This is a genomic window from Actinomadura luzonensis (assembly GCF_022664455.2).
GTDB classification, from domain to species: domain Bacteria; phylum Actinomycetota; class Actinomycetes; order Streptosporangiales; family Streptosporangiaceae; genus Nonomuraea; species Nonomuraea luzonensis.
On record NZ_JAKRKC020000001.1, the window covers coordinates 4516081 to 4627218 of the forward strand.

Genomic DNA, 111138 nt, shown 5'->3' on the forward strand with positions numbered 1-111138 from the left:
TCGACCAGCCGCACCTGGTCCAGATAGAGCACGGTCGCGGTGGACGGCGTCCCGGCGATGACGAAGCGGATCTGGGCGATCACCGCGTTCGGCGGGGCGGTCGCGGTGACCTTGACCGGCGTCCATTCGCCCTGGTTCAAGTCAGTGGAAACCGCGTCGGTGCGCAGCACCGTGCCCTTGGCGTCGATCCAGTTAGCCTGCCGGGACGGAGGGACATGCGCCACGCCGATCACACTTGCAGAACGGAACCCTTCGTTCCTTATACTCTGAGGTATGACCAGCGCACCCATGAGCGGCCGCAAGGCGCAGGCCGCCCGCAACGACGAGCTCATCCTCCAGGCGGCGCGGGCGGTCTTCACCGCCGATCCCGGCGCCCCCATCGCGGCCGTGGCCGAGAAGGCGGGGGTCGGGATCAGCGCACTCTACCGCCGTTACCCCAGTAAGGAGGCCCTGCTGCAGAAGCTGTGCGGCGACGGGCTGAAGCTGTACATCGAGGTGACCGAGCGGGCGCTGGCCGAGGAGGGCGACCCGTGGGAGGCGTTCGCCGGCTACCTGCGCGGCATCGTGGACGCCGACACCAACTCGCTGACGATCCGGCTGGCGGGCACGTTCCAGCCGACCGAGGAGCTGGGCCGCGACGCGCGGCGGGCCGGGGCGCTGGCCACCGAGATCCACCGCCGCACGGTCGAGGCGGGCGTGCTGCGCCCGGACGTGACCACTGCCGACATCGCGCTGCTGCTGGAGCAGGTCGCCTCCATCAGGCTGGGCGACGAGCGGCGCGTCGCCGAGCTGCGCCACCGCTACCTGACGCTGCTGATGGACGCGCTGCGGATGCCCCCGGCCCGCCGCGACCTGCCCGGCGCGCCGCCCACGGAGGAGGAGCTGTCGGCCCGCTGGTGGTCCGGCCCCCGCCCCGCCTGAGCCGGGGCGCCGGCCGGATCAGGGGGCGAGGTGGCGGGCCAGGGCGAGCGTGCGGCGGGCCCGGGCCACGACGGGTGCGTCCACGAAGCGGCCGTCGGGCAGCGCGACCGCGCCGATTCCCTCCCGCTCGGCCCGCTCCGCCGCCGCGACGACCTCAAGAGCCCTCGCCGTCTCCTGCTCCCCGGGCCGGAACGCCCGCCTGATCACCGGGATCTGGCGGGGGTGGATGGCGGTCCGCCCGAACAGGCCGAGCGCGCGCCCGGCGCGGCAGGAGGCGTCGAGCCCGGCCTCGTCCCTGACGTCGGGGTACACGGACATGGGCACCGGCGGCAGGCCGGCCGCCGCGGCGGCCAGCACGGCCCGCAGCCGCAGGTGGTCGAGCGCGGCCTCGGCGGTGATCGACAGCTCGGCGGCGAGGTCCTGCTCGCCCAGCGCGATCCCGGCCACGGCGGGGTGCGCGGCGATCGCCTCGGCGCGGACGAGGCCGGCCGCCGACTCCAGCAGCGCGTACGCCCGCCCGTCCGGCAGGCCGTCGAGCACGGCGGGGTCCTCGACCTTGGGCAGCCGCACCGCGTCCGCGAGGTCGCCGACCGCCTCCAGGTCGGCCCGGCCGCGGTCGCCGGCGAGATCGTTGACCCGGACGTGCACGGCGGGGCCGCCCGCGGGACGCTCGCGCAGGTAGGCGACGGCGTTGGCGCGGGCCTCGTCCTTGCGGGCCGACGCGACCGCGTCCTCCAGGTCGACGATGACGACGTCGGCCCCGGACGCGGCCGCCTTGGCGAACCGCTCGGGCCGGTCGCCGGGGACGTACAGCCAGGTCACCGGCGGCAGGCCGGCGTTCACGCGATCACCCCCGCCGCGCGCAGGTCCGCGACCCGCTCGCCCGGGTAGCCCAGCTCGTCCAGCACCTCGTCGGTGTCGTGGCCGAGCGGGCGCCCGGCCCAGTGGATGCCGCCGGGGGTGTCGGACAGGCGGAACAGCACGTTCTGCATGGTGACCGAGCCGAGCTCCTCGTCGGGCAGTTCGACGAACGAGCCGAGCGCGGCGTACTGGGGGTCCGCGGCGATGTCGGTGACGTCGTAGATGGGCGCGACGGCGGCCTGGGCCTCCTCGAAGCGGGCGATGACCTCGGCGGCGTCGCGCTCGGCGATCCAGGAGGCGACGGCCTCGTCGAGCTCGTCCACGTGCTGGACGCGGCCGTGCCCGGTGCCGAACCACGGCTGCTCGACCAGGTCGGCCCGGCCGACGAGGGTGAGCACGCGCTCGGCGATGGGCTGGGCGCTGGTGGAGATGGCGAGCCAGCGGCCGTCGCGGGTGCGGTAGGTGTTGCGGGGGGCGTTGCTGCTGGAGCGGTTGCCGGTGCGCTCGGCCACGACGCCGAGGGCCTTGTAGGCGGTCATCTGCGGGCCGAGCAGGTGCATGATCGGCTCGATGATGGCCAGGTCGATCACCTGGCCGCGGCCGGTGCTCTCGCGGGCGTGCAGGGCCACCATGACGGCGTACGCCATGGCGAGGCCGGCGATGCCGTCGGCGAGCGCCAGCGGCGGCAGGGTGGGCGGGCCGTCGGGCTGGCCGGTCATGGCCGCGAAGCCGCTCATGGCCTCGGCCAGCGTCCCGAACCCCGGCCGGTGGGCCAGGGGGCCGCTCTGCCCGAAGCCGGTCATCCTGGCCACGACGAGCCTCGGGTTGAGCTTCAGCAGGTCCTCGGGGGCGAGGTTCCAGCGTTCGAGGGTGCCGGGGCGGAAGTTCTCGATCAGCACGTCGGACCGCTCGCACAGGCGGCGCAGGATCTCCTGGCCGTCGGCGTGGGACAGATCGACGGCGGCGGTGCGCTTGTTGCGCGAGAGCGTCTTCCACCACAGGCCGACGCCGCCGACGGAGGCGCCGTGGCCCCGGGAGGGGTCGCCGCGCCGAGGGTGCTCGATCTTGATCACGTCGGCGCCGAAGTCGCCCAGCATCATCGCGGCGGAGGGGCCGGCGAACAGGGTCGCCGCGTCGATGACCCGCAGGTCGGCGAGGCTCGTCATGGTTATGTAACTTATAAGAAATAAGTCATAGGTCAACCCGGAAGCGGATATGAGGGACACTTAGCGACATGTCAGCCACCGAGCCGCGGCCCCCCATGAGCAAGGCCGACTACGTCTACAGCGTGCTGCTGGACGACATCCGCCACGCGCGCATCCCCGGCGGCACCGCGCTGCGGGCCGGCGAGGTGGCCAAGCGGCTCGGCGTGTCCGTCACTCCGGTGCGCGAGGCGCTGCGCAGGCTGGAGAAGGACCGGCTGATCAGCTACGAGGCGCACCACGGGGCGACGGTCGTGGACCTCGGCGAGGAGGCGCTCGCCGAGTACTACGGGCTGCGGGCGGTCGTCGAGGGCCTGGGCGCGCGGCTGGCCGCGGCCCGGATCACCCCGGCGGAGCTGGCCGAGCTGCGCGAGCTGCACGCCGCCATGGCCGCCGACGCCACCGCGGGCCGCCACGACCGGCTCGGCGACCAGAGCGCCCGTTTCCACCTGCGCATCGTCGACATCGGCGGGCCCGCGTTCCTCGGCGCGCACGCGCGGGCCGTGCGCACCAGCATCCCCGTGCCGGCCGAGGCGTCGCTGTGGCTGGACGCCTCGCGGGTGCGGGAACAGCTCGACGCGCACGAGGCCGTCCTGGCGGCCCTGGAGTCCGGCGACGCCGACGCCGCGGAACGCGTCATGATCGACCACATCCGCCGGGCGGGCGCCTCCCGCGCCCACGGCTGACGGCGGGGTCCGCCCACCGGCGCCGATGACGAACGTCAGCGTTTGCGGCCGCGCTGTTGCCACGCGATGACCGGTGTTGCACGATGGCCACTCCGGTGCTCCCGCATCGCCCGCATACGCCGACTCGCGAAGGGCCCGACCGTGGCGGACACGTGGATCCTGCATCCCGACTACCGGACTCCCCCGGTCCCCACAGGCGCGGGCATCCCCCCGGGCCCCTGGCGTCACCCCGAGGGCGGCCACATCATGAACGGCACCTACCAGCGTCCCCTGCCCGAGCGGCGGGTGGAGGTCGTCACCGTCTGGTACGGCTACGTGCTCAGCCACTGGCGCGGCCCGCGCATGCCGCGCTTCAGCAGCCCCATGGTGTCGGCCTGGAACCCGGTCCTGGCGCAGGGCCTGACGGCCGACCCGGCCGCGCCGGTGCCCTACCGCGACGAGCTGTGGTGCGACCGGTGGATCGCCGAGGCCCTGCTGTACGGGCGCAAGCCGTACGGGGCGTTCACGCTGCCGGTGGAGGAGGCGCTGCGCTGGTTCGCGATGAGCGGCGGCACCGGCCTGGTCTACCGCGCGGAGCTGGCGGGCGAGCTGGTGCGGGTGGTGGCGGGCACCGCCGAGCGCTACGCCCACCTGTTCGACCTGGACTCGCTGATCGCCGACTACCTGGAGGCGCTGCCGCCCGGGCTGGCCGAGCCGGAGGCGGCGGCGCTCGACGCGCACCGCCGCCACTCCCCCGCCGTGCGCTACGTGCTCGCCGACGACGCCGAGGCCCGCTTCGCCGAGGCCCCGCTGTCGGTGCGCGGCCTCACACTGGGCTACCCGCCGCACGAGACCGCCGAGCGGATCGCGGCCGCGCGGGCCGTGTCGTCGGGGTCATGATCAAGGGCGTCGCGTTCGCGGGCCCCGGCTGAGCCGCCGGGCCTCAGGAGGGGTCGCGGCGGAGGTGCCCCGCCACCTCGGCGAGGGCCGACCCGGCCAGGTCGAAGCCGCCGACGTGCGCGAGGTAGTCGCCCTTCGCGAGCGGGTCGCCCAGGTAGACGCCGCCCGCCCGGCGCACCAGCAGCGCCCCGGCGGCCACGTCCCAGGGGTGCGACCAGGTGCCGTAGGTGGCGTCCGACCAGCCGGCCGCGACGTGCGCGAGCTGGAGCGCCGCGCTGCCCGGCCGCCGGATGGTGGAGAAGGAGCTCAGCAAGCGGCCGTAGCGCAGCAGCGCCGGCTCGCCCTCGGTGTCGAGGTCGATGGGCTGCGGGTAGGAGCACAGCAGCACGGCCTCGCGGTCGCGGGCGGCGCCCCGGGCGCGGATCGGGGAGCCGTTGCACCAGGCGCCTTCGGTGCTCGCGGTGAACTCGTCCTCGCGCACCGGGTCGTAGACCACGCCCGCCACCAGCTCGCCGCCGACGGCGGCGGCGATGGAGACGCAGAAGAACGGCAGGCCGGCGGCGAAGTTGGCGGTGCCGTCGATCGGGTCGACGTACCAGACGAGGTCGCCGGAGCCGGTGGGGCCGCCCTCCTCGCCGACGACGGCGCTGCCGGGGGCGCGCGCCTCGAGGACGGCGCGGATCGTCTCCTCGGCGGCGCGGTCGTGCTCGGTGACGGGGTCGTGGAAGTCGCGCTTGGTGTCGATCTCGGGCCGGGACCGGAACGCCTTGCGCAGCCGGGGCCCGACGGCCCTGGCCGCCTCGGCGGCGGTGTCGAGGAGCTGGGTCGCGTCCATCTGTGTGGCATCCATCGCGCTCCAGCCTAGCGGGCCGGGTGGCGGCGGACGCGGCAGGGCCGCGCCGTTTGTCAGGACATTCTGACCTCGGTTAAGCTGATCAGCATGACCTCCAACCTGGCGATCGACCTGGATCGATCCAGCCCCGTGCCGCTCTACTTCCAGGTGGCCGAGCAGATCGCCGAGGCCATCCGCCGGGGCGACCTGGCCCCCGGCTCGCGGCTGGACAACGAGATCCTGCTGGCCGACCGGCTCGGCCTGTCCAGGCCGACGATCCGCCAGGCCATCCAGTATCTCGTGGACAAGGGCCTGCTGGTGCGCAAGCGCGGCGTCGGCACGCAGGTGGTGCACGGCCAGGTCAAACGCTCGGTCGAGCTGACGAGCCTGTACGACGACCTGCGCCGCGCCGGCCAGGAGCCGGCCACCCAGGTGCTGGCGCTGGAGCCGCGCCCGGCCGAGGAGGACGTCGCGGCCGTCCTCGGCGTCGAGCCCGGCGCGCAGATCCTCTACCTGGAGCGGCTGCGCTTCGCGGCGGGCGAGCCGCTGGCCCTGCTGCACAACTGGCTGCCGCTCGGCCTGGCCCAGCTCGACGCCGGCGACCTGCGCCGGCGCGGCCTGTACGAGCTGCTGCGCGGCGCGGGCGTGCGCATGCGGGTGGCCAACCAGCGCATCGGGGCGCGGGCGGCCACCCAGGTGGAGGCGAAGCTGCTGGCCGAGCGCCGCGGCGCGCCGCTGCTCACCATGGTCCGCACCACCTACGACGACCAGGGCCGCGCCGTCGAGCACGGCTCCCACGTCTACCGCGCCTCGCTCTACTCGCTGGAGGTCACGCTCATCGAGCGCTGAGAGCCGCCGGGCGCGCGGTGGCGGCGGACGATCACCAGGGCGACGTCGTCCTCGCGCGCCCCGAAGGTGTCGATGAGCCGGCCGGCCGCCTCGTCCATGTCGTCGCCGATGCCCTCGGCGGTGCGGCGGGCGATCTCCAGGCTGTCGTCCAGGTACTTGTCGCGGTCCTCGACGAGCCCGTCGGTGAACATCAGCACCGACCCGCCCGGCGGCACCACCACCCGGTCGATCCGGTAGACCTCCTCGGCGACGCCCAGCAGCAGGTTGCCGAAGTGCTCGTGGTAGCGGGCCGTGCCGTCGCCGCCGAGCAGCAGCGGCGGGATGTGGCCGGCGTTGGCGATCTGCGCCTCGCCGGTCGCCGGGTCGAGCAGCGTCAGGCACACGGTCGCCGTCATCCGCGGATGGTAGCGCCGCAGCACGTCGTTGAGCAGCGACAACGACTGGTCCAGCTCCACCTTGCCGATGAGCGAGGCGCGCAGCGCGTGCCGCAGCTCGGCCATCACGGTCGCGGCCAGCAGCGAGTGCCCCTGGACGTCGCCGACCGCCACCAGCACCTGGTCGCCGAGCTCCAGCACCTCGTAGAAGTCGCCGCCCACCTCGACGTTGTCCACGGCCGGCTGGTAGCGCCAGACGATGTCGAGCCCGGGCACCTGCGGCACGCGGGAGGGCAGCAGGCTGCGCTGCAGGGTGAGCGCGATCGCGTGCTCCTCGGCGTAGGCGCGCAGCGCCTCCACCGCCAGCGCCACGGCCTGGCCGATCTGCCGCATGATGCTCAGCTCGTCCTGGTCGAGCTCGGGTTCGGGCTCCAGGCCGAGCAGGATGGGCGGCCGGTCGCGCTTGGTGCGCGCCACGACGGCCACGATGTCGCGGCGCGAGGGCGTGTCCGGCGCCACCGACGTCCAGTAGTCGTACGGGACGTCGAGGAACTCGATGCCGGCCTTCTGCCCGAGGGCGCGCCCGCCCAGCGTCTCCAGGGCGCCGGGCGGCGAGCTGCGGACGGTGACGGTGCCGTCCGGCGGCACGGCGGTCAGCCGGCGGGTCCGGCCGTCGGGCGCGAGGGCCACCACGCCGGCCGTGCGGCCCAGGATGCGGCTGGTGCCCGAGACGGCGGTGGACAGCAGCTCGTCGAAGGTCTGGGCGGCGTTCATCGCCAGCGTGAGGTCGGTGAGCGCGCCGAGCCGGCCCGCGAGGCGCTCGGCCCGCTGCCGGGCGCGGTGGTAGCGCAGGGCCGCCTCGACGGTGGCGACGAACTCGTCCGGCTCGATGGGCTCGGCCAGGTAGCCGTCGGCGCCGCGGTGCAGGCCGAGCGCCCGGTCGGCGGCGGTGATGGCCGCGCCGGAGATCTGGATGACCGGGATCGAGGAGGTGGCCGGGTCGTTCTTGATCCGCTCGCACACCTCGTAGCCGGAGATGTCCGGCAGCCGCACGTCGAGCACCACCAGGTCGGGGTGCAGCTCCGCGATGCGCCGCAGCGCCTCCAGACCGGCGGTGGCCTCCACCACCGCGTACCCGGCGCGGCGCAGCCAGCTCGACAGGATGTACAGCTTCGTCGGGGTGTCGTCCACGACGAGGATCGTGGCCGCCGACGGGGTGGTGTCACTCATGGCGGGCCCCCAGCGCCTGCCGGATCGTGTTGAGCAGCACGTCCCTGCGCAGCCCCTGCTTGCCGAGCACGGCCGCGGCCCGCTCGATCTGGCGGTGCGCCTCGGCCAGCGTGACGACGATCACCGGCACGTCGCGCAGCCGCTCGTCGCCGGCCATGCGCTGCAGCACCGCGGTGCCGTCCAGGCCGGGCATCATCAGGTCCAGCAGGGCGAGGTCGGGCCGCGCCGCCGCCATCGCGGCCAGCGCGGCGGCCCCGTCGGGGGCCTCGTCGATGTGCGCGGCGAACCCGGTGAGCATGCGGCGCACGCCGGCGCGGAAGTTCTCGTCGTCGTCGGCGACGAGGATGCGCTGCACCACGGGGACGTCGTACGGCTCGTGCGGCAGCCGCAGCACCGCCGTGGTGCCCTCGCCGACCGTGCTGGCCAGCGTCAGCGTGCCGCCCATGGCCTGGGCCAGCCGCCGCGCGTACGGCAGGCCGAGCCCGGTGCCCTTGGCCCGGGTCTGCGCCGGCCCCGGCACCTGGTAGAACTCCTCGAAGACGCGCTCCAGGTGCTCGGCCGGGATGCCGATCCCGGTGTCGGTCACGGTGAAGACCGTCTCGCTGGCCGCGGCGTCGTGGGCCGCCTCCAGCACCACCTCGCCCTCCTGGGTGAACTTCAGGCTGTTGGCCAGCAGGTTGCGCAGGATCCTGGTGAGCATCGCCTCGTCGGCGAGCATGGTGAACGGCGGCGGCGGCACGCGCACGCTCAGCGTGACCCGGTCGGTGCTCTGGGCCGGGCTCATCGTCATGCGCAGCCGCTCGGTCAGGGTGACCAGGTCGACGGAGGTGAGCTGCGGGTCGAGCCGGCCCGACTCGGCCTTGCCGATGTCGAGCAGCTCGCTGACCAGCGCGAGGAGCGTCTCGGCCGAGGAGCCGATCAGCTCGATCTGGCGCGCCTGCTCCTCGGCCAGCGGCTCGCCGCCGGGCCCGGTCAGCAGCCGGACCAGGCCGATGATGGAGTTCAGCGGCGTGCGCAGCTCGTGGCTGACGGTGGCCCAGAAGCGGTTCTTGGCGTCGCTGGCCTCGCGCAGCTGCATCGACTTCTCGTCCAGCTCGGCGTAGAGGGCGACGACGCCGCGGTTGGTCTCCTCCAGCTCCGCCGAGAGCTGGTTGTACAGCGCCATGACGCCCTGGTTGGTCTCCTCCAGCTCGGCGTTGAGCTGGCGGACCGCCTCCAGGGTGGAGGCCAGCTCGTGGTTCTGCTGGCGCAGCTCGTCCAGGGCGCCGGCCGGCGACAGGGCGTTGACCTTGGCGCGGACCTGCGCGATCGACAGCGCGGACGCGCCGGGGGGCAGCCGCTTGCGCATGACCACCAGGCCGGGGCGGGCGCTGTCGACGACGTCCATGAGCCGCCTGGCCATGCTCACGCCGGCGGAGTCGTGGCCGCCGGCCTCGCCGGGGAAGCTCACCTCCACCACCAGGTCGGTGAGGTCGAGGACGAAGGCGACCAGCATGCCGGCCTCGCGCTCGATGACGAACTCGCGGCCCAGCTCGCTGAGCGCGGTGGCGACCCGGATCTGGTCCTGCTCGGACATGCCGAGCGCGGCCGCGACCTCGCGGCCGACCTGGCGCATGGTGAAGACGTCCTGGTCGCCGCTCACCGTGACCGTGGTGAGCTGCGCCGCCCTCACGCCGCCGCCCTCACGTCGCGGCCTTCATGGCGAGCACGGTGGCGTCGTCCCTGCGGGTGCCGGCGTCGCGCAGCAGGGTCGCGGCCACGACGGCCGGGGAGCGCGCGGCCAGGCCGGGGAACGCGGCGACGTCCCAGCGCTCGGTGAGCCCGTCGGAGTGCAGGACGAGCATGCTGTGCGGCGGCACGGCGTACTCGTACTCGCGCAGCCGGCTGCGCTGGTGCCCGGCGATGCCGGGGACGGAGATCATGCCCTGCCGGCCCTCGGCGTGCACGATCCAGCCGGAGACGTTGCCGAGCCCGGCGTAGCGGACCACGCCGCCGGCGCGGTCGAGCCGGGCCACGGCCACCGCGCCGCCCCTGGTGCCGGCCAGCGCGCGGTGCAGGCGCTCCAGGAGCTGCAGCACGGGCAGGTCGGACAGGTCCTGGAAGACCTCCACCGCGCGCCGGGAGGCGGTGGCCGCGGCCGGGCCGTGGCCGAGGCCGTCGCACAGCAGGCCGGTGGCCGTGTCGCCGTCCTCGACGTAGGCGTAGGCGTCGCCGGAGACGATCTCCTCCCCGATGGGACGGGTCACCCCGCTCATGCGCGAGGCGGGCGGCGCCGTGCCGGCCGCCGTGAAGGACATGCTCACCACGGTGCCGCGGCCGGGCAGCGAGTAGACCTCGTGGGCCGAGGCCATCCTGGTGATGCCGCCGAGACCGATGCCGAGCGTGCCCGCCGTGGAGTACCCGTCGCGCACGGCGCGGGTCAGGTCGCGGATGCCCGGCCCCTTGTCCAGGGCGATCACCTCGACGGCGTCGTCCGCCTCGGGATGGGTGCGGATCAGCATCGAGCCCTCGACGGCGTGCTTGACCAGGTTGGAGGCCGCCTCGCTGACGGCGACGGCCACCCTGCCGCGGTCGTGCTCGTCGAAGCCGCACGCCTCGGCCAGCGACGTGGCGGCCCGGCGGGCCGCCCCGATCGCGCTGGCGTCCTCGATGCGGACCCATGACTCGTCCCGCGAGCGGATCATCGGGCCCACTTGGTCACCGTCACCCGGGTGCCCTCGCCCGGCTTGGACTCCAGGTCGAACTCGTCCACCAGGCGGCGGGAGCCGCTCAGCCCGAGGCCGAGGCCGCCGCCGGTGCTCCAGCCGTCGGTGAGGGCCAGGTCCAGGTCGGGGATCCCGGGCCCCTCGTCGGTGAAGTCCAGGCGCAGGCCGTCGCGGACGCCGTTGCTGACGACCTCGATCCGCACCTTGCCGCCGCCCGCGTACATGAGGGCGTTGCGGGCGAGCTCGCTCGCCGCGGTCACCAGCTTGGTCTGGTCCACCAGCGACAGGCCGACCTGCTGGGCGCTGTTGCGCACCTGCTGCCGCACGATGACCACGTCGCTGTTGCCCGCGATGGCGAGCTCGATGAGGGAGCTCACTCCGGCACCGCTGCCGCGCCGATCCCGCTGCGATCCTTGAGCATCGCAACACCCTTCTCAAGGTTGAGCGCGGTCCGCACGCCGCCGAGCGAGAGGCCGAGCTCGACGAGTGTGATCGCGACCGCGGGACGCATGCCCACGACGATGGTCTCGGCGTCCAGCATGCGCGAGATCGACGCGATGGTCGAGAGCATCCGGCCGATGAAGGAGTCGACGATCTCCACGGCGGTGATGTCGATGATCACGCCGCGGGCGGCGCTCTCCACGATCGCGTCCGCCAGGTCCTCCTGCAGCATCAGCACGCTCTGGTCCTGCAGGTCGATCTGGATGGAGACGATGAGCAGATCGCCGAGCTTGAGTACGGGGACACGTTCCATCAGGACCGCTCCAGCCCCACGACGACGTGCCGGTCGGGCCCCTGCGAGATCTGCACGCCGCTCTGCCGCAGCGCGTAGGCCAGGGCGTCGGCGAGGGAGGCCTTGGTGACGATGTCGCCGAACTCGATGCCGAGGGTGACGATGGTGTGCGCGATCTGCGGGCGGATGCCGGAGATCACGCACTCGGCGCCCATGAGCCGCGCGGCCACCACCGCCTTGAGCAGGTGCTGGGCCACCTGGGTGTCGACGGCCGGCACGCCGGTGATGTCGATCACCGCGTGCTCGGAGCCCGTCTCCACCAGGCCCTGGAGCAGCTTCTCCATCACCACCTGCGTACGGGCGGAGTCGAGGGTGCCCACCAGCGGCACCGCGAGGATGCCGTCCCACAGCTTGACGACCGGCGTGGACAGCTCCAGCAGCTGCTCGGCCTGGTCGTTGATGATCCTCTCGCGGGCGCTGACGAAGGTCTCGAACGTGAACAGGCCGAGGTCGTCGATGTACCGCGACAGCCAGATGTAGCCGCGCAGGGCCTCGAAGTCCTCCTCGGACTCGATCAGCCCGTACACCGCCTCCTTGAGGCTGAAGACCACGACGGCGGTCTCCGACGGGGTGAAGCCCTCCCTGGCCTGGTGCCGGGACAGGTCGGCGAGCTGGCCGCGGAGGTCACTGGCGTCCCCACCCTCGCTGATGGACTGCAGAAGGGCCTGGTATATCTCGCGCAGCCGCCCGGCCAGGACGGCGCGGTCGGCCCGGCCGCCGACGGTGGCTCCCGCGGTATCGATCCAGCGCTTGAGGACGGTCTCCTCCTGCGCCCGCAGGAGTTCCTCCATGCGGAGCCGGCCGGCGTCGCCGTGAGCGGTCAAGGTGTGCTCCCGAGGGTGGGTGGTTTGTCGTGAATCGACAGGAAGGCTACCGGGCTTTTGGCCGTGTCTGCATTCGTTCCTGCCGACACCCTCTCACCTGGGGGCCGGTGGCTCGCAAGCGATGATCAAGTGGCGTGCAAACGCGTATGCCTAGAAATGCCAAGGAAGGTCTGGAAAGCACGAGAAACGGGGTAGGACAGTGAGCACGGGAATCTGGATGGCGGCGGCGATCGCGGGCGGCACGCTGCTCGTCACGGCCGGCGTCTGGGCGCCGTTCCTCGTCGCCGCGCGCAACGGGCGGAGGCTGCTGGCCACCGGCATTCCCACGCGGGCGGTCGTGGAGGCGGTGGCCGACACCGGCATGTCGGTCAACGAGCGGCCTGTGGCCAGTTTCACCCTCGCCGTACGGGGCCAGGACGGCGAGGTGTACCGCGTCCGGCACCGGCAGACGCTGCCGCGCATCCCGTTCGGCGTCCTCGCGCCGGGCGCCGTGCTGCCGGTCCGGGTGGACCGGGAGCGGCCCGAGCGCGTCCGCATCGACTGGGCCTCCTGGCGGCCCGCCCCCGCCCCCTCCCCCGGCGGCTTCCCCGCGCCCTACCCGTACAGCCCGGCCCACGGCGAGCCGCTGTAACGGGCTCGAAGCGCGCCGCCGGACCAGGCTCAGGGCGTGTCGCTGTAGCGGGCCTGGCGGGCGGCGGAGGTCAGCGCGGCCGCCCGGGCCGCCTCGGTCGGGGTGAACGGCAGCCCCGGCCGCCTGATCAGCAGCGCCCGGTCCGGGTTGACCGAGACGACCATGGTGGTGTTCAGCTCGGCGCCCTCGTCCACGGTGTCGCCGGGCCGGCGCCACTCGACCTCCGTGACGCGCAGCAGCTCGCCCAGGGCCTCCGGCAGCCGGTCGGGATCGGCGGCGACCCGCTGCGCCAGCACCAGAGCCTGCACGCCCGGGTCGGTGAGGTCCTTGACCTGCGCGGGCACGATCACCACGTCGTGCCCGCCCGCCCCGGCCAGCGCGGCGGCGAGCACGCCGAGCGGCAGGCCCCTCGGCGCCTCGATGACGAACTCGTCCAGCGCGTCACAGCCGGCGGGCGTGATCGCGCTGCTGCCGGTGGGCGCGATGTGCAGCGCCAGGATGTTGCAGCCGAGCCGCCCGAACGCGGCCGCGACGGCCGCCAGGCGGCCGGGCCGCTCCACGACCCGCATGCGGATGCGCCACAACGCCATCGGCCCGCCCGCTCCCCCGCCGTCCGGCGCCGCGGCCTGCCGCCCGCTCCGCCCGCTCCGCCCGTTCCGCCCGTTCCGCCCGGTGGCCCGCCGGTGCCCGAGCCGCCGGTGCGCGGCCGTCCCGAGGATCAGGGCCAGGCCGAGGCCGACGAGCACGATCGGGCCCGGCTCCTCGTGACCCAGCAGCGTCGCGATCAGGTGCGCCAGCCCGACGGCCACGAACAGGACGGCCAGCTCGGCGAGCTCCCACCGCCACGAGCGCAGGTGTCCGGTGCGTACGGTGATGACCTTGCGTGCGTCACTCATGGCTCCAGTCTGCGGACGCCGTGTTACCTGACCACGGCCGCCGGGGTTGCGGCGGCATTAAGGCGCGATCACCGCGTGACGGGGAGATGGCCCACACCCCACAATCCGGAATGGGCTCGTGCCGGACGGCGAGCTGTCCAGGTTCAGGCCCGGGCCACCTCGATGACCAGCACCGACGCGGGCCGCAGCGCCGGGGCGGGCAGTCCCAGCTCCGCCAGGACCGCGCCCGGCAGCCGTACCGGCCCGGCCGTCCAGCCCGGCATCGCCGCCGCGGCGGGCGCGGGCCCGGCCACCCGCACCTCGTAGCGCGCGGCGGGGTCCAGGCCGGGCAGCCGCAGCGGCGCGGGCGCGGACTCCGTCCGGGAGGCGAGCTGCACGTACCCGTACACCGCCCGCTCGGGCGTCACCACGCCGTGCAGCAGCGCCGACGGGTCCGGGTGGTCGGCGTGGACCACCCGGCCGGCGTGCAGCACCGGCCGCAGCCGCTTGTGCAGCGCGATCCACTCGGCCAGTTCCTCAAGCTCCGCCTCGCTCGCCGAGGTCAGGTCCCACTCCACGCCCATGTGGCCGAACAGGGCGGTGCCGGCGCGGAAGGCCAGCGGCAGCGACCGGCCGGTGACGTGGTCGCGCGGCGCGCCGACGTGCGCGCCCATCCGCTCCGGCGGCACCAGCAGCCCGGTCCAGCGCTGGATGGACTGCCGGTCGAGCGCGTCGTTGCTGTCGGAGGTCCACACGCGGTCGGTGCGGGCCAGGATGCCGTGGTCGACGCGGGCGCCGCCGGACGAGCACGACTCGATCTCCAGCGCGGGGTGGCGGGCGCGCAGCTCGTCCAGCAGCCGGTAGGTGGCGAGGGTCTGCGCGTGCACGCCGGGCACCCCGTCGTGGACGGGCTCGGCGATGTCGCGGTTGTGGTCCCACTTGATGTAGTCGAGCTCGTACTCGGTGACCAGGGCGTCGATGCGCTCCAGCAGGTACGCGTACACCTCGGGGCGGGCCAGGTCGAGCGTCTGCTGGTTGCGCTGCGGCGGCGGCAGCCGCCCGGCGTGGCCGAGCACCCAGTCGGGGTGGGCGCGGGCCAGGTCGGAGTCCGGGTTGACCATCTCCGGCTCGAACCACAGGCCGAACTGCATGCCGTGCTTGCGGACGTGCTCGGCCAGCGGGTGCAGGCCGCCGGGCCAGACGCCCTCGTCGACGTACCAGTCGCCGAGGCCGGCCCGGTCGTGGCGGCGGTGGCGGAACCAGCCGTCGTCCAGCACGAACCGCTCGATCCCGGCGGCCGCGGCCCGGTCGGCCAGCTCCAGCAGCCGGTCGAGGCCGTGGTCGAAGTAGGTGGCCTCCCAGTTGTTGAGCGTGACGGGCCGGACCGGCAGCGGCCGGGCGGCCCGCAGGTGCTCGTGCAGGCGGGCGCTGGCGGTGTCCAGCCCGTCGCCGGACCAGGTGAAGTACACCACCGGCGTGCGGTAGCTCTCCCCCTGCCGCAGGACGATCTCGCCGGGCTCGGGCAGCTCGCCCGCGGCCAGCAGCGCCACGCCCTCGGGGACGCGCTCGGCGTGGTGGACGTGGTCGCCGCTCCACCCGGCGTGCACCGCCCACACCTCGCCGGCCCGGAACCCGAACCCCGGGGTGCCGGCCACCAGCAGGCCGGTGGCGTCGTGCCCGGTCCGGCCGCGCCGGCTCTCCCTGGACCACACGCCGTGGCCGAACGCGCGGCGCTGCGGCACCTTCTCCAGCGCCCAGCGGCCGGTGAAGTCCAGCAGCTCGGCGGCCCGGGCCGGGACCGGCAGCGCGCACTCCAGGCTCGCCAACCGGTACGGGGACGCGGCGGTGTTCGTGATCGTGTGCCGCAGCGTCACCAGGCCGCCCGCGTCCATGCCCAGCTCGCTCACCAGCGCCAGGCCGGCCCGGGCGTCGGAGGCGGCGATCGTCGCCGTGCCGCCCGCGCCGGGGCGCGCGTCGGCGTCCACGCGGTCCAGGCTCCAGCGCACCGGCCAGTGCTCGCCGTCCCTGGACCCGGCCAGGCCCGGCCGGCCGTACCAGCCGTCGCCCTGAGCGGGCAGCAGCGGCGGCGCGGCCGCCAGGGAGGCCAGCACGGGAGCCAGGTCGGCGTCCTCCGCGCCCGCGGCGCCGAGGGCGGCGCCGAAGTGGCGGACGCGGGGCAGGCCGGGACCGCCGGTGTCGAGCAGGAGACAGACGCCCGCGGCGGACAACATCAAGGACGACAAGCCGGGCTCCTCACGCGAAAGGCTCAGGAGGTGCGACCTCACTGAAAACGCTATCGAACCCGGCCAGGCGGACGCGAGGCCCGGCGGGCGGCCGCCGCTGCCGGGCGCGTTGGCCGTTCGCCCCTCGATCGTTTAGGTTAGGCTCACCTAATATCGTTGGAGAGGTCGGGATGAACCAGCCGTTTCACATGTTCCACGTCCAGGTAGACCGGCTGCAGCGGCTGAGCCCGTCGTTCCTGCGGGTGACGTTCACCGGGGACGATCTCTGCCATTTCGCCGACAACGGCTACGACCAGCGCATCAAGCTGATCCTGCCGCTGCCCGGCTGCGGGCTGGCGCACCTGCCGTCCGGGCCGGACTGGTACACCCAGTGGCGGGCGCTCGGCGACGACAAGCGCAACCCGATGCGCACCTACACCGTGCGCCAGGCCCGCGCCCACGCCTGCGAGGTGGACGTGGACATCGTCATGCACCCCGACGGCGGCCCGGCCGCCCAGTGGGCCGAGCGCGTGCGGCCCGGCGACGAGGCCGTGCTCTTCGGCCCCGACGCCCGGCACGACGGGGTGCACGGCGGGCTGGAGTTCCGGCTGCCGTCCGGCAGCACCACCGTGCTGCTCGCCGGGGACGAGACGGCCGTGCCCGCCATCTGCTCCGTCCTGGAGCGCCTGCCCGCCGGGGTCGCCGGGGAGGCGCTGATGGAGGTGCCCTGCGACGACGACGTCCTGCCCGTCGAGACCTCGTGCTCGGTGCGCGTCGGATGGCTGGCCAGGAACGGCCGCGAGCGCGGCGGACAGCTCGTCCCCGCCGTGCGGGCCGCCGCCGGGCGGCTGTTCAACGCCCCCGGCGCGGGCGCGGCCACCTTGCGGGAGGTGGACGTGGACGCCGAGGAGCTGTGGGAGGTGCCCCAGGAGGAGGCCGCCGACCCGCTGTACGCGTGGCTGGCGGGCGAGGCCGGCGTGATCAAGACGCTGCGCCGGCACCTCGTGGGCGAGCGGGGGATGGACCGGCGGGCGGTGGCGTTCATGGGGTACTGGCGCGAGGGCCGCGCCGAGGGCGGCGGCTGACCCGGGCCCCGCCGCTCACTTCCTGCGCAGCGTGGTGTGGATGGCCTGGTCGTAGCTCGTCCGGTACGCCAGGCCGCCGTCGGGCTGCGGCCGGAACAGCTCGCCCGCGCCCGGCCGGCACACCTTGCGGTCGCTCGTGGCGTCGAAGTCGGCGACGCGGAACTCGTACTGGTCGCCGACGACCTTCTGCAGGTAGATGCGGCCGTGGCAGGGGACGTGCGAGACGGCGATGTAGCCGCACCACCGGCCGAGGTCGCAGCCGGGCCGGACGTCGAGGTCGACCAGGAAGCGGGCCCCTTCGCCGTCGCGCGCCGAGCCCTGCCAGGAGCCGACCAGCCGGTCCACGCCGTTCGCGCCCCCCGCTCCACCTGCCGCTGACGGCGTCGTGGGGGCCGGATTCGGGCCGGGGCGTCCCGTCTGGGTCAGGAGGGTCACCACCCCGGTGATCAGGGCGGCGACGATCGTGCCGAACGCGATCCACGCCTCCCTGCTCCAGCCCCTCCCCCGGGGCCCGCCTGACGCGGTCGCTCGGTCCTCGTGCACGTCGGGCTCCCCTCGCGGCGGCCGGATGCGGATGGACCCATCATCCGGCGTGGGGGTGGCAGGCGCATGAGTAACCGCACTTCCGGCCGCGCGAAGTCAACGACCGGCGACGCCCACGCCAGGCTCAGCCGCCACCGGCCGCGCCCGCCCCCTCCCGCGCCACCCCAACCCCGACCGCCTCCCCACCCGAAACCAACTCCCCGTCCGTGACCGACTCCCCGTCCGCGACCGGCTCTTCGCCGGAGGGCGGCCCGCCTGCCCCAACCGGCCCCTCCTCCGACGACGTCTCCCCGTCCGAGGACGACTCGATCGCCGGGGCCGGGTCCGCACCCGGGGGCGGCTCTTCCGCCTGGGCCGCACGCGGCTCCTCGGCCGGATCGCCGGCCTGGGGCGGCTGGTGCGGCGACTCCGGTCGCTCGGCGGTGATCGCGCCCAGCAGGCCGGCGACCGCGCTCTGCGGGTCGTGCAGCGCGGCGTCCCCCAGGGCCGCGAACTCGCCGGCGAGCAGCGGCAGCGGGATCGGCCGCGACGGCTCGGCGGCCGTCAGCACGCCGCGTTCCCAGTCCGCCCGCAGCGCCCCGCCCGCGTCGTGGTAGGCGCTCAGCCCCTCCAGGAACGCGGCCTCGGCCTCGGGCGCCAGCCCGAGCCCCAGGTCCCGCCCCTCCGGCGGGCCGGCCGCGAACCCGTCGCCGGCGTCCGCGCCGGTCCGGTCGCGCCGGAGCCACCAGACCACCGTCGCCACCACCACGGCGGCCGGCACTGTGACTGCGATGGCCATCCACACGGTCGTGCCACTCCCCCTCGTCATTGCAGGGCAGCAGCGTAGTGGGATCGTTCCCGCAGATCTCCGGAATTTCGTGAAATAGCTCCATCCGTCCCCCCGGCGCCCACCGCCGGAGGGACGGTTCCCCCGAGAGCCCCCTCCCGGACGGCGGCGGCCCACGGCGCGCCGCATGCCCGGCCTCCCCCGGACCGGCTGCCGCACCTCGTCGTGCCGCCGCCGTCCGGCCCAGTAGACCCCGCCCCGCCCACGCCGAAAAGGTAAAAAGCCACACAACCGGCAGCGGGTGCCCGCACCCCGCCCCGCTGGCTCCCCCGGGTGATGATTCTCCACCCTGGGAACGCCGTTTTGTTTTCCTGAGGATTTCTCTTGTCCACCAGGACGGCTCGCGTCCCGTGGACCGCTCCGGCCCCGTGGTTAGACTCCCTTCCGGAAACGCGCGGTGGCGGCCGGTGACCGCCACGGCGTCTGGTGCACAACGGCAAGGGCGGGTCCGCGCAACACCAGGAGTCCCCGGCCCTCGACACAGCGCGGAGCCAGAGATGGACCCACTACACCTGAGCACCAGCCGCGACGACGAGACCGTGACGGTCACCGTCGCGGGCGAGCTGGACATCGCCACCACCGAGCTGCTCCGCGGCCACCTGCTGGAGCTGCTGCGGGAGGCCGGCCGCGGGCGGCGCGACGTCTCGCTGGTCATCGAGGTCGGCCGCCTGTCCTTCATCGACGCGGCCGGGCTCGGCATCCTCGTCTCCGTGCGCAACCAGGCCGTCCGGCAACGCACCCCGGTGCGGCTGGCGAACGTCCCGCCCGCCATGGAGCGGCTGCTGCGGATCACCGGCCTGGACGATCACCTGACCGCCGACGGGGACGGCGGGCCGTCCCGGTAGGTTGTGCCCGTGTCGATGATTCAGGTTCCCGAAGAGATACCCCTCAGGCTCGAAGACGGGTTCGACCGGATCAGGCGCGAGATGACGCTGCCTGACGGCTTCCCCGGCGCCGTGCTCGACGAGGCGGCGTGGGTGGCGCAGGTGCCGCGGCTCGACGGCAAGGACCTCACGGACGTGCCGTTCGTGACGATCGACCCGCCCGGCTCCATGGACCTCGACCAGGCCGTGCACCTGGAGCGGACGCGCGCCGGCTACCGGGTCTGGTACGCCATCGCCGACGTCGGCGCGTTCGTGCGCCCCGGCGGCGTCATCGACACCGAGGCCCGGGCCAGGGGCGAGACGGTCTACCTGCCGAAGGACAAGGTGCCGCTGCATCCGAAGGTGCTGTCGGAGGACGCGGCCAGCCTGCTGCCCGGCGCCCCGCGCCCGGCCGCCGTGTGGCGGATCGACCTCGACGCCGACGGTGAGATGGTGGGCGCCGACGTGCAGCGCGCCCTGGTCCGCAGCCGCGAGCGCCTCGACTACGCCTACGTGCAGGCCGCCGTCGACACCGGCACCGCCGACGGCGTGCTCGGGCTGCTGGCCGAGATCGGGCGGCTGCGGCTGGCGCTGGAGCGCGAGCGCGGCGGCGTCACCCTGCCCACGCCCGAGCAGGAGGTGGTGCCCGCCGACGGCGGCTACCGGCTGGAGTTCCGGCTCCCGCTGCCGGCCGAGGCGTGGAACGCGCAGATCTCGCTGCTGACCGGCATGGCCGCGGCGTCGATGATGCTGGACGCCGAGATCGGCGTCCTGCGGGTGCTGCCCGAGCCGCGGCCGGACGACCTCGCCAAGGTCCGGCGGGTGGCCGAGGCGCTGGGCGTGCCGTGGCCGGACGGGGCGGGCTACGGCGAGGTGGTGCACGACCTCGATCCGCGGAGCCCGCAGCAGGCGGCGTTCCTGCACGAGTCGCGGGTGCTGCTGCGCGGCTCGGGCTACGAGGCGTTCGACGGCGCGCCGCCGAAGGAGGCGGGGCACGCGGCGGTCGCGGCGCCGTACGCGCACGTCACCGCCCCGCTGCGGCGGCTGGTCGACCGGTACGCGACCGAGGTGTGCCTCGCGGTCGCGGCGGGCGAGCCGGTGCCCGCGGACGTGCGGGCGGGGCTCGCCGCGCTGCCGGAGGCGATGGCCTCCTCCGGACGGCGGGCCTCGGCGGCGGAGCGGGCGTGCGTGGACCTGGTGGAGGCGTTCCTGCTGCGGGAGCGCGTCGGGGAGGCGTTCGAGGCGGTGGTGATCGACGTGGACGAGCGGCGCGGCGGCGGGCAGGTGCAGCTCGTCGAGCCCGCGGTGATCGCCCGCTGCGAGGGGACGCTCCCCCTCGGCGAACGGGTCACGGTCCGCCTCACGCAGGCCGACCCGGCCACCCGCGAGGTCCGCTTCACCCACTGATCCCCCGCGCCGGGCCCGCCGCACCACAAGCGCCGGGCCCGCCGCACCACAAGCGCCGGGCCCGCCGCACCACAAGCGCCCGTCGGCCGCGTCCTGCGGCGTTGCGGGCGCTCAGCGCGGCTGGGAGCGCATGCCGTCGCAGACCACCTCGGCCATCGGCACCTTCCCGCCCCTGGCCCGCGCCCGGCGCTCGGCCGCCAGGCAGCCGCGCAGCAGGTCCTGCACGTCGGCCGGCACCAGGTCGGCGCGCACCGCGCCGGCCCGCTGGGCGCGTTGCAGCAGCCGGGCCAGCGCGGTGGCGAAGGCCGCCTCCAGCGCCGTGCCCCGGCTGAACGCCGGCCCGGTGCCGCCGTCCAGCATGTCGCACAGCGCCTGGTTGGCCGACGCCTGCTCGACCACGGCCCGGAACCAGCCGAAGAACGCCTTTCCCGGGTCCTCGGCCGTGGCCAGCGCCCGCGCGTCGGCCACGAAGCGTTCCATCCGGCCGAGCAGCACCGCCTCGAACAGCGCCTCCTTGGTGGGGAAGTGCCGGTAGACGGTGCCGACCCCGAAGCCGGCGCGGCGGGCGATCTCGTCGAAGGAGATGGTCAGGCCGTCGCTGGCCAGGGCGTCCTGGGCGATCTGCAGCACCCGTTCGCGGTTGCGGCGGGCGTCCGCGCGCAACGGCCTGGCCGTGCTGTCGTCGTCACCCATGCGCTCCACCCGCCCTCGATCGGCAACCGGAGAGGTTTCTCCGATTCTATCGGCGAAGATCCCGGACAAACAGTCCTTGACCACCAGGAACAGGGAGACACCCGCCCCCGAAGGGACGGGTGCCTCACGGGCGGACGCGAGCGGCCTACGGGCCCGGGTCGGTGACCCCGGGCTCGGGTTCGAGCGGGCGGCGCGGCCGCGGCACCGGCCGGAAGGTGTGCGACGCCGGCTCGGCCCGCACGGCGTGCGCCCCGGCATCCGGCCGCACGGCGTGCGTTCCCGCGTCCGGCCGCGCGGCGTGCGAAGCGGTGTCGGGCCCCGGCCCCTGGGCGGGCCGGACGTCCGGGGCGGGTGGCGCGTCCGTGCCCGCCCGGCCGCGCGCCAGGCGCGGCACGCCGGCCCGCTTGAGCCGGATGCGCTCCTCCCGTGGCACCGGCCGCAGCCCGATCACGCGCGCCCCCGACGGCACCTGCCGCAGGTCGTGCGTGATGAGGATGGTGGTCCGCCCGGCCATGAGCCGCCCGAGCGGCCCCATGACCTGCGCGGCCGTCTCCTCGTCCAGCCCGGTCATGGGCTCGTCGAGCACCAGCACCGGGGCGTCGCGCAGCACGGCCCGCGCGATCGCGATCCGCTGCCGCTGCCCGCCGGACAGCAGCCGCCCCCGCTGGCCCACCGGCGTGTCGTACCCGTGGGGCAGCAGCTTGACGAAGTCGTGCACGCCGGCCGTCTCGGCGGCCCTGATGACCTCCTCCAGGGAAGCGCCGGGCCGCCCGTAGGCGATGTTGTCCCGCACCGACCCGGAGAACAGCAGCGTCTCCTGGTGCAGTACGGTGACGTTGTCGCGCAGCGACTCGCGCGTCAGGTCCCGGAGGTCGGCGCCGTCCAGCAGGATGCGGCCCTCGTCCGGGTCGTAGAAGCGCACGAGCAGCTTGGCCAGCGTGGACTTGCCCGCCCCGCTGGGGCCGGTGATCACGAGCACCTCGCCGGGCTCGGCGGCGAAGGACACCTCGCGCAGCGCGGGCCGCGCGGCCCGGCCCGGGTAGGCGAAGCTGACCCGGTCGAACTCCACCCGGCCCCGCCCGGGAGCGGCGGCGACCGCTCCGGGCGCGTCGGTGACGGCGGGCCTGGCCCGCAGCACCTCGATGATGCGGTCGGAGCCGGCGGCGGCCTCCGACACGGTCAGGGCCAGCTCGCCGAGCCCCTGGACCGCCGGGTAGAGCAGGGCCAGGTACGCGGCGAAGGCCAGCAGGCCGCCGATGGTCAGCCGGCCGGCGGCGATCTCCCACGCGCCGACGCCGAGGACGACGATCAGGCACGCGGTCTCGATGACCTGCACGACGGGGCCGTACAGGCCGGACAGCCACGCCTGCGTCAGGTTGGCGCGCAGCCACGTCCGTCCCTCGCGGTGCAGCCGGCGCGCCTCGTCGCGCTGCCGGTTGTAGGCCTGCACCAGCGGCTGGTTGGCCAGCCCCTCCTCCAGGACGCTGTTCATGGCGCCGTTGCTGTGCCGCTCGCGCGCCGCCGCGGTCCTGAACCTGGCCGCGAACACCTTCGAGACCAGCAGGAACGCCGGGATCAGGGCGAGCGTGACGAGCGCCAGGTCCCAGCGGACGAGGAAGGCGGCCCCGGCGAAGAACACGACGCTCGCCGCCGTGGTGATCGCCTTGACCAGCCCCGAGCCGACGAGCTCCTCGATGGCCTCGACGTCGTCGGTGAGCCGGGCGATGAGGTCGCCGAGCCGCCGGTTCTCGGCGTAGTCGGGCGCGAGCGTCTGCAGGTGGTCGAACACCCGGTCGCGCAGTCTCAGCAGGAATCGTTCGGCGCCGAGCGCGGTGGCGTACGTCCCGGCGAAGGACGCCAGCCCGGCGACCGCGGCGAGCCCGAGCCAGCTGAACGCGGGGGCCCAGAAGGCCTCCAGCCGCCGGGTGGTGAGCACCTCGTCGGTGATGTGACCGAACAGGCGGATCGCGGCGACCTCGCACAGCGCGGCGAGGACGGCGAACACCACTCCGGCCGCGAACAACCGCCGCAGCCCGCGGGTGTCCGGCCAGAACTCGCGGAACGTCCGGCGAAGGGTGATCGCCGGCGCGAGTTCACGGCCGGAGGCGGCAAAGGAGAGCCGGCGGCTGAGCCGCCGGCTCTCATTGGGCGCTCTTAGCACCCCCAACCCCACCACCTACGCCGACCGCAGTGCCAGCGGCGACGCCAGCGACGTCGTCGACAGCCCCATCCCTGCTCGTACCCGACGTGAGTGAGCTGCGTGTTCGCCATGGTTCCTCCCCCGTTGAACGGCTGAACACTTGACAATTCGGACGCTACCCGCTCAATTCGCATAAATCACGACATTTCATACGAAAGGCGAGAAGCTTGACCAGTAAAACGCGGCGGAGAAGGCAATCCGCGTCCATTGTTCAAAGCGCCGTAAACAGGTAAAAGCGCAAAAGGCGCACAAAGCGGCGACCATCGGCGCTTCTCCCGGGGCCTCAGGCCGACCCGGCCCGATACTTTCGTCCGATGGCACGCCCGCATCTCTTCGGCCACCACTTCGGCCTGCTCCACCTGGTCTTCGACGGCACCGCCCACACGGCCGCCGCCCCTGTCACCGGCCTGCTCGGCCTGGCCCTCACCGTCGCGGGCGTCCGCCGGGGAGGCCGCCGGGACGAGGGGTGAGGGGGGCCGCGGGGGCGGCCGGGGGCATCAGCCCGGCTCCAGGTGCCGGGCGATGCGCTCGATGGCGGCGAGGTCGTCCGGGGTGAGCCGGTCGATGAAGTGACGGCGCACCGAGGCGAGGTGGGCCGGCGCCGCCTCCCGCAGCGCGGCCATGCCGTCGTCGGTGAGCACGAGCAGGCAGCCCCGGCCGTCGCTCGCGTCGGGCGCGCGGCGCAGCAGGCCACGGGCCTCCATCCGGGTGGCGTGCCGCGACAGCCGGCTGCGTGACCAGCCCATCTTCGCCGCCTGCTCGCCCAGGCCGCTGGTGTGCCCCGGACGCTCCGACAGCGTGCTGAGCACCTCGTAGTCGGCCTCGGAGAGCCCTGCCTCGGCCAGGTCGTGCGCCGTGCCGGTCTGCACGGCGATCATGATCCGCCGGAACGCCCGCCAGGCCCGTTCCTCGTCGGCGTCCAGCCAGCGCACCGTCCCGGCCGGCGTCTCCCGGCGTTTCGTTGACATGTCATCAATCTACCGGATACGTTCGTTTCCATGTCAACGAACTTGCCGCGAATCGTCGTGCTCGGCTGCAGCACCCGTCCCGGCGCCCTGGGGCCGCACGTCCTGCGATGGCTGATGGAGGCCACCGGGCCGCGAGCCGCCGCGCTCGGCGTCGAGCTGCAGCCGGTCGAGCTGGCCCAGCTCGGCCTACCGCTCCTGGACGAGGAGGAGCATCCGTCCTCAGGCGTCTACCGCAACGAGCACACCAGGCGGTGGAGCACCGTCGTCGACGGGGCGGACGGCTTCGTCGTCGTCACGCCCGAGTACAACTACGGCATGCCCGCGAGCCTGAAGAACGCCCTCGACTACCTCGGCCGCGAATGGGCGTGGAAGCCCGTCGGGTTCGTCAGTTACGGCAACACCTCGGCGGGCACCCGGTCCGTCCAGCACGCCAAGCAGGTCGTGACGACGCTGCGGCTGGTGCCGGTGGGCGCCACGGTCGCCATCCGCATCGCCGAGGCCGTGCACGAGGGGCGCCTGCGGCCCGACCCGGCCCGCGACAGGGCGGCCGAAGAGCTGCTGGAGGAGGTCGTCCAGGTGGCCGCCGCCCTCCGGCCCCTGCGCGAGCGGCACCGCTCCGGCTCCCGCCCGGGGCCGCTGCCGGGCTCTTATCTGCGCCCGCTGTCCCCCGCCGACGCGCCCGAGGTGACCGTCCTGCAACGCTGCTGCTGGGTGGAGGAGGCCCTCGCCAACGACACGACGTCCCTGGCGCCGCTGCACGAGGACGTGGACGACGTGCGCGGCTGGCTGACCGATTGGCAGGCCACCGGCCTGTGGCTGAACGGCCGGTTGCTCGGCATGGTCAGGGCCCGCGCCGACGGGGACGACTGGCACGTGGGCCGGCTCGCCGTCGTCCCCGACCTGCGGGGCCGCGGGCTGGGCCGCGAGCTTCTCCGCGACGCCGAGGCCGCCGCTCCCGCGGGCGCCCGCGTCGTGCTGCACACCGGCGCCAACAGCCTGCGCAACCTCGCCCTCTACCGCAGCGAGGGTTTCCGGGCGCTGGAGTCCGACGGCGAGACGGTCATGCTGGTCAAGGCCGCCGCGCCGGCCGTCGCCGCAGGGTGAGGGCCGGCGCGGCACAGATCACGTCAGCGACGAGTACGCCACCACGCCGCGCCGCATCGCGTCCACGGCCTTGCCGGCCGTCTGCCTGATCCTGCTGCCCGGCGCGGAGGCGTTCTGGAGCTGCCCCAGCAGGTCCATGAGCTGCTTGATCCACCGGACGAAGTCACCGGCCGCCAGCTCGTTGCCGTTGACGCCGTCCATGAGCACCGCGTCCAGCGTGTGCCCCTTCGTCCACCGGAACGCCGCCCACGCGAACCCGAGGTCCGGCTCGCGCAGCGTGGACAGCCCGTGGTCGGACTCGATGCCCTCCAGCTCGCCCCAGAGCCGCAGCATGGCCGTCAGCGCGTCCTGCGCCCGGCCGGCCGGGATCTTCGGCCGCCGCGCGTCGTCGGCCGCCCGCGACTCGAACACCAGCGCCGACACGCACGCCGCCAGCTCGGCCGGGTCCAGCTCCTCCCACAGGCCCTGCCGCAGGCTCTCGGCGGTCAGCAGGTCGAGCTCGGTGTAGAGGCGGCCCAGCCGGCGGCCCTCGTCGGTGACCGCCTCGCCGTCGAGGTAGCCGAGCTGCTCCAGCACCGAGCAGATCCGGTCGAAGGTGCGGGAGATGACGTGCGAGCGGCCCTCGACCCGGCGGCGCAGCCCCTCGGTCTCGCGCAGCAGCTTGTAGTAGCGCTCGGCCCAGCGGGCGTGGTCCTCGCGCTGGTCGCAGCCGTGGCACGGGTGCTGGCGGATGCGCCGGCGCAGCTCGTTGACCTCGTCGTCCTCCACCGTGTGGTCACGCACCCGCGGCGGCTTGCCGAGGTCGCGGTCGCCGATCTTGGCCAGCAGCGTGGAGACCAGGTTGGCGCGTTCCTTCGGCGAGCGGCCGTTGAAGTTCTTCGGGATGCGCAGCTTCTCCAGCGGCTCCACCGGCACCGGGAAGTCCGCCGGGTCGAGCTTCTTGACCTGCTTGCCGATCGTCAGCACCAGCGGGCTCGGGCCGTGCCCGCGCGGGTTGCGGCCCGGGTCGAGCACGATCGCCAGGCCCGCCCGGCGCCCGCCCGGCACCCGGATGACGTCGCCCGGCTGCAACGCCTCCAGCGACCGCACCGCCGCGGCCCGCCGGGCGGCGCCGCGCTGCTTGGACAGCTCGGCCTCCCGGTCCGTCAGCCGCCGCCGCAGCGCCGCGTACTCGGGGAAGTCGCCCAGGTGGCACGTCATGGCCTCCTGGTAGCCCTCCAGGGCCTCCTCGTGCTTGCGGAGCTGCTTGGCCAGCCCCACCACCGCCCGGTCGGCCTGGAACTGCGCGAAGGACTCCTCCAGCAGCGTGCGGGCCCGCTCGCGGCCGAACTGCCCCACCAGGTTGACCGCCATGTTGTACGACGGCTGGAAGCTGGAGCGCAGCGGGTAGGTACGGGTGCCGGCCAGCCCCGCCACCGACAGCGGGTCCATGCCCGGCTGCCACAGCACCACGGCGTGACCCTCGACGTCGATGCCCCGCCGCCCCGCCCGCCCCGTGAGCTGGGTGTACTCGCCGGGCGTCAGGTCGGCGTGGGTCTCGCCGTTCCACTTGTCGAGCTTCTCGATCACGACGCTGCGGGCCGGCATGTTGATGCCCAGCGCCAGCGTCTCGGTCGCGAAGACCGCCTTGACCAGCCCCCGCGTGAACAGCTCCTCCACGACCTCCTTGAAGGCCGGCAACATGCCCGCGTGGTGGGCGGCCAGGCCCCGCTCCAGGCAGTCGCGCCATTCGAGGTAGCCGAGCACGGCCAGGTCCTCGTCCGGCAGGTGGGCGGTGCGCTCGTCGACGAGCTGGCGGATCTCGTGCCGCTCGCGGTCGGTGGTGAGCCGGATGCCGGCGTACAGGCACTGCTGCACCGCCGCGTCGCAGCCGGCCCGGGAGAAGATGAACGTGATCGCCGGCAGCAGCCCCTCGGAGTCGAGCTTCTCGATCACCTGCACCCGGTCCGGCGGCCGGGCCCGCTGCGGCCGGCCGTAGCCGCGGCCCCGCCCCCGCCCGGCGGTCAGCCGCTCGGCGTCCCTGGTGACCCGCATCAGCGTGGGGTTGATGCGCGGCGTCAGGTCGTCGTTGACGAACAGGTCGTAGATGCGGTTGCCGACCATCATGTGCTGCCACAGCGGCACCGGGCGGTGCTCGTCGACGATCACCGTGGTGTCGCCGCGCACGTCGCCCATCCACTCGCCGAACTCCTCGGCGTTGCTCACCGTGGCCGACAGCGCCACCAGCCGGACCGACTCCGGCAGGTGGATGATGACCTCCTCCCACACCGCGCCGCGGAAGCGGTCGGCGAGATAGTGGACCTCGTCCATCACCGCGAAGCCGAGCCCGGCGAGCGTGGCCGAGCCGGCGTACAGCATGTTGCGCAGCACCTCGGTGGTCATGACCACGATCGGGGCCTCGCCGTTGACGCTGTTGTCGCCGGTCAGCAGGCCCACCTTGGCGGTGCCGTAGCGCTTGACCAGGTCGTTGTACTTCTGGTTGGACAGCGCCTTGATGGGGGTGGTGTAGAAGCACTTCTGCCCCTGCTGCAGGGCCAGGTGGACGGCGAACTCGCCGACCACCGTCTTGCCCGACCCCGTCGGCGCCGCCACCAGGACGCCGTCGCCCGCCTCGAGGGCGCGGCAGGCGTCGAGCTGGAAGTCGTCCAGCGCGAAGTCGTAGAGACCTCGGAACGATGTGAGCGCGGCCCCGTCACCGGCGTGCTTCTGACGGAAGGCCGCGTAGCGTTCCGCTGGCGTTGTCATACCCGCCAGCCTACCGAAACCGCCATTCCGGTCCGTCCCGCCGCGTGCCGGGGGCTCCCGGCCCCGGCGCCTTTACAAAGTAGATCTCATACGAGGACGCGCAGCGCGCCCGGCTGGACCTCGCACTCCACCGGCACCGGCCCGACGCGCTCCCCGTCGGCGTAGGCCACCATGCCGTCGAGGAGATCGCGCACCGGGTCGCCGCCCAGGGTCTCCAGCCGGACCGTGCGCGCCCGGCGCATCGTCACCGCGCGGTGCCCGACGTGGGTCCCCCGGTAGACGCTGGGGAAGACGCGCAGGAACTCGCCCTTGGAGATCGCCTCCACCATCAGCACGTCGAGCAGCCCGTCGTCGGGCCGCGCGTCGGGGCAGACCCGCATGCCGGCGCCGTAGGAGCGGGTGTTGGCCACCGCCACCAGCATGGCCTCGCGCTCGATGACCTCCTCCCCGTCCAGGACGAGCCGGAACGGGACGGGCCGGAACGTGCGCAGCTCCCCCACCACGGCCCGTACGTACCGGCCGGAGCCGGCGGGCCAGGTGAGCCGGTTGGCCCGCTCGTTGACGCGGGAGTCGAACCCGCAGGCCACCACGCCGGCGAACAGCTCCTCGGCCCGCCCGGCGCGCACGCGGGCGGCGTCGACCAGCCGCGACTTCATGCGCAGCACCACGCGGGCGGCGGCCAGCGGGTCCTTGCACGGCACACCGAGCGCGGCCGCGATGTCGTTGCCGGTGCCCGCCGGGATGATGCCGAGCGGCACGTCGGTGCCGGCCACGGCCTGCACGGCCAGGTGGACCAGGCCGTCTCCGCCGAAGGCCACGAGCGCGTCGGGCCGCTCTGCGACGGCGGTGCAGGCGCGTTCGAGCGCGTCTGCGGCGTCGTCGCCGACGATCACCGACAGCTCGGCGCCGCCGGCGCGCAGGCGGCGCGCCACGGGTTCGAGCTGGCGCAGCGTCCGGCCGCCCCGGGCGGCCGGGTTGACGAGCAGGGCGAGTTGGGGGGACACGCCCGGAACCTATCGCCTTCCGGGCGGAACGGGAATGCCCGTCAGGGCCTCTTGTCGCCCAGGTCCCCGTCCGCCGACGCGTCGACCGGCGTGTCGAGCGGCGTGTGGTCGTCGATCGGCGTGTCGTCGTCGCTCAGCGGCGAGGCCTCGTCGTCGGACAGCCCGGCGAACTCGCTCGCCGGCTGCCGGCGCTCGCGCAGGTACATGAACAGCTCGGCCGCCAGGAACAGCACGATCATCGGCGCGGCCAGCGCCATCATGGTGATCGGGTCGCCGCCGGGCGTGATCACCGCGCCGAAGACGAACATGAGGAAGACCACCAGCCGCCGGTGCTTGGCGATCGCCGCGTGCGACACCACGCCGATGATGTTGAGGAAGACCAGCAGCAGCGGCAGCTCGAACGACACCCCGAAGATCATCAGCATGATCAGGACGTAGTCGAGGTAGTCGTCGATGGAGATCGTCGCGACCGTGCCCTCGAGCGAGAAGCCCAGCAGGAACGTCAGCGACGTGTCCATGATGAAGTAGCACAGCCAGGCGCCCAGGGCGAACAGCGGGATCGCCAGCCCGAGGAACGTCAGCGTGTAGCGCTTCTCGCTGCGGTAGAGGGCCGGGGTGACGAACGCCCAGATCTGGTACAGCCAGGCGGGCGAGGACACCACGAGGCCGACCATCAGCGAGATCTTCAGCGTGATGAAGAACGACGAGAAGATGCCGTTGTAGGTGAGGCTGCAGTGGCCGGTGAGCTGCTGGGCCTGGGGCGTCTGGCAGTAGGGCTCCTTCAGCAGGTCCCACACCGGCCCGGACACGAGCCAGCCCACGATCAGGCCGACCGCCACGGCGGCGATCGCGATCAGCAGCCGGTTGCGGAGCTCCCGCAGGTGCTCCATCAGCGGCATCCGGCCTTCCGGGTCCCGCGGCGGCTTCGGGCCCGACTTCTTCAGCAGCGCCATCTAGACAGTCCTCGGGACGAGGGGCGGAATGGGGGAAGGCTCAGGCGTGCTTGTCGGCCTGCGCGCTCGCGCGCAGCCGCGCCGCCTGCTCCTCCAGCAGCCGGGCCTGCTCCTCGGCGGACAGCCCCGGCGCCGGGGTGGCGGAGCCGGCCGGGATCTGCTGCGGGGGCGCGGGCTGGGCCTGCGGCTGCGCCTGGGCCTGGACGACGGTGGGACGCTCGTCGTCGTCGTTCATCTTGCTCGTCTCGGCCTTGAAGATGCGCAGGGACCGTCCGACGCCACGGGCGAGGTCCGGCAGCTTCTTGGCCCCGAAGAGCAGGACCAAGGCCACCAGGATCAGGATGATCTCCGGAGCTCCCAAGTTCATGTGACGTCCTTACAGGTGAGCTGAGTGCTGTCCAAACCCGATCGTACGCTCCCGGGGGCCCTGCCTCATCCCCTGGAGTCCGGTTTCACCCTGAATTGCTGGTTAATTTGAGCAACCTCCCTGTTCAGGCCGCGTGCCGCGGAGACCACGCGGACGGCCGCCGCCCCGAGCACGGCCAGCCCCGCCACGACGAGGCCGGCCGCCAGAAGGATCCAGGTCATGACCGGTGAGCGTACCGGGCCAGCGCCCGCTCGGCCTCCTCGCGCACGGTCTCGGCCATCCGGGGCGGGGAGACGACCCGCCCGGTGTCGCCGAGCCGCAGCGCGAGCTTGAGTATCCAGTCCTCGTCGCGGGCCCGCAGCGCCACCCGCAGCCGGCCCTCGCCCAGCTCGGCGACCTCCTCGCACGGGTAGTACTCGGCCACCCACCGCCCGGCCGCGCTCAGCTCCAGCTCGACCAGCTCGTCGGTGGGCGAGGGCCGGAAGACGCCCCGGGTGACGTCGATGGGCTCGGCCTCCTCGGGCGGGTCGGCGGGCACGTCGAGCACGTCGACGCCGAGCATGCGGTCCAGCCGGAACAGCCGCATCGCCTCGGCCCGGTAGCACCAGCCCTCCAGGTAGGCGCGGCCGTCGGCGACGACCACGCGGGTCGGGTCGACCTCGCGCGGGGTCACCTCGTCGCGGCCGGGCACGTAGTAGCGCAGCGACAGCCGCCGCTTCCTGGTCAGCGCCTCGCGGACGCGGGGCAGCGCGTCGGGGGCGGCGTCGACGTCGACGGCGACCTGGCTGCTGACGGTGGCGGCGCCCTCGCCGGCGGCCTGCTCCAGCTTGGCCATCACGCGCGGCAGCGCGTCGCCGGGGATCTCGGCGAGCTCGGGCGTGGCGGCCAGCATGCGCAGCGCGACCAGCAGGGCGCTGGCCTCGTCGATGCCGAGCCGCAGCGGGCGGGCGATGGTGTCGGCGTTGTCGATGATGATCTCGCCGCCGTCCCAGGAGACGTCGATGAGGTCGCCGGGGGTGTGGCCGGGCAGGCCGCACATCCACACGAGCTGCAGGTCGTCGATGAGCTGCTTCTCGCTCAGCCCGAACACCTCGGCCACCTCGCCGACCTGCGCCCCCGGATGCGACATCAGGTACGGCACCAGCGCCAGCAGGCGCGGCAGCCGGTCCGCGGAACCACTCATGCCCTGCTTCCCCTCGTCCTTCCGCCGGCGTTCACGCCAGCGCCCCCTTCAGCCTGCGGATGACCGCCTCGCGCGCGTCCGGCGGCTCGACGACCTCGACGTCGGCGCCGAGGCTGGCCATCCACCCGGCCAGCCGCTCGGGGTCGGAGAAGGCCAGCTCGGCCTCGTCCCAGCCGTCGGTGCCGGGGTGCACGGCCCTGGCGAGCTGCCGCACGCCCTCGCACGCCCCCTGCCGCACCCGCACGATCGCGATCCGCTCGTCGCTCGTCTCGTCGGGGAAGCCGACCATGGCCTTCAGGTCCACGCCGTCCGGCACGCGCACCGCGCCCGGCCGACCCGCGTGGGAGACCTGCCCGGTGATGCGGCTGAGCCGGAAGGCGCGCGGCGCCTGCCGGTCGCGGTCGAACCCGGCGAGGTACCACCGGCCGCGCCGGCTCACCACGCCCCACGGCTCCACGGTGCGGGCGCGCACGCTCTCGCTGCCGGCGCCGCGGTAGTCGAAGCGCACCACGCGCCGGTCGCGCACCGCCTCCCACAGCGCCGGGAAGGCCGGGTCGCGGGTGTCGACCCGCAACTCCAGCGCGCCGGTGCCGACCGGCCGGTCGGTGGCGACGCCGCCGGCGCGCAGCTTCAGCAGCGCCCCCGAGGCGGCCTCGGCGAGGCTGGCCCGCTGCCACACCTGCGCGGCCAGGCCGAGCACGGCGGCCTCGTCGGGCTCCAGGGTGATCTCCGGCAGCTCGTACGACTCCCGCTGGATGCGGTAGCCGGGCTCGTCCTCCCACGGGTCGCGCACGACGTCGATGGGGATGCCGATCTCGCGCAGCTCGTTCTTGTCGCGTTCGAACATGCGCTGGAACGCCTCGTCGCCGTCGCGGTCGTAGCCGGGCACGGCCTGGCGGATCTGCTCGGCCGACAGCGGGCGCCGCGTGGCGAGCAGGCAGATCACCAGATTGAGCAACCGTTCTGTCTTCCGGCGCGACATCTGCTCCACTCCTCCTTCATCGACGCTACCCTGCCCCCGTGATCAGATGGCGCAAGGGCGAGGTCGTACGGATCCGACGCGAGTGGCCGGGAGCGGTGGAGCTGGACGTCGCCGTCCCCGAGGGGGAGTGCCGGGCGCTTGCGTACCCCCCGCTGGTGGGCCGCCCGGAACCCGGCGACGAAGTGCTGCTCAACACGACCGCGCTCGCGATGGGTCTCGGTACGGGAGGTTACGCCATGGTGGTGGCAGTCCCGAACCGTTTGCCGGAAGATCCTCAGGGGCCGGGGCACCTGGTGAAGGCCCGGTACACGCCGTCGCAGGCCACGGTGCTGGGCGCGGACGAGCAGGGCTCCCCGCACCACGAGGCGCTGCGCGAGGCCGACTCGCTGGAGGACATGCCTGTCGTGGTGGCCGACCTGCACTCGGCGCTCGCGCCGATCCTGGCCGGCCTGTACGAGGCCGCGCCCGGCACGCGGGTGGCGTACGTGATGCAGGACGGCGGCGCGCTGCCGGCGTGGTTCTCGATGACGGCGGCCCGGCTGCGCGAGCTCGGCTGGCTGGCCGGCGTGGTGACGACCGGCCAGGCGTTCGGCGGCGACCTGGAGGCGGTGACCGTGCACACGGGGCTGCTGGCGGCCCGGCACGTGCTGGAGGCCGACGTGGCGGTGGTCGCGCAGGGGCCGGGCAACCTGGGCTCGGGCACCCGGTGGGGCTTCTCGGGGGTGCAGGCGGGCGAGGCGGTCAACGCGGCCGGGGTGCTGCGGGGCCGGCCGGTGGCGGCGCTGCGGGTCAGCGAGGGCGACCGGCGCGAGCGCCACTACGGCGTCTCGCACCACTCGCTGACCGCCTACGGGCGGGTGGCGCTGTCACCCGCCGACGTGCCGGTGCCCGACCTGCCCGGCGAGTTCGGCACGCGGGTGCGCGACCAGGCCGAGCTGCTGGCGGTGCGGCACCGGCTGGTGCCGGTGCCGGTCGACGGCCTGCACGAGGCGCTGCGGGCCGCCCCGGTGCGCCTGTCGACGATGGGGCGGGGGCTGGAGGAGGACCTGGCCTACTTCCTGGCCTCGGCGGCGGCCGGGAGGTTCGCGGCCTCGCTGCTGTCGTAGGAGTCCTTGTAGGTGAAGGCGGCGGGGCTCGGCCCCTCCGCCTTCAGGTGCTCCAGCCGGGCCATGCCCTCGGCCAGCGACGGGATGTGGCCCTCGGGGATCCACCACATCACCATGTACGGCTCCGCCATGCGCAGGAACCACTCCCTGCGCCGGCGCAGCACCTCCAGGTGGGGGCTGCGGTAGACGTAGTTCCACAACGACTCCAGCGACTCCCACACCGAGAAGTTGACCAGCAGGTGGTCGCCGTAGTCGTGCACGACGGTCGCGGTGGGGTCGGTCTCGCTCTCCTTCATCCGCCAGACGAAGCCGGGGGCGGCGTCGGCGAGGGCGTTGATCGGTTCGAGCAGGGCGACGAACTCGGCCAGTTCGGCCGAGTCGATGGGCGCGCGCAGGTGGGCGAGGTTGAGCTCAGCGAGGTGCATGACGCTCAGCACACCACCCTTCCCCTTCTATGTCAATCCTCATTTGTTTTAGAAAGAACGACGCAGCACTCCCCCGGCCGCGGATCCAGCCGCGCCCGCGCCGGATCGCCGCCGAGACCGCGCAGCAGCCCCTGGCACAACGCCAGGTTCATCGAGCACACCAGCAGCGGCTGCTCGTCGGCCAGCACGTGGAAGGGACAGTTGCGCAGCCGCAGCAGCCCGCCCTCCTCGTACGGCTCGTAGCCCCGCTCGCGCAGCACCCGCTCAACCGGCTCGCCCGCGTGCCGGCCGCCGACGCGCTCGCCCGCGCCGCGCGCCATCTCCTCGGCCCGCTCCTCGGCCCCCAGCGTCTCGACCACGCCGGCCAGCACCGAGGCGAGCGTGACGTAGTCGCGCGGGGGCAGGCTCACCGTCCGCTCGCCCCTCGCCCTGCGGTACACCTTGGCCGGCCGCCCGCTGCCCGGCCCCTTCTTCTCCTGCGGCCGGAAGCCGCTCTCCAGCAGCCCCGCCTCCACCAGCTTGTCGAGGTGGTGGCCGGCCAGCGTCCTGGACACCCCGGCGGCCTCGGCCGCCTCTCCCCTGCCCACGTCGCCGCCGCCGGCCGCGACCGCCTCGTACAGGCTGCGGCGTACCGGGTCGTTCAGCAGGGCCAGCGCGTCGAGGTCGTCGGTGCTCACAGCCGGGAGTCTACGTGCGGCGCCGGCGCCCGCCGTCCCGCGCTCAGTACGCGGCCAGCACGTCCACGACGAACACGAGCGTGTCGGAGCCCCTGACCCCGTACGCGGGGTGGCCGGGCGCGCCGTAGCCGTAGGACGGCGGCACCACCATCAGCACCCGGCTGCCGGCCGGCACCCCCACCAGGGCCTGCTCCCACGCCTTGATGACGCCGCCGTCGCCGAGCTTGAACGCCTTCGGCAGGCCGCTCGTCCAGGTCGTGTCGAACACGCGGCGGCTCTCCCAGACCGCGCCCGCGTACTGGACGACCACGAGCCGGCCTGCCTGCGTCCTGCGCCCGCCGCCCCGGTCGATCACCTTGGCCGCGAACCGGGCGGGCGGGGCCGTGCGGGGCACCTGGAGCGCCGGGCGGGCGCCGGCGGTGACGCGCACGCCCGCCAGCGAGCCGCCGCGGGCCTGGACCGCGTCGCCCTTGTGGTGCGCGCCGAGGATGTCGACGACGTAGAACAGCTCGTCGGAGGGGCCGACGCCGCGCGGCGGGTTGGGGCCGAAGCCGTCGCCCGGCGGGATGGCCGCGATCACCCGGCTGCCGACCGTGCGGCCCTCCAGGGCGCGGTCCAGGCCGGGCAGCAGGGCGCCCACCGGGAACGCGGCGGGCGCGCCGCGGGTGAAGCTGGAGTCGACCAGGCGGTTGCGGCCGCCGTCCCAGACGTGCGCGGTGTACTGGACGATCGCCACGTCGTCGGGCTCCAGGCGGGCGCCCTTGCCGGTGGTCAGCTCGTCGATCTGGAGGCCGGGGCCGGGCCTGCCGTCGGGGAAGACGACGGTGGGCCGCGCGCCGAACGCGCCGCCGACCGTCAGCTCCAGCCCCCGCCCGGCCTCGCCGGTGCAGCCCGCGGCCAGCAGCGACACCACGAGGAGCACGGGCACGAGAAACACGGGCATGTGCAGCACGGGCACGCGGAACACGGGCATGACGGCACGGCGCCGCCGGGGTGTCCTGTCCTCCGGCGCGACGGCACGGCGCGGCATCGGCCCTCCCACGCGAGGCGGCCCGGGGCCGGACGCCTCCGGGCGCTCGCGATGCTACCGCGCCGACCGTCGCAAACCCGCCGAAACGGTCGAATCCTGGATCAGTAGGCCGCCAGGACGTCCACCACGAACACGAGCGTGCTGCCCGCCGGGATGTTCTGCTGCGCCTGGTCGCCGTAGCCCAGCTTCGGCGGGATGCTCATCACGACCCGGCTGCCCACCGGCACCCCGGCCAGGCCCTGCTGCCAGCCCTGGATGACCTGCCCCAGCGGGAACTCGGCCGGCTCGCCCCGCTCCCAGCTCGAGTCGAACTTCTTGTCGGTGCCCCAGATCTTGCCCGTGTAGTGCACGGTGAGCGTCTGGCTCGGCTGCACCTTGGCCCCGGTGCCCTCGATGACCGTCTTGACCACCAGGTCGCCCGGCGGCTTCTCGCCCGTCTTCGTGGTGAGCGTGGGAGCCTTCTCCCCGCCCGGGTTGTCGACCTTGACGCCCTTGATGGACTGCCCGGTCTCCTTGCCGGTGGCCGCCTTCAGCGCGGGCGGCTGCGTGCCCACCACGTCGAACACGAACACCTTGGTCGGCTCGGCCGGGCTCGTCTGCTGCTGCGGGGCGACCGAGTCGTTGGCCAGCACCGCCAGCAGCCGGCCGCCGTGCTTGACCTTGGTGAAGCCCTCCTGCAGCACCTGCGGGAGCTGCGCGTTGACCGCGATCGTCTCGGGCGCCTTGTTGTCGTACGACGAGCCCTGGGCCGCGTTGGTCTTGCCGTCCCAGTCGTAGACGGTCAGGTTGACGATGACCTTGTCGCCCGACTTGACCTGGGTGCCGGTGCCCGGCTGGATCACCTCGTACGACGACTTGGTGGCCGGCGAGCCGGAGGGGAAGGTCACCGTGGGCTTGGCGCCCACGTTCCCGGTGACCTTGACCCCCGACGACCCGCCGGAGGCGGCGCCCGTCGCGCCGTCGTCGGAGCCGCATCCCGCGGCGAACAAGATCAACGGCATCGCTGCCAGAACGGCCAGAACGCGGCGCATGCGTTTCCCTCGGAAAAGACGTCAGATTCGCGCCACCTTACCCGACCCTCGGGTAGGCCCGAGGTAAACGCCCGCCTACATCCCGGCGATGAGCTTGTCCACCCGCTCGTCGACGCTGCGGAACGGGTCCTTGCACAACACCGTGCGCTGCGCCTGGTCGTTCAGCTTCAGGTGCACCCAGTCGACGGTGAAGTCGCGCCGCTTCTCCTGCGCCTTGCGGATGAACTCGCCGCGCAGCCGCGCCCGGGTGGTCTGCGGCGGCACCGACTTGGCCTCGAAGATCTTCAGGTCGGACGCCACCCGCTCCACCGAGCCGCGCTTCTGCAGCAGGTAGTACAGGCCGCGCTTGCGGTGCACGTCGTGGTAGGCCAGGTCGAGCTGGGCCACCCGCGGCGAGGACAGCGGCAGGTCGTACTTCTTGCGGTAGCGCTCGATGAGCTGGTACTTCGTCACCCAGTCGATCTCCCGCGACACCAGGTCGAGGTCGCCGGTCTCCACCGCGCGCAGCGTGCGCTCCCACAGCTCCAGCACGCGGTGCGCGATCGCGTCGCCGCCGCGCCGGTCCACGAAGTCCTTCGCCTTGGTCAGGTACTCCTGCTGGATCTCCAGGCTCGACGCCTCACGCCCGTTGGCCAGGCGCACCCGCCGCCGCCCGGTCATGTCGTGAGAGACCTCGCGGATCGCCCGGATCGGGTTCTCCAGGCTGAGGTCGCGCATCACCGTGCCGGACTCGATCATGCGCAGCACCAGGTCGGTCGCGCCGACCTTGAGCAGCATCGTGGTCTCGCTCATGTTGGAGTCGCCGACGATGACGTGCAGCCGGCGGAACCGCTCGGCGTCGGCGTGCGGCTCGTCGCGGGTGTTGATGATCGGCCGCGAACGGGTGGTGGCGCTGGAGACGCCCTCCCAGATGTGCTCGGCCCGCTGCGAGACGCAGTAGACCGCGCCGCGCGGCGTCTGCAGCACCTTGCCGGCGCCGCAGATGATCTGCCGCGTCACCAGGAACGGGATCAGCACGTCGGCCAGCCGGCCGAACTCGCCGTGCCGGCCCACCAGATAGTTCTCATGACAGCCGTAGGAGTTGCCGGCCGAGTCGGTGTTGTTCTTGAAAAGGTAGATGTCGCCCGCGATGCCCTCCTCGCGCAGCCGCTTCTCGGCGTCGACGAGGAGACCTTCGAGGATGCGCTCGCCCGCCTTGTCGTGGGTGACGAGCTCGATGACGTTGTCACACTCGGGTGTTGCGTATTCAGGATGGCTGCCCACGTCGAGGTAGAGACGGGCGCCGTTGCGGAGGAAGACGTTGCTCGATCGGCCCCAGGACACGACCCGCCGGAACAGGTAACGCGCGACCTCGTCCGGGGACAGCCTGCGCTGGCCCCGGAACGTGCAGGTCACGCCGTACTCGTTCTCCAGCCCGAAGATGCGACGATCCATCACCTCACACTATGCCCATGGATCGGCGAGCGGGAGAGATCTTGCCGGGTGTTTTCGGTAGCCGCCCCGTATGCGGCGCTTCGTCCCCGTGCCCGCCCCCGCGGAGCACGGCGGCGCGCTCAGGGGACGTAGATCTCCTGCACCTTGACGATCTTGCCCTTGTAGACGGTGATCAGCGACGGCTGACGCTGCTTGCCGTGCCGCTTGACCAGCACCGACGACGGGCACCGCTTGACGCCGAGCCCCGAGTTCCTGCTCACCGTCAGGGACCCGGCGGACTGGCGGCAGCCGTACGCCGACAGGAACGTGACGTCCTTGGCGATCGGCGACGCGTACGCCATCGCGTCGCCCTCGGGCGGGCCCGTGAAGTAGCCCTCGGTGTGCTTGGACCGCTTCCACTTGATCGGCTCGTACTCGGCCACGCCGCCGCGCACATAGGTGATCCAGCCGCGCAGGACGCCGTCGTGGCGGGAGTGGATGCGCTTGGTGAAGTCGTGCCGCGGGTCGGGCTGGAACGAGGTGCCGAAGACCTTGGGCGCCTTGAAGCTGGGGTACGCGGACGTGGCGGCGGACGTCTCCTGGGACGCCGCGCCGGACACGGAGGCGGCCTGGGCCGCGACGGCGGAGGCCATCAGCGCCGCGGCGGCCACGCCGCCGGCGAGGAGGGTGCGCGTCGAAGTGTTCACGCACGTTGAGATTCATGAGGCAGCGACCCGGTTCGCCCCCGCCCAGGTGATCCACCTCACACCACCCGAGCCGCGGGACATCCTAAGACGCCCGGTCGGGGCCGCCGCCACCGGCAACCCCGCCGCAAGCAGCCGCAGCCGACTTTCCCGAACCCTCACCCGCCCGCCCGCCCTCCGACAACGCGACCGGCCTGCGGCACCCCCGCCCTCCGGCCGACGGGCGACCTCAGCGCCACGCGATCGCCGCCCAGCCGACGTGGACAACCACCCAGCCAACGTGGACAACCGCCCAGCCAACGTGGACAACCGCCCAGCCGCCCCGGAGCGAAGTCCGCGACCGACACGAGCGAGCTGCCCACCTACCTCGCGGAGCAGCCGGCCGAGACGAGCGGCCCGCCCACCTGCGCGAGCAGCCACCCCGACCGGCCTGACGAACAGCCCGGCCTGACGAGCGCCCGCCAGCCCGACACGAGCGGGCCGCCCGCCTGCGCAGACGGCCCGTACGAACAGGCTCGCTGCATCGAGGCGGGCAGTCTTCCCGCGAAGCGAACGGCAGCCGACGCCGGCGCCGACGCCGGCGCCCGCCACAACCGACCGGAGGCCGCTCCCATTCAGGCGAGCGACGGTCTTCCCCGCCGACGGAACGGCCTGCCCGGCCGTAGTGGTGCGGGTCTGCGCCTGGGTCCGCTGGAGTTACAGGGGCGAGGAGCCGTCGTCCACCGGGCCGTCAGGGCCCGTCGGCGGCGGGGTGTCGTCGGAAGGCCCGGACGACGTGCCAGGCTCCGTCCCGCCGGCCCCGGACGCCTCGGACGAGGACGAGGACGAGGACGAGGACGAGGCGCCCGGCGACGGCGGCTGCGTGGTCTGCGCCAGCAGCCGCTCCAGCCGCGCCCCCGTCAGCCGCAGGAACTTGCGGTGCTCCCGGTTACGGTCGAGCACCGCCACCTCGAGCTGCGCCACCGGCGGCCGTTCCCCGCCGGGCTCGGTCAGCGCCGTCAGTGCCACCTCCAGCGCGTCGGCCAGCGACATCGACTCGCGGTACCGCTCCTTCAGCCGCCCCGCGACCGCCTCGGCCTGCCCGCCCATGGCGGCGAAGCCGTGCTCGTCGAAGACGGACCCGTCGAAGGTGAGCCGGTAGATGGCGTCGCCGTCCTTGGTCTCGCCGACCTCGGCGACCACGACCTCCACCTCCAGCGACTTGATCGACTCGGTGAAGATGCGGCCCAGGTTGGAGGCGTACAGGTTGGCCAGGCCGCGGCCGGTCACGTCGGAGCGGTCGTAGGTGTAGCCGTTGATGTCGGCGTAGCGGATGCCGCCGAGCCGCAGCTCCTCGAACTCGTTGTAGCGGCCGACGGCCGCGAACCCGATGCGGTCGTAGATCTCGCTGATCTTGTGCAGCGCCCGCGACGGGTTGGGCGCGACGAACAGGATGCCGTCGACGTACTGGAGCACGACGACCGACCGGCCCCGCGCGATGCCCTTGCGCGCGTAGTCGGCCTTGTCCCGCATGATCTGCTCAGGGGACGCATATCCAAAAGGCATGGACACGGGCAGGAGGTCCTTTCTAGCGCAGCGGGGCGATGGGGCCGTCGGGCGAGATCAGCCGGGCTTCGAGCATCTGGTCGACGTAACCGGACACCTGCTCGTCGGTGAGCCGGCGGAAACCGTCGGCGTCGATCACGCCCACGATCGGCCAGATCTTCCTGGTGACGTCGGGCCCGCCGGTCGCCGAGTCGTCGTCGGCGGCGTCGTACAACGCCTGGATCAGCGTCATCGCCATGTCGTCGGCCGACGAGCCGTCACGGTAGAGCTTCTTCAGCGAACCCCGCGCGAAGATCGAACCCGACCCGATCGCGTCGAACCGGTCCCGCTCGTACGGCCCGCCCGCCACGTCGTAGCTGAAGATGCGGCCCTCGTCCTTGTCCGGGTCGTACGCCGCGAACAGCGGCACCACCACCAGGCCCTGCATCGCCATGGCCAGGTTGCCCCTGATCATGGTCGCCAGCCGGTTGGCCTTGCCCGCCACCGACATCGTCCGGCCCTCGAGCTTCTCGTAGTGCTCGAGCTCCACCCGGAACAACCGGGCGAACTCGATGCCGGTGCTCGCCGTGCCCGCGATGCCCATGCACGAGTAGTCGTCGGTCCTGAACACCTTCTGCACGTCGCGCTGCGAGATCACGTTGCCCGACGTCGCCCTCCGGTCACCCGCCATGATCACCCCGCCCGCGAAGGTGGCGGCGACGATCGTGGTCGCGTGCGGAACCTGGTCGCCGATCGGGGTGGCCAGAACCTCATCCCGCCGTGGCAACAACTCCGGCGCATACGAGCTCACGAACTCCGTGAACGACGAGCTCCCGGTGTTGTGGAAAAGCTGGTTCACCAAGCCGGCGGGCAGATCCCTGTGCGATGCCACGCGACTCCCTCCCAAACGTCACTGTCCCTAGGGCGACCCTACTGTTGTTGCGTTGCTGTCTGCACTTCCCACGATCAGCTCACGGCGAACCCTCCCCCACCGCGGCCAACCTACCCCCCTGCGGCCCGATCGTTGTCCAGATCGTTTCTTTACGGCCGTCCCCCGCCGTGCGACCGTCGGTATGTCTGCACGTCCTGGACCGGAGGCCGACATGCGACTCCCCCGCCGACCTGCGGTGATCGCCACCCTCGCAGTGCTCACCCTGGCGGCCTGCGGCACCGGCGGCGGCACCTCCCGAGGCAGCACCACCCTCACCATCGCCGCCAACGCCATCGAAGGCGGCAAGAACTCCGAGTCGGCCACCTGGATCAAGCAGTGGGTGATCCCCGGGTTCGAGAAGACCCACCCCGGCGTCAAGGTGCTCTTCCGCCAGAGCGGCGTCGACGACGAGCAGTACAAGACCAAACTCGCCCTCGACCTCAAGTCCAGGGCGGGCGCCGACGTCATCGACCTCGACGGCATCTGGGTCGGCGAGTTCGCCCAGGCCGGCTATCTCAAGCCCCTCACCGAGCTGGGCGGCCCCGCCGTCGAGCAGTGGGAGGGCTGGTCCCAGATCCCCCAGGCCGTCCAGGGCCTCGGCATCTTCGACGGCAGGAAGTACGGCCTCCCCCAGGGCACCGACGGCCGCGTCCTGTTCTACAACAAAACGCTCTTCAAGAAGGCCGGCCTGCCCGACCCCTGGCAGCCCAGAAGCTGGCAGGACCTCCTCGACGCCGGCGCCAGGCTCAAAGCCGCCGGCGTGCCCGTCCCCATCCAGCTCGACGCCGGCACCGCCATGGGCGAGGCCACCACCATGCAAGGCGTCCTGCCTCTGCTCGCCGGCGCCGGCGCCGAGATCTACACCGCCGGCAAATGGACCGGCGCCTCCCCGGCCATGAAGGACGTCCTCCGCCTCTACCAGCAGATCTACGGCGGCAGCGGCCTCGGCGACCCCAAGCTCCAGCAGGAGGCCAAAGGCCGCGACAAGTCCTTCGCCCAGTTCGCCGCCGGCCGCATCGCCATCCTGGCCGAGAGCGACTACTTCTGGCGCTCCGTCATCGAGCCCGAAGCCGGCGTCGCCCCCATGAAGGACCGCGACCAGGTCGTCGGCTACACCAGGATCCCCGCCCAGCGTCCCGGCGCCGGCATCCGCGGCCAGGACTACGTCAGCATGTCGGGCGGCGCCGTCCGCGTGCTCAACCCCTCCAGCAAGAATCCCCGGCTCGCCTGGGAGCTGCTCGCCTTCATGCACTCAGCCGCCGCCACCAAGTCGCAGCTCGCCGGACAGGCCCGCATCAGCTCCCGCACCGACGTCAACGACGAGGTCCTCGCCACCGACCCCATGCTCAAGTACGTCGCCGACGAGGTCCTGCCCATCACCGCCTACCGCCCCGGCCTCGCCGTCTACCCCCAGGTCTCCGCAGCCCTCCAGGAGGCCACCGCCGCCGTCATCAGCGGCAGCACCGCGGACCAGGCCGCCACCGCCTACCAGGCCGCACTCGAAAAGCTCGTCGGCGGCGCCGCCCACGTCACCGGTTGACCTCAGCGCAGTCGCGGCGCCGACGCGGAGAGCTCGCCCCGCAACCGCTCCTCCGCCGCCTCCGCGTACGACAACGCCCGCCACACCCGTCCCCGCGTCGTCCCGCAACTCCCCGATCCCCGCGCTGCCGCCGCCGGCGAACGTCTCCGGCGTCTGCCGGCGGACGGCGCAGAGCCCGCCCTGGCGGGCGAGCGTGCGCTCACTGCCGTGTCTCTTTTGTTCTACTCTCCGCCCTTCTGGACGTAACTACGCACGAACTCCTCTGCGTTCTCTTCGAGAACTTCGTCGATCTCGTCCAGGATCGCGTCGACGTCGTCGGTGAGCTTCTCCTGCCGCTCCTGCACGTCCGGCGTCGCCGACGCCTCGGTCTCCTCGACCTCGTTCTCGCGCCGTCCGGCCTGCTTCTGGCCGCCGGTGTCCTTGGTTGCCATGTCCTACCTCCGCTTGGGGGACTGCCTCTACGGCATATCTTCCCCGAACCGCCCGACATTTCGCGCGGAACCTGCTGCGATCTTGGCGAGGTTGACTGGATAGCAGCACTATCCAATAATGGACCCCTACACACAAGGAGGTCCAGGATGTCCGCTGCGTCCCTGAGCACGGCAGGTGTGCTCCTCATCACAGTCCCCACGATCGCCTTCGGCGGCGTGTCGCTCTTGACGTTCCTGATGCGGAACGTGCCCGGTTACCGGGACAACCCGGTGCGGCGCGGCCTGTGGCGGGCCGGACACGCGCACGCGGGGGTGCTGGTGTTGTTCGCCCTGGTGGCGATGTTGTACGTGGACCAGGCGGCGCTGCCGGAGGGGGTCAGGACGTTGACCCGGGTGCTGATCGTGGCGGCGCCGATCCTGATGCCGCTGGGTTTCTTCCTGTCGGTGGCGCGGCCGAAGGACACGCGGCCGAACAGGCTGATCTGGCTCGCGGTGGCGGGCGGGGTCTGCCTGTCGGTGGGCACGCTGACGCTCGGGATCGGTCTTCTGTGAGGGAGGACCGGCCCCGGCGCGGGCGTCAGCGGGTCATTCGCCGCCGGTGAGGGCGGCGACGAGGTCGGCGGCGGTGCGGCAGCGGTCGAAGAGCTCGCCGACGTGGGCCTTGGTGCCGCGCAGGGGTTCGAGGGTGGGGACGCGCTGGAGGGATTCGCGGCCGGGGATGTCGAAGATGACGGAGTCCCAGCTGGCGGCGGCGACGGACTCGCTGTACTGGCGCAGGCAGCGGCCGCGGAAGTAGGCGCGGGTGTCGTTGGGGGGGTGCTCGACGGCGCGCTGGACCTCTTCCTCGGTGACCAGGCGTTGCATGCGGCCGCGGGCGACGAGGCGGTTGTAGAGGCCGCGGTCGGGCCGGATGTCGCTGTACTGGAGGTCGACGAGCTGGAGCCGGGGGTGGGACCAGGCCAGGCCGTCGCGGCTGCGGTAGCCCTCGAGGAGCTCCAGCTTGGCGACCCAGTCGAGCTCGCGGGAGAGCTGCATGGGGTCTTCGGCGAGGCGGGTGAGGACGGACTCCCAGCGGTCGAGGATGTCCTTGTTCATCTCGTCCTGGGCGGTGCCGCGCTCCTCGACGAACTTGCGCGCCTGTTCGAGGTACTCCATCTGGAGCTGGACGGCGGTGAGCTTGCGGCCGTCGCGCATGGAGATCTCGTAGCGGCAGGTGGGGTCGTGGGAGACGGCGCGCAGGGCCTGGACGGGGCTCTCGACGGCGAGGTCGCGGCTGAGGAAGCCCTCCTCGATCATGGCGAGGACGAGCGCGGTGGTGCCGAGCTTGAGGTAGGTGGAGATCTCGGACATGTTGGCGTCGCCGATGATGACGTGGAGGCGCCGGTACTTCTCGGGGTCGGCGTGGGGCTCGTCGCGGGTGTTGATGATGGGCCGCTTGAGCGTGGTCTCGAGGCCGACCTCCACCTCGAAGAAGTCGGCCCGCTGGCTGATCTGGAAGCCTTCGCCGCGGGAGTCCTGGCCGATGCCGACCTTGCCGGCGCCGACGACGACCTGGCGGCTGACGAAGAAGGGGGTGAGGTGGCGGACGATGTCGGCGAAGGGCGTGGCGCGGCGCATGAGGTAGTTCTCGTGGCAGCCGTAGCTGGCGCCCTTGGCGTCGGTGTTGTTCTTGTAGAGCTGGATGGGGGCGTTGGAGGGGATGGCGGAAGCGCGGGTGGCGGCGTCGTACATCACCCGCTCGCCTGCCTTGTCCCAGATGACCGCGGCCCGGGGGTTGGTGCACTCGGGTGAGGAGTACTCGGGGTGGGCGTGGTCGACGTAGAGCCGGGCGCCGTTGGTGAGGATGACGTTGGCCAGCCCGAGGTCCTCGTCGGTGAGCTGGGTGGGGTCGGCGACCTCTCTGGCCAGGTCGAAGCCGCGCGCGTCGCGCAGCGGGTTCTCCTCCTCGAAGTCCCAGCGCGCGCGGCGCGCACGGGCCGCCGAGGCGGCGAGGTACGCGTTCACGACCTGCGAGGAGGTCACCATCGCGTTGGCGCCTGGCTGGCCGGGTACGGAGATGCCGTACTCGGTCTCGATGCCCATCACCCGACGCACCGTCATGCAACACCCTCTGTTCGTCCGGGGTCTGTCTATCCGCCGTTTATATGCCCGAGCCTATGCCCTTCACAGTGCCCCGAGGCCACAAGGTTATGGCACCGACGCTTTTTCCATCTGTACGGCGGGAGCGTCTGAGGCGTGGGTGCGCCTGCGTGGCTTGAGTAGCCGCTGAATGGGGCGTTCGGCAAAGGCATACACCAGATAGGACAGGAGCACGGCTATCAGCGTGGCGGCGGTGGCGGCGGCCCAGGGCGGCAGGTGGCCGGTGAGCGCGGGGATGGCGGCGACGGCGACGACGCTGTGGAGCAGGTAGAGGGGGTAGGTGACGCCGCCGAGCGCGGTGAGGAGTTTCGAGGGCTTGAGCCGCAGCAGGCCGGTGGCGGCGAGGGCCATGAGGAGGAAGACGATCGTGAGGGCGACGACGACGCCGGTGTCGGTGACCGGCATGTTCTTGAACCCGGCGGCGTCGATGCGGCGGTGGACGCGGGCGAGGGCGCTGTCGAGGGAGAGGGCGTAGCCGGCGGCGACGTAGATCCACGGCAGCCAGGAGTGGCCGTGTTTGTGGATGAGGTAGAGGCTCATGCCGGTGACGAAGTACGGCGCGTAGTCGGGCATGACGGTCTCGGTGAGGACCGGGGGGACGTCCACGGCGGCGTGCTGGAGGAGCTTGAGCGTGAGGGCGGCGGCGAGCCAGAGGCCGCCGAGGGCCAGGACGCGGCGGTGGGTGACGCCGATGACGACGAGGACCGCCATGATCAGGTAGAAGCGCAGCTCGGCCCAGAGCGACCAGTAGACGCCGCTGGCGTCGGTGATCTTGAACAGCCGCTGGAACATGGTGGCGTTCAGCAGGTACTCGCCGGTGGACAGCTTGGGGTCGAGGGCTTTGGCGCCGGTGAGGCCGTAGAGGGCGGCGACGGCGGCGAGGCTGATCCAGTACGCGGGATAGAGCCGGACGAGGCGGGAGCGGGCGAACGCGCCGAGGCCGCGTCCCCACACGCTCATGAGGATGACGAAGCCGCTGATGATGAAGAACAGCTCGACGCCGAGGATGCCGAGGCCGGCCAGGGGGGCGGCGGCGGGGAACAGCTCGGCGGGCCGGTCGCCCCAGACGCTGGCGTAGGCGACGAGGTAGTGGAAGGCGACGACCGCGAGCGCGGCGAGGAAGCGGAGGAGGTCGAGCTCGGCCAACCGGCCGTTCTCCCGGGCATGCTTGGGCCGGTTGGGGGTGCGCACGCCCTTTTGGACGTCACATCGATCACTTTGGTTCCACCGGTCACAGGCGTCACAGCGCGGGCGATAGGCCGGCCCGGTCGCGGGCCGCGGCGACGACGGCCTGGCCGAGACTGATCCCGCCGTCGTTGGGCGGCACCCGCAGATGGGTCAGGACGCGGAACCCGGCCTCGCGCAGCCGCCGCACGGTGCGCTCGGTGAGCAGCACGTTCTGGAAGACGCCGCCGGACAGGGCGACCGCGGTCAGGCCGGTGGCGTCGCGGAGCGCGGCGCAGGCACGCAGGACGGTGTCGGCGACGCCGTTGTGGAAGCGGCCGGCGATGACCGGGGTGGGCCGGCCGGCCTCCAGATCGCGGGCGGCGGCGTGGACGAGGTCCTCGCCGTGCACGGTGAGCAGGTCGCCGGGGGTGAGGCGGGCGCGGTAGGCGCCGGTCTCGGCGGGGTCGGCGTGTTGTTCCAGCTCGATGGCGGCCTGGCCCTCGTAGGTGATGTGGTCGCGGACGCCGAGGAGGGCGGAGACGGCGTCGAACAGGCGGCCCGCGCTGGAGGTGAGGGGGGCGTTGACGCCTTTGGCGGCCAGGGCGAGCACGTCGGCCCAGCGGTCGGCGTTGCGGCGGGCGACCCCGAGCTTGCGGTGCGTCTCGGCGGGGCCGAGGTAGGCGGCGGTCATGCGCCAGGGCTGGCGGACGGCGGCGGCGCCGCCGGGCATGGGGACGGGGGCGAGCCGGCCGAGGCGTTCGAAGCCGGTCAGGTCGGCGCGCAGGAACTCGCCGCCCCACAGGGTGCCGTCGGTGCCGTAGCCGAGCCCGTCGAAGGCGACGCCGATCACCGGGCCGGGCTCGCCGTTGTCGGCGAGGCAGGCCGCGATGTGGGCGTGGTGGTGCTGGACGCCGACGTGCTCGACGCCGGGGATCTCCAGGGCGTGCTTGGTGGACAGGTAGTCGGGGTGCAGGTCGTGGGCGACGATCTCGGGGCGCAGGTCGAACAGGGCGCAGAAGTGGTCGATGCCGTCGGTGAAGGAGCGCAGGGTCTCGTAGTTCTCCAGGTCGCCGATGTGCTGCGAGACGAAGGCGCGCCGGTCGCCGGCCAGGCAGAAGGTGCTCTTGAGCTCGGCGCCGCAGGCGAGCACGGTGCGGGGGACGAAGTGGCGCAGCGGCAGCGGCTCGGGGGCGTAGCCGCGGGCCCGGCGCAGCACGGTGACCTCGCCGGCGACGGGCCGCACCACGCTGTCGTCGGCGCGGACGTGGATGGGCCGGTCGTGGGTGAGGAAGGCGTCGGCGATGCCGCCGAGCCGGGCCAGGGCGTCGGCGTCGTCGTGGGCGATGGGCTCGTCGCTGACGTTGCCGCTGGTCAGGACGAGGGGTTCGGCGAGCTCGGCGAGCAGGAGGTGGTGCAGCGGCGTGTAGGGCAGCAGAATGCCGAGGCTGCGGTTGCCGGGCGCGACGGAGGGCGCGACGGGCAGGACGTCCGGCAGGGCGTCCGGGAAGGCGTCCGGGAAGGCGTCCGGCAGGTCGGTGGGCAGAGCGGTGGGCAGAGCGGTGGGCGGGGCGGTGGGCGGGGCGGCGGCGGGCGGGGCGTCGCGGCGGGGCAGCAGCACGATGGGGCGGGCGCGGCTGGTGAGCAGCGCGGCGGCGGTGTCGTCGACGACGCAGAGCCGGCGGGCCTGGGCGAGGTCGGCGGCCATGACGGCGAAGGGTTTGTCCTCGCGGTGCTTGCGGCCGCGCAGGGCGGCGGCGGCCGGCTCGGCGGCGGCGAGGACGGCGAGGTGGTAGCCGCCGAGGCCCTTGACGGCGAGGACGCGGCCGGCCCGCAGGAGGGCGGCGGCGGTGGCGACGGGGTCGCCGCACAGCTCGTTGCCGCGGGAGTCGAGCAGCCGGAGGCGGGGGCCGCAGGCGGGGCAGCAGGTGGGCTGGGCGTGGAAGCGGCGGTCGCCGGGGTCGTGGTACTCGGCGGCGCACTCGGCGCACATGGGGAAGCCGGCCATGGTGGTGAGCGGCCGGTCGTAGGGGACGGCGCGGACGATGGTGAAGCGGGGCCCGCAGTTGGTGCAGTTGATGAACGGGTAGCGGTGCCGGCGGTCGGCGGGGTCGGCGAGCTCGCGCAGGCAGTCGTCGCAGGTGGCGGTGTCGGCGGGGACGAGGGCGCGGCGCAGGCCGGCGGGGTCGCTGGCGGCGATGGTGAAGCCGTGGTGCCCGGCGGGCTCGGCGCGGACGACGGTGACGCGTTCGATCTCGGCCAGGGCGGGGGCCTCGTGTTCGAGGGCGGTGAGGAACTCCTCGACGCGGGGGCAGGCGCCTTCGACCTCGATGTGCACGCCGTTGACGTCGTTGCGGACCTGCCCGGCTAGGTCGAGGCGGCGGGCGAGGGCGTAGACGAAGGGCCGGAAGCCGACGCCCTGCACGATGCCTTCGACGTGCACGTCGACGCGCTTGAGGCCGGGCCGGCCGGACGGGGCGGCCGCCTGATCGAACGTGTTCACAAGGCCCAGTGTGCGCCTGTGCGGCGGGCCGCGCATGCCTATCGCGCGTGTCGCGCCGCAGGAACGGCCGCAGGAACGGCCGCAGGAACGGCCGCGGGAACGGCCGCAGGAACGGCCGCGGGAACGGCCGGTGGAACGGCCAGGGACACGGGCGGCGCGAGGGGCGGGAGGGCGGGAGGGCGGGAACGGAAAACGGGAGGGCCGGGGCGGCCCTCCCGTTTGTCCATCGTGCGTTACAGGTACTGGCCGGTGTTGGCGACGGTGTCGATGGACCGGCCGGCCTCGCTGCCCTGCTTGCCGGAGACGAGCGTGCGGATGTAGACGATCCGCTCGCCCTTCTTGCCGGAGATGCGGGCCCAGTCGTCGGGGTTGGTGGTGTTGGGCAGGTCCTCGTTCTCGGAGAACTCGTCCACGCAGGCCGTGAGCAGGTGCTGCACCCGCAGGCCCTTCTGGCCGGTCTCGAGGAACTGCTTGATGGCCATCTTCTTGCCCCGGTCGACGATGTTCTGGATCATCGCGCCGGAGTTGAAGTCCTTGAAGTACAGGACTTCCTTGTCGCCGTTGGCGTAGGTCACCTCGAGGAAGCGGTTCTCCTCGCTCTCGGTGTACATGCGCTCGACGACGCTCTGGATCATGCCCTGGATGGTGCCCTCGCGGGAGTCGCCGTGCTCCGCCAGGTCGTCCGGGTGCAGAGGCAGGTCGGGACGCAAATACTTGGAGAAGATGTCCTTGGCCGCCTCGGCGTCGGGCCGCTCGATCTTGATCTTCACGTCCAGGCGGCCGGGCCGCAGGATCGCGGGGTCGATCATGTCCTCGCGGTTGGAGGCGCCGATGACGATGACGTTCTCCAGGCCCTCGACACCGTCGATCTCCGACAGCAGCTGCGGGACGATGGTGTTCTCCACGTCGGACGACACGCCGGAGCCGCGGGTGCGGAAGATCGAGTCCATCTCGTCGAAGAACACGATCACCGGGGTGCCCTCGGAGGCCTTCTCACGGGCGCGCTGGAAGACCAGGCGGATGTGCCGCTCGGTCTCGCCGACGTACTTGTTGAGCAGCTCGGGGCCCTTGATGTTGAGGAAGAAGCTCTTGCCGGACTGGCCGGTCTTCTCCGCGACCTGCTTGGCCAGGGAGTTGGCGACGGCCTTGGCGATGAGCGTCTTGCCGCAGCCGGGCGGGCCGTACAGCAGCACGCCCTTCGGGGGCCGCAGCTTGTGCTCGCGGAACAGGTCGGCGTGCAGGTAGGGCAGCTCGATGGCGTCCCTGATCTGCTCGATCTGCCGCATGAGGCCGCCGATCTCCTCGTAGGAGATGTCGGGGACCTCTTCGAGCACGAGCTCTTCGACTTCGGACTTGGGTATGCGCTCGTAGACGTAGCCCGAGCGAGGCTCCAGCAGGAGCGAGTCGCCGGCCCTGATGGGCTGGCCCTGCAGCGAGTCGGCCAGCCGCACGACGCGCTCTTCGTCGGCGTGCGAGATGACCAGGGCCCGCTTGCCCTCGTCGAGCAGTTCCTTGAGCATCACGATCTCGCCGACCTCTTCGTAGCCGAGCGCCTCGACCACGTTGAGCGCCTCGTTGAGCATGACCTCCTGGCCACGCCGCAGCTTGTCGACGTCGACGGCGGGGCTGACGTTCACCCGCAGCTTGCGGCCGCCGGTGAACACCTCGATCGTGCCGTCTTCTCTGGCCTCCAGGAAGGTGCCGAAGCCGGATGGCGGCTGCGCCAGCCGGTCGACCTCCTCCTTGAGGGCGACGATCTGGTCCCGGGCCTCCTTGAGTGTGGCCACAAGACGCTCGTTTTGGCCGGTAACGGCCGCGAGGTTCGCCTGTGCCTCATGGAGACGCTCTTCGAGGACCCTGGCCTGACGGGGTGACTCGGCCAGCTTCCGCCTCAGCGCTGTGATCTCCTCCTGGAGGAAGGAGACCTGTGTTGAAAGATCAGCGACCTCCCGTTCGCGCTGCGCGGCTCGAGCCTCAGCATCATCGCGAGCTGCCACGCCCCGTCACCTCCTTCCCAGTCGAGGGCGACTACTAAGGACCTTACCTATCTCGGGCCCCTCCGTAACCTGGCCGGGCAGTGTTCGTAGAGTGACATTCAGTATTCGGTGAATAATCCTCAATAGTGCGTTTAATACTCCCAGCATAGGAACACGACGATCTGTTCCCGTGTCACGCACCAACGCACCCTCGTGGCCAAATTGTCATAGTTCTTCGGTGGTCCCCTTCGGTCGACGGCGTCTCGGCGGGGGCGTCACCCCATCCGCCATGCGGCGGGCGGTGACGAGGAACCCCGTGTGGCCGATCATCCGATGATCGGGTCTCACCGCGAGCCCTTCGACATGCCAGTCGCGAACCAGGGTCTCCCACGCATGCGGCTCGGTGAAACACCCGTGATCGCGAATGACCTCCACGGTCTTCGACAACTGCGTGGTCGTGGCCACGTAGCAGCAGATCACGCCGCCCGGGGTGAGGGCCTTGGCGGCGGCGTCGACGCACTCCCACGGGGCGAGCATGTCGAGCATCACCCGGTCGACGTCCGCCTCGTCGATCGAGTCGTTGAGGTCGCCGACCACCAGGCGCCAGGTGTCGTCCATGGGGCCGCCGTAGAAGTTCTCCACGTTCTTGCGGGCCACGTCGGCGAAGTCCTGGCGGCGCTCGTAGCTCGTCACGTGGCCCTGCGGGCCGACGGCGCGCAGCAGGAAGCAGGTGAGCGCGCCGGAGCCGACGCCGGCCTCGATCACCCGGGCGCCGGGGAAGACGTCGGCCATGCCGACGATCATCGAGGCGTCCTTGGGGTAGATGACGGCCGCGCCGCGCGGCATGGCGAGGGTGTAGTCCTGCAGGAGGTGGCGGAAGGCGAGGTACTGGGTGCCGCCGGAGGAGCGCACGACGGAGCCCTCGGGCTGCCCGATCAGGTCGCTGTGGGGGATGGCGCCCTTGTGGGTGTGGAAGACGCCGTCCTCCTTGAGCGTGATCGTGTGGCGCTTGTTCTTGGGGTCGGTGAGCTGCACCTGATCCCCCGCCTGGAAAGGCCCATGCCTGCGGAAACCCATGGCGGCAAGGTTATAGGGGTTTCGGGCGGCTCCGGACGCGCGGTAAGTATGAGGGATGCTCGCGCGTGATGTGATCTCCGCCGGCCCCCTCGTCCTCCGCCCGCCGGCCGACTGCGACGCCGAGGCGGTCGTGCGGGCCTGCGACGACCCGGTGACGGCCCGCTTCCTGCCGCTGCTGCCCTCGCCGTACGGGCTCGCCGACGCGCGGGCCTACCTCGACGGCGCCCGGGCCACATGGGAGGGCGGGGGCGCCGAGTTCGCCGTCACCGAGGACGGCCAGTACGTCGGCTCGATCGCCGTCCGGCCGCCCGACCGGTGGGCCGTCACCTCGATCGGCTTCCTGGTCGCGCCGTGGGCGCGCGGCAAGGGCGTGGCCGCGACGGCCGCGCGGGCGGTCACCGACTGGCTGTTCGACCAGGGCGTGCGCCGGGTCGAGCTGGAGACCGAGGTGGAGAACGTGGCCGGCCTGCGGGTGGCGGCCAAGGCCGGCTTCCGTGAGGAGGGGCGGCGCAGGGAGGCCAAGCGGCTGCGTGACGGCCGCCCGTCCGACCTGGTGCTGTTCGCGCGGCTGGCCGGCGAGGCGGTGCCGCCGCCGGAGCCGTACCTGCCGTTCTTCGAGGGCGGGCGGCTCTCGGACGGGGTGGTGCTGCTGACGCCGATGGCCGTCGGCGACGCCGCGGACTTCCACCGGATGATGACCGACCCGGTCGTGGCCTCCTACGCCATGGGGCCGCCGAGCTCCCTGCAGGACGACGAGCGGCGCTGCCGCTACACAGGCTACTGGTGGGTGTCCGGGCAGCGGATCGAGCTGGCCGTCAGGGACGCGGCCACCGGCGTGTTCGCCGGGCACATCCAGCTCGTGCAGGTGACGCCGGCGCTCGGGCAGGCCATGGTCGGCTACTCGCTGGTCCCGGAGTTCCGCGGGAGGGGGTTCATGACGCGGGCGGTGCGGCTGCTGGTGGACTGGGTGTTCGCCAACACGGCGCTGCACCGGGTCGTGGCCGGCACCGAGGCGGGCAACGTCCCGTCGCACCGGGTGCTGGAGCGGGCCGGGTTCAGCAGGGAGGGCGTGCACCGGGAGATGTTCCCGAAGCCGGGCGGGGGGCGGGTGGACGACATCGCGTGGGCGCGCGTGCGCCCGTCCTGAGCCGCCCGTCCTGAGCCGCCCGTCCTACGCGCCCGTCGCGTCACTCGGGGCCGCCCGGGTCACGGGCGCGTGGCCATACGGCGGGCCCGCACCCCCTGCCCGAAATGGGCAATAATCCCGATTTCCTGTTGAGGGCTAGTCAAGGACGACGTCGGGAGTGATAGTCGGGGCAGCCCGTTTTCGAGGGTCGCGCGATCGGGTTGCGCGATCTCACCTCCTCCCGGCGAGGGATCACACCGCGATGCCATTCAACCGTGTCGATGTCGCCATGCGCGAGCTCATCTCCGCCTTCTCCGGCGTGGAGGCGGCGGATCTGATCGATCGGCTGGCGCGCACCGCCGCCGCGGTGGCCGACACCGGGTACGCGGGCTTCGTCCGGGTCGATCCGCTGCGCCAGGAGGCCTGGCCGGTGCACGTGCACGCGCCGCCGGGCGACCCCCTCGGCGTGCGGCGCTGGCTCGCCGAGTCGGGGGTGCTGAAGGAGCTGGCGGTCGCCGCCGAGCCGGTCCGGCTGGCGCGGGACGCGAGCGTGGGCGAGCCGGGGTTCCTGGCGGCCCCGGTGCCGCTGGCCTCGCGCGACCACACGTTCGTGTGGGTCGCGGGGCGGGAGTTCGGCGACGGCGACGAGCACCTGCTGAGCCGTTTCTCCATGGCGGCGGGACGCGCCCTGGAGGCGGCTAGCGGGCTGGAGGCGGCCGTGCGGCTGCTGCGGGGCGTACGGGCTTTCCGACCGGCCTGACGGCCGCCTGGGCCGTTGCGGACGCCCCGATCGTCGGGTAAGGGAGGGCCGGGACGCGCACGGCGGCGGGGGCCGCTTTCGCGGCGGCCGGTTGTTCCGCGACTTGCCGGGAGGAGCCGCGCCGAAAGGCACGCCGGACGGACACGGCCGCTCCCGGCTCCGCGCCCAGGGCTCCGGAGCGCGGTGGGCGGCCCCTTTCCGGCCACCGGGCGGACACCCCCAGGCGGTAGGCCGTAAAGGTGGTGTCAGGGGCCGGTGTGACAGAAGGCCGCGCCCCGGAGGGAACGCGGCCTGCGGTCGCGCCGCGCTACCCGCGGTGGGCCTCGTAGCGCAGCGTGCGGGAGACGCCGACCCGCACCGTCGTGCCGGGCGCGATGGTGACCGGCTCGTTCGGCGGGATGTCGTAGAAGTTGGGGTCGCCCGGCGGCTGGATCTGGGTGCCGTTGACCGAGCCGAGGTCGACCAGGTTGACGTCCCAGCCGTCGAGCGCCACCCGCAGGTGCCGGCGCGAGACCGAGCCGTCGGGGCTGGTGACCTTGGCCGGGCGGGCGGTGCCGCCGGCGACCTCCGGGGCCCGCTCGGGGTCGCGGCCGAGCAGGTAGTCGGTCTCCAGCGGCAGCGCGGTGCCGTCGTCGAGGATGAGCACGCCGAGCGAGGGGCGCGGGCCCTTGTAGGGGACGAGGGTGCGCTGCACCAGCGCGATGCCGCACACCGCGCAGTAGGGGACGCGGGGGTCGTTGAAGTGGTCGTTCTTGCAGTCGACCCCGTAGACCAGCGGCCGGTCGCCCTGCTCCTGCTGCTGCTCCTGCTGGGGCGGCGGCTGCTGCTGGCCCGGGTGGTCGAAGGGGTCGGGCTGGCCGAACGGGGACGGCTGGTCGCCGAAGTGGTCGGGCGCGCCGAGGTGCTGCGGGGCCTGCTGGTCGGGCAGGCCGTTGCCGGAGGGCGGCTGCTCGTCGTAGGACGGGTACTGCTGCGGCTCGGGCGGCGACGGCGGCTGCTCCTGCGGCTGGTGGTAGGGCGCCTGGTCCTGCGGGGAGCCGTACGGGGAGTGGTGCTCCTGCCCGGGGAACGGCTGGTCCTGCGGGGTGTGGTAGGGCTGGTCGAGCGCCGCGGGGACGGGCTGCGGGCCCGAGGGCGGGCTCGGCGCCGCCGGCGGCTGGTCGGCCAGCGGGTACGGCGGCCGCTCCACCGGCTGCTGCTGCGGCCGCTCGGCGGGCGGCGGGATGAGGTCGGCCTCGATGTGGAAGGCCGTGGCCGGCATCTCGCTGGTGAGCGGCCGGGACGGGGCGGGGGCGGCCGGCCGCTCGTCCCGCTGCGCGGCGGGTTGAGCGGCGGGTTGGGCCGAGGGCTGCGCGACGGGCCGGTCGGCGGACTGGTCGGTGAGGTCGCTGACGAGGCCGCCGCCGTGCACCACGCCGCCGTCGAAGCGCACGGCCGGGTGCGGGACGCCGGCGCCGGGCAGGCTCAGCTCGACCCGTTCGACCGTGCCGGTGACGAGCCGGTCGGCCCAGGTGAGCGAGTCGCTGCCGGACAGCCGCGTCTCGCCGGCCGAGGTGACGACGCTCGCCGAGGCGGGCCCGCTGACCAGGACGGCGACGCCGCCGGTGACGGGGCCGGCGACCGCGCAGGCGGCCGGGTCGCCCGCCATGTTGGCGGCGAGGACCTGCGCGGCGCGGCGGGCCAGGGCGCGGCCGTCGCCGCCGGAGGCCGCGGTCTCGCGCAGCGCGTCGAGCAGGCCGTCGGCGGTGGCCTCGCCCGGGTCGCACACCAGCAGCAGCCCGCCCAGGTAGGCGACGAGTCCATTTCCAGGAAGCGGACGCACCACTGCGAAGCCTTGGCCGGTCATGCGTCCCTCCTCATGACGACCGTGCTGCGCTCATAGGTGCCCTCGCTGCGCTCGGTCACTCAACTCTCCTCCCCGGAAGCCGGCGATGTTACGGCACCCGCACTGCCGTGCTGGCCACCAGCCATACGCATACCCAGACGACGGAGCCGTGCCGCGGCCCCGTCGTCTCGATTCGGTGAACCGGTGGACCGCAACAAACCCCTTAACTGTGCAAGTTTGGCCAAACAGCACACTATCGGCCAGTCATCGCATCTCAGAAATCGCCCGGGTCCGTTCCGGACACCGGAAACCGCTGGACACGACCCTATCCGGGGGCCGCCGGTTAAACGAGTGGGACAAATCAGACGCCGCTGAACACCCGGTTCACATCGGCCGTGGACAGCACTCCGTACACCTCTCCGCCCGGCTCGACGAGCAGGTACTCGCTGCCCGGAGCCTGGCGCATGGCGTCGATGAGCGGCTCGCCCGACAGGTCGGCGGCCAGCACCATGGCCGGGTCGAGGGTCTTGGCCAGCGAGGCGGCGTCGACCCAGGGACGGCGGTGCTCGGGGGTGGCCTGCACGGCCGCCTCGCTGACGATCGCCGTCGGCCGGCCGTCGTGGCCGACCACCACGATCGCGCCCGCGTGCCGCTCGCCCGCCTGCCGCAGCGCCTCCGACAACGGCGTGTCGCCGGTCACCGGCACCGCCCTGCGGGCCAGGGCCCGGGCGCTGACCTTGGGCATGCGGGCGCGGATGCGGGCCACGCGCAGCGACTGCGAGGCGCCCATCCAGATGAACGAGGCCAGCACCAGGGGCCACACCACGTCGGCCAGGTCGGCGTCACCGCCGCCGCGCAGCACCATCGCGATCGGGACGGCGGCCAGCAGCACCGCCAGCACCCGGCCGCCCCAGGCGGCGACGACCGTGCCGGAGCCGGGGTCGCCGGCCAGCTTCCACACCCCGGCGCGCAGCATCCGGCCGCCGTCCAGCGGCAGGCCGGGCAGCAGGTTGAACACGCCGACGATGAGGTTGGCGAACCACAGCTGCAGCACCAGCACCTCGACGATGCCGCCGTTGTTGATGGCGTACTCGTCGGCCAGCCAGCCGACGCCCGCCAGGCCCAGCGACAGCGCGGGCCCGGCCGCGGCCACCAGGAACTCCTTGCCGGGCGTCGGCGGCTCCTTCTCGATCTCCGAGACGCCGCCCAGCAGGTAGAGGGTGATGCGGCGCACCGGCAGGCCGTACGCCTTGGCGAGGACGCTGTGCGCCAGCTCGTGCAGCAGCACCGACACGTAGAGCAGCACCGCGAAGAGGAACGCGACCCCGTAGGCGGCCGGGCCGGACAGGTGCGGCAGGATGCCCGCGAAGTAGGGGCCGAACATGACGGTGATGAACCCCGCCACGAGGAACCACGTCCACGAGACGTAGACGGGGATGCCGAACAGCCTCCCCATCGGGACGCCGGAGAACTCCTGCCGGGGGCTCTGCTCGCTCACCGCACTCCTCGTACGTGTTACCCGGCGGGTCCGCAGGCGGGCGGGCCCCGGCGGTGTATCGGTCTCGCTGCCTCGATGCTACGCGCCGCGACGGCCGCCATCGTCGCGGCGGGGGCCGAACTGTCGGGGCCGTGACCTAGAGTGCGTGCATGACGCTGACCGAGCCGGTGATCATCGGAGCTCTCTCCCCCTCCCGGGCGGGCGATTTCATGACCTGCCCGCTGCTCTACCGCTTCCGGGTGATCGACCAGCTCCCCGAGCGGCCCTCCCCCGCGGCGGTGCGCGGCACGGTGGTCCACGCGGTGCTGGAGCGGCTCTACGACCTGCCGGCCCCGCGCCGCTCGGTGGCGGCGGCCCTGGAGCTCCTGGAGCCGCAGTGGGAGCGGCTGCTGAGCGACGACCCGCAGTACGCCGAGATGTTCGACGGCGAGCAGGAGCAGGCCGAGTGGCTGGCGCAGGCGCGCGGCATGCTGGAGCGCTACTTCACCCTGGAGGACCCGACCCGGCTGGAGCCGGCCGAGCGCGAGCTGTACGTGGAGGCGGTGCTCGACGGCGGGCTGATGCTGCGCGGCTACGTCGACCGGCTCGACGTGGCGCCCACCGGCGAGATCCGGGTGGTCGACTACAAGACCGGCAGCGCGCCGGGGCCCGACTTCGAGGCCAAGGCGCTGTTCCAGATGAAGTTCTACGCGCTGGTGCTGTGGCGGCTGCGCGGCCGGGTGCCGCGGCTGCTGCAGCTGGTCTACCTGGGCGGGCAGGGCGAGGTGCTGCGGTACGCGCCCGACGAGGCCGACCTGCTGGCCACCGAGCGCAAGGTGATGGCGCTGTGGACGGCGATCGAGCGGTCGATGGAGAGCGGCGAGTGGCGGGCCCGGCGCAGCCGGCTGTGCGACTGGTGCGACCACCAGGCGCTGTGCCCGGAGTTCGGCGGCACCCCTCCCCCGGTGCCCGACCGGCAGCCGGGCGACACGGTCCGCAGCAACCGCCGCGCCGCGACCGACGAGCTGTAGCGGCCGCCGCCGGGCAGGGCGGGGCGTCGCAAGGGTCCCCTCGCCATCGGGCGTCGCGGGGTGCCGTCGCCACCGAGCGGCGCGGGGGTCGCGTCGCGGCGAAGGGTTCGCGGTGGTTCCCGAGCGCGGTCGGAACGGCACCGGCCGTAATCCTCCCAGGGGAGGAGGATGGGGCGGGCGGCCGGTCCTACAGTGAAGCGGTGCGCATCGACCGGACAAGGCTCCACGACACGGCTCTGGCCGGGGTGGTGGCCGCGGCCTCGGTGACGCTGCTCGCGCTCTACGACCCCCTGTGGCCGCCGGTCGCGGGGTTGCGCCCGGCCGACGGCGCCGGGTTCGCGCTGGCGGCCGCGGCCGCCGTGCCCGTCGCCTGGCGGCGCGGCCGGCCGCTGGCGGCGCTGTGCGCGGCCCTCGTCCCCGAGACGCTGCTGGCGGTGGCCGGGTACGGCGCGGGCGTGCCGGGCCTGGCCGGGCTGGTGCTGCTGTACTCGGTGGCCTCGCACCGGGGGCTGGCGATGGCGCTCGGCGCGCTGCTGGTGTCGATGTCGGCCTACGCCTGCGGCGCGCTGGCCGGCCCGGTGCGGGTGACGGCGTGGACCGATCACGTGGTGGTCGCCGTCGTCCTGACCGCGGTGTGGGGCGCGGGGCGGAGCCTGCGGCTGCGGCGGGCGTACCTGGAGGAGCTGAAGGACCGGGCGGCGCGGCTGGAGCGGGCGCACGCGGCCGACACGCGGGCGGCGCGGGCCGAGGAGCGCTCGCGGATCGCGCGCGAGCTGCACGACGTGGTCGCCCACCACGTCAGCGTGATGATCGTGCAGGCCGCGGCGGCGCGCCGGGTGCTGGCCTCCGACCCGGAGCTGGCGGGCGAGGCGCTGTCGGCGATCGAGCACACCGGGCGTACCGCGATGGCGGAGATGCGCACGATCGTGGGCGTGCTGCGCGCCGACGCGCGGGCCGAGCTGGGCCCGCAGCCGGGGGTGCACGACCTGCCGGCGCTGGTGGAGCAGATGCGCGAGGCGGGGCTGCCGGTCCTGCTGCGGGTGGAGGGCGAGCCGCGGCCGCTGCCCGCCGGGGTCGATCTGGCGGCGTACCGGCTGGTGCAGGAGGGGCTGACCAACAGCCTGCGGCACGCGGGCCCGGGCGCGGCGGCGGTGGTGACGGTGCGGCACCGGCCGTGCGAGCTGGACGTGCGCGTGGAGGACGACGGGACAGGAGGGACGGGACCGTCCACCTCGCCCGCCACCGGGCAGGGGCACGGTTTGGTGGGCATTCGCGAACGAGTGGCACTCTATGGTGGAATCCTGAGCATCGGTCCGCGACCGGGGGGCGGTTTCGAGGTGCGGGCGAGGTTCCCGTTGAAGGACGGCCAATGACGATCAGAGTGCTGCTGGTGGACGACCAGCCGCTGCTGCGCACGGGATTCCGCCTGATCCTTGAGGCCGAGCCCGACATCACCGTGGTGGGGCAGGCGGGCGACGGCAAGGACGCGATGGAGCAGACGCGGGCGCTGTTGCCCGACGTGGTGCTCATGGACATCCGCATGCCGGGGGTCGACGGCATCGAGGCGACGCGGCGCATCGTGCGGGAGGCGGCGCCGGCGGCGCACGTGCCGAAGGTGCTGGTGCTGACGACGTTCGACCTCGACGAGTACATCGTGGAGGCGCTGCGCTCGGGCGCGTCGGGGTTCCTGCTGAAGGACGTGCCGCCGGACGAGCTGGTGCAGGCCATCCGGGTGGTGGCGGCGGGCGAGGCGATCGTCGCGCCGAGCGTCACCCGGCGGCTGCTGGACCGGTTCGCGACGCGGCTGCCGTCGGCGTACGAGCAGGCCGCCCCGGCCCGGCTCGACCGGCTGACCGAGCGCGAGCTGGAGGTGCTGCGGCTGATCGCCAAGGGCATGTCCAACGCCGAGATCGCCGCGAAGCTGGTGGTCAGCGAGACGACGGTCAAGACGCACGTCGGCAACGTGCTGACCAAGCTGGGCCTGCGCGACCGCGTGCAGGCGGTGGTGCTGGCCTACGAGACGGGCCTGATCACGCCGGGCGCCCTTTCGTAGGGCGCCCGGCGGGCCGGTCAGTCCTGGCCGGCGGCGGGCGCGGCCGCGGCCGGGGTCTGGGGGGCGTTCTCGGGGAAGTGGCAGGCGACGCGGTGACCGCCGGCCAGCTCCTCCAGCGGCGGCTCGACCGTCTTGCAGATCTCCTGCGCCTTCCAGCAGCGGGTGTGGAAGCGGCAGGCGGGCGGCGGGTTGAGCGGGCTCGGCACGTCGCCGGTCAGCCGGATGCGCTCGCGCCCCTTGCGCGCCTTGGGGTCGGGCACGGGCACGGCCGACAGCAGGGCGTTGGTGTAGGGGTGCATGGGCGAGCTGTAGAGCCGCTTGCGGTCGGCGATCTCGACGATCTTGCCGAGGTACATGACCGCGACCCGGTCGCTGATGTGGCGCACCACCGACAGGTCGTGGGCGATGACGACGTAGGTGAGGTCCAGCTCGTTCTGCAGGTCCTCCAGCAGGTTGACGACCTGGGCCTGGATGGAGACGTCGAGCGCGGAGACCGGCTCGTCGGCGATGATGAGCTTGGGCTTGAGCGCGAGAGTGCGGGCGATGCCGATGCGCTGGCGCTGGCCGCCGGAGAACTCGTGCGGGTAGCGGTTGTAGTGCTCGGGGTTGAGCCCGACCAGCGACAGGATGTCCTGGACGGCCTTCTTGACGCCGTGCTCGGTGTGCACGCCCTGGATGCGGAACGGCGCGCCGACGATGGCGCCCACGGTGTGGCGGGGGTTCAGCGACGAGTACGGGTCCTGGAAGATCATCTGCATGTCGCGCCGGAGCGGCCGGAGCCGGCCCTGGCTCATGTGCGTGATGTCCTGGCCCTCGAAGACGACCTTGCCGGCGGTGGGCTCCAGCAGGCGGGTGACCAGGCGGCCGGTCGTGGACTTGCCGCAGCCCGACTCGCCCACCAGGCCGAGGGTCTCGCCCTTGAAGACGTCGAAGCTGATGCCGTCCACCGCCTTGACCGCGCCGACCTGCCTCTTCATCAGGCCCTTGGTCACCGGGAAGTGCTTCTCCATGTCCTGCACGGAAAGAAGCGGCTCACTGCCGTAGTTCGGCTCGCTCACTGGATCTCCAGCACTGGCTTGATCTCGTTCTCCCACAGGCTGCGCCGCTCGTCCCTGCTCATGTGACAGCGCACCAGGTGGCCGCCCTCGGTCTCGGTGAGGGCGGGGACCTCGGTGTCGGCCTTGCCGCCGGTGCGCTCGGCGTACGGGCAGCGCGGGTGGAAGGCGCAGCCGGGGGGCACGTTGATGAGCGACGGCGGCGAGCCCTTGATGGGCAGCAGCCGCTCGGTGGGCTCGCGGTCGAGGCGGGGCATGGAGCCCAGCAGGCCCCAGGTGTAGGGGTGCTCGGGGCGGTAGAAAATGCTGTCGGCCGGGCCGTACTCGACGCATTTGCCCGCGTACATGACGAGGATGTCGTCGGACAGCTCGGCCACCACGCCCAGGTCGTGGGTGATGATGATGAGCGCGGAGTTGAACTCGCGCTGCAGGTCGACCATGAGATCGAGGATCTGGGCCTGGACGGTGACGTCGAGCGCCGTGGTGGGCTCGTCGGCGATGAGCAGCTCGGGGTCGCACGACAGCGCCATGGCGATCATGGCGCGCTGGCGCATGCCGCCGGAGAACTCGTGCGGGTAGCTGTCGACGCGGCGGGCCGGCTCGGGGATGCCCACGCGGCCCAGCATGTCGATCGCGTGCTTGCGGGCGACCTGCTTGCTGACGTCGTGGTGGATGCGGTAAGCCTCGACGATCTGGTGGCCGACCGTGTAGTAGGGGTGCATCGACGACAGCGGATCCTGGAAGATCATCGCCATCTTCTTGCCGCGCAGGCCGCGCACGTGCTCGGCGGAGGCGCCGATCAGCTCCTCGCCGTCCAGCCAGATCTCGCCGGACAGCCGGGCGCGGCCGCCCTTGTGCAGGCCGAGAATGCCGAGGCTGGTCACGCTCTTGCCGGAGCCGGACTCGCCCACGATGCCGAGGGTCTTGCCGCGCTCCAGGCCGAACGACAGCCCGTCGACGGACTTGACCAGCCCGTCGTCGGTCGGGAAGTGGATCTTCAGGTCCTTGACGTCAAGGAAGCTCACGACAACCTCACCCTCGGGTCGACCACGGCGTAGAGCAGGTCGACGACCAGGCTCGCGACCACCACGAACAGCGCGGCGACCAGCACGACGCCCATGACCTGCGGCAGGTCCTGGTTCCTGATGGCCAGGATCGCGTACTGGCCGAGCCCCGGCAGAGTATAGGTGGTCTCGGTGAGGATGGCGCCGCCGATGAGCAGGCCGAAGTCGATGCCGAACAGCGTCAGGATCGGCGTCAGCGCGGCGCGCAGGCCGTGCTTGACGACGACCTCGCGCTCCTTCAGGCCCTTGGCCCGGGCGGTGCGGATGTAGTCCTCGCCCATCGTCTCCAGCATGCCCGCCCTGGTGAGCCGCGCGTAGGTGGCGGCGAACAGGAACGCCAGCGTGATCCACGGCAGCAGCAGGTCGTAGGCCCACTGCGCGGGGTTCTGCAGCAGCGGCGTGTACGCGCCGCCGGGCGGCGTCCAGCCGAGGCCGTAGCTGAAGACGACCAGCGAGATCATGCCGGTGAAGAAGATGGGCAGCGACACGCCGGCCAGCGCGGTGCCCATGGACAGCCGGTCGAAGAAGCTGCCCCGGCGCAGCGCCGACAGCACGCCGATGCTCACCCCGCCCAGCACCCACAGGATCGCGGCGCCGATGGCCAGGGAGAAGGTGACCGGCATGCGGTCGACCAGGTCCGGCCAGACGGGCTGCCCGCTGATGAAGGAGTAGCCGAAGCAGGGCGCGGGGCACTGCTCGACCCCGGCGCCGTAGTCGTACTGGGCGCCGGCGAAGATGCCCTTGACGAACCTGCCGTACTGCACGACCACGGGGTCGTAGAAGCCGAGCCGCTCGGCGACCAGGTGGACCGTCTCGGGGGTCGCCGCGCGCCCGACGTAGCGCGAGGCGAGGGCCTCGGGGGTCGCCCCGGCCCACTGCGGCACGACGAAGAAGATGCCGAAGGTGACCATGCTGATCACGATGAGCATCGCGAGCGCGCCGATCAGACGCCTGATGATGTATGTGAGCACCGCTGCCGGCCGAGTGGCCGGCCCGCCGCCGGGCCGGCCACTCCTGCCTTCACCTGCCTTCGCTAGATCCCCGAACCTCGCCTGGTCACTGAACGCCGAGCAGCACGTAGTCGTACATCTGCTGGCCCTCGTTGTAGGCGAGGTTGGTCACGCCCTGGCCGCGCATGAGCAGGGACTTGGCCCAGACGACGGGAAGGATGGAGGCGTCCTCCATGACCTTCTTGTCGACGTCCACCCACAGCTTCTCGCGGGCGGTGGCGTCCAGCTCGGCGGAGGCCTGGTCGACGAGCTTGTCGACCTCGGGCACCTTGACGCTCAGGTTGTAGTTGCCGGCGTCGCGGATGGTGCGGCTGTCGACGATGGCCTGCAGGAAGCCGTAGCCGTCGGGCCAGTCGGAGCCCCAGCCGTGGGTGGCGAGGCCGATGCCGTTCTTCTTGACGTACTCGACGTTGCCGGCGTAGTCGGAGAAGTAGCTGGAGGACGGGAAGCCCTTCAGCGTCAGCTTGATGCCGGCCTTGGACAGCGCCTGCTGCATGGCCTCGGCGAGCGCCTTCTCACGCGGGCGGTCGGAGCGGAACGACATGGTGGTGCTGAAGCCGTTGGGCTGGCCGCAGGCCGCGAGGGCCTCCTTGGCCTTGTTGACGTCGCCCTTGTTCTCCGGCGTCTGGTACAGGTCGAACTTCTCCTGGCCGACGATGCCGGGCGGCATGACGTTCGTGGCGATCTCGCCGCCGGCCACCGGGCCGCCGAAGGCGGTCTGGTTGGCGACGCGGTCGGCGGCCCACTGGACGGCCTTGCGGCAGTTGATGTTGTCCAGCGGCTTGGTGTCGGGGATGACCGACACGAACCACAGGCGCTGGATCGTCGGGTTGTCGGTACGGGCCTTCAGCGTCGGGTCGGGCAGGACCTTGCCGAGCGCGGCGGGCTGCATGCCGGTGCCGGGGATGTCGAGCTGGATGCTGCCCGACATGAGCTGGTTGTCCAGGTCGTCGGCGTTGACGTTGAGCTGGACCTCCCACCGGTCCGGCAGCGCGGGGCGGTTGGAGTCGGTGGAGGCGTCCCACTGGTCGTTGCGGACCAGGGTGAAGCGCTTGCCGATCTCGTTGGTCTCGAACTTGTACGGGCCCGAGGAGACGACGTGCTCGCGGTACTTCGCGCCGGTGTCCTTGGCCTTGGGCACGGGGGCGGTCATCGGGAGCTGGACGATGTAGTCCATCGACGCGAACGGCTTCTTCAGGTGGAAGACGACCGTGGTGTCGTCGGTCGCCTCGACGGCCGACTTGTAGTCCACGTCGGGGCTCTTGTAGACGCCCTTGAAGTCCTTCGGCCACTCAAGCAGCTCGTTGAGGTAGGAGGGGCCGTGCGGGAAGGTCTCCTTGTCGTAGGAGCGCGCGACCGCGTAGGCGACGTCCTTGGCCGTGATCGGGCTGCCGTCCTCGAACTTGAGGCCGCTCCTGATCTTGTACGTCCAGGTCTTGCCGTCGGCGCTCGGCTGGCCCAGGCTCTCGGCCAGGTCGGGGACGACCTTGTTGCCGTCGGGGCCGGGGCCGGTCTTGTACGTCGTCAGCGTGCGCCAGTACAGACGGCCGAAGTTGAAGGAGTAGCCGTAGTAGGTGTCGGCCGGGTCGAGGCTGTCCCAATCGGAGGAATGCGCGGCCTTGATCGTGCCTCCCTTCTTGGTCGAAGGGTTGAACACGCCGGTGAGCGAGGCGTTGAACGCGGGTTGCGCGCCGCCGCCGGACGCCGACTGCGCGGGCTGCTGCGGCGTGCCGCCACCTCCGCCACAGGCGGAGAGCACCATGGCGAGCGCCGCTGTCGCGGCCGCCGCCAGTGCGGATTTCCTTCTCATTGACTAACCCCTTGGTAGTGAGATGGGGGATGGAGCGTTGGCGAAGGTCAGTGCGCGCGGGGGTCGAAGGCGTCCCTCAGCCCGTCGCCGAACAGGTTGAACGCCAGGACCGTGATGAAGATCGCCAGGCCCGGGAAGAGCACGAAGTGCGGCAGCGTGTAGAAGCGCACGGCCTCCGACAGCATGCCGCCCCAGGTCGGGGTGGGCGGGTTGATGCCGACGCCCAGGAAGGAGAGCGCGGCCTCGAACAGGATGTTGGTCGGGATGAGCAGGGTCGCGTACACCAGGATCGGCGCCATGAGGTTGGGCAGGACCTCGCGGAAGAGGATGTAGCCGTGGCGCGCGCCGAGGCTGCGGGCGGCGTCGACGAACTCCCGCTCGCGCAGCGACAGGGTCTGCCCGCGCACGATGCGGCCGATGCTGGGCCAGCTGAAGAAGCCGATGATGAAGATCAGCATGGCGATGCGCAGCCCGTTGCCCTCCAGCCCGAACCCCTTGTCGGGGACGACGCCCGCCAGCGCGATCGCGAAGACCAGCAGCGGGAAGGCGAGGAAGACGTCCATGATGCGGCCGATGACCTGGTCGACCCAGCCGCCGAAGTAGCCGGCGATGACGCCGAGCACGGTGCCGATGATGACCGAGAGCATGGTGGCGAGGAAGCCGATGAGCAGCGAGATGCCGGCGCCGGCGACGATGCGGCTGAAGATGTCGCGGCCGTTGACCGGCTCGACGCCGAGCAGGTACTCGCCGCCGATGTTGCCGAAGGTGCCCTTGGGCAGGAGCGTGCTCTGGTCGATCGCGTCCTGGTGGAACTCCAGCGGGTCGTGCCCGAAGGCGGAGATGATGGGCCCGGAGAAGATCGCCACCAGGATGAGCAGGACGACCACGATGCCGCCGCCGAGGGCGATCTTGTCCCGCCGCAGCCGCATCCAGGCGATCCTGGTGAGGGACCGTCCCTGGATGGCCTTGCCCGCTCCCGCGAGCACCAACTCCGGTTGCGCTTCTGACGCGGAGCCGGGAACGTCAAGCGGCGCGGTCATGCGAAATTGCCCCCTGGATCCAGACGACGCTGTCTTTTGGATGAACTTTAGACCGCGAGTCGCGACCTCAGGAGGCAGAATCTATGGCCTGAGCTGCTATGACCAGCCCCTCAGGCCGCTATGTGGCTTATTTGTGATTGATGCGAAACTCATTCGTATCGATCTTGAAGGGAATGTCCGGGGCGGGTCCCGGTTGCGTCTCGACTTCGTGACACACGAACGCGATCAGCTGATCCCGCGACGCTTGAGCAGCTCCTCGATGTCGGAAAAGTCGTCGTCGCCTGCCGCGCCGGCGCCTGCGGCGGGGCGCTTCTGCCCAGGCTTCTGGGCTGGCTGGGCGGGCTGCTGGGCGGCGACGGCCGGCTTGGGCTTGGCGCCCGGCGCGGCGGGCCGCTGTGCCGCGCCCGTGGCCGCGGCGGGCCGCTGCCCCTCGCCCGAGGTCTTCCTGCGGCCGACGGCCAGCTTGCGGCCGCGCAGGAACCCGGACACCACGAACAGCACGGCCGCCAGGCCCGCCACGGCGATGCCGGCCCACACGGCCGGGTTGAGCACCAGGCCGGTGACGAAGCCCACGGCGGTGGTGCCGATGTTCCACAACGCCTGCAACGCGCCCGTGAGGTAGGCCGCCAGCGGCAGCAGCGCCCACGCCATCACCCGCAGGCCCGACGCCGCTCCCCGGCGGCGGAACGCCAGGAAGCTCAGGACCAGGCCCGCCGCCGTCACGCCGACGCACAACGGCAACCAGGCGATCTGGTTGAAGTCCATCAAGCCACCCCCTTCGTCTCGGCTTGTCCCCTCCATCCTGGCACGCGAACGGGCGCCTGCCCCTCCTCCGCGAGAACCAGCCGTCCCCTAGGGGGAACCCCTCCCCCACCCCGGACCCGCCGCCCCGGGCTCGGCCCGGACGGCGGGACAGTGGCCGGGCGGGTGATCGGTGGACGCGCAGGGGCGCCCGGGCGCGGCCAGGCGGCTGATGGGCGGCGAGGCAGCAGACCCGCGCCCAGGCGGCGGGCAAGACGACGCGCGAGACGACGCGCGGGACGACGCGCGGCGGGACACCGGGACGGCCCGGTCGGACGGGGACGACCGGGCCTCGCGAGCCCCACCGCGAGCGGGCGACCAAGGCGAGCGGCCCCAGGCGCGGCCGAGGCAGACGTCCCGAGGCGAGGGAGGTCCCCAGGCGAGAGAGAGGGTCCCGGGACAAGCGTCCCGAGGCGAGGGAGGGTCCCGAGACGCGCGGCCCGAGACGAGCGTCCCGAGTCAAGGCTCCCGAGGCCGGGCGATGAACCTTGAGACGGGCGGTGGGCCTCCAGACGGGCGTTGGGCCTTGAGCCGGGCGGTGGGACGCCGCGCTCCGAGACGGGCGGAGGGGACGCCTGGCCCTGGCAGGCGGCGGGACGGCGCATCGAGGAACGCCCGTTCGCCGCCGGGGTTCAGGAGGGGCGGGTGGTCAGGGCGCGGTGAGCCGGTGGCGGGGCCAGCCAAAGGCGAGGTGGGCCGGTGGTGAGACGGGTCAGGGGTGGGTGGGGAGGAGGGCGTGGAGGTCGGGGAGGGTGACGGAGGTGAGGGAGGGGACGACGAGGCGGCCGGGGGCGGGTTCGATGGGCAGGAGGCTGGGGACGGCCACCACCGCGCACCCCGCCGCCGTCGCCGCCGCCACCCCGCTCGGCGAGTCCTCCAGCACCACGCACCGCACCGGCTCCGCCCCGAGCAGGCTCGCCGCCGTCAGGTACGGCTCGGGGTCGGGCTTGGTGCGCGTCACGTCGTCGGCCGTGACCACCACGTCGAAGCGCTCGCGCCCGACGCTCTTGAGCACGGCGTCGGCGATCTCCCGCAGCGACGAGGTGACCAGCCCCACCGGCACCCCGGCCGCGCGTACGGCGTCCAGCAGCTCGGCGGCGCCCGGCATGACCGGGACCCCGGCCGTCAGCCGCTCCACCATGCCCGACACCATCCAGTCGCGGACGGTGGCGGGCGGCACGGCGGCGCCGGAGACGGCCAGCATGTAGCCGACCGTGCGCTCCATGGAGCCGCCGACCAGGTGGGCCTGGTGCTCGGGTGTCCATGCGGCGCCCAGCCGGGCCATCACCGCCGTCTCGATCTCCAGCCAGACCCGCTCGCTGTCGACCAGCAGCCCGTCCATGTCGAAGAAGACCGCGTCCATGCCCCGTTCCCCCGTGCAGCTCGTGAAGCTCGTCCTCGCCGGTGTGTCAGACGTTGAAGTACTTGGCCTCGGGGTGGTGCGCGACCAGCGCGGACGTGGCCTGCTCGGGGTGGAGCTGGAACTCCTCCGACAGGGTCACGCCGATGCGCTCGGGGTCGAGGAGCTGGAAGAGCTGCACCTGGTCCTCCAGGTTGGGGCAGGCGGGGTAGCCGAAGGAGTAGCGGCAGCCCTGGACGTTGACCTTGAGCATGTCGTCCAGCGACTCGTCGCCGCCGATGCCCCATTCGGCGCGCACCCGGGCGTGCCAGTACTCGGCCAGCGCCTCGGTGAGCTGCACCGACAGGCCGTGCAGTTCGAGGTAGTCGCGGTAGGCGTCCTTGGCGAACAGCTCGGCCGTGGCCTCGGCGATCTTCGCGCCCATGGTGACGACCTGGAAGGCGACCACGTCGGTCTCGCCGGAGCTCTTCGGGCGGAAGAAGTCCGACAGGCACAGGTGGCGGTCGCGGCGCTGGCGCGGGAAGGTGAAGCGGGTGCGCTCGCCGCCGGACTCGTCGAGGATGATCAGGGAGTCGCCGTCGCTGACGCACGGGAAGTGGCCGTAGACGACGGCGGCCTCCAGCAGGCCCTCGGTCTGGATGCGCTCCAGCCACATGCGCAGCCGCGGCCGGCCCTCGGTCTCGACCAGCTCCTCGTACCCGGGGCCGTCGCCGCCCCGGGTGGGCTTGAGGCCCCACTGGCCGAGGAACAGCGCGCGCTCGTCGAGGAAGGCCGCGTAGTCGGCCAGCGAGACGCCCTTGACGATGCGGTCGCCGAGGAAGGGGGCCGCCGGGACCGGGTTGTCGAGCGCCACGTCGGAGCGGGCGGGCAGCTCCTCGACCGGGGTGCGCTGGAGCACCGCGCCGGTCTTGACCCGCCGCTCGCGCAGCGGCGGCAGCGAGGCGCCCTTCTCGCCGCGCTTGACGGCCATGAACGCGTCCATGAGCCGCAGCCCTTCGAAGGCGTCGCGGGCGTAGCGCACCTCGCCCTCGAACACCTCGGCGAGGTCCTGCTCGACGTAGGCGCGGGTGAGCGCGGCGCCGCCGAGCAGCACCGGGTAGCGCTCGGACAGGCCCCTGGAGTTCATCTCCTCCAGGTTCTCCTTCATCACCACGGTCGACTTGACCAGCAGGCCGGACATGCCGATGACGTCGGCCCTCTGCTCGTCGGCGGCCTCCAGGATGGCCGAGACCGGCTGCTTGATGCCGAGGTTGACGACCTGGTAGCCGTTGTTGGACAGGATGATGTCGACGAGGTTCTTGCCGATGTCGTGGACGTCGCCCTTGACGGTGGCCAGCACGATGCGGCCCTTCGTCTCGCCCTCGACGCGATCCATGTGCGGTTCGAGGTAGGCGACGGCGGCCTTCATGACCTCGGCCGACTGCAGCACGAACGGCAGCTGCATCTGCCCGGAGCCGAACAGCTCGCCGACGGTCTTCATGCCGTCGAGCAGCACCTCGTTGATGATCTCCAGGGCGGGGCGCTGGTCGAGGGCGGTGTCGAGGTCGGCCTCCAGGCCCTTGCGCTCGCCGTCGATGATGCGCCGCTTGAGCCGCTCCCACAGCGGCAGCGAGGCCAGCTCCTCGGCCTTGCCGGCGCGCAGCGCGGCGGCGTCGACGCCCTCGAACAGGTCCATGAAGCGCTGCAGCGGGTCGTAGCCCTCGCGGCGGCGGTCGTAGACCATGTCGAGCGCGACCTGGCGCTGCTCGTCGGGGATGCGCGCCATCGGCAGGATCTTGGAGGCGTGCACGATGGCCGAGTCGAGGCCGGCGTTGACGCACTCGTTGAGGAAGACGGAGTTGAGCACCATGCGGGCGGCCGGGTTGAGGCCGAAGCTGATGTTGGAGACGCCGAGCGTGGTCTGCACGCCGGGGTAGCGGCGCTTGAGCTCGCGGATGGCCTCGATGGTCTCCAGGCCGTCGCGGCGGGTCTCCTCCTGGCCGGTGGCGATGGGGAAGGTGAGGGTGTCGACGATGATGTCCTCGACCCGCATGCCCCAGTTGGCGACGAGGTCGTCGATGAGGCGGGAGGCGACGCGGACCTTCCAGTCGGCGGTGCGGGCCTGGCCCTCCTCGTCGATGGTGAGGGCGACCACGGCGGCGCCGTGCTCGCGCACCAGCCGCATGATCTTCTGGAAGCGGGAGTCGGGGCCGTCGCCGTCCTCGTAGTTGACGGAGTTGACGGCGGCCCGGCCGCCGAGCATCTCCAGGCCCGCGCGCAGCACGTCCGGCTCGGTGGAGTCGAGCATGATGGGCAGGGTGGAGGCGGTGGCGAAGCGGAAGGCCAGCTCCTTCATGTCGGCCACGCCGTCGCGGCCGACGTAGTCGACGCACAGGTCGAGCATGTGGGCGCCGCCGCGGGCCTGCTCGCGGGCCATCTCGACGCAGTCGTCCCAGCGGCCCTCCAGCATGGCCTCGCGGAAGGCCTTGGAGCCGTTGGTGTTGCAGCGCTCGCCGATGGCCAGGAACGAGGTGTCCTGGCGGAACGGGACGCTCTGGTAGAGCGAGGAGACGCCCGGCTCGGGGTGCGGGCGGCGGGCGGCGCTCTCCTTGCCGCGCACCCGCTCGACGACCTGGCGCAGGTGCTCGGGGGTGGTGCCGCAGCAGCCGCCGACCAGGGACAGCCCGTAGTCGCGGGTGAAGGCGGCGTGGGCGTCGGCCAGCTCGCCCGCCGACAGCGGGTAGTAGGCGCCGTCGGAGGTGAGGACGGGCAGGCCGGCGTTGGGCATGCAGCTCAGCCGCAGCCGGGAGTGGCGGGCGAGGTAGCGCAGGTGCTCGCTCATCTCGGCGGGGCCGGTCGCGCAGTTGAGGCCGATGATGTCGACGCCGAGCGGCTCGATCGCGGTGAGCGCGGCGCCGATCTCGGAGCCGAGCAGCATGGCGCCGTTGGTCTCGATGGTGACCTGGGCGATGACCGGGATGTCGCGGCCGGCGTCCTCGACGGCCCGCTTGGCGCCGATGACGGCGGCCTTGACCTGGAGCAGGTCCTGGCAGGTCTCGATGATGAGCGCGTCGGCGCCGCCCGCGATGAGGCCGGCGGCGTTGTCGCGGTAGGCGTCGCGCAGGCTGGCGTAGGGCAGGTGGCCGAGCGTGGGCAGCTTGGTGCCGGGGCCCATCGAGCCGAGGACGAAGCGCGGCTGGTCCGGCGTGGACCAGTGGTCGGCGGCCTCGCGGGCGATGCGGGCGCCGGCCTCGGAGAACTCGAAGACGCGGTCGGCGATGTCGTACTCGCCGAGCGCGGCGAGGTTGGCGCCGAAGGTGTTGGTCTCGACGCAGTCGACGCCGACCGCGAAGTAGGCGTCGTGGACGCCCCGCACGATGTCGGGACGGGTGACGTTGAGCACCTCGTTGCAGCCCTCGTGGCCGTGGAAGTCGTCGAGGGTCGGGTCTTGCGCCTGGAGCATCGTGCCCATGGCGCCGTCGGCGACGATGACGCGCTGGTCGAGCACTTGGCGGAAGGACGGGGAGATGCTCATGGAGTAGAGCTTATCGGGTGCGCTCCGGCTGCTTGCCGGGGCCGCCGGAGAAGATCGTTTCGTGGCTTGTGGGACGTTTGAGGCTGCTGCGCGCTAGTCTGCCCGGTGTCAATTGAACGTGGCGTCCAATTGGGGCTTCCATGGCCTATCGCACCGTGCTCGTCGGCACCGACGGCTCCGCCTCCTCCTTCCGCGCCGTGACCGCGGCGGCGTCGCTGGCCGCGGCGACCGGCGCGACCCTCGTCCTGGCCTGCGCGTACCTGCCGATGCGGGAGAGCGAGCGGGCGGCCGCCGCCGACCGGCTGGGCGGGCTGGCGTACAAGGTGAGCGGGTCCACGCCCGCCGACGACGCGCTGCGGGCGGCGCGCGAGCACGCGGTGGCGGCGGGGGCCGCGGACGTGGTGCTCGCCGCCGAGGAGGGCGAGGCCGTGGACGTGCTGGTCGCCCTGGCCGCGCGGCACCGGGCCGACCTCGTCGTGGTGGGCAACCGGGGGCTCAACAGCCTGGCCGGGCGGCTGCTGGGCTCGGTGCCGTCGGGGGTGCTGCACCGGGCGGCGTGCGACGTGCTGGTCGCGCACACGACGGACGGCGGCCGCTGAGGCGCGAGCGGCGGCGAGCCGGGCCGGGCGCAGGTGGGCCGGGCGCGGGCGGGCCGGGCGCGGGCGGGCCGCGTTGTGCGCTGAGCGCGAACACGGCGGGGCTCCCGCGCGACACGCCCGTGCCCGCCGGGGCGCGGGAGCGGGCGGCGTCCCCGGCGCGACCGGCGTCGGCGCTGCCCCGCGGCCCGGCCGCACGGACGGCAGGCCGGGCGGGGCAAGGGGTTCGCGGGGAGATCGGTGACGGCGACGCCCCCTCAGCGCATAGGCTAAGCGGGACAATGGAGGAAGGAGGCGACCCGTGATTGAGCTTGAAGGGCTCCCCGAGCTCGTCGACCCGGTGCTCATTGCCGCGTTCGAGGGGTGGAACGACGCGGGCGAGGCCTCCAGCGGAGTCATCGCGCACCTCGAGTCCGCGTGGAAGGCCGAGCCGCTCATCGCGCTCGACCCCGACGACTACTACGACTTCCAGGTGACGCGGCCCGTGGTGGAGATGAGCGAGGGGCTCACCCAGTCGATCGTCTGGCCGACCACCAGGCTGCTGCGCGCCCGCCCGCCGGGCGTCGAGCGCGACGTGGTGCTGCTGCGCGGCATCGAGCCCAACATGCGCTGGCGCTCGTTCTGCGCCGACATCATCGAGATCTGCCGCGAGCTGGGCGTGGAGCTGGCCGTCATGCTCGGCGCGCTGCTCAACGACTCCCCGCACACCCGTCCCGTCCCGATCCTCGGCGGCGCCACCAACGAGGGGCTGGCCCGCTCGACCAATCTGGAGCTGAGCCGCTACGAGGGCCCGACGGGCATCGTCGGGGTGCTGCAGCACGCCTTCGGCCACGCCGGTCTCGACGCGATCTCGCTGTGGGCGTCGGTCCCCCACTACGTCGCCCAGCCGCCCAACCCCAAGGCCACGCTGGCGCTGCTGCGCCGGCTGGAGGACGTCCTGGAGATCCCGATGCCGCTCGGCGACCTCGACGAGGAGGCGCGGGCCTGGGAGCGCGGCGTCGACGAGCTGGCCTCGCAGGACTCCGAGGTGGCCGAGTACGTCAAGGAGCTGGAGGAGCGCAAGGACGCCGCCGAGCTGCCGGAGGCCAGCGGCGACGCGATCGCCGCCGAGTTCGAGCGCTACCTGCGCCGCCGCGACCGCGACACCGACACCTGATCCCCCGGCAGGCCCTCCATCCTCCGGCAGGCCCTCTGGGGGCGCTGTCCCCTGCCGTGTCCTGCGGGCTCGCCGCCCTCCTGCGGCCCCGTGGACGCCGCCGACACCTGAGGCTCACCGGGCGCGACACTGACAGCTAACCCTCAGGGATTAAATCCGACCATTTTTCCGCGTTTCGCGTAATAATCGGTGACCGTACAAGATTGCACTAAGTTGGGACCCGAGCCACACCGCTTGACACCGCTTGACTCGCGACAAACCGGCTTCGCGCCGTGATGCCTACCTACTGACCGCGCACGTTAGGCACGCCATGGCGACTTCCCATGTAGATCCGTACCAGCGGAGCCAGGACGCCCGGCGGCGCGTCCTGGAGATGGCCGTCTCGCTGCGCGAGGAGCGCGGCGGCGGCTCCGTGGACCACTTCCTCGCGCTGCTCCAGGACCGGCTCCCGTCCTGGCTGAGCCTGCTGCACACGCTCGCCCACCGCGTCGGGAGAGGGAGCGTGGCCGACAACCTGCTGCCCATCGCCCAGGCCGGCATCCAGTACTACGTGGACGTGCAGAGCGCCGCGCTGCCCGCGTTCACCTCCCCCGACGTGACCGTGCGCTTCCGCCAGGCCGTCCGCGACACCGGGCTCGGCCCGCGGGCCGAGGTGGCGCCGCTGGCCGCGTACCTGGCGGCCGAGCAGGGCCTCGGCCGGGTGCGGGCCGACGCCGACCCGGAGGCCAGCGCCCGCCTGCTGATGGCGGGCTGCTTCCACCGGGCCTACATCGAGATGTTCGTCGGCGAGGACGCCTGCCCGTCGCGCGAGGCGAGCGCCCGGGAGGTGGTGCGCGAGCTGCGGCTCGAACCGGCGCCCGCGGCCCCCGCGAGCAGGGCCTCGTCGTAGCGCCGCCAGACCAGCGCCGCCACGTCGGGGTCGGCCCCCAGGGGCTCGCTCACCAGGCCGGCGCCGGCCGCGGCCAGCCGGTCGTGGAAGAAGCCGGGCGCCAGCACGTACGAGGCGATCGCCACCCGCGCGGCCGGCGTCGAGCCGAGCCGCGCCATGGCCTCCTCCAGCGACGGCGTGCCCGCCGAGACGAAGGCCGCGGTGACCGGCCGGGCCAGCCGCACGGCGAGCATGCGGGCGGCGGCCCTGACGTCGGCCAGGGCGGCGGGGTCGGAGGAGCCGGCCGCGCCGAGCACGACCGCGTCGGTGGCGCGGAGGCCCGCGCGGGCGAGCTTGCGGGTCAGCACGCCGGTCAGCAGCCGGTGCGGGCCGAGCCAGCCGGCCACGACGGCGTCGGGCCGGTGCGCGGCGATGACCTCGGGCAGGTCGATGTGCACGTGGTAGCCGCCCGCCAGCAGCAGCGGGACCACCACCACCGGGCCGGGCACGGCCGCGAGCACGCCGGCCAGCGGGGGCGAGCTGATCTCGAGGTAGCTCAGCTCGACCCGCCGCCCGGGACGCGCCCGCCTGACGGCTTCGGCCAGAGCGGCCAGGCTCGCCTCGCCGGCGGCGCTGCGCGTGCCGTGCGCGGCCAGGACCAGTGCGGGCGCGGGCATCAGGCGCCCGCCTCGTACTGGCAGGCCAGCCGGTAGCCGCGCTTGACCACGGTCTCGACGATGCCGGCGGGGCCGAGCGCGCGGCGCAGGCGGGTGATCGCCATCTCGACGGCGTGCTCGGCGGAGTCGCGGGCGACGCTGCCGGGCAGCACGGTCCGCAGATCGGCGCGGGAGACGACGTGGCCGGGCTTGTCGGCCAGGCGCTTGAGCACCGCCATCGGGGCGGGCGGCAGGGGGCGCAGCTCGCCGTCCACGACCACGGCGTGGCCGCGGATCTCCAGCCGGTGGCCGCCGGCCACGAGCCGGGTGACGCCGTGCTCGGGCAGGTGCCTGGCCAGGGCGCGGGCCAGCGCGCCGAGCCGCGAGCGGTCCGGCTGCAGGGTGGGCACGCCGCGCGAGGTGAGCGGGTCGGCGGTGACCGGGCCCACGCAGGCGGCCACGACGGGCCCGCTGAAGGCGGCCAGCAACGACTCCTCCAGGCCGTCGGCGCGGGCCGCGCCGAGCATGGCGTGCACGGCCGGGGCGCTGGTGAACGCGACGGCGTCCACCGAGCCGGACACGGTCTGGCTGATCAGCCGGCGCAGCGGCGAGATGTCGCGGTACGGCAGCCACCGGTAGACCGGGATCTCGATCACCTCGGCCCCGGCGGCGCGCAGCTCGGCCACGAAGTCGCTGAGCGGCTCGCCGTGCTGCTGGACGGCGACGCGCCGGCCGCGCAGGTCCTGGGCGAGCAGGTACTGCTTGACCTCCTGGCAGGACTCGGTGGCGGGCGTCCAGTGGTCGTTGAGCCCGGCGGCGCGCACCGCGCCCCTCGCCTTGGGCCCGCGGGTGAGCAGGCGGGCGCCGGTCAGGTGCTCGCCGAGGTCGGCCGACAGGCCCCAGCCCTCGGCGGCGGCCATCCAGCCGCGGAAGCCGACGCCGGTGGTGACGACCACGTCGTCGAGCGGCGCGGCGAGGGCGAGCCGGGTGGCGGCGAGCAGGTCGGCGTCCTCGGCCAGCGGCACCAGCCGGATGGCGGGGGCGCTGACCACGCGGGCGCCGCGGCGCTCCAGCAGGGCGCCGAACTCCTCGCGCCGCCGGGTGGCGGTCACGCCGACGGTGAAGCCCGACAGCGCGTCGGGCGCCGTCTCCGGGGACGAGCCGCTGTCGACGGTGAGAGCGGTCATGCCGTCACCTCCAGGTGCTGAAAGACGCCTGGCCGGGCCCCGAGCACCCGGCCAGGCATCACAGGCGCGCGTGACGCAAGTGAGATCACCCTCCGATACTGCTTTCGGGTGGTTTCGCCGCTGGGTCTCTTCTGTTACCGCTGTGCTACAAGGCAGAACCCCGGTGGTTGGCACCGGACGATCATGGGAAGCTTCCACCGTGAGAACGCCGAGAACGCCGCCTATCGGGGAGCCACGGGTGACGGTCCTGCCCATCCGCACGTTCGACGATCCGCTGCTGCGCACGGTGGCCGAGCCGGTCCGCGACTTCGACCGGGAGCTGCGGCGCCTGGTGAAGGCGCTGACCGCGACGATGCGGGCGGGCGCCGGCCGCGCCGGTCTGGCCGCCCCGCAGGTGGGCGAGCCGCTGCGGGTGGTCGTCTACGACTACGACGGCCGCGCGGGGCACCTGGTGAACCCGCGCCTGGAGCTGTCGGAGCGGCGGGTGGTGGCCGACGAGGCATGCCTGTCCGCGCCGGGCGTGTGGTGGCCACTGGAACGTTCCTACATGGTCACCGCGCGTGGCCGCGACATGTTCGGCAAGTCCGTGACCGTGCGGGCGCTCGGCGTGCTGGCGAGGGTGCTGCAGCACGAGGCCGACCACCTCGACGGGGTGTTGTTCAGCGATCACCTCGAAGCGGGCGAGCGGGAACGGTTTCTGGCCGCCGCGCTGCCGTCAGGCTGAGCTCCCGGCGCTGGTCGGGGTCGGTCCCGCCCCACACGCCGTACGCCTGGCGGGTGCTCAGCGCGTACTCCAGGCACGGCTCCCGCACGGGGCAGCCGTGGCAGACGTCCTTGGCCTGCTCGACCTGTGACTGGCTCGGCCCTTCCATGGTGATCGGGAAGAACAACTCCGGGTCCAGGTCGAGGCAGGCGGCCCTGCGGGTCCAGTCGAGCATCATCATGCTCATCGCGCCTACCCGGGCCGCGGCCGGTCATACCTCGCTGAGCAGGCGATCCCAGTCGGCGAGGAAGCGGTCGAGCCCGTAGCGGGCCAGAGCGGCGGCGCGGGCGGCCTTGCCGGCCTGGGCCGCGCTCTCCGGGTCGCCGGCGAAGGCGTGCAGGGCGTCGGCGAGCACGTGCACCTTGGTCGAGAGCACGCCCGCCTCCGGCGGGACGGCCTCGATCGCCTCGGTGGCGGCCAGCGCCACGATCGGCATGCCGAGGTGCATGGCCTCGATGAGGGCCAGGCCGAGCGAGGTCCACCGGTACGGGTGCAGGTAGACGCGGCGCCTGGCCAGCTCGGCGTGCATGACGTGCTGCGGCAGGTCCTCGTGGGTGCCGTAGGGCAGGCCGGCCACCTGCATGCCGAACACGTCCAGCGGGACGCGCTCGGCGAAGCGCGGCAGCAGGTCGGTGCCGGCCACGCGGGTGCGCCGCACCGGCTCGTTGACCACGACGCCGGCTCTCGGCAGCTCGCCGGTGTAGAGGTGGCCGGGGTCGGGGACGCCGTGCTCGATGACGCGGGTGCGGGCGCGGCCGTTGTCCCAGTAGAGCTCGTTGAAGTACGTGACGTGGACGAGCGTGACGCGGTCCTGGCCGGCGAGCGGGTGACGGGTGCGCGGCACGTCGCCGGCCGGGGCGTTGTGCTCGAGGTACACGCCGGGAACGTCGCGGCCGAGCCAGTCGCGGGCCAGGTCGAGCTCGTGCGGGCGCTGGTGGACGACCACGTCGACGGGCTCGTCGCGCAGCCGGTCGAAGGGCACCTCGCGGGCGGACTCGGGCCAGTCGTAGGTGTCCGCGCGGCCCCGCCCGTCGGGGCCGCGACCGGGGACGACCGGCAGCAGGTACTCGTGCCGGCCCCGGATGAAGGCGTTGGTGTAGGAGCCGTGCACGTGCCAGAGCAGGATCCTCACCAGCGGCTCCAGCCCATGGCGCGGGCCCACGGGGCCGAGACGGCCGGCACGGGGGCCTCGGCGTCGGTCAGGACGCGGTCGACGACGTCGATGAGGTCCTCGGCGACCTCGGGCGCGTGGTCGATCTCCTCCGGCAGCGTCACGTCGGTGGGCACGAGGATGCCGCGGGCGCCGGCGGCGCGCGCCGCCTCCATGTCCCTGCCGATGTCGCCGACGACGACGCAGTCGCGCGGGCTGACGTCGAGCACGGCGGCGGCCCTGATCACCAGGCCGGGCGCGGGCTTGCGGCAGGTGCAGCCGTCGCCGTCGTCGTGGACGCAGATCGCCCACGCGTCGAACGGCCCGAGCAGCTCCTCCACCTTGGCGTTGACCTGGTCCATCTCGTCCGGGGTGAGCAGGCCCTTGGCCACGCCGGACTGGTTGGTGACCACGGCGACCGGCACGTCGGCGCGGCGCAGCCGGCCGAGGGCCTCCAACGCTCCGGGCATGGGCTCCACCCGGCGCGGATCGCCGTTGTAGGGCACGTCCCTGATCAAGGTCCCGTCCCTGTCGAAGAGCACGGCGCCGGGCCGTCGTCGATCGAACACCTTCCACCTCCGTCGCGTGCTCCGCCAGCTACCCGGGGGCGACCCCGGCAAACAACTACTTAGAGTGACTTCGCGCAGGAGAAGCAGGGGGCAAACGGCCTGTTTTCGCATCTCGCGCGGCTGCGGAATGTTTGAGAACCGCTTCTCTCGGTAGCGGTTCTCGATATCCGTGGGGGAGGAAGAATGAGATTTCTCGGGATCAACGCGATCTTCCACGACCCGGCGGCCGCGCTCGTGGCCGACGGGAGGATCGTCGCCGCGGCGGAGGAGGAGCGCTTCAGCCGCCGCAAGCACGGTAAGCGGCCACTGGCGTTCTCCGCGTGGGAGCTGCCCGAGCAGGCCGCCGCGTGGTGCCTGCGCGAGGCGGGTCTCGCCCCCGAGGACATCGACGCGGTGGCCTACTCCTACGACCCGTCGCTGGTGGTGCAGCGGCCGGAGGGCGACTGGGAGGACCTGCGCACCAAGTACGCGGTCCGCGCCCCGCTGTTCCTGGCGACCGCGCTGCCGGGCCTGGACCCGGCGCAGGTGACGTACGTGCCGCACCACGTGGCGCACGCGGCCTCGGCGGGCCTCGCCTCGCCCTGGCGCGACTGCGCGGTGCTGGTGTGCGACGGCCGCGGCGAGAACGTCTCGCACCTGGCCGGCCGCTACCGGGGCGGCGAGCTGGAGGTGCTGGCCGCCCAGGAGCTGCCGCACTCGCTCGGCCTCCTGTACGAGGACGTCACCGAGCACCTGGGTTTCCTGCGCTCCAGCGACGAGTACAAGGTCATGGCGATGGCCTCCTACGGCGAGCCCCGCCACCTGGAGGCGCTGCGCGAGGTCATCCACACGACCGGCGACGGCGGTTTCCGCGTCGAGCCGGTCGACTGGAACGTCTACGCCAAGGCGCTGCCGAAGGGCGCCGCGTGGACCTCCGACCACGCCGACCTGGCCGCGAGCGTGCAGGCGCGGCTGGAGGAGGTGCTGGCCGAGCTGGTGGGCTGGCTGCACGAGCGCACCGGCGAGCGGCGGCTGGCCCTGGCCGGCGGCGTGGCGCTGAACTGCGTGGCCAACACGCGGCTGCTGGCCGAGGGGCCGTTCGAGGAGGTGTGGGTGCAGCCCGCGGCGGGCGACTCCGGCACGGCGCTGGGCGGCGCGCTGCACCTGGCGCAGTCCTACGGCGAGCCGGCCGCGCCGATGGGCACGGCGGCGCTCGGCCGCGGCTTCACCGACGAGGAGCTGGGCGCGTGGCTGGACGTGGCCAGGGTGCCGTACACGCGGCCCGCCGACCTGGCCGCCGAGGTGGCCGCCGAGCTGGCGGACAACAAGATCGTGGCCTGGTTCCAGGGCCGGTCCGAGTACGGGCCGCGGGCGCTGGGGCACCGCTCGCTGCTGGCGCACCCAGGGCACGCGGGCAACACCGAGCGGCTCAACGACGTGAAGGGACGCGAGCAGTTCCGGCCCGTCGCGCCCATGGTGCTGGAGTCGCGGGCGCGGGACATCTTCGGGCGGGGGCCGGTGCCGTCGCCGTACATGTTGTTCGTGCACGACGTGCACCCGGACTGGGTGAGCCGCATCCCGGCGGTCGTGCACGTGGACGGCACGGCCCGCATCCAGACGATCTCGCCGCGCACCGAGCCCCTGGTGGCGCGGCTGCTGACCGAGTTCGAGCGGCGCACCGGGCTGCCGGTGGTGGTCAACACCAGCCTCAACACGGCGGGCCGGCCCATGGTGGACGACCCGCGCGACGCGCTGGAGTGCTTCGGCTCCGCACCGGTGGAGGTGCTGGTCCTCGGGCCGTACGTGGTGCGGCGGCGGGAGGTGTTCGGTTCGTGATCACCGTCGTGATCCCCACCATCGGCCGGCCCACCCTGGCCCGGACGATCGCCGCCGTGGGCTCCGGCGTGCCCGTCGTCGTGGTGGACGATCGCCCCGATCCGGCGGGCACGCAGCGCCGCGGATCGGGTACAGTCGGTGATGGCGGTGGCAGCCAACCAAGGGAGTTCGGCATGCCCACCGTCCTGAGATATTTGCCTGCCCATGTGCGCCTTGTGCGCAGTGGCGGCAAAGGCCCCGCGGCCGCCCGCAACGTCGGGTGGCGCGCCGCGGACACCCCCTGGGTCGTCTTCCTCGACGACGACGTGATCCCCGAGCCCGGCTGGGCGGATGCGGTCTGGAAGGACCTGGTCGACCTGCCCGAGGACGTCGCGGGCAGCCAGGGCCGCATCGTCGTGCCCCTGCCGGGCGACCGGCCGCCGACCGACGGAGAGCGGCACACCGCCGGGCTGAGCGACGCCTCGTGGGTGACCGCCGACATGGCCTACCGGCGCGCGGCGCTGGCCGCGCTCGGCGGTTTCGACGAGCGCTTCCCCCGCGCCTACCGCGAGGACGCCGACCTGGCGCTGCGCATGACGCGGGCCGGGCACCGGCTGGTGCGCGGCGAGCGCGTCACCCGGCACCCGGTGCGGCAGGACGGCTTCTGGGCCAGCGTGCGCTTCCAGCGCGGCAACGCCGACGACGCGCTCATGCGGCGCCTGCACGGGCCGGGCTGGCGCGCGGCGATCGGCGGCGGCCCGGGCCGGCTGCGGATCCACGCCGCGACCACGGCGGCCGGGCTGGCCGCCGTGACGCTCGGCGCCCTGGCCGCGCGGGTGCGCGGGCCGCGGGTGCCGGGCACCCCGGCGCGGCTGGTCCCCGCGCTGGCCGCGGCGGCGGGCGCCGCGTGGGCGGGACTGACCGCCGAGTTCGCCTGGCGCCGGATCGCGCCGGGTCCCCGTACCCCCGATGAGGTGTGGCGGATGGCCGTCACCAGCGTGGTGATCCCGCCGGTCGCGTGCGCGCACCGGATGCGGGGGGAATGGAGGGTGCGGCGATGAGCGACAGGACGCTGCGGTCCGCCGCGGGCAAGGCGGGCGGCCGGGGGCGCGTGCTCGTGGCCCGGCTGGACGACGCCGGCGACGTGCTGCTGGCCGGTCCGGCCGTGCGCGCGGTGGCGGCGCAGGCGGGCGAGGTGGTCTTCCTCGCCGGCCCGAACGGCCGGGCGGCCGCGGAGCTGCTGCCCGGCGTGGACCGCGTGGTGACGTGGCGGGCGCCGTGGATCGACCACACTCCCCCGCCGGTCACCCGGGAGCAGGTGGACGACCTGGTCGGGCGCCTGCGCGGCATCGACGAGGCGGTGATCCTCACCTCCTTCCACCAGTCGGCGCTGCCGCTGGCGCTGCTGCTGCGGCTGGCCGGGGTGGGCCGGATCAGCGCGATCAGCAACGACTACCCGGGCTCGCTGCTCGACGTCCGCCACCGGTGGGACGAGAGCGTGGACGTGCCCGAGGCGGAGCGCATGCTCGCCGTGGCCAGGGCGGCGGGGTTCGAGCTGCCACCGGGCGATGACGGCAAACTCGCAGTTCAACGACCACTGCCGGATATAGAGGAAATTACGGGGCACCTGCTCGGTGTCGGCGCCGACGCCGACAAAGGCACGTATGTCGTGGTGCATCCAGGGACGTCGGCGCCCGCGCGCACCTGGCCGGCCGAGAGGCACCGGCAGGCCGTGCGGGAGCTGGTGGAGGACGGGCATCGGGTCGTGGTGACCGGCACGGAACGTGACCTCACCGCCTACGTGGCCGGCGACGACGCGGCCGACCTCGGCGGCGTGACCACTCTGGCCGAACTGGCCGCCGTGATCGAGCACGCCAGCGTGCTCGTGGCGGGCAACACCGGCCCCGCCCACCTGGCGGCCGCGGTCGGCACGCCGGTCGTGAGCCTGTTCGCCCCCGTCGTCCCGGCGGCGCGGTGGGCCCCCCACGGGGTCCCCACGGTGCTGCTGGGCGACCAGCAGGCGCCCTGCAGGGACAGCAGGGCGCGCACCTGCCCGGTTCCCGGACACCCGTGCCTGTCCCAGGTCACTAGTGAGCAGGTGGTCAAGGCAGTGAGGGAGCTGACGCAGTGAAGGTCGATCTCATCTCCGAGCACGCCGATCCGCTGGCCGCGGTCGGCGGCGTGGACGCGGGCGGCCAGAACGTGTACGTGGCGGCCCTGGCCGTCGCCCTGGCCGGGCGCGGGCACCAGGTCGTCGTCCACACCCGGCGCTCGTCGCAGGCCCAGCCCCGCTCGGTGCGCCTGGCGCCCGGCGTCGTCGTCGAGTACGTCCCGGCCGGACCGGCCGAGCCGATCCCGAAGGACGAGCTGCCGCCGTACATGCCCGAGTTCACCGACTTCCTCGCCGAGCGCTGGGCGATCGACCCGCCGGACGTCGCGCACGCGCACTTCTGGATGAGCGGGCAGGCCGCGCTGCAGGCCGCCGACGGCTTCCCCGTCGTGCAGACCTTCCACGCCCTCGGCACCGTCAAGCGCCGCTGGCAGGGCGAGGCCGACACCAGCCCCGCGCACCGGGTCGACACCGAGCGGGAGATCGGCAAACGCGCCGACGCCGTCCTCGCCACCTGCAGCGACGAGGTCGGCGAGCTGTGCGCGATGGGCATCCCGGAGCAGCGCATCGCCGTCGTCCCCTGCGGCGTCGACCTCGACCACTTCTGCCCCGACGGGCCGAAGGCGCCGCGCACCGGCGGCCGGATGATCCTCAGCATCGGCCGGATGGTGCCGCGCAAGGGCGTCGACACCGTGATCGCGGCGCTGCGCCAGATCCCCGGCGCCGAGCTGGTCGTCGCCGGCGGCGGGCCGGACGACGACGAGGCCGTCCGGCTGCGTGACCTCGCCGCCGGCTACGGCATCGAGGAGCGCGTGCACGTCATCGGCAGCGTGCCGCGCGCGCACGTGCCTGCGCTGATGCGCGCCGCCGACGTCGTGGTCACCGTCCCCTGGTACGAGCCGTTCGGCATGGTCCCCGTCGAGGCCATGGCGTGCGGCACTCCCGTCGTGGCCTCGGCCGTCGGCGGGCACCTCGACACCGTGGCCGGCTGCGGCGTGCTGGTGCCGCCGCGCCGGCCGCGCGCGCTGGCCAGGGCGCTGATGGACGTGCTCGGCGACGAGGCGGGCCGGGCCCGCATCGGCGCGGCGGGGGCCAGGCGCGCCCGCGAGCGCTACGGCTGGCCGCACGTCGCCGCGCGCACGGAGGCCGTGTACACGCAGGTCATCGACGGCCGGCTGTGCGGCCTCGAGGCCATGGGGGGTTGATCGTGGACGTGCATCTCGAAAAGCTCTGGAACACCCTGGAGAAGGTCGACGACCAGGCGGTCACCGTACGCGCCTGGGGGGCGCGGCTGGCCGGCTCGCTGGCCTCCGGCGGCCGGCTGCTGGTCTGCGGCAACGGCGGCTCGGCGGCCGAGGCCCAGCACCTGTCGGCCGAGCTGGTGGGGCGCTTCCGCGAGGACCGGCGGCCGTACGCGGCGATCGCGCTGCACGCCGACACCTCGTCGATGACGGCGATCGCCAACGACTTCGGCGCCGAGCAGGTCTACGCCCGCCAGGTGCGGGCGCACGGCCGGCCCGGCGACGTCCTGCTGTGCCTGTCCACCAGCGGCTCCAGCCCGAACGTGCTGGCCGCGGCCGAGGCCGCCCGGGAGGCGGAGGTGCTGGCCTGGGCCATGACCGGGCCCGGGCCCAACCCGCTGACCGAGCTCTGCGACGACGCGGTGGCCGTCCCAGCGGAGGAGACCGCCACCGTCCAGGAGGTGCATCTCGCGATGATCCACCTGCTCTGCGAGGCACTTGAGGGGGCGCTCTAGATGGGGCCGCTGGTAGTCGTCGGCGACACGCTGCTCGACGTGGACGTGGAGGGCGAGGCCGAGCGGCTGTGCCCGGACGCGCCGGTCCCGGTGGTGGACGTCGCCGCCGAGCAGGCGCGGCCGGGCGGGGCCGGGCTGGCCGCGCTGCTGGCCGCCCGCGACGGCGCCGACGTCGTGCTGATCACCGCGATCGGCGAGGACCCCGACGGGCACCGCCTGTGCGGGCTGCTGTCGGAGGAGCTGGAGCTGATCCGGCTGCCGCTGACCGGCGGCACGGTCCGCAAGACCCGGGTCCGCTCGCGCGGCCAGACGCTGCTGCGCCTGGACACCGGCGACGGCGCGGCCCGCTACGCGCCGAGCGACGCGGCGGCCGAGGCCGTGCGGCGGGCCGGCGCGGTGCTGGTGTCCGACTACGGCAGGGGCGTGGCCAGGATGGCGCGCGAGCTGCTGCACGGCACCGGCGTGCCGGTGGTGTGGGACCCGCATCCGCGGGCGAGCAGCCGGTGCCCGGCTGCTCGCTGCTGACGCCGAGCGAGGCGGAGGCGCGGGCCCTGTGCCCGTCCGGCTACGCGGGGCCCGACCAGGCGGCCCGGCAGCTCGTCCGCAAGCTGCGGGCCAGGGCCGTCGCCGTCACGACGGGCGCGCACGGAGCCGCGCTCGCCGTCGAGGGCGGCCCGTTCGCGCACGTGCCGCCGCCGGTGCAGGCCGGCGGGCAGGACGCCTGCGGCGCGGGCGACCGGTTCGCCGGCGCCGCGGCGCTGGCCCTGCGCGACGGCCTCGACGTACGGGACGCGGTGACCGTCGGGGTCGGCGAGGCCTCGCGCTTCGTCGAGCGCGGCGGCGCCGCCAACGTCAAGGTCGCCGAGCAGGAGCTCGGCGACCGGCCGCGCACCGCGCTGGAGGTGGCCGAGTTCACCCGGGCCAACGGCGGCCGGCTCATCGCCACCGGCGGCTGCTTCGACCTGCTGCACGCGGGCCACGTGAGCCTGTTGCGGCGGGCCAGGGCGCTCGGCGACGCGCTCGTCGTGTGCGTCAACTCCGACGACTCGGTGCGCCGGCTGAAGGGCCCGGGGCGGCCCATCGTGGACGTGCGCGACCGGGTGGAGGTGCTGCGGGCGCTCGGCTGCGTGGACGCCGTGCTGGTGTTCGAGGAGAACACCCCGGCCCGCGCGATCGAGCTGCTGCGCCCCGACGTGTGGGTCAAGGGCGGGGACTACGAGGGGGAGTTCCTGCCCGAGTCCGAGATCCTCGGCAGGCTCGGCGCGGAGATCGTCGTGCTGAGCACCCTGCCGGGGCGTTCCACAACCAACCTGATCAGGGAGATCCAGTGAACATCCTTATCACCGGGGGAGCCTCCGGACTGGGCCTGGCGACCGCCGAGGCCGTGGAGAAGGAGGGCTGGCGGGCGCTCGTCGTGGACGTGCGCGCGCCGGACCAGCGCTTCGAGCACGTCACGGCGGACCTGTCCGACCGCGGCGAGGCCGAGCGGGCGGTCCGGGAGCTGGCCGAGCGGGCCGGCGGCCTGGACGGCGTCGTCACGGCGGCCGGCATCGACGCCTGCGGCCGGATGGAGGACGTGCCCGCCGACGACTGGGAGCGGGTGATCAAGGTCAACCTGCTGGGCACCGCGTCGGTCATCAGGGCGGCGCTGCCGTACCTGAAGCACACCCGCGGCAAGATCGTCACCTGCGCCTCGACGCTGGGGCTGCGCCCGCTGAGCGACGCCTCGGCGTACTCGGCCTCGAAGTTCGGCGTCGTCGGGCTCACCCGCGCGCTCGCCGTCGAACTGCGCGGCGAGGTGGGGGTGACCCTGCTGGTGCCCGGCGGCATGCGGACGAGCTTCTTCGACGGCCGGCCCGAGCAGTACAAGCCGGGCCCCGAGGCCGGGCTCAACGACCCCGCCGACGTCGCGCAGACGGTGGTCTTCGCGCTGCGGCAGCCGACGGGATGCGAGGTGAGAGAGCTCGTGGTCTGCCCCTCGACGGAGACGTCATGGCCCTAGAGCTCCTGGCTCTGCGCGGGCTCGGCCTGGGCGACCTGCTCACGGCCGTGCCCGCGCTGCGGGCCCTGCGTCAGGCGTTCCCCGGCCACCGCATCACGCTCGCCGCGCCGCGCGCGCTGGAGGCGTTGCTGCCGCTGATCGGCGCGGTTGACGACCAGGTGGACGTGGCCGGTCCCGGCCCCGTCCCGATGGACCGGCTGCCGTACGAGCGGCCGGACGTCGCCGTCAACCTGCACGGCAAGGGGCCGCAGAGCATCGAAGCGCTGCAGGACACCAAGCCCGGCCGGCTGATCAGCTACGGCACCGGGCCGCGCTGGCGCGACGGCGTGCACGAGGTGCGCCGCTGGTGCGAGCTGCTGGAGTGGCACGGCATCCCGGCCGACCCCACCGACCTCACGCTCGGCATCTCCGACCGCAGCGGGCCGGTGATCGTGCACCCGGGGGCGTCCTTCCCGGCGCGGCGCTGGCCGCCGGAGCGGTTCGCCGAGGTCGCCGCGGCGCTGGAGGACGTGGTCGTCACCGGCAACGAGCAGGAGGTGCCGCTGGCCAGGAAGGTCGCCGAGCTGGCGGGGCTGCCGCCGGAGCGGATGCTGGCCGGGCGCACCGGCCTGGCCGACCTGATCGACCTGGTCGGCCGGGCGCGGCTGGTGGTGTGCGGCGACACCGGCGTGGCGCACCTGGCGACGGCGTTCTGCGTGCCGTCGGTGGTGCTGTTCGGGCCGGTCTCGCCGGCGTTGTGGGGGCCGCCGCCCGGCTGGCGGCACGTGGCACTGTGGGCCGGCGAGAACGGCGACCCGCACGGCGAGCGGCCGCACCCCGGCCTGCTCAAGATCGAGGTTTCCGAAGTCGTCGACGCTGCCTTGGAGGTCACGTCATGAGGGCTCTGGTCACGGGAGGCGCCGGTTTCCTCGGCTCCTACCTGTGCGAGCGGCTGCTGGAGGAGGGCGCCGAGGTCGTCTGCATGGACAGCTTCCTGACCGGCGGCCCCCGCAACGTCGAACACCTGATGGACCGGCCCGAGTTCCGGCTCATCGAGAGCGACCTGACGGGTTTCGTGCACGTGCCGGACCGGCTGGACCTGGTGCTGCACTTCGCCTCGGCCGCCTCGCCCGCCGACTACCTGCGCTATCCCATCGAGACGCTGCGGGTGGGCAGCGTGGGCACGCTGCACGCGCTCGGCCTGGCCAGGGAGAAGGGCGCGCGGTTCGTGCTCGCCTCCACGAGCGAGGTGTACGGCGACCCGCTGGAGCATCCGCAGAAGGAGACCTACTGGGGCAACGTGAACCCGGTCGGGCCGCGCAGCGTCTACGACGAGGCCAAACGCTTCGCCGAGTCGCTGACCACGGCCTACCGGCACTCGCGCGGCACCGACACGGGCATCGTGCGGATCTTCAACACCTACGGCCCGCGCATGCGCCCGTTCGACGGGCGGGCGATCCCGACGTTCATCCGGCAGGCCCTGACCGGCGAGCCGATCACGATCACCGGCGACGGCTCGCAGACCCGCTCGATCTGCTACGTCGACGACACGGTGTCCGGGATCCTGGCGATGGCGCACAGCGACTTCGCCGGGCCGGTCAACATCGGCAACCCGGACGAGGTGACGATGCTGGAGCTGGCCACCCTCGTCCGCGGCCTGGCCGGCTCGTCGTCGGAGATCGTCTTCATCGACCGGCCGGCCGACGACCCGAAGGTGCGCCGGCCCGACACCACGCTGGCCGCCGAGCGGCTGGGCTGGCGGGCGCGGGTGCCGGCCGAGGAGGGGCTGCGGCGCACGATCGAGTGGTTCCGCGCCGAGCTGGGGGCGCTGGAGGAGCTGCAGCGGGCCTCCTGAGCGCCGCGTCTCCCGGGGCCGGGGCGCCGGCCGGGTCTCAGCGGCCGGGTGTCAGCGGCCGGGTGTCAGCGGCCGGGTGTCAGCGGCCGGGTGTCAGCGGTCGTGGCCCTCGCGGAGCCAGGCGAGGTATTCGGCCGCGGCCCGCTCGGTGTCGTAGGCGGGCTCGTACCCGGTGTCCTCGCGCAGCCGGGTGATGTCGAGCCAGGTGTCCCGGACGCCGGGGCCGCGGCCCTCGGGCAGGTCGAGCCGGGCGTCCGGGACGAGCTCGCCGAGCACGGCGGCGACCTCGCCGTTGGTGGTGGGGCGGCCGGAGGCGACGTTGTAGGTGCGGTGCCGCAGCGTCCCGGCGGTCTGCAGGAGGGCGAGGGCCCGGCCGCAGTCCTTGACGTAGCACAGGTCGATGGCCTCGCCGGCGCGCGGCGGGTTGGCGGCGCGGGCCGGGTGGACCTGCACGGCGGTGCCGCGGGCGGCGGCGTGGACGAGCTGCGGCGCGGCGAAGAACGGCGACGGGCTGTGGCCGAGCGGCCCCCAGATGGCGCCGATGCGGTAGTTGACGACCGGCAGCCCGGCCGCGCCGGCCAGGTGGTCGGCCAGCACCTCGCTGATCTTCTTGAAGCCCGGGATGGGGTGCGGGGCGGTCAGCGGCAGCGGGGTGTCCTCGGTGAACGGGCTCGGGCCGGCCGCCCCGCCGTAGATGCCGATGGTGCTGGCCAGGCCGAGCCGGGTGACGCCCCAGGCGGCGGCCGCCGCGAAGACGTTGAGCAGGCCGGTCAGGGCCTTGCGGGCGCCGACGACGGGCTCGTCCGCGCCGGGCGGCCACGGGAACGAGCCGGCCAGGTGCAGGATGCCGGTGATGTCGTGCTTGTCGCCGAGGGCGAGCAGGGCGGCCTCGTCGGCGAGGTCGGCCTGCTCGACGACGACGCCCTCGCCGGGGAACGGGTCGCGGGGCGCGCGGCGCTGGAGGAGCAGGCAGGACTCGCCGAGGTCGAGGAGGGCGCGGGTGGTGTGGGTGCCGATGAAGCCGAGCCCGCCGGTGATAAGGATCATCGCAGTCCGATCAGTTGGAGAAACAATCAGTAGAACTGATAATCAGCATAGCGGCTTTCAAGGGCGTGAAAAACCCCGCACCTGCCGGGCAGGTACGGGGTACGCGGGGGCGGGGGTTAGAGCGCGACGCCGAGCAGGGCGTCGGCCAGGTCCTTGACCAGGGCGGGAGCGTCGCCGTCCGGGCCGCCGCCGCGGGCCAGGGCGTCCGCCGCCCACGCGTCGACCGCGGCCAGGGCGCCCGGCGAGTCGAGGTCGTCGGCCAGGCGCTCGCGCACGCGCGCCAGCAGCTCACCGGCGGGCGGCCCGGCGGCCAGGGCGACGGCCGAGCGCCACGTGGCCAGCCTGCGCTCGGCCTCCTCCATCAGCTCCGGGACGTACTCCCAGTCGGCGCGGTAGTGGCGGGCCAGCAGCACCAGGCGGACCGCCATCGGGTCGTGCTCGGCGCGCAGCCTGCGCACGAAGACCAGGTTGCCCTTGGACTTCGACATCTTCTCGCCGTCGAGGGCGACCATGCCGGCGTGGGTGTAGAACTTGGCGAACGGCCACTCCCCTGTCAGGGCGTGGCCCTCGGAGGCGCCGCACTCGTGGTGGGGGAAGATCAGGTCGGAGCCGCCGCCCGCGACGTCGTAACCCGCGCCCAGGTGGTCCAGGGCGATCGCGGTGCACTCGATGTGCCAGCCGGGACGCCCCCTGCCCAGCGGGGAGTCCCAGGCCGGCTCGCCGGGCCGCTCGGCCCGCCACAGCAGCCAGTCGAGCGGGTGCCGCTTGCCCTCCCGGCCGGGGTCGCCGCCCCGCTCGGCGAACAGCTCCAGCATCTCGCGCTCGCCGTAGCCGGAGACCTGGCCGAACTTGGGGGCGTCGGCGACGCTGAAGTACACGTCGCCGTCGAGGTCGTAGGCGACGCCCTTGGCCCGCAGCCGGGCGATCAGCTCGGCCACCCGGCCGACGACCTCGGTGACGCCGACGTACTCGCGGGGCGGCAGGATGCGCAGGGCCTCCATGTCGCCGCGGAACAGCTCGATCTCCCGGCCGGCCAGCTCCTGCCAGTCGACGCCGGTCTGCGCGGCCCGCTCCAGCAGCGGGTCGTCCACGTCGGTGGCGTTCTGCGTGTAGTGCACGTCATGGCCGGCGTCCCGCCACAGCCGGCCCACCAGGTCGAAGGCGTGGTAGGTGTTGGCGTGGCCGAGGTGGGTGGCGTCGTAGGGCGTGATGCCGCAGACGTACATCCTGGCGGTCGGCCCGGGGTCGGTCTGCCGGACCTGCCCGGCCGAGGTGTCGTAGAGACGCAGCGGAATGCTCTCACCAGGGAGCTTGGGGACGTTCTGGGCAGACCACGATCTCATGCCTTTGAGCCTATCCGTCCCGTTCGGCGGTCAGGTCGGTGAAGTCGTAGGCGACGCCGTCCGGCGACAGCGCGACCTCCATCACCGACAGGGAGGCGAAGGTCCGGCCGTCGGGCAGCTCGTGCCGGACGATGAGCGCGCCCGGGTCGGCGGACGGCTCGGCGGCGGCGAGCTCGCCCCAGGTGGCGGCGGCCGCGAAGCGCGGCAGGTACGCCAGCACGCGCGCGTTGCCCGGGTCCAGGCCGTCGTTGACGACCATGCTGGTGCCCTCCGGCAGGTCGGAGGTGGTCAGGCGCTCGCCGTCCCAGCTCCACAGCCGCACCCGCTCCAGCGTCGCGAGCACCAGGTGGAAGGGGTCGTAGCGGGACAGGTCGCCGCCCGGGCCCTCCCCCGTGTACGCCGCCCGCAGCGCCAGGTCGCCCCGCGAGACCTTGGTCCGCTCGGGCGCGGGCCGGCCCCGGCCGTTGAGGAGGGCGGCGGCGCGCCGGGCCGCCGCGTTGACCGCCAGCCAGGTGCCGCCGGCCTTGAGGTCACGCCCGCCGACCACGCCGGGGTACTCCGGCCAGTGCTCGGCCGGCCCCTCCCAGGGGCGGTCGGTGAACTCGTCCCGCACGCCCATGAGGGTCAGCGGACGTCCCGTCCGTACGATCAGCGTGCACATGGGCAAAGGGTAATAAATGCCCAAATCGCGATCGGACGGGGGTCGGTCAGATCGGCGGCCAGGGGACGGCCGGCCAGCCCTCCGACGGGTAGGGGTGCACCCCGGTGTCGAGCAGCCGCCTGACCCGCTGCCAGGTGGCCTCGACCTCGGCCAGCGTCAGCAGCTCGCGCAGCCGGCGGCCGAGCGCCCCGGACTCCAGGTCGCGCTCCAGCTTGGCCAGCACCGCCACGGCCTCGCGGGACAGCGGCTTGCCGCGCCACTGCCACAGCACCGTGCGCAGTTTGTCCTCGACGGAGAAGCACACGCCGTGGTCGACGCCGTAGACGTGACCCGTGGGCAGCGGCAGCAGGTGGCCGCCCTTGCGGTCGGCGTTGTTGACCACCGCGTCGAAGACGGCCATCCGGCGCACCACCGGGTTGCGGCTCTTGACCAGGCGCATGAGGTCGATCTCGCGCTCGGTGTCGATCCAGAGCTGGCACATGCCGGGGCCGAACGGGCCCTCGCGGTAGACGGTGGGCGGGACGATGCGCCAGCCGGTGGCCTGGGAGACCTCGTAGGCGGCCACCTCGCGGGCGGCGAGCGTGCCGTCGGGGAAGTCCCACAGCGGGCGCTCGCCGCGGACCGGCTTGTAGACGCAGGCGGCCGAGCGCTCACCCAGCGTGACCGAGCAGTAGAGCGTCATGTTGGTGGCCTCGACCAGGCGGCCCGCCACCTCCAGGCGGCCGTCGCGCAGCAGCGTGAGCGCGTCCTCCTCGTGCATGCCCGGCGGACCGGACGGCCTGACGGCCGGTTCGCTCTCCGGAGCGGTCATGAAGCCGCCTCACCCCCGCGATATCCGTTGAGGCGTACGCAGACGTGCCCCGCGGCGTCGAGCGGCTGCCCGCACAGGGGACACGGCGGCCGGCCCGCCGCGACGATCTGCAGCGCCCGCCTGGTGAACGCGCGCGCGGCTCCCGCACTGATCCGCACGCGCAGCACCGCCGGGTCGGAGCTGTCGAGATCGTCCTCGTCGATGACCTCTTGCGCCTCTATCACCACCTGCGATCGTTCGGCGTCCCACGCCAACGCCATCGTACCCACCCGGAAGTCCTCCGCCAGCGGGACGTCGAGAGGGGCGTCGTCGGTGAGGTCGGCCGGGGCCACGGCGGGCACGTGGGCGCTGCCCCCGCTGAGGCGCAGCACCTCGTCGAGCAGCTCGTCGAGCCTGCCCGCGAGCGCGGCGACCTGCAGTTTCTCCAGCGCCACCGTGGTCAGTCTGCCCTCGGCCCTGGCCTGCAGGTAGAAGACCCGCGCACCCGGCTGCCCCAGGGCGCCGGCGACGAACCTCTCCGGTGGGTCGTAGTCGAAGACCGGCATAGCCTGACCTTACGTGGTTCCTGGTCCACCGCCGACGGCGGCATCGCTCCCGGTGTGGTTTTCTCCCCCGTCTTTCTCCTCCGAATCCTCAGGAAGCCGCAATTCCCCCATATCGTTGAGCCTGAGAACAAAGGGGCGCAAGGGGGCGTAGCGAATCACGGTGAGGGCCGCCGGATCGGCCGTGATCCGCTGGAACTGATCGAGGTGCAGCCCCAGCGCGTCGGCGACGATGGCCTTGATCACGTCGCCGTGGCTGCACACCAGGTAGACGGACTTCTCCCCCAGGCGCCGGTTCCACTCCCTGACCGCGGCGACGGCCCGCTGCTGCATGGCGGCCAGCGACTCCCCCTCGGGGAAGACCGCGGCGCTCGGATGGGCCTGCACGACCTGCCACAGCGGGTCCTTGGCGAGCTCCTTCAGCTCGCGGCCGGTCCAGGCGCCGTAGCCGCACTCGATGAAGCGTTCGTCGGTCTGCACCGGCAGGCCCCGCCCGGCGGCGACCGCCCCGGCGGTCTCCTGGCAGCGTTCGAGCGGGCTGGAGACGATGGCGTCGAGCCGGACGCCGGCGATGCGCCCGGCGAGCGCGGCGGCCTGTGCCCGGCCCGCCTCGCTCAGCCGCACCCCGGGTGTCCGGCCGGCCAGCACCGGCCCGGTGAGGTCCGTCAGCCCGTGGCGGGCCAGAAGCAGCGTGGTCACCCGGCCAGTGTCGCAGCCGTCGATCACCCTGTCGAAGCGGCGTCCCCCGGCCGCCGCGCGTCCGCGCGAGACCCGTACGGGGCGGGGAAGGCGTGGATCACGACGTCGCGGCCATCAGGGCGGTAACCTGGCGAGATCATGGAGCAGCGCTATGTCGGCCACAGCGGCCTGTCGGTGTCCCGGCTGGGGCTCGGCACGATGACCTGGGGCCGTGACACCGACGCGGACGAGGCGGCCGCCCAGCTCCGCACGTTCCTGGACGCCGGGGGCACGCTCGTCGACACCGCCGACGTCTACACGGGCGGCGACGCCGAGCGGCTGCTCGGCAGGCTGCTGCGCGAGTCGGTGCCGCGCGCCGAGCTGGTGATCTCCACCAAGGCCGTGGTGACGCCGTCCGGGCGCCGGCCGCGCGACGCCTCACGCCGCCACCTCATCGCGGCGGTCGACGACTCGCTCAACCGGCTCGGGCTCGACTACGTCGACCTGTGGCAGCTCCACACCTACGACGAGGAGGTGCCGCTGGAGGAGACGCTGGCCGCGCTGGACGCGATCGTCTCCTCCGGCCGGGCCGTCTACGCGGGCGTGTGCGACTACACCGGCTGGCAGCTCGCCGCGGCGGCGGTCACCCAGAAGTCGATCCCCGGCCGCATCCCGATCACCTCGGCGCAGGCCGAGTACAGCCTGCTGGCCCGCGAGCCGGAGCGCGAGCTGCTGCCCGCGGCGGCCCACCTGGGGGTCGGCGTGCTGGCCTGGTCGCCGCTCGGGCGCGGGGTGCTGACCGGCAAGTACCGCACCGGCGTGCCGGCCGACTCGCGCGCCGCGACGCCGCACTTCGCCGACTTCGTCCGCCCCTATCTCGACGAGCGGTCGCGGGCGGTCGTGGAGGCGGTGATGACGGCCGCCGACGGGCTCGGCGTCTCGCCGCTGGCCGTGGCCCTGTCGTGGGTGCGCGACCAGCCGGGCGTGGCCTCGGCCATCGTGGGGGCGCGGACGCACGCCCAGCTCAAGGGCGTCCTGCCGGCCGAGGACGTCGTGCTGCCGAGAGAGATCCGAGAGGCCCTTGATGACGTGTCGTCGATCGACTGACCCGGAACGAGAGGCTCTCTCGCGTATCACTAGTCGATACCGAATCGCAACTTTACCTGCTAAACACCTGCGTCTGACGGACGTTGTCCATCAAGATTTCCCCCGTAAGCGACGCAGGAGGGGACGGATGGGGAGCAGGACCGCGATCTCGGCCGGAGTACTCGCGGTGGCGCTGGCGGCCGTCCCCGCGGCGCCTGCGGCGGCGGCGTCGGCGGCGGCGTCAGCGGCGCAGGACTGCTCACGCGACGGCGGGCTGCTGTCGGGCGTCACCAACACCCTGTGCGACGTGCTGAGCACCGTCACCGGCACCGTCGACGCGATCACCGGCGGCGCCACCGACCCGGTGACCAAGCCCGTGGACAAGACCACCGACGAGCTGCTCGGCCGGGTCGGCGAGGCCGTGCCCACCGGCAGGGCGGCCACGCCGGCCACCACCGCCTCGCCCTCGGCGAGCGCGACGAAGAAGGCCGGCGACCAGGACGGCGGCTGCCCGCCGGGGCAGCCGTGCCCGGACGGCAGGCCCGCCGGCACCCTGACGCCGCGGCCCGGCAGCGCGTCGCCGCCGGCCCGGCGCGGCGAGCGCCCCCGCTCCGCCTCCGGCAGGAAGGCCACGACCGCCCCGGTCACGCCCGGCCCCACGGTCACGCCGTCGCCCGCGCAGAGCCGCCCTCAGCCCGCCGGCGAGAGCCGCGCGGAGCGGCGGCCCGTGGCCGACCCCGACGAGCCCCGCGTCGACCTGCTGTGGCCCAACCCGTTCGCCCACGAGCTGACCCTGCCGCTGCAGGACCGGCGCGTGGTGCGGCCCACTCCCCCGGCCTCCGACGTGCTCGGCACGGCGCTGACGATCGCGCTGCTGGGGTCGGCGGTGCTCGCCACCCGCATCGTGCAGCAGCGGCGGCGGCGCACCGAGCCGCTGGAGACGATCCCCTTCGAGCCGGCCAGGGCCGGCGGCGGGCGCCAGCGCCTGGCCTGACCCGCCGGGGCCCCTCGGAGAACGGCCGTCAGGCGCCGATGGCGTGGACGCCGCCGTCCACGTGGACGATCTCTCCGGTCGTCGCCGGGAACCAGTCGGACATCAGCGCCACGCAGGCGCGCGCGGCCGGCAGGGTGTCGGACAGGTCCCACCCGAGAGGCGCCTTCTCCGGCCAGCTGTCCTCGAACTCCTTGAAGCCCGGGATCGACTTGGCCGCCATCGTGCGCAGCGGCCCGGCGGCCACCAGGTTGACCCTGATGCCGTGCTTGCCGAGGTCGCGGGCGAGGTAGCGGTTGCACGACTCGAGGCCCGCCTTGGCCACGCCCATCCAGTCGTAGACCGGCCACGCCTTGGAGGCGTCGAAGTCGAGGCCGACCACCGCGCCGCCCTCCTTCATCAGCGGCAGGCAGGCCACGGCCAGCGACTTGTAGGAGTACGTCGAGATCTGCACCGCCGTGGAGACGTCCTCCCACGGCGTGTTGAGGAAGTTGCCGCCGAGCGCGCTCTGCGGCGCGAAGGCGATGGAGTGCACGACCCCGTCGAGGCCGTCGACGTGCTCGCCGACCCGGGCGGCCAGCGTGTCGAGGTGCTCGGTGCTCTGCACGTCGAGCTCCAGCACCGGCGGCGGGGAGGGCAGCCGCTTGGCGATGCGCTCCACCAGGCTCATCCGCCCGAACCCGGTCAGCACGACCGTGGCGCCCTCCTCCTGCGCCAGCTTGGCGACCGAGAAGGCGATCGAGGCGTCGGTGAGCACGCCCGTCACGAGGATCCGCTTGCCGTCGAGAATGCCCACGTCAGTGCCCCATTCCAAGTCCGCCGTCGACGGGGATCACGGCCCCGGTGATGTAGGAGGCGTCGTCGCTCGCCAGGAACCGGACGACGCGCGCGACCTCCTCGGGGGCCGCCTGCCGGCCCAGCGGGACGTTCGCGACGATCTTGTCCTGGTCGAGGCCCGCGGTCATGTCGGTGGCGACGAAGCCGGGCGCGACCACGTTGACGGTGATGTTGCGGGAGCCGTACTCGCGGGCCAGGGAGCGGGCGAAGCCGACCAGGCCCGCCTTGGAGGCCGCGTAGTTGGCCTGGCCCGCCTGGCCGGACAGGCCCACGACGGAGGAGATGAGCACGATGCGGCCGCGCTTGAGCTTCATCATCGGCCGGATGGCGCGCTTGGCGACGCGGTAGGCGCCGGTGAGGTTGGCGTCGATGACGTCGGTGAAGGTGTCCTCCTTCATCATCGCCAGCAGGGTGTCCTTGGTGATGCCGGCGTTGGAGACGAGCACCTCGACCGGGCCCTGCTCGGCCTCGACCTTGTCGAAGGCGGCCTCGACGTCCGCGGTGCTGGTGACGTCGCAGCGCACGCCGAACAGGCCCTCGGGCGGCTCCCCTGATCGGTAGGTGACCGCGACGGCGTCGCCGGCCGCGGCGAGTTCACGGGCGATCGCGAGGCCGATGCCCCGGTTGCCCCCGGTGACGAGTACAGAGCGTGCCATGACACCTGACGCTATCCCCTACCCGCGGGTATCCGCTTGTCCGGGTGACACAAGATCACGGGGTTAGGATCGTGGACATGCGCCAGATCGATGCCGATTTCCTGGAGCTGCCGCTGCGGCAGCTCGCGGACGCCGCCCTGCAACGCGCTCGCGACCTCGGCGCCGAGCACGCCGACTTCCGCCTCGAGCGCGTCCGCTCCGAGTCGCTCAGCCTGTACGACGCCCGACTTGAGGGCGCCATGGACGCCGACGACCTCGGCTACGCGGTGCGCGTGGTCAAGGGCGGCACGTGGGGGTTCGCCGCCGGCATCCACCTCACGCCCGAGGCGGCCGCTGCCGTGGCCGAGCAGGCCGTGCGGGTCGCGGAGGTGTCCGCGCCGATCAACAGGGAGCCGATCGAGCTCGCGCCCGAGCCGGTGCACGCCGACGCGGTGTGGGTGTCGGCGTACGAGGTCGACCCGTTCGAGGTGCCCCCGGCCGACAAGGTCGCGCTGCTCGGCGAGTGGTCGGCGGGCCTGCTCAAGGGCGCCGACCACGTGTCGGCGCGGCTGCTGCAGGTCAAGGAGCAGAAGTTCTACGCCGACACCGCCGGCACGGTCACCACCCAGCAGCGGGTGCGGGTGCATCCCAGGCTCAACGCCATGAAGGCGGCCGGCGGCGGCTTCGACGACATGTCCACGATCGCGCCGCCCGCCGGGCGCGGCTACGAATACCTCACCGGCACCGGCTGGGACTGGCAGGGCGAGCTGGCCAGGCTGCCCGAGCTGCTGGCCGAGAAGCTGGCGGCCCCGTCGGTCGAGGCCGGCGACTACGACCTGGTGATCGACCCGTCCAACCTGTGGCTGACCATCCACGAGTCGATCGGCCACGCCACCGAGCTCGACCGCGCGCTCGGCTACGAGGCGGCCTACGCGGGCACCAGCTTCGCCACCTTCGACCAGCTCAACGAGCTGGTCTACGGCTCGCCGCTGATGAACGTCACCGGCGACCGCACCGTCACCCACGGCCTGGCCACCGTCGGCTACGACGACGAGGGCGTGCAGGGGCAGAGCTTCGACATCGTCAAGGACGGCGTCCTGGTCGGCTACCAGCTCGACCGGCGGATGGCGCTGATGAAGGGGTTCGGGCGCTCCAACGGCTGCGCCTTCGCCGACTCGCCCGGGCACCCGCCGATCCAGCGCATGGCCAACGTCTCGCTGCAGCCCGCGCCCGGCGGGCCGGCCACCGACGAGCTGATCGCCGGGGTCGAGCGGGGCATCTACATCGTCGGCGACAAGAGCTGGTCGATCGACATGCAGCGCTACAACTTCCAGTTCACCGGGCAGCGGGCGTACCGGATCTCGCACGGCAGGCTGGCCGGGCAGGTCAAGGACTTCGCCTACCAGGCGACCACCACGGACTTCTGGCAGTCGATGGAGGCGGTCGGCGGGCCGGGCACGTACGTGCTGGGCGGCGCGTTCAACTGCGGCAAGGGCCAGCCTGGGCAGGTCGCCCCGGTCAGCCATGGATGTCCGGCCGCGCTGTTCAGGGGCGTGCGGATCCTCAACACCGTGCAGGAGGGCGGCAAGTGACACCCCAGGAGATGGTGGACCGGGCTCTCGGCCTGTCCGCGAACGACGGCTGCGTGGTGCTCGTGGACGAGGGCTCCACGGCCAACCTGCGCTTCGCCGGCAACACGCTCACCACCAACGGCGTGGCGCGCTCGTCCCGGCTGACCGTGATCTCGATCGCGGGCGACCGGGTGGGCGTCGTGTCGCGGGCGGCCGTGCGCGACGACCAGCTCGCCGACGTCGTGGCGGCCGCGGACGCGGCGGCCCGCGAGGCGCAGCCGGCCGAGGACGCGCGCCCCCTCGTCGAGGGCGGGCCGGCCGCGCCCGGCTGGGACGACGACGTGCGGCCGACCGACATCGGGGTGTTCGAGGGGTTCGCCCCGGCGCTCGGCGAGGCGTTCGCGGCGGCGGAGGCGGGCGGCCGCAAGCTGTACGGCTTCGCCGAGCACCGGCTGACCTCGACGTTCCTCGGCACGTCGGCGGGCGTGCGGCTGCGGCACGACCAGCCGACCGGCCGGCTCGAGCTCAACGCCAAGTCGGGCGACCTGAAGCGGTCGGCCTGGACCGGCGTGTCCACCCAGGACTTCACCGACGTCGACGTGGCCGCGCTCGGCTCGTCGCTGGCGCAGCGGCTGGAGTGGGCCAAGAACCGCGTCGACCTGCCCGCCGGCCGCTACGAGACGCTGCTGCCGCCGAGCGCCGTGGCCGACCTGATGATCTACCTGTTCTGGTCGTCGGGGGCGCGCGACGCGCTGGACGGGCGGTCGGTGTTCGCCAAGCCGGGCGGGGGCACGCGGGTGGGCGAGCAGCTCGCCACGCTGCCGGTCACGCTGTCGAGCGACCCGGGGGCGGCCGGCATCGGGTGCGCGCCGTTCGTGACGGCGCACGCCTCCAGCAGGGAGAGCTCCGTCTTCGACAACGGGCTGCCGCTCGGGCCGACCGACTGGATCAGGGACGGGCGGCTGGAGGCCCTGCAGCAGACCCGCTACTCGGCCGAGCTGAGCGGGCTGCCGGTGACGCCCGCCATCGACAACCTCATCATGCGCGGCCCCGGCGACGAGGGCGCGCCGTCGCTGGAGGAGATGATCGCCGGCACCCGGCGGGGGCTGCTGCTCACCTGCCTGTGGTACATCCGCGAGGTCGACCCGCAGACGCTGCTCGTCACCGGGCTCACCCGCGACGGGGTCTACCTGGTCGAGCACGGGGAGGTCGTGGGCGAGGTCAACAACTTCCGCTTCAACGAGAGCCCGGTGGACCTGCTGGGGCGGCTCACGGAGGTGGGCCGGGCGGAGCGGACGCTGCCGCGCGAGTGGAACGACTACTTCCAGCGGACGGTCATGCCGGCGGTGCGGGTGCCGGACTTCAACATGTCGACGGTGAGCCAGGCCAGCTGACCGGCCGGCACGCCCGCCCCCCGGCCCGGCCGCTCGGCCCGTCCCCTCGGCCCGGACCGGGGGGAGCCGGGGGTCAGCGGGGGCCGAGGAGGGCGGCCAGGGCCTGGCTGAGGGATTCGCCCAGGCACTTGGCGCACTCCTCGTACCCCTCGGGCGGGCCGCCGTACGGATCCTCCACCTCCAGGGCGCGGCGCCAGTCGCGGCGCCCGGCGGCGGAGGCGACGACGGCGCGGGCCCGCCCGGAGGTGTCCGAACGGTGCCGGCGCCCGCCCGCGTCGGCGGCCAGCGCGGCGAACTCCGGCAGCGTGAACGCGCGCCGCTCCGCCTCCGGATCGAGCCGCACGGCCGCGGCGACGTGCCGCGCCTCCATGGCCAGCAGCAGGTCCGCCGACCGGACCAGGCCGCGGTCGAGCATCCGCGCCCGGTGCGCCCGCCCGTCGAGCCCGAGCCGGTCCAGCGCCGCCACCGCGTGCGGCGCCATGGGGTGGCCGACCAGGGCGGACACGCCCGCGCTGCCGAGGTCGGCGGGCAGCGCGGACGAGCGCAGCATGGCCCCGGCGATCACCTCCGCCATGGCGGAACGGCAGATGTTGGCCGTGCACACGAGCAGGATGCGGAACTCGTCGCTCACGCCGCCAATCTAATCCCCGCCACCGCCCCGCCGCCGCGGCCGCCCTGCCGCCGCCCCCGCCCTGGCGTCGCGGCTGTCCGGACGCTCGCGCCTCGCGGCTTCCAGCGGCACGCCCACGCGGCCCGGCCGGGCACGTGGAGCTTCCACGCCGGGCCCGGGACGTCAGAACCCGGCCCGGAACCACGGGACCCGGCGACAGGACCAACCACCTGGCCGCAAGGACCGCAGCCCAGCCCCGGGCCACGCGACCCGTTACGGAGGACGGGTCCGGACGGCCAGGAGGTCGTCCGGGGCCGGGGCCGGATCGGTCCGGCGCGGGCGGGGCCGGGACGGGCGGCGTGGGCCGTGGAAGGGCCTGTGCGGGCCGTCAGGCGTCCTCCAGGCGGAAACCGACCTTCATCCCCACCTGGAAGTGGGCGACCTCCCCGCCGTCGATGTGGCCGCGGATCTCGGTCACCTCGAACCAGTCGAGGTGCCGCAGCGTCTCCGAGGCGCGCTTGATGCCGTTGCGGATGGCCTGGTCGACGCTCTCCCCCGAGGTCCCGACGATCTCGGTCACCCGGTACGTTCGATCCGACATCTCCATCTCCTCCTTACTCGAAGGCCATGATCGCATGACCCCTCCCGCCGTCCGGGACCGCCGTCGCGGGCACCTCCTGCGAGGTCTACCGTGGAAGGTATGAAGCGGTGGCGCAGGAAGCCGGACGTCCACCAGGTCACGGACGCCAAGCCGTCGTTGTCGTCCGACATCCGCAGGCGCGAGGTCAGCTACCTCATCAAGATGGGCATCCGCACGCTGTGCCTGATCCTGGCGGTCGTGGTGCCGGTGCCGATGCCGTTCCGGCTGCTGTTCGTGGCGGGCGCGGTGTTTTTGCCATACATAGCGGTAATCGGGGCCAATGAGAGGGGCGAGGAGGCCCCGCCTCCTACCTTTCAGAGCCCTGAGGCTAACCAAAGCGAGATACCGCTGCACCGACGCGAGATCGGGTCGTGACTAAGTCTTGACGCATCCCATGGGTTGTAGGTGTACGCTTTAGCCAAGCGCTCCGGTCCCCCGTCGGAGTGCTGGTGCCGGCGTTCCGGGCCCCCGTCGGAACGCCGATGAAGCGACGCCGGGTGGTTTGCCCCCGTAACCACCCGGCGTCGCCCTTTTCCTGGAGAAACCTCCGCTTGCGGACGATCTAGCGCGGCGGCGCCGGGGCGATTCGGATAGGACTGCTTTCCCGAAATCGTTTTCACTCCCTCCCGCCCCGTTATTCACAGGAAATCTTCAGGCGGGAGCGAGCTTGACTTCAAGAGTTCGTTCGAGTGTCAGCCCTCTGTCAGCGTCCCGGTGGCCGCGGCCGGCCAGTTCTTCGCCAATGTGGTCAGTCTGGCGACGGCGTCCTCGGGCGCGGTGCCCGCTCCCTGGGCGAGCCCCAGCAGGTACGCCGTCAGCGGCGCGGCGGGCCGCGCCACGCCGTGGGCGACCTCCTTGGTGAGGTCGAGGATCTGGTCGCGGTCCACCGTGGCCGGGTCGATGCCCAGCTCCTTGCAGGCCAGGGCGGTCCATTCGTTGAGCACGTGCATGTGCGCCTCCTCCAGGTCGGTGATCGTGTCGCAGTCGAACCAGGGGCGGCCGGGCGGCGTGAGGCGCGCGCCGGCCAGGGGGGCCAGCAGGCCCCGCAGCGAGCGGCCGGTGTAGGCGGCGAGCGCGCCGCGCAACCCGGCCGCCGGCCAGACGCCGGCCAGCCACTGCTCGCGTCCGCCGTCGTCCAGCATGACCGCGCCCCTGCCTGGGGGCGCGACGTCGAGGAGGGCGTGTATGTGCGCCCGGCCGAGGAAGGGCAGGTCGCCGGCGAGCAGGGCCACCCAGGGGGCGGTGACCTGCGCCAGGCCGGCGGCGAGCGCGGGGACGGGGCCGCCGCCCGGCGGGTGCTCGCGGGCGAAGCGCACGCCGGGGATGGGGCGTTCGGGGCCGACCACGATGGTGCGGCGGGCCTCGCGGACGGCGGCGACGACGTTCTCGACGAGGGTGCGGCCGCCGACGGTGAGGCCGGGCTTGTCCTGTCCGCCGAGCCGCCTGGCCTCTCCCCCGGCGAGGATCACCGCGTCGAAGGCCCGGGGCGGGCGCGGGTCGGGGCGCGGGTCGGGGCGGGGGTCCGGGCGGCGGGCGGCGGGCATCGCGGGGCGCCGGTCAGCCGCCGATGGCGGACATCGGCCGGGAGGGCTGCAGGAAGGACGGGTCGTCGATGCCGTGCCCGGCGCGTTTGCGGGCGACCGCCGCCTGCCAGCGGGCGGCCAGCTCGTCGTCGGTGGCCCCCGCGCGCATCGCGGTCTTGAGGTCGGACTCCTCGGTGGCGAACAGGCAGTTGCGGATCTGCCCGTCGGCGGTGAGCCGGACGCGGTCGCAGGCGCCGCAGAACGGCCGGGTGACCGAGCCGATGACGCCGACCCGCGCCGGGCCCCCGTTGACCAGGAACCGCTCGGCGGGCGCGCTGCCGCGGTCCTCGGGGTCGTCGGGCGTCAGGTCGAACGCCTCCGACAGCAGGCCCAGGATCTCGTCGGCGGTGACCATGGCCTCGCGGCTCCAGCCGTGCTGGGCGTCGAGCGGCATCTGCTCGATGAAGCGCAGCTCGTAGCCGTGCTCCAGGCACCAGCGCAGCAGCGGCACGGCCTCGTGCTCGTTGACGCCGCGCATGAGCACCGTGTTGATCTTGACGGGGCGGAGGCCGGCGCGGTCGGCGGCGGCGAGGCCGGCGACGACGTCGGCGTGCCGGTCGCGGTGGGCCAGGCGCTTGAACACGTCCGGGTCGAGGGTGTCGAGCGAGACGTTGACGCGGTCGAGCCCGGCGGCGGCCAGGGGCCCGGCCAGGCGGGCCAGCCCGATGCCGTTGGTGGTCAGCGAGATCTGCGGGCGCGGCTCCAGGGCGGCGGTGCGGGCCACGATGTCGGCCAGCTCGCGCCGCAGCAGCGGCTCGCCGCCGGTGTAGCGGACCTCGGTGACGCCGAGGCGCTCGACGCCGATGGCGACCAGGCGGACGATCTCGTCCGCGGTGAGGAGCTGCGCGTTCGGCAGCCAGTCGAGGCCCTCAGGCGGCATGCAGTACGTGCACCGCAGGTTGCACTTGTCCGTGAGGGACACCCGAAGATCCGTCGCCACCCGTCCGAACGAGTCTCGCAACACGGGACGTCACCTCCAGTTCGTTCGCCAGAGGGCCAGCCTACGACGCCGTTCCGGCCACCCTCAAAACCCACCCGTCACCGCACGACAACACCCCGGGCCGGAGATCGATTCCGCCGGGGGCGCGGGTCAGGAGGCGGCGTGCCAGGCGTCGCGGGCCCGCAGCAGGTCGCGCAGGTGGCGGCGGGACCATTCGCAGCCGGCGTTCATCGGCGTGAGGAGGCTGCGGCCGAGGTCGGTCAGCTCGTACTCGACGCGCGGCGGGATCTCGTCGTAGGCGGTGCGGGTCAGCAGGCCGTCACGCTCCATCGCGCGCAGCGACTCGGTGAGCACCTTCGGGGTGATGCCGAGCAGCGGCACCTGCAGCTCGGTGAAGCGGCGCGGCCCGGCCTCCAGACAGCGGGTGATCTTCGCGGTCCACTTGTCGCCGATGCGGATGGGGGCGGCGACGGGCGGGCAACCGGCGAACATGTCCGGATCGAGCGGCTCAGCCATGCGGTCATCGTAGGTCGCTATCGTTGCGGAAAGCGACCCGCCGCCCTCTACCGTCGGCGTGCGCGGCCCGGCGACCGGCCGGCCGCGGCGACACGAGGACGGAGTTGACGGGCGATGAGCGCAATCGTGGTGTTCGGGGCCGGCGGGCGGGCGGGGCGGCGGGTGGTCGCCGAGGCCGCCGGGCGGGGGCACGAGGTGACGGCCGTGGTGCGCGACCCCGGCAGGCACGAGGGGCCGGCGGGCGGGCGCGTCCGGGTGGTCGCGGGCGACGTGACCGACGCGGCGAGCGTGGCGCGCGTCGCGGCCGGGCACGACGTGGCCGTCCAGACGGCGACGCGGCTGGACGTGCCGGCGCGGGAGTTCCATGAGGCGGCGGCCCGCGCCCTGGTGGACGGGCTGGGCGAGGCCGGGGTGCGGCGGCTGGTGGCGGTCGGCATCGGCACCCTGCTGGAGGTGGCGCCCGGCGTCCGGGTCGTCGACACGCCGGACTTCCCCGCGGACGGGCGGGCGTTCTCGCTGGGGCACGCGGCGGAGCTGGCCGTGTACGGGGAGTCGGAGCTGGACTGGGTGGTGCTCGCGCCGCCGCCGGTGTTCCTGGACGAGCAGGCGGAGCGGACCGGGCGCTACCGGATCGGCGACGAGCGGCTGCCGGAGGCGGCCGGGGGCGAGGCGGCGTTCTCGTTCGCGGACCTGGCGGTGGCGATCGTGGACGAGGCGGAGGCGGGGCGCGGCGGGCTCCACCGGGGGCACGTGTCGGTGTCCTACTGAGCGGCCCTTCCGGGAAGGGAAGACGCCCGGCCGCGTGGGCGGCCGGGCGTCCGGTGGTGCTGCTCCGCGCGTCGGCGGGGGCGGATCAGTGGTGGCGGCGGCCGATCACCTTGACGTAGTCGGCGCCCTCCGAGGGCTCCAGGTACCGGGCGCCCTCGAAGACGGCGCGCCAGGTGCCCGACGTGCGGGCCGGGACCCGGGTGTGGAAGTAGCCGTCGCGGCCGGTCCTGACCGAGTCGACGTACTCCCACTTGCCGGTGCCGTCCGGACGGAAGAGGATCACGATCCGCTTCCAGGCCAGGCGGTGCCAGCGCTCCTGCTTGCTGCAGGCGTCGGAGTGGATCACCTGCACGAACCCGCTGATGTAGTCCTCCTCGCACTCGACCGACAGCTTGCCGTCGAGGTCGATCGGCCTGCCGCGCCAGGCCGGCTCGGGGTTGGCGTCGAGCGTCAGGCTGGTGTTGCCGCCGACGAAGTCCGGGTCCGGCTCGTCCGCGAACGCGGGCGAGGCCGCCGTCGCCAGCACCGAGGCGCCCAGGGCGGCCGCGGCCAGACCGGCTGCGATTCGTCGCATCTTCATTCTTCCTTCCCCGTCTCGTACGCGCCCCAGACAGGGCACGTCAACCATTGACGCGCAAAGGTCAAGCAAAGTTGCGGCAAAGTGGATCACGGTTTGGCAACAGGCGGCCTATTGGGCGATTTGTCGGGATTTTGTGGCGTCGGAGGCGTAGTGACCCGTTCCGGGGTAGCGGACGCGCCAGTAGCCCTTCGTCCGGCCCGTGATCGTGCTCACGTACGCGCCCGCGGCGTCCGTGACGGCCTCGCCGACCGGCTCCCAGGCGGCGCTCTCGTCCGGGCGCCACAGGATCTCCAGGCGCTGCCTGCCGAACGGGCCGTAGTCGGTCAGGCCGCGCGGGTCCACCCGCGTCAGCGTGCCCCGCACCCGTACGCCGTCGCCGGACTTGGCCTGGTCGGTGTGGACCGGCGAGAGCCGGGTGGCGCGGCGGAACTGGAAGGCGGCGTACTCGGTCACCGTCCGGCCGTCCCTGCCGCGGGCGGTGGCGGTGACCGTCCAGGTGCCGGTCGGGTAGTAGCGGCTGAGCTTCTTGTCGGGCAGGAAGCGCCAGGTCTCCCAGCCGCCGGACGTCCCCGCCTCCGGGCGGGGCGTGGACGGGGCCGCGCGGCGCCAGGCCAGGCGCTGAGGGAGGGCCGGGCGCTCGCCGGCCTGCGGGGTGGCGGACACGTTCGCGGACGCGCCGGCGGTGGCGGGCTGGACGGCGGGCGCGTACGCGCTCGGCGGACCCGCCGGTGCGGCACCATCCGGTGAGAAGGCGCCCGGTGAGGAGGCGCCGGGTGCGGCCGGGCCGGTGCCAGGGCCGGTCGTGCCGGGCGGCTGTTGCCCGGGGATGTAGCCGGACGGCGGCTGCTCGGACGGTGGCTGCTCGGGCGTCCGGACGGGCGGCGGCTGGTCCGGGGTGCGGGCGGACGGCGGCTCCTGCGGGTTGCGGGCGGCCGGCGGCTCCTCAGGGGCGCGGACCGCGGGAGGCTCCTCGGGCGTCCGGACGGACGGCGGTTCGGCGGGGCTGCGGACGGACGGCGGCTGGTCGGGAGTGCGGGAAGACGGCGGCTGGTCCGGGGTTCGGGGGGACGGCGGCCGGACGGGGGTGCGGATGACCGGCGGGCGGCCGGGCGTGCGGGCGATCGGCGGTTCGGCGGGCAGCGGCGGCTTGGACGCGAGGAGCGGGCCGGGCGGCGGCCCGGGCTCCACCTTGACGGTGACGCCGTTCTTCCCCCGCGCCCCCTTGGCGACCACGTCGATCACCAGGCGGACCGAGCCGTGCGCCCCGACGACGGGCTCGGCGGGACGCACGGTGATGGCCCGGATGGCGGGCTCGGCCCCGTACGCGGGCGCGACGGCCCGGGTCGGAACGCGGTGGAAAACGCTGTGGGCGGGCGCGACGGCGGCGGACGCGGGCGCGGGAGCCGCGAGCGTCCCCGCCGCGAGCGAGGCGAGTAGCAGTCCTCTGGTCATGATCGAGACGGTAGGAACCGCCCGGTAATGGCCAAACCCTCGACACACGCCCCGGTTGGCAAAGTCCGGGAAAGGCGGGATCAGCCGGAGTAGAGCCCTTCGAGGATGTCGGCGTACTTCGCGTGGATGATCCGCCTCTTGAGCTTGAGGCTCGGCGTCAGCTCCTCGGTCTCGGCGGTCCACTCGGCGCCGAGCAGCGCCCACCGCTTGACCTGCTGCACCCGGGCCAGCTTGGTGTTGGCGACCTCGACGGCGGCCGCCACCTCCTTCAGCACCTCGGGGTGCTCGGCCAGCTCGGCGAGCGAGCCGTAGGCGATGCCGCGCGCCTGCGCCCAGCCGGGCGCGACCTCGGCGTCGAGGGTGAGCACGGCCACCGGGTAGGGCCGGTTGTCGCCGTAGGCGAGCGCCTGGCCGATGAGCGGGTGCTGCTTGAGGTGGTTCTCGATCTCGGCCGGGGAGATGTTCTCGCCGCCGGCGGTGATGATGAGCTCCTTCTTGCGGTCGACGACGCGGTAGAAGCCGTCGTCGTCGACGGTGCCGATGTCGCCGGTGTGCAGCCAGCCGTCGGCGTCGATGAGGTCGGCGGTGGCGTCGGGGCGGCCGAGGTAGCCGCGGGTGTTGAGCGGGCTGCGGGTGAGCAGCTCGCCGTCCTCGGCGACGCGCACCTCGACGCCCGGCTCGGCCCTGCCGACCGTGCCGAGGCGGTAGCAGGCGGGGCTGTTGCCGGTGAACGCGCCGGTCGTCTCGGTCATGCCGTACACGTCGATGACCTTGAGGCCGAGGCCGGCGTAGAAGTTCTGCACCTCGGGCGGCAGGGGGGCGGCGCCGGTGGCGGTCCACTCGGCGCGGTCGAAGCCGATCATGCCGCGGATGACCCCCAGGAGGGCGGCGTCGGCCTTGTCGTAGGCGGCCCGCACCTCGGGGGTGAGGGTGTGGCCGTACTGCCCGGCCTCGACGTAGGCGCGGCCGGCCGCCATGGCCTCGCGCACCGCGGCCTGCTGCTCCTCCGGCTGGGTGGCGAGCACGGCGAGCAGCCGGGCCATCATCTTCTCCCACACGCGCGGCACGCCGAAGAACATCATCGGCCGGACCTGGCCGAGCGTGGCGCCGAGGTTGGCGAGGTCGGTGCAGAAGTACACGTGCGAGGCCTTGACCAGCGGCAGGTAGAGGCTGAGGATGCGCTCGGCGATGTGGGCGTAGGTCAGGTAGGAGATCTGGGTGCCGAGCTGCGGCAGCGCGGTGAGCCGGTCGGTGGCGGCGACCTCGTAGAAGACGTTGCCGTGGGTGAGCGGGACGCCCTTGGGCACGCCGGTGGTGCCGGAGGTGTAGAGGACGGTCACCACGTCGTCGGCGGTGACGGCCCGCCAGCGCTCCTCGATCGCGGCCGGGTCGGCGGCGAGCCGGGCGCGGCCGAGCTCCAGGAAGTCCGCCCACGCCAGGAACCGCTCGTCGCCGGCGGGCGCGCCCTCCAGCATGATGATCTTGCGGAGGCCGTCCAGGCGGCCGAGCACCGGCTCCCAGCGGGCCAGCTCGGCGGGGCCGCCGAGGACGGCGTACCGGGCGCCGACGTCGCCGGCCACGAACTCGATCTGCTCGGGCGCGAACGTCGCGTACACCGTGCAGCCCACTCCCCCGGCGTGCACGGCGCCGAGGTCGGCCAGCACGTGCTCGCTGCGGTTGACCATCATCAGCGCCACGGACTCGCCCCTGGCCAGGCCCAGCGCGGCGAAGGCGGCGGCGATCTCCAGGACCCGCCGGCGCGCCTCGGCGTAGGTGAGGGTGCGCCAGCCGCCGCCGGAGCCGGGGTCGCCGGAGCCGGAGCCGGGGTCGCCGGGGTCGGAGTATGCGGGGGCGTCGGGATGCCGTTCGGCCAGCTCGGCGAGCTGCCCGCAGACGGTGCGGCCGGCGATCTGCCGCTCGAGCTCGGCGCGGACTTCGAGGACCTCGGCCATGGCGGGCGCCTCCAGTCAGTATTCACTTGCATGAATGGCATGCATCGCACCACACGGGCCGGGTAGCGGCAAGACCTCGAGCGGAAAGAACGGCATCTCTCACGTAGAGTGATTGTCCGGATGCGGACCGCTACTAGGGAGCGTTGCGATGGCGGGCAACGGCAGGACCTTCTTCGGCCACCCCTGGGGCCTGGCGACGCTGTTCGGCACCGAGATGTGGGAGCGCTTCAGCTGGTACGGGCTGCGCGCGATCCTCTACACGTTCATGGCCGCCTCGCCCGCCCGCGCGGGCCTGGGCCTGCCGCCGGCGACGGCGCAGGCGGTCGTCGGCGTCTACGGGGCGCTGATCTACCTGGTGGCGCTGCCGGGCGGCTGGGTCGCCGACCGCGTTCTCGGGGCGCGCAGGTCGGTGTTCTGGGGCGGGTTCGTCATCATGCTGGGGCACATCAGCATGGCGATCCCGGTGACGACGCCGGCGTTCGTGTGGCTCGGGCTGCTGCTGATCATCGCGGGCACGGGCCTGCTCAAGCCGAACATCTCGGTCATGGTGGGGCGGCTCTACACCGAGGACGAGGACGGCCGCCGCGACGCCGGCTTCTCGCTGTTCTACCTCGGCATCAACCTGGGCGCGTTCTTCGCGCCGATCGTGGTCGGCTGGCTGGCGGCGGGCGACCGCTGGCACCTCGGCTTCAGCGCCGCCGCGGTCGGCATGGCGCTCGGCCTGGTCCAGTACGTGTGGGGCGGCCGCAACCTGCGCGGCGTCGGCGAGCGGCCGGGGCTGCGCCTGTCGCCCGCCGAGCGGCGCCGCTTCGGCCGGCTGACGGCGCTCGGCGTCGCGGTCGCGGCGGCCGCGCTCGGCGGGTGGGCGCTCAGCGGCACGCTGACGATCGACCGGCTGACGATCGCGGTCACCGTGGTCATCCTGCTGGTGCCGATCTGCTACTTCGCGTACATCATGCTGGGCAGCCACGAGCTGACCCAGGACGAGCGGGACCGGATGAAGGCCTACATCTGGCTGTTCGTGGCCGCGGCCGTGTTCTGGATGATCTACGACCTGGCGCCGAGCAAGCTGCTGGCCTTCGCCGCCGACGACACCGACCTGTCGCTGTTCGGGGTGCGCATCCAGGCGGCCACCACGCAGTCGTTCAACCCGCTGATGATCATGATCTTCGTGCCGGTGTTCGCGGCGCTCTGGGTCAGGCTGGGCACGCGGGTGAGCACGCCGCAGAAGTTCGCCTTCGCGCTGGTCATGGTGGGGCTGAGCTTCGTGGTCATGGCGGTGGCGGCGGGCCTGGCCGAGGCCGGGCGGGTGTCGGTGTGGTGGCTGGTGCTGGTGTACGCGATCCAGGTGTTCGGCGAGCTGTCGCTCAGCCCGGTCGGGTTGTCGGTGACGACGAAGCTGGCGCCGGAGGCGTTCAAGGCGCAGATGCTCGGCGTGTGGTTCATCGCGGTGTCGGTGGGCGACGCGGTCGGCGGGCAGACGGGGCGGCTCGGCGCGGTGCTGTCGGAGCCGGCGTACTACCTGGCGCTGGCGGCGATGGCGATCGTGGCCGGGGTGGCGCTGTTCATGTTCACGCGGCGGCTGCGGGTGCTGATGGCCGAGCACTACCACGCGGAGGCCCTTCCGTCGTCGATCCGGTAGACATTCCGACGTGT

The 111138-nt window shown here is 73.2% G+C and carries 108 protein-coding genes (2 of these 108 cut by a window edge); 39 read left to right on the top strand and 69 right to left on the bottom strand.

The features are described from left to right. A protein-coding gene (locus MF672_RS21595) for a golvesin C-terminal-like domain-containing protein (protein WP_247815373.1) crosses the window boundary here: on the bottom strand, window positions 1-224 show its 5' portion. The gene continues 1033 nt to the left of window position 1, outside the view; 224 of the gene's 1257 nt are visible here — the first part of the coding sequence; it begins with the start codon at window positions 222-224; its stop codon lies beyond the left edge, outside the window. Window positions 225-273: 49 nt separating this feature from the next. On the opposite strand from MF672_RS21595, the gene MF672_RS21600 reads away from it, so the two are divergent. Further along, on the top strand, window positions 274-921 hold the full coding sequence (locus tag MF672_RS21600; RefSeq protein WP_242379517.1) for a TetR/AcrR family transcriptional regulator: 648 nt from the start codon (window positions 274-276) through the stop codon (window positions 919-921). Between the two features lie 18 nt (window positions 922-939). Here the strand turns inward: MF672_RS21600 and MF672_RS21605 are convergent, their stop codons facing one another. Then, on the bottom strand, window positions 940-1764 hold the full coding sequence (locus tag MF672_RS21605; protein WP_242379518.1) for an HpcH/HpaI aldolase/citrate lyase family protein: 825 nt from the start codon (window positions 1762-1764) through the stop codon (window positions 940-942). Then, window positions 1761-2948, bottom strand: a complete 1188-nt coding sequence (locus tag MF672_RS21610; protein ID WP_242379521.1) for a CaiB/BaiF CoA transferase family protein — start codon at window positions 2946-2948, stop codon at window positions 1761-1763. Before MF672_RS21610 ends, MF672_RS21605 begins: the two co-directional genes overlap by 4 nt. A 68-nt stretch (window positions 2949-3016) precedes the next feature. On the opposite strand from MF672_RS21610, the gene MF672_RS21615 reads away from it, so the two are divergent. After that, on the top strand, window positions 3017-3670 hold the full coding sequence (locus tag MF672_RS21615) for a GntR family transcriptional regulator (RefSeq protein WP_242379523.1): 654 nt from the start codon (window positions 3017-3019) through the stop codon (window positions 3668-3670). Between the two features lie 141 nt (window positions 3671-3811). Continuing rightward, window positions 3812-4549, top strand: coding sequence for a hypothetical protein (locus MF672_RS21620; RefSeq protein WP_242379525.1), 738 nt, complete (start codon window positions 3812-3814; stop codon window positions 4547-4549). 43 nt (window positions 4550-4592) lie between these two features. Here the strand turns inward: MF672_RS21620 and MF672_RS21625 are convergent, their stop codons facing one another. Continuing rightward, window positions 4593-5399 (bottom strand): inositol monophosphatase family protein, encoded by an 807-nt coding sequence (locus MF672_RS21625; RefSeq protein WP_242379527.1) that lies wholly within the window; start codon window positions 5397-5399, stop codon window positions 4593-4595. Window positions 5400-5489: 90 nt separating this feature from the next. Between MF672_RS21625 and MF672_RS21630 the strand changes: the two genes are divergently transcribed. After that, complete coding sequence (locus MF672_RS21630) at window positions 5490-6230, top strand: GntR family transcriptional regulator (protein ID WP_242379529.1); 741 nt, start codon at window positions 5490-5492, stop codon at window positions 6228-6230. Here the strand turns inward: MF672_RS21630 and MF672_RS21635 are convergent. Genes MF672_RS21635 through MF672_RS21660 form a run of 6 tightly spaced genes read right to left on the bottom strand, consistent with a single transcriptional unit; the run spans window position 6197 to window position 12156 of the window. Then, window positions 6197-7834 (bottom strand): fused response regulator/phosphatase, encoded by a 1638-nt coding sequence (locus MF672_RS21635; RefSeq protein ID WP_242379531.1) that lies wholly within the window; start codon window positions 7832-7834, stop codon window positions 6197-6199. The genes MF672_RS21630 and MF672_RS21635 overlap by 34 nt on opposite strands. After that, window positions 7827-9506, bottom strand: coding sequence for an ATP-binding response regulator (locus MF672_RS21640; protein WP_242379532.1), 1680 nt, complete (start codon window positions 9504-9506; stop codon window positions 7827-7829). Before MF672_RS21640 ends, MF672_RS21635 begins: the two co-directional genes overlap by 8 nt. A gap of 10 nt (window positions 9507-9516) precedes the next feature. Further along, a complete protein-coding gene (locus MF672_RS21645) occupies window positions 9517-10518 on the bottom strand; it encodes an ATP-binding protein (protein ID WP_242379534.1) in 1002 nt (333 codons plus the stop codon). Then, a complete protein-coding gene (locus MF672_RS21650) occupies window positions 10515-10916 on the bottom strand; it encodes an anti-sigma regulatory factor (RefSeq protein WP_242379535.1) in 402 nt (133 codons plus the stop codon). The genes MF672_RS21645 and MF672_RS21650 overlap by 4 nt, the downstream gene beginning before the upstream one ends. Further along, window positions 10913-11293, bottom strand: coding sequence for an STAS domain-containing protein (locus MF672_RS21655; protein ID WP_242379536.1), 381 nt, complete (start codon window positions 11291-11293; stop codon window positions 10913-10915). Before MF672_RS21655 ends, MF672_RS21650 begins: the two co-directional genes overlap by 4 nt. Then, window positions 11293-12156 (bottom strand): STAS domain-containing protein, encoded by an 864-nt coding sequence (locus tag MF672_RS21660; protein ID WP_308210509.1) that lies wholly within the window; start codon window positions 12154-12156, stop codon window positions 11293-11295. The genes MF672_RS21655 and MF672_RS21660 overlap by 1 nt, the downstream gene beginning before the upstream one ends. 199 nt (window positions 12157-12355) lie before the next feature. Here MF672_RS21660 and MF672_RS21665 point away from each other — a divergent pair, with 199 nt between their 5' ends. Further along, on the top strand, window positions 12356-12787 hold the full coding sequence (locus MF672_RS21665) for a DUF3592 domain-containing protein (RefSeq protein ID WP_242379538.1): 432 nt from the start codon (window positions 12356-12358) through the stop codon (window positions 12785-12787). A gap of 29 nt (window positions 12788-12816) precedes the next feature. Here the strand turns inward: MF672_RS21665 and MF672_RS21670 are convergent, their stop codons facing one another. Both MF672_RS21670 and MF672_RS21675 read right to left on the bottom strand, forming a co-directional pair. After that, window positions 12817-13683, bottom strand: coding sequence for an ACT domain-containing protein (locus MF672_RS21670; protein ID WP_242379540.1), 867 nt, complete (start codon window positions 13681-13683; stop codon window positions 12817-12819). A 143-nt stretch (window positions 13684-13826) separates the two neighbouring features. After that, the gene (locus MF672_RS21675) at window positions 13827-15893 is read right to left on the bottom strand and encodes an alpha-galactosidase (protein WP_242379617.1); all 2067 of its coding nucleotides are present in this window, start codon (window positions 15891-15893) and stop codon (window positions 13827-13829) included. Between the two features lie 182 nt (window positions 15894-16075). On the opposite strand from MF672_RS21675, the gene MF672_RS21680 reads away from it, so the two are divergent. Continuing rightward, window positions 16076-16969 (top strand): siderophore-interacting protein, encoded by an 894-nt coding sequence (locus MF672_RS21680; protein ID WP_242379542.1) that lies wholly within the window; start codon window positions 16076-16078, stop codon window positions 16967-16969. 15 nt (window positions 16970-16984) lie between these two features. Here MF672_RS21680 and MF672_RS21685 read toward each other — a convergent pair whose 3' ends face one another. Beyond that, entirely contained in the window at window positions 16985-17512 is a 528-nt protein-coding gene (locus tag MF672_RS21685) for a hypothetical protein (protein WP_242379544.1), read from the bottom strand. 124 nt (window positions 17513-17636) lie between these two features. Beyond that, window positions 17637-18290: a hypothetical protein gene (locus MF672_RS21690; RefSeq protein ID WP_242379546.1), complete on the bottom strand. Its 654-nt coding sequence runs from the start codon at window positions 18288-18290 to the stop codon at window positions 17637-17639. A 545-nt stretch (window positions 18291-18835) separates the two neighbouring features. On the opposite strand from MF672_RS21690, the gene MF672_RS21695 reads away from it, so the two are divergent. Both MF672_RS21695 and MF672_RS21700 read left to right on the top strand, forming a co-directional pair. Continuing rightward, window positions 18836-19183: an STAS domain-containing protein gene (locus MF672_RS21695; RefSeq protein WP_242379548.1), complete on the top strand. Its 348-nt coding sequence runs from the start codon at window positions 18836-18838 to the stop codon at window positions 19181-19183. A gap of 81 nt (window positions 19184-19264) precedes the next feature. Then, window positions 19265-20608: an RNB domain-containing ribonuclease gene (locus MF672_RS21700; protein ID WP_242379550.1), complete on the top strand. Its 1344-nt coding sequence runs from the start codon at window positions 19265-19267 to the stop codon at window positions 20606-20608. 111 nt (window positions 20609-20719) lie between these two features. On the opposite strand, the gene MF672_RS21705 is transcribed toward MF672_RS21700, so the two are convergent. Together MF672_RS21705 and MF672_RS21710 are read right to left on the bottom strand one after the other, a co-directional pair. Next, on the bottom strand, window positions 20720-21301 hold the full coding sequence (locus MF672_RS21705) for a TetR/AcrR family transcriptional regulator (RefSeq protein ID WP_242379552.1): 582 nt from the start codon (window positions 21299-21301) through the stop codon (window positions 20720-20722). A gap of 145 nt (window positions 21302-21446) precedes the next feature. After that, window positions 21447-23462, bottom strand: coding sequence for an ABC transporter ATP-binding protein (locus tag MF672_RS21710; RefSeq protein WP_247815498.1), 2016 nt, complete (start codon window positions 23460-23462; stop codon window positions 21447-21449). A gap of 353 nt (window positions 23463-23815) precedes the next feature. On the opposite strand from MF672_RS21710, the gene MF672_RS21715 reads away from it, so the two are divergent. Beyond that, a complete protein-coding gene (locus MF672_RS21715; RefSeq protein WP_242379555.1) occupies window positions 23816-23971 on the top strand; it encodes a hypothetical protein in 156 nt (51 codons plus the stop codon). A 27-nt stretch (window positions 23972-23998) separates the two neighbouring features. Here MF672_RS21715 and MF672_RS21720 read toward each other — a convergent pair whose 3' ends face one another. Further along, window positions 23999-24469: a MarR family winged helix-turn-helix transcriptional regulator gene (locus MF672_RS21720; protein ID WP_242379568.1), complete on the bottom strand. Its 471-nt coding sequence runs from the start codon at window positions 24467-24469 to the stop codon at window positions 23999-24001. Between the two features lie 30 nt (window positions 24470-24499). Between MF672_RS21720 and MF672_RS21725 the strand changes: the two genes are divergently transcribed. Further along, entirely contained in the window at window positions 24500-25573 is a 1074-nt protein-coding gene (locus tag MF672_RS21725; RefSeq protein WP_242379580.1) for a GNAT family N-acetyltransferase, read from the top strand. An 18-nt stretch (window positions 25574-25591) separates the two neighbouring features. Here the strand turns inward: MF672_RS21725 and MF672_RS21730 are convergent, their stop codons facing one another. The 7 genes from MF672_RS21730 to MF672_RS21760 all read right to left on the bottom strand — a co-directional run bounded on the left by MF672_RS21730 (window position 25592) and on the right by MF672_RS21760 (window position 32807). Then, on the bottom strand, window positions 25592-28318 hold the full coding sequence (locus MF672_RS21730; protein ID WP_242379592.1) for a DEAD/DEAH box helicase: 2727 nt from the start codon (window positions 28316-28318) through the stop codon (window positions 25592-25594). Between the two features lie 86 nt (window positions 28319-28404). Continuing rightward, window positions 28405-29322 carry a YegS/Rv2252/BmrU family lipid kinase gene (locus tag MF672_RS21735; RefSeq protein WP_242379598.1) on the bottom strand — a complete coding sequence of 306 codons (918 nt, stop codon included), beginning with the start codon at window positions 29320-29322 and terminating at the stop codon, window positions 28405-28407. Between the two features lie 41 nt (window positions 29323-29363). Further along, window positions 29364-30275, bottom strand: a complete 912-nt coding sequence (gene tatC, locus MF672_RS21740; protein WP_242379600.1) for a twin-arginine translocase subunit TatC — start codon at window positions 30273-30275, stop codon at window positions 29364-29366. Window positions 30276-30315: 40 nt separating this feature from the next. Beyond that, window positions 30316-30642, bottom strand: a complete 327-nt coding sequence (tatA, locus tag MF672_RS21745; RefSeq protein WP_242379601.1) for a Sec-independent protein translocase subunit TatA — start codon at window positions 30640-30642, stop codon at window positions 30316-30318. A 65-nt stretch (window positions 30643-30707) separates the two neighbouring features. Then, window positions 30708-30863 carry a hypothetical protein gene (locus MF672_RS21750; RefSeq protein WP_242379603.1) on the bottom strand — a complete coding sequence of 52 codons (156 nt, stop codon included), beginning with the start codon at window positions 30861-30863 and terminating at the stop codon, window positions 30708-30710. After that, window positions 30860-31825 carry a helix-turn-helix transcriptional regulator gene (locus tag MF672_RS21755; protein ID WP_242379604.1) on the bottom strand — a complete coding sequence of 322 codons (966 nt, stop codon included), beginning with the start codon at window positions 31823-31825 and terminating at the stop codon, window positions 30860-30862. Before MF672_RS21755 ends, MF672_RS21750 begins: the two co-directional genes overlap by 4 nt. Before the next feature lie 31 nt (window positions 31826-31856). Further along, a complete protein-coding gene (locus MF672_RS21760) occupies window positions 31857-32807 on the bottom strand; it encodes a helix-turn-helix transcriptional regulator (RefSeq protein ID WP_242379606.1) in 951 nt (316 codons plus the stop codon). A 38-nt stretch (window positions 32808-32845) separates the two neighbouring features. Here MF672_RS21760 and MF672_RS21765 point away from each other — a divergent pair, with 38 nt between their 5' ends. Further along, complete coding sequence (locus tag MF672_RS21765; protein ID WP_242379608.1) at window positions 32846-33913, top strand: DUF3866 family protein; 1068 nt, start codon at window positions 32846-32848, stop codon at window positions 33911-33913. On the opposite strand, the gene MF672_RS21770 is transcribed toward MF672_RS21765, so the two are convergent. The 8 genes from MF672_RS21770 to prcB all read right to left on the bottom strand — a co-directional run bounded on the left by MF672_RS21770 (window position 33859) and on the right by prcB (window position 41609). Then, window positions 33859-34338, bottom strand: a complete 480-nt coding sequence (locus MF672_RS21770; protein ID WP_242379609.1) for a DUF3291 domain-containing protein — start codon at window positions 34336-34338, stop codon at window positions 33859-33861. The two genes, MF672_RS21765 and MF672_RS21770, sit on opposite strands and share 55 nt — an antisense overlap. Window positions 34339-34370: 32 nt before the next feature. Next, window positions 34371-35015, bottom strand: a complete 645-nt coding sequence (locus MF672_RS21775; RefSeq protein WP_242379611.1) for a helix-turn-helix transcriptional regulator — start codon at window positions 35013-35015, stop codon at window positions 34371-34373. A gap of 43 nt (window positions 35016-35058) precedes the next feature. Next, window positions 35059-35988 (bottom strand): FKBP-type peptidyl-prolyl cis-trans isomerase, encoded by a 930-nt coding sequence (locus tag MF672_RS21780; RefSeq protein WP_242379612.1) that lies wholly within the window; start codon window positions 35986-35988, stop codon window positions 35059-35061. A 158-nt stretch (window positions 35989-36146) separates the two neighbouring features. After that, complete coding sequence (locus MF672_RS21785; RefSeq protein ID WP_242379614.1) at window positions 36147-37046, bottom strand: FKBP-type peptidyl-prolyl cis-trans isomerase; 900 nt, start codon at window positions 37044-37046, stop codon at window positions 36147-36149. A 105-nt stretch (window positions 37047-37151) separates the two neighbouring features. Continuing rightward, window positions 37152-38510, bottom strand: coding sequence for a Pup--protein ligase (gene pafA, locus MF672_RS21790; RefSeq protein ID WP_247815374.1), 1359 nt, complete (start codon window positions 38508-38510; stop codon window positions 37152-37154). A 119-nt stretch (window positions 38511-38629) separates the two neighbouring features. After that, the gene (locus tag MF672_RS21795; protein WP_242381852.1) at window positions 38630-39196 is read right to left on the bottom strand and encodes a hypothetical protein; all 567 of its coding nucleotides are present in this window, start codon (window positions 39194-39196) and stop codon (window positions 38630-38632) included. A 693-nt stretch (window positions 39197-39889) separates the two neighbouring features. Continuing rightward, on the bottom strand, window positions 39890-40738 hold the full coding sequence (gene prcA, locus MF672_RS21800) for a proteasome subunit alpha (RefSeq protein ID WP_242381855.1): 849 nt from the start codon (window positions 40736-40738) through the stop codon (window positions 39890-39892). Between the two features lie 22 nt (window positions 40739-40760). Continuing rightward, window positions 40761-41609: a proteasome subunit beta gene (prcB, locus tag MF672_RS21805; protein WP_242381851.1), complete on the bottom strand. Its 849-nt coding sequence runs from the start codon at window positions 41607-41609 to the stop codon at window positions 40761-40763. Window positions 41610-41820: 211 nt separating this feature from the next. On the opposite strand from prcB, the gene MF672_RS21810 reads away from it, so the two are divergent. Then, a complete protein-coding gene (locus tag MF672_RS21810; protein WP_242381850.1) occupies window positions 41821-43188 on the top strand; it encodes an extracellular solute-binding protein in 1368 nt (455 codons plus the stop codon). A gap of 221 nt (window positions 43189-43409) precedes the next feature. On the opposite strand, the gene MF672_RS21815 is transcribed toward MF672_RS21810, so the two are convergent. Then, complete coding sequence (locus MF672_RS21815) at window positions 43410-43619, bottom strand: ubiquitin-like protein Pup (RefSeq protein ID WP_242381849.1); 210 nt, start codon at window positions 43617-43619, stop codon at window positions 43410-43412. A 147-nt stretch (window positions 43620-43766) separates the two neighbouring features. Here MF672_RS21815 and MF672_RS21820 point away from each other — a divergent pair, with 147 nt between their 5' ends. Beyond that, window positions 43767-44171 (top strand): hypothetical protein, encoded by a 405-nt coding sequence (locus tag MF672_RS21820; protein WP_242381848.1) that lies wholly within the window; start codon window positions 43767-43769, stop codon window positions 44169-44171. Window positions 44172-44204: 33 nt separating this feature from the next. On the opposite strand, the gene dop is transcribed toward MF672_RS21820, so the two are convergent. The 5 genes from dop to MF672_RS21845 all read right to left on the bottom strand — a co-directional run bounded on the left by dop (window position 44205) and on the right by MF672_RS21845 (window position 52478). Then, complete coding sequence (gene dop, locus MF672_RS21825; protein WP_302893246.1) at window positions 44205-45719, bottom strand: depupylase/deamidase Dop; 1515 nt, start codon at window positions 45717-45719, stop codon at window positions 44205-44207. Window positions 45720-45806: 87 nt separating this feature from the next. Beyond that, complete coding sequence (locus MF672_RS21830) at window positions 45807-46949, bottom strand: acyltransferase family protein (protein WP_242381847.1); 1143 nt, start codon at window positions 46947-46949, stop codon at window positions 45807-45809. A gap of 49 nt (window positions 46950-46998) precedes the next feature. Further along, a complete protein-coding gene (locus MF672_RS21835; RefSeq protein WP_242381846.1) occupies window positions 46999-49425 on the bottom strand; it encodes a carbamoyltransferase HypF in 2427 nt (808 codons plus the stop codon). A 233-nt stretch (window positions 49426-49658) separates the two neighbouring features. Next, on the bottom strand, window positions 49659-51422 hold the full coding sequence (arc, locus tag MF672_RS21840; protein ID WP_242381845.1) for a proteasome ATPase: 1764 nt from the start codon (window positions 51420-51422) through the stop codon (window positions 49659-49661). A gap of 204 nt (window positions 51423-51626) precedes the next feature. After that, complete coding sequence (locus MF672_RS21845; RefSeq protein WP_242381844.1) at window positions 51627-52478, bottom strand: tRNA (adenine-N1)-methyltransferase; 852 nt, start codon at window positions 52476-52478, stop codon at window positions 51627-51629. A gap of 55 nt (window positions 52479-52533) precedes the next feature. On the opposite strand from MF672_RS21845, the gene MF672_RS21850 reads away from it, so the two are divergent. Together MF672_RS21850 and MF672_RS21855 are read left to right on the top strand one after the other, a co-directional pair. Then, window positions 52534-53625, top strand: coding sequence for a GNAT family N-acetyltransferase (locus tag MF672_RS21850; RefSeq protein WP_242381843.1), 1092 nt, complete (start codon window positions 52534-52536; stop codon window positions 53623-53625). Window positions 53626-53866: 241 nt separating this feature from the next. After that, window positions 53867-54364, top strand: coding sequence for a hypothetical protein (locus tag MF672_RS21855; protein WP_242381842.1), 498 nt, complete (start codon window positions 53867-53869; stop codon window positions 54362-54364). A gap of 307 nt (window positions 54365-54671) precedes the next feature. Here MF672_RS21855 and MF672_RS21860 read toward each other — a convergent pair whose 3' ends face one another. After that, the gene (locus tag MF672_RS21860; protein ID WP_242381841.1) at window positions 54672-56210 is read right to left on the bottom strand and encodes an FHA domain-containing protein; all 1539 of its coding nucleotides are present in this window, start codon (window positions 56208-56210) and stop codon (window positions 54672-54674) included. A 340-nt stretch (window positions 56211-56550) separates the two neighbouring features. Next, window positions 56551-57687, bottom strand: coding sequence for a site-2 protease family protein (locus MF672_RS21865; protein WP_242381840.1), 1137 nt, complete (start codon window positions 57685-57687; stop codon window positions 56551-56553). 149 nt (window positions 57688-57836) lie between these two features. On the opposite strand from MF672_RS21865, the gene MF672_RS21870 reads away from it, so the two are divergent. The 3 genes from MF672_RS21870 (at window position 57837) to MF672_RS21880 (ending at window position 60750) form a co-directional block, all read left to right on the top strand. Beyond that, the gene (locus tag MF672_RS21870; RefSeq protein ID WP_242381839.1) at window positions 57837-58697 is read left to right on the top strand and encodes a RecB family exonuclease; all 861 of its coding nucleotides are present in this window, start codon (window positions 57837-57839) and stop codon (window positions 58695-58697) included. A gap of 200 nt (window positions 58698-58897) precedes the next feature. Then, window positions 58898-60070 carry a sensor histidine kinase gene (locus MF672_RS21875; RefSeq protein WP_247815375.1) on the top strand — a complete coding sequence of 391 codons (1173 nt, stop codon included), beginning with the start codon at window positions 58898-58900 and terminating at the stop codon, window positions 60068-60070. Continuing rightward, entirely contained in the window at window positions 60067-60750 is a 684-nt protein-coding gene (locus tag MF672_RS21880) for a response regulator (protein WP_247815376.1), read from the top strand. Before MF672_RS21875 ends, MF672_RS21880 begins: the two co-directional genes overlap by 4 nt. A 17-nt stretch (window positions 60751-60767) precedes the next feature. On the opposite strand, the gene MF672_RS21885 is transcribed toward MF672_RS21880, so the two are convergent. The 8 genes from MF672_RS21885 to metH all read right to left on the bottom strand — a co-directional run bounded on the left by MF672_RS21885 (window position 60768) and on the right by metH (window position 72404). Further along, window positions 60768-61760 (bottom strand): ABC transporter ATP-binding protein, encoded by a 993-nt coding sequence (locus MF672_RS21885; protein WP_242382609.1) that lies wholly within the window; start codon window positions 61758-61760, stop codon window positions 60768-60770. A gap of 44 nt (window positions 61761-61804) precedes the next feature. Further along, window positions 61805-62830: an ABC transporter ATP-binding protein gene (locus tag MF672_RS21890; RefSeq protein ID WP_242382607.1), complete on the bottom strand. Its 1026-nt coding sequence runs from the start codon at window positions 62828-62830 to the stop codon at window positions 61805-61807. Next, window positions 62827-63840: an ABC transporter permease gene (locus tag MF672_RS21895; RefSeq protein WP_242382606.1), complete on the bottom strand. Its 1014-nt coding sequence runs from the start codon at window positions 63838-63840 to the stop codon at window positions 62827-62829. Before MF672_RS21895 ends, MF672_RS21890 begins: the two co-directional genes overlap by 4 nt. Before the next feature lie 85 nt (window positions 63841-63925). Then, window positions 63926-65689 (bottom strand): ABC transporter substrate-binding protein, encoded by a 1764-nt coding sequence (locus MF672_RS21900; protein ID WP_242382605.1) that lies wholly within the window; start codon window positions 65687-65689, stop codon window positions 63926-63928. Between the two features lie 47 nt (window positions 65690-65736). Then, a complete protein-coding gene (locus MF672_RS21905) occupies window positions 65737-66729 on the bottom strand; it encodes an ABC transporter permease (RefSeq protein ID WP_242382604.1) in 993 nt (330 codons plus the stop codon). Between the two features lie 225 nt (window positions 66730-66954). After that, window positions 66955-67494: a cellulose synthase gene (locus MF672_RS21910; RefSeq protein WP_242382603.1), complete on the bottom strand. Its 540-nt coding sequence runs from the start codon at window positions 67492-67494 to the stop codon at window positions 66955-66957. Window positions 67495-68242: 748 nt separating this feature from the next. Continuing rightward, on the bottom strand, window positions 68243-68893 hold the full coding sequence (locus tag MF672_RS21915) for an HAD family hydrolase (RefSeq protein WP_242382602.1): 651 nt from the start codon (window positions 68891-68893) through the stop codon (window positions 68243-68245). 46 nt (window positions 68894-68939) lie between these two features. Continuing rightward, window positions 68940-72404 carry a methionine synthase gene (gene metH / locus MF672_RS21920; RefSeq protein ID WP_242382601.1) on the bottom strand — a complete coding sequence of 1155 codons (3465 nt, stop codon included), beginning with the start codon at window positions 72402-72404 and terminating at the stop codon, window positions 68940-68942. A 140-nt stretch (window positions 72405-72544) separates the two neighbouring features. Here metH and MF672_RS21925 point away from each other — a divergent pair, with 140 nt between their 5' ends. Then, window positions 72545-73003: a universal stress protein gene (locus tag MF672_RS21925; RefSeq protein ID WP_242382600.1), complete on the top strand. Its 459-nt coding sequence runs from the start codon at window positions 72545-72547 to the stop codon at window positions 73001-73003. Between the two features lie 298 nt (window positions 73004-73301). Further along, on the top strand, window positions 73302-74156 hold the full coding sequence (locus MF672_RS21930) for a PAC2 family protein (RefSeq protein WP_242383497.1): 855 nt from the start codon (window positions 73302-73304) through the stop codon (window positions 74154-74156). Window positions 74157-74921: 765 nt separating this feature from the next. On the opposite strand, the gene MF672_RS21940 is transcribed toward MF672_RS21930, so the two are convergent. Together MF672_RS21940 and MF672_RS21945 are read right to left on the bottom strand one after the other, a co-directional pair. Beyond that, window positions 74922-75701: a sirohydrochlorin chelatase gene (locus MF672_RS21940; protein WP_242383496.1), complete on the bottom strand. Its 780-nt coding sequence runs from the start codon at window positions 75699-75701 to the stop codon at window positions 74922-74924. Beyond that, window positions 75701-76867, bottom strand: coding sequence for a uroporphyrinogen-III synthase (locus tag MF672_RS21945; protein ID WP_247815377.1), 1167 nt, complete (start codon window positions 76865-76867; stop codon window positions 75701-75703). Before MF672_RS21945 ends, MF672_RS21940 begins: the two co-directional genes overlap by 1 nt. A gap of 238 nt (window positions 76868-77105) precedes the next feature. On the opposite strand from MF672_RS21945, the gene def reads away from it, so the two are divergent. Further along, the gene (def, locus tag MF672_RS21950) at window positions 77106-77591 is read left to right on the top strand and encodes a peptide deformylase (protein ID WP_242383495.1); all 486 of its coding nucleotides are present in this window, start codon (window positions 77106-77108) and stop codon (window positions 77589-77591) included. Here the strand turns inward: def and MF672_RS21955 are convergent. The 3 genes from MF672_RS21955 to MF672_RS21965 are packed head-to-tail and all read right to left on the bottom strand — an operon-like array spanning window position 77527 to window position 79349. Next, window positions 77527-77817, bottom strand: coding sequence for a WhiB family transcriptional regulator (locus MF672_RS21955; protein ID WP_444861109.1), 291 nt, complete (start codon window positions 77815-77817; stop codon window positions 77527-77529). The two genes, def and MF672_RS21955, sit on opposite strands and share 65 nt — an antisense overlap. A 24-nt stretch (window positions 77818-77841) precedes the next feature. After that, the gene (locus MF672_RS21960; RefSeq protein WP_242383494.1) at window positions 77842-78762 is read right to left on the bottom strand and encodes a glycosyltransferase; all 921 of its coding nucleotides are present in this window, start codon (window positions 78760-78762) and stop codon (window positions 77842-77844) included. Next, on the bottom strand, window positions 78759-79349 hold the full coding sequence (locus MF672_RS21965; RefSeq protein ID WP_242383493.1) for a D-glycero-alpha-D-manno-heptose-1,7-bisphosphate 7-phosphatase: 591 nt from the start codon (window positions 79347-79349) through the stop codon (window positions 78759-78761). The genes MF672_RS21960 and MF672_RS21965 overlap by 4 nt, the downstream gene beginning before the upstream one ends. 183 nt (window positions 79350-79532) lie before the next feature. Between MF672_RS21965 and MF672_RS21970 the strand changes: the two genes are divergently transcribed. From MF672_RS21970 to MF672_RS22015, 10 genes are read left to right on the top strand one after another with little or no spacing between them, the layout of a single operon-like run. After that, window positions 79533-81164 (top strand): carbamoyltransferase family protein, encoded by a 1632-nt coding sequence (locus MF672_RS21970; protein WP_242383492.1) that lies wholly within the window; start codon window positions 79533-79535, stop codon window positions 81162-81164. Further along, window positions 81161-82204: a glycosyltransferase family 2 protein gene (locus MF672_RS21975; RefSeq protein ID WP_247815378.1), complete on the top strand. Its 1044-nt coding sequence runs from the start codon at window positions 81161-81163 to the stop codon at window positions 82202-82204. Before MF672_RS21970 ends, MF672_RS21975 begins: the two co-directional genes overlap by 4 nt. After that, window positions 82201-83274: a glycosyltransferase family 9 protein gene (locus MF672_RS21980; RefSeq protein WP_242378011.1), complete on the top strand. Its 1074-nt coding sequence runs from the start codon at window positions 82201-82203 to the stop codon at window positions 83272-83274. The genes MF672_RS21975 and MF672_RS21980 overlap by 4 nt, the downstream gene beginning before the upstream one ends. Beyond that, window positions 83271-84458 (top strand): glycosyltransferase, encoded by a 1188-nt coding sequence (locus tag MF672_RS21985; protein ID WP_242378010.1) that lies wholly within the window; start codon window positions 83271-83273, stop codon window positions 84456-84458. Before MF672_RS21980 ends, MF672_RS21985 begins: the two co-directional genes overlap by 4 nt. A gap of 2 nt (window positions 84459-84460) precedes the next feature. Further along, on the top strand, window positions 84461-85009 hold the full coding sequence (locus MF672_RS21990) for a D-sedoheptulose-7-phosphate isomerase (protein ID WP_242378009.1): 549 nt from the start codon (window positions 84461-84463) through the stop codon (window positions 85007-85009). Next, window positions 85010-85534 carry a carbohydrate kinase family protein gene (locus tag MF672_RS21995; RefSeq protein WP_247815379.1) on the top strand — a complete coding sequence of 175 codons (525 nt, stop codon included), beginning with the start codon at window positions 85010-85012 and terminating at the stop codon, window positions 85532-85534. Further along, the gene (locus MF672_RS22000; RefSeq protein WP_247815380.1) at window positions 85483-86340 is read left to right on the top strand and encodes a PfkB family carbohydrate kinase; all 858 of its coding nucleotides are present in this window, start codon (window positions 85483-85485) and stop codon (window positions 86338-86340) included. Before MF672_RS21995 ends, MF672_RS22000 begins: the two co-directional genes overlap by 52 nt. Then, complete coding sequence (locus tag MF672_RS22005; protein ID WP_242378006.1) at window positions 86337-87011, top strand: SDR family oxidoreductase; 675 nt, start codon at window positions 86337-86339, stop codon at window positions 87009-87011. Before MF672_RS22000 ends, MF672_RS22005 begins: the two co-directional genes overlap by 4 nt. Continuing rightward, window positions 87002-87889, top strand: a complete 888-nt coding sequence (locus MF672_RS22010) for a glycosyltransferase family 9 protein (protein ID WP_242378004.1) — start codon at window positions 87002-87004, stop codon at window positions 87887-87889. Before MF672_RS22005 ends, MF672_RS22010 begins: the two co-directional genes overlap by 10 nt. Next, complete coding sequence (locus MF672_RS22015) at window positions 87886-88845, top strand: UDP-glucuronic acid decarboxylase family protein (RefSeq protein ID WP_242378001.1); 960 nt, start codon at window positions 87886-87888, stop codon at window positions 88843-88845. Before MF672_RS22010 ends, MF672_RS22015 begins: the two co-directional genes overlap by 4 nt. Window positions 88846-88938: 93 nt before the next feature. Here MF672_RS22015 and MF672_RS22020 read toward each other — a convergent pair whose 3' ends face one another. From MF672_RS22020 to MF672_RS22045, 6 genes are all read right to left on the bottom strand, one after another. Continuing rightward, on the bottom strand, window positions 88939-89892 hold the full coding sequence (locus MF672_RS22020; RefSeq protein WP_242377998.1) for an NAD-dependent epimerase/dehydratase family protein: 954 nt from the start codon (window positions 89890-89892) through the stop codon (window positions 88939-88941). A gap of 116 nt (window positions 89893-90008) precedes the next feature. Next, on the bottom strand, window positions 90009-91235 hold the full coding sequence (gene mshC, locus MF672_RS22025; RefSeq protein ID WP_242377996.1) for a cysteine--1-D-myo-inosityl 2-amino-2-deoxy-alpha-D-glucopyranoside ligase: 1227 nt from the start codon (window positions 91233-91235) through the stop codon (window positions 90009-90011). Between the two features lie 10 nt (window positions 91236-91245). Next, the gene (locus tag MF672_RS22030; RefSeq protein ID WP_242377994.1) at window positions 91246-91896 is read right to left on the bottom strand and encodes an NRDE family protein; all 651 of its coding nucleotides are present in this window, start codon (window positions 91894-91896) and stop codon (window positions 91246-91248) included. A 46-nt stretch (window positions 91897-91942) separates the two neighbouring features. Next, a complete protein-coding gene (locus MF672_RS22035) occupies window positions 91943-92707 on the bottom strand; it encodes an SCO1664 family protein (protein ID WP_242377992.1) in 765 nt (254 codons plus the stop codon). Beyond that, window positions 92704-93252, bottom strand: a complete 549-nt coding sequence (locus MF672_RS22040) for a DUF3090 domain-containing protein (protein ID WP_242377990.1) — start codon at window positions 93250-93252, stop codon at window positions 92704-92706. The genes MF672_RS22035 and MF672_RS22040 overlap by 4 nt, the downstream gene beginning before the upstream one ends. Window positions 93253-93261: 9 nt before the next feature. Further along, window positions 93262-93948, bottom strand: coding sequence for an MSMEG_4193 family putative phosphomutase (locus tag MF672_RS22045; protein ID WP_242377988.1), 687 nt, complete (start codon window positions 93946-93948; stop codon window positions 93262-93264). 138 nt (window positions 93949-94086) lie between these two features. Between MF672_RS22045 and MF672_RS22050 the strand changes: the two genes are divergently transcribed. Together MF672_RS22050 and MF672_RS22055 are read left to right on the top strand one after the other, a co-directional pair. Continuing rightward, window positions 94087-95034 (top strand): aldo/keto reductase, encoded by a 948-nt coding sequence (locus MF672_RS22050; RefSeq protein ID WP_242377986.1) that lies wholly within the window; start codon window positions 94087-94089, stop codon window positions 95032-95034. A 127-nt stretch (window positions 95035-95161) separates the two neighbouring features. Next, entirely contained in the window at window positions 95162-96007 is an 846-nt protein-coding gene (locus MF672_RS22055; RefSeq protein WP_242377984.1) for a hypothetical protein, read from the top strand. 28 nt (window positions 96008-96035) lie between these two features. Here MF672_RS22055 and fabI read toward each other — a convergent pair whose 3' ends face one another. Both fabI and MF672_RS22065 read right to left on the bottom strand, forming a co-directional pair. After that, window positions 96036-96800, bottom strand: a complete 765-nt coding sequence (gene fabI, locus MF672_RS22060; protein ID WP_242377981.1) for an enoyl-ACP reductase FabI — start codon at window positions 96798-96800, stop codon at window positions 96036-96038. 1 nt (window position 96801) lies between these two features. After that, window positions 96802-97497 carry a beta-ketoacyl-ACP reductase gene (locus MF672_RS22065; RefSeq protein WP_242377979.1) on the bottom strand — a complete coding sequence of 232 codons (696 nt, stop codon included), beginning with the start codon at window positions 97495-97497 and terminating at the stop codon, window positions 96802-96804. Between the two features lie 77 nt (window positions 97498-97574). Between MF672_RS22065 and MF672_RS22070 the strand changes: the two genes are divergently transcribed. Beyond that, complete coding sequence (locus MF672_RS22070; RefSeq protein WP_242377977.1) at window positions 97575-99068, top strand: TldD/PmbA family protein; 1494 nt, start codon at window positions 97575-97577, stop codon at window positions 99066-99068. Further along, window positions 99065-100441, top strand: a complete 1377-nt coding sequence (locus MF672_RS22075; protein WP_242377974.1) for a metallopeptidase TldD-related protein — start codon at window positions 99065-99067, stop codon at window positions 100439-100441. Before MF672_RS22070 ends, MF672_RS22075 begins: the two co-directional genes overlap by 4 nt. Window positions 100442-100514: 73 nt before the next feature. Here the strand turns inward: MF672_RS22075 and MF672_RS22080 are convergent, their stop codons facing one another. Both MF672_RS22080 and MF672_RS22085 read right to left on the bottom strand, forming a co-directional pair. Further along, window positions 100515-101072, bottom strand: coding sequence for an arsenate reductase/protein-tyrosine-phosphatase family protein (locus tag MF672_RS22080; protein ID WP_242377971.1), 558 nt, complete (start codon window positions 101070-101072; stop codon window positions 100515-100517). Window positions 101073-101439: 367 nt separating this feature from the next. Further along, the gene (locus MF672_RS22085; protein ID WP_242377969.1) at window positions 101440-101652 is read right to left on the bottom strand and encodes a dodecin; all 213 of its coding nucleotides are present in this window, start codon (window positions 101650-101652) and stop codon (window positions 101440-101442) included. A gap of 99 nt (window positions 101653-101751) precedes the next feature. Here MF672_RS22085 and MF672_RS22090 point away from each other — a divergent pair, with 99 nt between their 5' ends. Further along, window positions 101752-102066 (top strand): DUF3099 domain-containing protein, encoded by a 315-nt coding sequence (locus MF672_RS22090; protein ID WP_242377967.1) that lies wholly within the window; start codon window positions 101752-101754, stop codon window positions 102064-102066. Between the two features lie 317 nt (window positions 102067-102383). Here MF672_RS22090 and MF672_RS22095 read toward each other — a convergent pair whose 3' ends face one another. The 3 genes from MF672_RS22095 to MF672_RS22105 all read right to left on the bottom strand — a co-directional run bounded on the left by MF672_RS22095 (window position 102384) and on the right by MF672_RS22105 (window position 104730). Further along, window positions 102384-103235: an NTP transferase domain-containing protein gene (locus MF672_RS22095; RefSeq protein ID WP_242377964.1), complete on the bottom strand. Its 852-nt coding sequence runs from the start codon at window positions 103233-103235 to the stop codon at window positions 102384-102386. A 13-nt stretch (window positions 103236-103248) separates the two neighbouring features. Next, window positions 103249-104238, bottom strand: a complete 990-nt coding sequence (moaA, locus tag MF672_RS22100) for a GTP 3',8-cyclase MoaA (protein WP_242377962.1) — start codon at window positions 104236-104238, stop codon at window positions 103249-103251. A gap of 126 nt (window positions 104239-104364) precedes the next feature. Beyond that, the gene (locus MF672_RS22105) at window positions 104365-104730 is read right to left on the bottom strand and encodes a winged helix-turn-helix transcriptional regulator (protein ID WP_242377960.1); all 366 of its coding nucleotides are present in this window, start codon (window positions 104728-104730) and stop codon (window positions 104365-104367) included. A gap of 114 nt (window positions 104731-104844) precedes the next feature. On the opposite strand from MF672_RS22105, the gene MF672_RS22110 reads away from it, so the two are divergent. Then, entirely contained in the window at window positions 104845-105498 is a 654-nt protein-coding gene (locus MF672_RS22110) for an NAD(P)-dependent oxidoreductase (protein ID WP_242377957.1), read from the top strand. 85 nt (window positions 105499-105583) lie between these two features. On the opposite strand, the gene MF672_RS22115 is transcribed toward MF672_RS22110, so the two are convergent. The 3 genes from MF672_RS22115 to MF672_RS22125 all read right to left on the bottom strand — a co-directional run bounded on the left by MF672_RS22115 (window position 105584) and on the right by MF672_RS22125 (window position 109482). Next, window positions 105584-106072 (bottom strand): hypothetical protein, encoded by a 489-nt coding sequence (locus tag MF672_RS22115; protein WP_242377955.1) that lies wholly within the window; start codon window positions 106070-106072, stop codon window positions 105584-105586. Window positions 106073-106186: 114 nt separating this feature from the next. After that, window positions 106187-107530, bottom strand: a complete 1344-nt coding sequence (locus MF672_RS22120; protein ID WP_242377953.1) for a hypothetical protein — start codon at window positions 107528-107530, stop codon at window positions 106187-106189. Window positions 107531-107610: 80 nt separating this feature from the next. Then, window positions 107611-109482 carry an AMP-dependent synthetase/ligase gene (locus MF672_RS22125; RefSeq protein ID WP_242377951.1) on the bottom strand — a complete coding sequence of 624 codons (1872 nt, stop codon included), beginning with the start codon at window positions 109480-109482 and terminating at the stop codon, window positions 107611-107613. Between the two features lie 148 nt (window positions 109483-109630). Between MF672_RS22125 and MF672_RS22130 the strand changes: the two genes are divergently transcribed. Next, complete coding sequence (locus MF672_RS22130; protein ID WP_242377948.1) at window positions 109631-111124, top strand: peptide MFS transporter; 1494 nt, start codon at window positions 109631-109633, stop codon at window positions 111122-111124. Window positions 111125-111134: 10 nt separating this feature from the next. Then, a protein-coding gene (locus MF672_RS22135; protein WP_242377946.1) for a trimeric intracellular cation channel family protein crosses the window boundary here: on the top strand, window positions 111135-111138 show its beginning. 605 nt of this gene lie beyond the right edge of the window; 4 of the gene's 609 nt are visible here — the first part of the coding sequence; it begins with the start codon at window positions 111135-111137; its stop codon lies beyond the right edge, outside the window.

What these genes read in the sequence shown, in the direction of transcription:
- MF672_RS21860 (WP_242381841.1), bottom strand. Translation starts at nt 56,210, where the DNA reads ATGACCGGCCAAGGCTTCGCAGTGGTGCGTCCGCTTCCTGGAAATGGA.
- MF672_RS21820 (WP_242381848.1), top strand. Translation starts at nt 43,767, where the DNA reads ATGTCCGCTGCGTCCCTGAGCACGGCAGGTGTGCTCCTCATCACAGTC.
- MF672_RS21700 (WP_242379550.1), top strand. Translation starts at nt 19,265, where the DNA reads ATGACGCTGCCTGACGGCTTCCCCGGCGCCGTGCTCGACGAGGCGGCG.
- prcA (WP_242381855.1), bottom strand. Translation starts at nt 40,738, where the DNA reads ATGCCTTTTGGATATGCGTCCCCTGAGCAGATCATGCGGGACAAGGCC.
- MF672_RS22070 (WP_242377977.1), top strand. Translation starts at nt 97,575, where the DNA reads ATGCGCCAGATCGATGCCGATTTCCTGGAGCTGCCGCTGCGGCAGCTC.
- MF672_RS22035 (WP_242377992.1), bottom strand. Translation starts at nt 92,707, where the DNA reads ATGACCGCTCCGGAGAGCGAACCGGCCGTCAGGCCGTCCGGTCCGCCG.
- MF672_RS21610 (WP_242379521.1), bottom strand. Translation starts at nt 2,948, where the DNA reads ATGACGAGCCTCGCCGACCTGCGGGTCATCGACGCGGCGACCCTGTTC.
- MF672_RS21715 (WP_242379555.1), top strand. Translation starts at nt 23,816, where the DNA reads ATGGCACGCCCGCATCTCTTCGGCCACCACTTCGGCCTGCTCCACCTG.
- MF672_RS22040 (WP_242377990.1), bottom strand. Translation starts at nt 93,252, where the DNA reads ATGCCGGTCTTCGACTACGACCCACCGGAGAGGTTCGTCGCCGGCGCC.
- MF672_RS22055 (WP_242377984.1), top strand. Translation starts at nt 95,162, where the DNA reads ATGGGGAGCAGGACCGCGATCTCGGCCGGAGTACTCGCGGTGGCGCTG.
- MF672_RS21670 (WP_242379540.1), bottom strand. Translation starts at nt 13,683, where the DNA reads ATGAGTGACGCACGCAAGGTCATCACCGTACGCACCGGACACCTGCGC.
- MF672_RS21955 (WP_444861109.1), bottom strand. Translation starts at nt 77,817, where the DNA reads ATGAGCATGATGATGCTCGACTGGACCCGCAGGGCCGCCTGCCTCGAC.
- MF672_RS21630 (WP_242379529.1), top strand. Translation starts at nt 5,490, where the DNA reads ATGACCTCCAACCTGGCGATCGACCTGGATCGATCCAGCCCCGTGCCG.
- MF672_RS21845 (WP_242381844.1), bottom strand. Translation starts at nt 52,478, where the DNA reads ATGGGTTTCCGCAGGCATGGGCCTTTCCAGGCGGGGGATCAGGTGCAG.
- MF672_RS21980 (WP_242378011.1), top strand. Translation starts at nt 82,201, where the DNA reads ATGAGCGACAGGACGCTGCGGTCCGCCGCGGGCAAGGCGGGCGGCCGG.
- MF672_RS22095 (WP_242377964.1), bottom strand. Translation starts at nt 103,235, where the DNA reads ATGCCCGCCGCCCGCCGCCCGGACCCCCGCCCCGACCCGCGCCCCGAC.
- MF672_RS22090 (WP_242377967.1), top strand. Translation starts at nt 101,752, where the DNA reads ATGAAGCGGTGGCGCAGGAAGCCGGACGTCCACCAGGTCACGGACGCC.
- MF672_RS21785 (WP_242379614.1), bottom strand. Translation starts at nt 37,046, where the DNA reads ATGCCGTTGATCTTGTTCGCCGCGGGATGCGGCTCCGACGACGGCGCG.
- MF672_RS22110 (WP_242377957.1), top strand. Translation starts at nt 104,845, where the DNA reads ATGAGCGCAATCGTGGTGTTCGGGGCCGGCGGGCGGGCGGGGCGGCGG.
- MF672_RS21625 (WP_242379527.1), bottom strand. Translation starts at nt 5,399, where the DNA reads ATGGATGCCACACAGATGGACGCGACCCAGCTCCTCGACACCGCCGCC.
- MF672_RS21970 (WP_242383492.1), top strand. Translation starts at nt 79,533, where the DNA reads ATGAGATTTCTCGGGATCAACGCGATCTTCCACGACCCGGCGGCCGCG.
- MF672_RS22115 (WP_242377955.1), bottom strand. Translation starts at nt 106,072, where the DNA reads ATGCGACGAATCGCAGCCGGTCTGGCCGCGGCCGCCCTGGGCGCCTCG.
- dop (WP_302893246.1), bottom strand. Translation starts at nt 45,719, where the DNA reads ATGACGGTGCGTCGGGTGATGGGCATCGAGACCGAGTACGGCATCTCC.
- MF672_RS22015 (WP_242378001.1), top strand. Translation starts at nt 87,886, where the DNA reads ATGAGGGCTCTGGTCACGGGAGGCGCCGGTTTCCTCGGCTCCTACCTG.
- MF672_RS21760 (WP_242379606.1), bottom strand. Translation starts at nt 32,807, where the DNA reads ATGTCGCGCCGGAAGACAGAACGGTTGCTCAATCTGGTGATCTGCCTG.
- MF672_RS21725 (WP_242379580.1), top strand. Translation starts at nt 24,500, where the DNA reads ATGTCAACGAACTTGCCGCGAATCGTCGTGCTCGGCTGCAGCACCCGT.
- tatC (WP_242379600.1), bottom strand. Translation starts at nt 30,275, where the DNA reads ATGGCGCTGCTGAAGAAGTCGGGCCCGAAGCCGCCGCGGGACCCGGAA.
- MF672_RS22020 (WP_242377998.1), bottom strand. Translation starts at nt 89,892, where the DNA reads ATGATCCTTATCACCGGCGGGCTCGGCTTCATCGGCACCCACACCACC.
- MF672_RS22010 (WP_242378004.1), top strand. Translation starts at nt 87,002, where the DNA reads ATGGCCCTAGAGCTCCTGGCTCTGCGCGGGCTCGGCCTGGGCGACCTG.
- MF672_RS21655 (WP_242379536.1), bottom strand. Translation starts at nt 11,293, where the DNA reads ATGGAACGTGTCCCCGTACTCAAGCTCGGCGATCTGCTCATCGTCTCC.
- MF672_RS21730 (WP_242379592.1), bottom strand. Translation starts at nt 28,318, where the DNA reads ATGACAACGCCAGCGGAACGCTACGCGGCCTTCCGTCAGAAGCACGCC.
- MF672_RS21925 (WP_242382600.1), top strand. Translation starts at nt 72,545, where the DNA reads ATGGCCTATCGCACCGTGCTCGTCGGCACCGACGGCTCCGCCTCCTCC.
- MF672_RS21780 (WP_242379612.1), bottom strand. Translation starts at nt 35,988, where the DNA reads ATGCCCGTGTTCCGCGTGCCCGTGCTGCACATGCCCGTGTTTCTCGTG.
- MF672_RS21720 (WP_242379568.1), bottom strand. Translation starts at nt 24,469, where the DNA reads ATGTCAACGAAACGCCGGGAGACGCCGGCCGGGACGGTGCGCTGGCTG.
- MF672_RS21855 (WP_242381842.1), top strand. Translation starts at nt 53,867, where the DNA reads ATGCCATTCAACCGTGTCGATGTCGCCATGCGCGAGCTCATCTCCGCC.
- mshC (WP_242377996.1), bottom strand. Translation starts at nt 91,235, where the DNA reads ATGAGATCGTGGTCTGCCCAGAACGTCCCCAAGCTCCCTGGTGAGAGC.
- MF672_RS21905 (WP_242382604.1), bottom strand. Translation starts at nt 66,729, where the DNA reads ATGACCGCGCCGCTTGACGTTCCCGGCTCCGCGTCAGAAGCGCAACCG.
- pafA (WP_247815374.1), bottom strand. Translation starts at nt 38,510, where the DNA reads ATGGATCGTCGCATCTTCGGGCTGGAGAACGAGTACGGCGTGACCTGC.
- MF672_RS21615 (WP_242379523.1), top strand. Translation starts at nt 3,017, where the DNA reads ATGTCAGCCACCGAGCCGCGGCCCCCCATGAGCAAGGCCGACTACGTC.
- MF672_RS22030 (WP_242377994.1), bottom strand. Translation starts at nt 91,896, where the DNA reads ATGTGCACGCTGATCGTACGGACGGGACGTCCGCTGACCCTCATGGGC.
- MF672_RS21600 (WP_242379517.1), top strand. Translation starts at nt 274, where the DNA reads ATGACCAGCGCACCCATGAGCGGCCGCAAGGCGCAGGCCGCCCGCAAC.
- MF672_RS21945 (WP_247815377.1), bottom strand. Translation starts at nt 76,867, where the DNA reads ATGACCGCTCTCACCGTCGACAGCGGCTCGTCCCCGGAGACGGCGCCC.
- MF672_RS21850 (WP_242381843.1), top strand. Translation starts at nt 52,534, where the DNA reads ATGCTCGCGCGTGATGTGATCTCCGCCGGCCCCCTCGTCCTCCGCCCG.
- MF672_RS21705 (WP_242379552.1), bottom strand. Translation starts at nt 21,301, where the DNA reads ATGGGTGACGACGACAGCACGGCCAGGCCGTTGCGCGCGGACGCCCGC.
- MF672_RS22065 (WP_242377979.1), bottom strand. Translation starts at nt 97,497, where the DNA reads ATGGCACGCTCTGTACTCGTCACCGGGGGCAACCGGGGCATCGGCCTC.
- MF672_RS21870 (WP_242381839.1), top strand. Translation starts at nt 57,837, where the DNA reads ATGACGCTGACCGAGCCGGTGATCATCGGAGCTCTCTCCCCCTCCCGG.
- MF672_RS21755 (WP_242379604.1), bottom strand. Translation starts at nt 31,825, where the DNA reads ATGAGTGGTTCCGCGGACCGGCTGCCGCGCCTGCTGGCGCTGGTGCCG.
- MF672_RS21815 (WP_242381849.1), bottom strand. Translation starts at nt 43,619, where the DNA reads ATGGCAACCAAGGACACCGGCGGCCAGAAGCAGGCCGGACGGCGCGAG.
- MF672_RS22130 (WP_242377948.1), top strand. Translation starts at nt 109,631, where the DNA reads ATGGCGGGCAACGGCAGGACCTTCTTCGGCCACCCCTGGGGCCTGGCG.
- MF672_RS21635 (WP_242379531.1), bottom strand. Translation starts at nt 7,834, where the DNA reads ATGAGTGACACCACCCCGTCGGCGGCCACGATCCTCGTCGTGGACGAC.
- MF672_RS21810 (WP_242381850.1), top strand. Translation starts at nt 41,821, where the DNA reads ATGCGACTCCCCCGCCGACCTGCGGTGATCGCCACCCTCGCAGTGCTC.
- MF672_RS21880 (WP_247815376.1), top strand. Translation starts at nt 60,067, where the DNA reads ATGACGATCAGAGTGCTGCTGGTGGACGACCAGCCGCTGCTGCGCACG.
- MF672_RS22120 (WP_242377953.1), bottom strand. Translation starts at nt 107,530, where the DNA reads ATGACCAGAGGACTGCTACTCGCCTCGCTCGCGGCGGGGACGCTCGCG.
- MF672_RS21995 (WP_247815379.1), top strand. Translation starts at nt 85,010, where the DNA reads ATGGGGCCGCTGGTAGTCGTCGGCGACACGCTGCTCGACGTGGACGTG.
- MF672_RS21770 (WP_242379609.1), bottom strand. Translation starts at nt 34,338, where the DNA reads ATGCACCTCGCTGAGCTCAACCTCGCCCACCTGCGCGCGCCCATCGAC.
- MF672_RS22125 (WP_242377951.1), bottom strand. Translation starts at nt 109,482, where the DNA reads ATGGCCGAGGTCCTCGAAGTCCGCGCCGAGCTCGAGCGGCAGATCGCC.
- MF672_RS21695 (WP_242379548.1), top strand. Translation starts at nt 18,836, where the DNA reads ATGGACCCACTACACCTGAGCACCAGCCGCGACGACGAGACCGTGACG.
- MF672_RS21675 (WP_242379617.1), bottom strand. Translation starts at nt 15,893, where the DNA reads ATGTTGTCCGCCGCGGGCGTCTGTCTCCTGCTCGACACCGGCGGTCCC.
- MF672_RS22050 (WP_242377986.1), top strand. Translation starts at nt 94,087, where the DNA reads ATGGAGCAGCGCTATGTCGGCCACAGCGGCCTGTCGGTGTCCCGGCTG.
- MF672_RS21645 (WP_242379534.1), bottom strand. Translation starts at nt 10,518, where the DNA reads ATGATCCGCTCGCGGGACGAGTCATGGGTCCGCATCGAGGACGCCAGC.
- MF672_RS22105 (WP_242377960.1), bottom strand. Translation starts at nt 104,730, where the DNA reads ATGGCTGAGCCGCTCGATCCGGACATGTTCGCCGGTTGCCCGCCCGTC.
- metH (WP_242382601.1), bottom strand. Translation starts at nt 72,404, where the DNA reads ATGAGCATCTCCCCGTCCTTCCGCCAAGTGCTCGACCAGCGCGTCATC.
- MF672_RS21940 (WP_242383496.1), bottom strand. Translation starts at nt 75,701, where the DNA reads ATGCCCGCGCCCGCACTGGTCCTGGCCGCGCACGGCACGCGCAGCGCC.
- MF672_RS22085 (WP_242377969.1), bottom strand. Translation starts at nt 101,652, where the DNA reads ATGTCGGATCGAACGTACCGGGTGACCGAGATCGTCGGGACCTCGGGG.
- MF672_RS21885 (WP_242382609.1), bottom strand. Translation starts at nt 61,760, where the DNA reads ATGGAGAAGCACTTCCCGGTGACCAAGGGCCTGATGAAGAGGCAGGTC.
- MF672_RS21910 (WP_242382603.1), bottom strand. Translation starts at nt 67,494, where the DNA reads ATGGACTTCAACCAGATCGCCTGGTTGCCGTTGTGCGTCGGCGTGACG.
- MF672_RS21750 (WP_242379603.1), bottom strand. Translation starts at nt 30,863, where the DNA reads ATGACCTGGATCCTTCTGGCGGCCGGCCTCGTCGTGGCGGGGCTGGCC.
- MF672_RS21900 (WP_242382605.1), bottom strand. Translation starts at nt 65,689, where the DNA reads ATGAGAAGGAAATCCGCACTGGCGGCGGCCGCGACAGCGGCGCTCGCC.
- MF672_RS21680 (WP_242379542.1), top strand. Translation starts at nt 16,076, where the DNA reads ATGAACCAGCCGTTTCACATGTTCCACGTCCAGGTAGACCGGCTGCAG.
- MF672_RS21690 (WP_242379546.1), bottom strand. Translation starts at nt 18,290, where the DNA reads ATGGCCATCGCAGTCACAGTGCCGGCCGCCGTGGTGGTGGCGACGGTG.
- tatA (WP_242379601.1), bottom strand. Translation starts at nt 30,642, where the DNA reads ATGAACTTGGGAGCTCCGGAGATCATCCTGATCCTGGTGGCCTTGGTC.
- MF672_RS21915 (WP_242382602.1), bottom strand. Translation starts at nt 68,893, where the DNA reads ATGGACGCGGTCTTCTTCGACATGGACGGGCTGCTGGTCGACAGCGAG.